Below are 112,600 nucleotides of genomic sequence, written 5' to 3'. Positions count from 1 at the left end.
TAATCACGACGTAATTGAGTTTCAAGGCAGCGATAGTACGGGCTAGATTGGCAGGTTCTTTTTGATCAAGTGGATCAGGTCTACCATGACCCACATCACAAAATGGGCAGCGACGTGTGCACTTATCGCCCATGATCATGAAGGTGGCAGTACCCTTACCAAAACACTCGCCAATATTAGGGCAACTAGCCTCTTCACAAACAGTGACTAGTTCGTTCTCACGCAAAATCTTTTTGATCTCTGAAAAACGAGAGTTGCCGGATGCCGCCTTCACCCGAATCCAATCCGGCTTTTTCAGCACGTCTTGTAGCGGAATAATTTTGATCGGAATGCGCGCAGTCTTCTCGCCAGACTTCTGCTTACGAGTGGCATCGTAATTGACGTCCTGCCGCGTAGCAGCGTTACTCTCGTTACCTGTTTTATTGATTGTCATGATGAACTTAATTGCTTTTGCAAATGCCCTATAAGCTTTTGGCTAATGATGTCCATATTGTCCTTGATCCCAAGGGTTTGCATATCGACAGTCCTTAATCCCGCATATCCACAAGGGTGGATACGGCCAAAGGCCTCAAGATCCGTGGCTACATTTAGGGCTAGGCCATGGTAAGAACAGCCTCTAGAGACCTTTAAACCTAGGGCAGCTACCTTTGCACCCAGAAATTCAGTTGGAATGCCGTCCTGAAGTGACACATAAATACCAGGGGCTCCCGCTAGTCTTTCGGCCTTTAAACCACAGTCGTCAAGAGTATCAATGAGGGACTGCTCGATACGAGAAACCAACTCTTTCACAAAGATACCGAGACGCTTTAGATCCAACAATAGGTAGACCACGATCTGTCCAGGGCCGTGATACGTAATCTCGCCGCCACGATCAACCTGTACCAAAGGAATTTGATTGCTAGGCGAATGTAAATTACCAGCATCTCCCGCCAGCCCTAAAGTAAAAACTGGCGGATGTTCCAAGACCCAGATTTCATCTGAAGTATCGGTCGTGCGCTGCTTGGTAAATTCTTGCATTGCTGCATAGGTGGATTGGTAATCCACTAATCCTAAATGCTTAACTAAGATTGGCATTAACTGCTTATTAAAGAACCATGCTAACTAATGGATGTGTGGATAGCGTTCTATATAGCTCGTCCAACTGCTCTCGACTGGTTGCATTAATTGGCAAAGTGATACCTAGATAGTTTCCATCCTTAGAGGGTCTTTGCTCTACTTTGCTCTCATCAAAGATGGGATCAAACTGTTTCGCAATATGCACAATCGCCGGTAAATATTCTGGCGCAGCTTTCCCCATGACCTTAATTGGAAAAAGGCATGGGTACTCGATAAGGGATTTTTCTTCAGCCATATTCTTCATTAACTCCGATGATCAGGCATACCTAACCAGGCGCCAGTAATGATGTTGCGGATGCAATGTAATCTGCGATGAAAGAAATGGTCGGCACCAGGAACCACTTGCACAGTCAACTCTTGTGGGCGCGCCCAATCCAATACTGCACCCAAGGTGATGGTTTCATCAAGCTCACCATGAATCAAAATGGTGTCCGCCGGCACAGGAGCCAACTCCCACTTACCAGCAGCACTGCCAATCATTACCAGGCGTTCTGCAGGCCTACCTAAATCAGCGAGCCTTTGAACTAGATGGCTACCAACAAAACTTCCGAATGAAAAACCTGAAACTACCAAAGGCAAAGAATTTGCCGAGCTTACCCAAGATTGTTGTTGCGTAAATTCGAAGCTAGTCCAGCTTGAAGGGGTGCGCATCCAATCAGTGATGTGGAGCAAATCATCTAATTCACCAACGCCGTCATCATGCACACCAGCACTGCCACCAACTCCACGAAAATTGGGGCGGACACTCACATAACCCAGCTGATTAAAAGTACGGGCCATGGTTTGGGCAACTTTGTTATCCATTGTCCCGCCCATCAAGGGATGTGGGTGAGCCACCAAGGCCAACCCACGTACCGCAAAGCTTGGATTATTTTTTAACTCATCAGGAAAATCAACAGATACTTCGATTGGGCCTACAACCCCTTCGATATGAATTACTTTTGTACGACCATTCATGTAGCTATCTTTCTGAAATCGGCTAAGCTAACTGCAAGCGCTCAACAGGGCGCCCGAGTATCAAGTGTGACTGGATAATTTCTTCAACATCTTCAGTATCCACCAATGTATACCAAATCCCAGCTGGATAGACCACCAGCACAGGCCCATCCGCACAGCGATCTAAACAGCCCGCCTTGTTCACGCGAACTTTGCCAGGGCCTGCTAGACCTAGCGCTTTCACACGATTTTTTGCATACTCAAAAAGAGCGAAAGCATTGTGTTGATCACAGCACTCCTCACCATTCTTACGCTGGTTTAAACAATAAAATAGATGGTGTTCAAAGCCCATAAATAGATTTCTCAATGTTGAGGTTTAAGTAAAAACTGATTTCGAATCACCCAGAATATAGCCAGCGGCAACCAAACCACTGAAACCCACTGCATCAATTCATTGAAGTGCAACAGTCTACCTTGGTACCAGTGCCGCAAAATGAGGATGAAGTAAGGATTATCAGGTAAAAAATTAATCGCAATAGTAGCGGTGGCTAAGCAAAGTAAGGCCAACCAAAACTTCCTGGCGCTAGATAGTTTTAAGGCCCAACGCAGAATCACGCTGGCAATAAGCATTCCCCAAATAGCGCCTGCGGTCAGCCATATCAAACTAAATTCAACGCCGAACTGTAAAGCCGTAAACAGAGTCTTGATTAACACTGTTGTAAAAAGTAGGCCATTTAATATCTGCCATTGCGGCGCCTTAGTGCGCATACCTAAGGAAAGTAATAGAGCAGCGCCAACCCAACACAGCGCAGTAATGGCTGTTTCTTGAACCACTTGATTAATCACCGTGGTGCCCCAATCAATCGAACCAAAAATAGCATGACCCCAAACTCCAGCACCCAACCATGAACTTTGTGGATAAATTTGAGACCAGGGAAAGAGAAGAAATAAGGCGCACGCTGACCAGTTCAAACCAAACCAATGATCAAAGCGTTTGCGAAGGGCGCTACCAGACAACCACTGGGGTCCCAAAGGAATGGCAAGTAGGCCACCTAACATCCCGCCCAATACATTGGCCCACCAATCCATCTGACTAGGTATACGAGTTGGCAACCAAGTCTGTAGCGTCTCAACACTAAAAGCTAAAACCGCACTCAAGGTCAAGGCAAACCCTAGAGCAATAAAATTACGCCAACGCGGGTAAGCGGCAAAGACCAATAGAAAGCCTAGGGGAATATAGGCCAGAATATTTACAGAAACATCGAAGAGAGTAATAAATCTAGGCAGTGGAGCGCCTAACCAAGCCCAAGCGCTAATGCCGTTACCAAAGTCGAAATCGAAGGGGTTTAGGCTTACATAAATGATCAATAGGGCATAACTGAGGCTCGAAACCCTAGCCAAAGGCATGGCCTGGAGAGGCCAAATAAACTTGCGGGGGCGCTGATCTTCATGATGCATTCCACAATTCTAGGTCAGACCTTTCTACAATGGCGAAATGAGCTGGAATTGCATCCTTGAACGCGTAGCGGAGACGAAATCAACCAATGATGATCTTTTGGGGCGCTGGCGTGCCGGCGAACTCATAGACCCAGTTGCCCGTATTGCCCAAAACCAGACTGCTGGCAAAGGAAGGGCGGGCAGATCATGGCTTGCGAATCCAGCAGACTCCCTTTCCTTCTCATTGGCCTACCCATTCCAAAGGAGTCCTGCTGAGCTTTCGGGCCTCAGCCTACTAGTGGGTTTAATTGTCCTTCAGGGAATCGCCGATGCACTGGGGATAGAAAAATCTGCGCTATACGCACAAGGATTGCGCCTTAAGTGGCCTAACGATCTTTTATTGAACAATGCCAAATTGGGTGGGATTCTGATTGAGGGTGGCCAAGCAAAAGCTGGTGACCCAACTTGGATGATTATTGGGGTTGGCATCAATCTCAGAAATGCAGCAGGCATTCAAAATAGTCTGGGTACAGAAGCATCATTTAATATCGCCTCTTTAGATCAACTACTCCCCAGTTCAAACACGCTGCCAGATACTGAATTTATTTGGCTCAAACTCATCGAGTCTTTCGAGCGCCATTTGCCAACATTCGATCAAAAGGGGTTTGCCTTGTATCAAGATCAGTGGATGGAATGGGATGCCTTTAAAAAAGCTGAGGTTTGTATTTCTGGCTCAGGGCAAGCCCCTGTATTTGGCATTGCAAAAGGCGTAGACTCAAGTGGTGCCTTACTCCTTGAGCAAGAAACCAAAACGATTGCCATTCATGCAGGCGATGTTTCATTAAGAGCGAGATCATGAGTCTGTATTTACTATTTGATGTTGGAAACACTAGACTTAAATGGGCTGCAGTGGAGTCTACTCAAGTACCCTCTGATCGCAATAAAAAATTATGGGCATATTCAGGCTCTATTAGTAGTCAGTCTTTGCAATCGCCAGAGCATCGAGCAGAGCTGGCTGACTACATTGCAAAGACAATGCCTAAACCAGATGCCATTGGATTTGCCTGTGTCGCTGGAGAAGCTGCGATTGAAAATCTCAAATCACTTTTTCCGCAATGGAGTGATATCGAATGGCAACAATTAAACGGCGATAGTCCCTACGACGGCTTGCGCACTCTATATGCAGACTCCGCCAAGTTAGGGGCCGATCGTTGGGCTGCCATCATTGGCACACGAGTTTTATCAAACAGTAATGCCTTAATTATCAATGCTGGGACCGCTACAACCATTGACCTGCTTGGCGGTAATGGCGTCCACTATGGCGGCTGGATTCTTCCCGGCCTCAGTCTGATGCAAGAAAGTTTGCAGAACAATACCGCACAACTTCCTCTAGCAATACGCTCAGCAGACCATACTGGATTTGGGGCATCAACCAATAGTGCCATCATCGGAGGCTGCGATGCAGCACAGATTGGCGCAATCATTTATGCAACACAACTAGCCAAAGACATGAATCATCCCATTGAGAGAATTTGGCTTGATGGTGGCAACGCTAAAACTTTAGCTGCTGAGATTGGCAAGCTCTCTAAGTTACATTTACCGCCAGTTGAACCTATCGAAGGATTGGTACTCAGGGGTATTTGGGCGTGGCTCATCAAAAACCAATAGCTAACACCAACAATCAAATCTATTTTCTAGGAACGAATTTTTCCTAGTAAGGTTGTCGTAGAGCGCTCATAGATAAAGGGAATAGCGACCGCTTTACCACCCCACGTCTTTACAACGCGAGTCTCTGGCAGAGTATCAATCTCATAATCGCCACCCTTAACGTAAATATCCGGACGAATTTTCTCAATCAGTTGCACTGGCGTCTGCTCAGTAAAGAGTGCTACTACGTCCACACTAGCTAAGGCAGCCAATAAAGCCTGACGATCTGCCTCTGTATTAATAGGTCTGTCGTCGCCCTTGCCCAGCATCTTCACAGAAGCATCTGAATTTACCCCGACTACCAAGCTCGCACCCAACTCTCGGGCTTGAGCCAAATAACTTGCATGCCCCCGATGAAGAATATCGAACACGCCATTGGTAAACACCATTGGTCTGGGCAACTTGGCAATGCGCTCCTGCAAATTAGCGGAAGTGCACACTTTGGACTCAAAAGAAGGTGGTGGTAAAGGACTCATAACTCCATATTAATAGCATTAGGACTTAGCCAACAATATTAGTCAGAATGACTTAGACTTGGATGCTAACTATCCTGATTTCAAAGTGCAATATGGCTCAACTACTCGGTAAATGGATTTTTGCTCTCATGGTGTTCATACCCGCCATTGGACTGGTTGAGGCCGCGCCTACAAGTTGCAGTCCACTGCTTTCTCATACCTTTCCCCGCCTCCAAGACGAAGCACCCCAAAACCTTTGCCAATATCAAGGCAAAGTGCTTTTGGTGGTCAATACCGCCAGTTTTTGTGGCTTTACTGGTCAATATGAGGGTCTTGAAAAGATTTACGCAAAATATAAAGACCAAGGCTTGGTCGTTCTGGGTTTTCCGTCTAATGATTTTGGCCAACAAGAGCCCGGCAGCAACAAAGAAATCGCAGACTTTTGTAAAAATACTTATGACGTGAAATTTCCCATGTTCGCCAAAAGTTCTGTCACAGGCAATAACGTCAACCCCCTCTTCAAAATGTTAATTGCCAAAACAAGCACAACACCAAAATGGAATTTCTATAAATATTTAATTGATCGTAATGGCAATGTAGTTGACTCGTTCGGTAGCGTTACTAAACCAACCAGCAGTAGCGTTACCAGTGAAATTGAAAAACTTCTAGCGGAAAAGAATTAGTGAGTAAAAAGAAAATTGCCATCATTGGCGCAGGCATTTCTGGATTAGGCTGCGCTTATGCCTTAAGGCAGCATCCGGATTTAGAGATCACAGTATATGAAGGTGGAGATCATATTGGCGGACATAGCAATACCGTGGACTTCTCACTACAAACTTCTGAAGGCCTCATAAGTCATGGTGTAGATACTGGTTTCTTAGTTTTTAATCGGAAAACTTATCCGCGCTTGCTGCGTCTCTTCGAAGAAATTGAAGCCCCGATCGCGCCGTCAGAGATGTCCTTTTCTGTGTCAATTGATTCAAGCAATCAATCCAAACAGCATCGCAAAATTGAGTGGGCTGGGAATGATATTAATTCTTTATTTGGGCAAAGATCCAACTTATTCTCCCCCTCTTTTTGGAGAATGGTTTATGACATTCTGCGCTTTAATCGCTTGGCGACACAGCTTGCTCAAAAACAAATTGTGTCTGATCATGAGTTTTCTGAACCGGATGAATGCATCGCTGATTTCCTAAATCGCAATCGCTTTAGCCAAAGCTTCAAGGAAAATTATTTCTTGCCAATGATTGGTGCCATCTGGTCCTGCTCTGTTGATCAGATGCTGGAATTTCCAATTCAGACCATGGTTCGCTTTTGTCATAACCACGGCCTGTTGCAAATTCAAAATAGGCCACAGTGGCTAACTGTTGCAGGGGGCTCACGTGAATATGTCAAACGCTTAGTGGCGGCCATAGAGAAGCAACACGTCAAACTAGTACGTGAGGCTGTAGTGCGCGTAAATGCAAGCGTTGATGCATCATCACAAGCAGAAGTCATCAGCAATACAGGTTCAATGTGGTTTGATCAAGTGATCATGGCGTGTCATAGCAATCAAAGTTTGGAATTGGTTCACGGCCTTAATCAAGAAGCCAGAAACATCCTTGCAGCGATTCCCTATCAAAACAATCGCGCCATTTTGCACACCGACGAACGCTTTCTGCCAGAAAATAAACGCTGCTGGGCCGCATGGAACTACACCGCTAAATCTGGGACATTACCCACTTCAAAGCAACACGTTAGTGTCAACTACCTCATCAATCGCCTGCAGCCATTACCCAGTGCATTAGCAAACACTCAGATTATTGTGAGCCTCAATCCATCGACTGAGCCAGATCCTCAATTAGTTCATGCTGAAATTCATTACGCCCACCCTGTCTTTGATATGAAAGCTATTCAGGCCCAAAAAGAATTGCCCCTCATTCAAGGGCAATCATCTATCTGGTATTGCGGCGCCTGGACAGGTTTTGGCTTTCATGAGGATGGGCTCAGGTCAGGGGAGCTTGTCGCTGCCGATTTACTAGAAAGCATTCGGGGCCGAATCAAAACCAATCCCTTGCAAGACGCTCAGTAAATGAATCAGCCGACGATCAACTTTGGAGTAGTAAAACATCGTCGCTTTCGTCCAGCTAAGAATGCTTTTGGCTATGGCGTATTTACCATCTCCATTCCCATGCGAAGCAGAAAACAGCACGCCAACATACTTAGTCAACATGGCTTGGGAGATAACGCATCTCGCTTATTTTCTTTTTTCGATCGAGACCATGGTGCAGGTGGCGAAGATAGCCTTGCCTGGATTGAAAATATTCTGAATGAGAATCAGATCTCTCATGTGGATGGTGAAATTTGGCTACAAACCTTTCCAAGGGTCTTGGGTTATGTATTCAATCCCGTGAGCTTTTGGATTTGTACTCGAGCAAATGGGCAAGTACAGGCAGTATTGGCAGAAGTGAATAACACCTTCGGAGAGCGTCACTGCTACTTGCTTCATAAAGAGACTGGCGAAACATTGAAATCTGGTGAAACCTTAAGCAGTCAAAAAGTCTTTCATGTCTCGCCATTTTGCGAAGTGCGTGGTGAATACCATTTTCGGTTTTTGTTTCCTCAAGATAGCGCCTCTATGCGCCACTCAGTCTGTCGCATAGAATTACATGAAGATGGATCACCCCTCATCAATACCAGTATTAGCGGCCTTAGCCAAGCACTTAGCAAGCCAGCTTTATATCTCGCCTTTCTGCGCTATCCGCTCATGAGCATAGGCGTGATATTTCGCATACACTGGCAAGCTTTGAAGTTATGGTCAAAAGGCGTGCCCTTTCATTCAAAACCAAAACCACCAGAATTTGAAGTGAGCAGATGAACCGTCCAGGCCAAACCCTACTCTCTCGATTGAGTTTCTCACGCCCGTCGGCGCGCAAAGACCAATCTAAGCAAGGCAATATCAGCGCCGATACCCTGCTTAGTCTTTTATCTAAGTTACAGAGTGGTTTTCTAAAACTGACACTTCCAAATGGAGATTCAAAAGAATTCGGCAATCGTCAAGACAACTTACATGCTGAAATCCATATTCTGAATTGGTCTGTATTTAAACAAGTACTCTCTCATGGCGATATTGGATTTGCTGAAAGCTATATTCGCGGTCAATGGAATACTCCTGACCTCAAAGCAATTCTCGAGCTGGCTATTCGCAATAGAACCATTTTGGAAAAAGCGATTTACGGCAAGTGGTATGGCTCCATCATCTACCGCCTCAAGCATTGGTTGAGAGATAACTCCAAATCCGGCAGCCGTAAGAATATCCATGCGCACTATGACCTAGGAAATTCTTTTTATTCACTATGGCTTGATCCAAGCATGAGCTATTCAAGCGCTTGGTTTTCTGAAGGTGACAAACAGGCACTTGCTGATGCCCAAAGAGCCAAAATCAGCCACATCTTGCAAGCTATCAATGCTAAGCCCGGTGATCACCTTCTAGAAATCGGCTGCGGCTGGGGCGGCTTCATGGAAGAGGCCTTGCGTGCTGGTAGCCACGTTACGGGGCTAACACTGTCAACCGAGCAGAAATCTTTTGCTCAGAGTCGCTTAGAAAAAGTACAGCGAGAAAGCTCAACAGAAAATTCTTACGAAGTCAGGCTGCAGGACTATCGAGATTGTAAGGAGCAGTTTGATGGCATTGCCTCGATTGAAATGTTTGAAGCAGTTGGCGAAAAACATTGGGCCGAATACTTTCAAACTATTGCGGCACGTCTTAAACGGGGTGGCAAAGCTTGCATCCAAACAATCGTGATTGCAGAGGAAGTATTTGAACGCTACCGCCATAACACCGACTTTATTCAGCAATATGTCTTCCCGGGTGGCATGCTGCCATCACGCACTAGCTTTAGAGCCTATGCAGCAAATGCTGGATTGAATGTTGAAGTGGAATTTGCTTTTGGCCATGACTATGCAAAAACATTGTGCATGTGGCGAGATAGCTTTAATCAAAAACTCCATGAAATTACCAAACTAGGGTTTGATGAAGCATTCATCCGCCTCTGGAATTTCTATTTAATGTATTGCGCTGCAGGCTTCGCCGAGCGCAATATTGATGTCGTGCAATTTACCCTCAGTCATCAACCCATCACCGCATCTGGAGATGCACTTCGCGTATGAAGCAAAAGGGAATAGATAGCTTTTCTGGAAAACGCGTTTGGGTCATTGGCGCGTCCAGCGGGATTGGGGAAGCTTGTGCTAAAGCCTTGATTTCTTTTGGGGCTAAAGTAGCGATTTCTGGTCGACGTGTTGAGCAATTAAATCAATTGGCAGGTAGCATGCCCGCCGATCAAGTATTAGTACTACCCCTTGATGTCACTAACGAATCTCAGCTTACTCAAGCGCATCAAATTATTTTGGAACGCTGGGGTGGGCTAGATTTGCTCCTGTTTGTATCAGGCATGTATGTGCCAATGCGAGCAGATGAGTTTGATATTGCCATTGCCGAAAAAACGATTGATACCAACCTACTGGGGCCTATGCGAGCCGTTGCGGCAGTATTGCCGACGATGCTCAAACAACATGCTGGTCACATTGCTATTGTGGGTAGTGTGGCGGGCTACAGTGGTTTGCCTAAGGCCTTGGCCTATGGACCAAGTAAAGCCGGCATTATTAACTTCTGTGAAACCCTGTATTACGATCTGCTGCCTCAGGGTGTGAGCGTCCACATGATTTCTCCGGGCTTTGTTGCCACTGAAGCTACTGCGCAGAATGATTTTGAAATGCCAGCACTGATGAGCCCCAAACAAGCAGCCCAAGAAATTTTGCAAGGCATACAAGCTGGTGAATTTGACATTCACTTCCCAAAAAGGTTTTCAGGATTCTTAAAGTTCCTCAGAATCCTACCCTATCCACTTTACTTTTGGATCGTGCGTCGCTTCGTCAATATTTAAGTAGTGATCTTAAATCCGCAATTATTTGTACTTGTCTTTGCGAATTTTTTCTTCTAAGTAATCCATAACGGCAATGGCTTTAGCCTTAGTGCCTGCAATCGAAGGTGAGGTTACATAACGTCCCTGCATCACAATCGTTGGCACACCATCAATACGATAAGCCTCGGTTAATTGCTTTGCTACACGGGCTTTAGAAACCACAGCAAATGAGCGATACGTTGCCAAGAAAGTATTGCGATCAAGCCCTTGAGAGGCAGCCCAGTCTGCAATCTCTGACTCCGTTAACAAGCGCTTATTCTCTTTATGCATGGCATACATCACCTTTTCATTCAGAGCATCACCCTTACCCATCGCCTCAAGCGCATAGAATAATTGGCTGTGAGGCATAAAATCATCACGAAATGCCACGGGCACTCTCCGGAATGTCACATCTTTCGGCTGGCGCTTTACCCAAGCACTCAGTTCGGGCTCAAAGTCATAGCAATGTGGACAGCCATACCAAAAAAACTCAATGACCTCTACCTTGCCTTTGGTTTCGACAGGCTGGGCAATTGGCAGAATTCGGTAATCAAAACCCTCTTCGATCTTGGCACTTTGCGCCCCGACCAATCCACTAAGACATAAGAGTGCAAAAAAGGTAAAGAGTCGTTTATTGAATGAGGTCATGATTTGCTAGATTTAATAACGGTTGGTTTGATGCCCATATTACTTAATTTATCGCGCACTGGATTACTTTCTTCGACGCTATTAAATGGGCCTACACGGACCCGCCAAATAGTATTACCGTCACTAGTTATTTCGCTCAGTTGCGACTGAAGTCCCTGAATAGCCAAACTGGCTTTTTGAGCATCTGCGTCAGGACGCTTTGTAAATGCGCCCACCTGTAAAAAATAAATAGCGTCAGATTTAGCGGCTGGCACTGCTAACTCGGCTGGCTTTTTACCATTAGCTAAATCGGCAATAGGGTCTGGGGCTGAAGCTGCGGGAGACTTTCCCTGAAGTGGCTTATTGAGATCAACCTGCTCAGCTGGTGTACCTGACTCACCCTCTGCTGGTGTGGCCGCAGGCTTAATCGTTAATGGCAGGTTTGGCGCCCGGATACCAGGCTTTTCTTGGGGAGTATTTTTAGAAAGATAAAAAGCAATCGCTAAGGCTACAACCAAGCCAACACCTAAGCCCAGAATAAAGCCCAAGATGGTGCCGCCGTATTCGGCATGTTGCTGAATGAAGCCAGCTTGTTGATTCGGTTTTTTCATCATTTCCTCATCTTACATTTTCACTTCATGATCTGCACATTACATCTTGGCTGGCGCCGATACCCCTAATACTTTTAAACCATTTTGCAGCACTTGGCGAGTGGCGGATAGGAGAGCCAGCCTGGCTAGCTTCAAAGCCTGATCATCTACCAGAACACGATCTGCGTTGTAAAAGGTATGGAAATCTCCTGCTAAATCCCGCAAATAGAAGGCTAATGCATGTGGTGCTAAATCAGCGGCTGCGTCAGTTAACACCTCTGGATACTCTGCTAACCGTCTTAATAAATGATCTGAAGCCTTGCTCTGCAATAGAGATAGATCGGCGGATTTCAAATCAGAAATTTGCCCATCCCATTGCTGCAAGATCGAGCTAATCCGTGCATGTGCATATTGCACATAGAACACTGGATTCTCATCATTCTGCTGTAGCGCCAAATCGATATCAAACACAAACTCAGTATCAGCCTTGCGAGAGATTAAAAAGAAACGGACAGCATCGCGACCTCGTTGCAATGCTAAATCTCTTTCTGCTGGACTCATTTCTGGCGTAATACCACCAGACCATTCCACTAAATCCCGGACTGTGACATAAGAACCAGCGCGCTTGGAGATTTTGACCTCTTCTCCATTTCGCATAACAGTCACCATCTTATGCAGTACATATTCTGGATAGGTTTTGGGAATATCCCAACCCCGCTTTTGTGCAACGCCCTGCAAACCAGAGCGCACGCGAGCAATCGTGCCATGGTGATCGCTGCCTTGCACGTTAATGACCTTCGCAAACCCACGTTGCCACTTGCTAGCGTGATAAGCCACATCCGGAACAAAGTAGGTGTAACTGCCATCGGATTTGCGCATAACGCGATCCTTGTCATCGCCATCATCGGTCGACTTCAACCACAAAGCACCATCGGCTTCATACGTTTTGCCAATGCCTTGTAAGTCTTGAACAATTTGCGCAACACCACCATCGGTATACAAGGAAGATTCCAAGTAATAGCAGTCGAACTTGACCCCAAAGGTTTTTAAATCGATATCTTGCTCGTTGCGCAAATAGGCAACTGCGAACTGACGAATCGCTTCGATCTTTTCTGCAGAAGACAAATCAGCATGATATGCTGGGGAGGCTTTATAAGCGGTGGCAATCTCAGCAATATATTCACCGTTATAAGCCTGCTCGGGCCAGGTTGGATCACCCGGCTTCAAACTATTCAAGCGCGCTTGCACAGATAGTGCCAAGTTAGCAATCTGCACACCAGCATCGTTGTAATAAAACTCACGATGCACTTTAATACCTTGCGTTGCCAACAAATTTGCTAAGGCATCACCAAGAGCTGCTTGACGACCATGACCAACATGCAATGGGCCCGTAGGGTTTGCCGAGACAAACTCAATCATGGCGCTTGCTGTGGGATTGGAGCCAGGGGCAAGCTCGCCAAATTTTGATCCAGCAGTCAACACCTCCTGAACCACGGTAGTTTTAGCTGCATTGCTGAGGCGGAAATTAATAAACCCAGGACCTGCAATGTCACAAGAAGCAATCAGCTGATTAAATCCAGGTTGCTTTTGCAAATGAGCTACCAGCGCTTGGGCCAACTCCCGAGGATTTAACTTCCAGGCCTTCGAAAGTTGCAGTGCGATATTGCATGCCACATCACCATGATCAACAGCCTTAGGGCGTTCCAAACGGGGCTGCGGGGCTTCACCTAACCCGCGCTCTTGAGCCAAAGCCTGCAAGGCTCCGCTCAGCATCTCAATTAATTGGTTTTTATTGGTTAACAACATAGAAGAGTGAGTTTATCAGGTGGTAAGCTATAGAAATGATCTATCAATTTCGTTCAAAAGCGGGCCCAGATGTCATCATGCTGGCTGATTTGACCAAGCGGATATTCGATGTTTTGGGTCGACCCTTGGAGCCGCGGGGAATTCTGACGATTGAGCAACTCCCAGCGCTGATCACAGCCCTCGAAACAGCCATCCTCAAAGATCTGGAAGAACGTTCAAAAACCGGTGATGAGGGAGGTTCTGAAGCCCTCAAACTTGCCGATAGACTTGGCCAACGTGCTTACCCCTTCTTGGAGCTCATGAAACAAGCCAAAGGTAAGGACGAACCTGTCTTGTGGGGCGTTTAATCTAGGGAGCTAGCTATCTGTCGACGAATATCGTCAACAGATGCGCCGCGACGTTTCGCCAAGTCCTCAACCTGGTCTGCCGATACCTTACCCACATTGAAGTAACGTGCATCAGGATGTGCCAAGTAGAAGCCACTAACGCTTGAAGCGGGATTCATAGCCATAGACTCGGTCAAGGTCATCCCAATATCCTCTGAACCCAATACGCGCAGTAAATCTTCTTTTACTTCATGCGCTGGACATGCTGGGTAGCCAGGGGCTGGACGGATGCCACGGTATTGCTCATTAATCATTTGATCATTCGTCAAAATCTCATCGGTCGCATAAGCCCACAGATCAGTTCTGACGCGATGGTGCATCAACTCTGCAAACGCTTCAGCCAAGCGATCTGCTAAAGCCTTCAACATAATCGCGCTGTAGTCATCATGTTTGGCTTGAAACTCAGCAACTTTTTTCTCAACGCCATGACCAGTAGTGACCGCGAAACAACCAAGGTAATCAGCCATACCAGAATCTTTTGGCGCAACATAGTCTGCCAAGCAACGGTTAGGTCTACGCACTCCATCGACTACCGGACGCTCTGCCTGTTGACGCAAGTTATGCCAAACGAATAATGGATGCTCACGCGCTTCATCGCTGTACAAAACAATGTCATCGCCAACCGCATTGGCCGGGTAAAAAGCAACGACTGCATCGGCCTGCAACCATTGGCCTTTAATCAGCTTATCCAGCAAGGCCTTGGCGTCTTCGAATACCTTGCGGGCTTCAACACCCACCACCTCATCGTCCAAAATTGCTGGAAACTTGCCAGCCAAATCCCAGGTTTGGAAGAACGGTGTCCAATCAATGTATTTAGCAATGTCACTTAATGCAAAGTTCTTAAAGACCCGACGTCCAATGAACTTAGGCTTCTCGGGCACATAAGTAGCCCAATCAATCAGCTCGCGATTCTTGCGTGCTGCTGCTAATGAAATTGTTGGCGCTGCTTTTTTATTGGCATGCTGTTCGCGAATACGTACATAGTCATCGCGTAAATCTTGAATGAATTTATTGGCGCCTTCATCTGACAATAGGCTCGATGCTACGGATACGGAACGAGATGCATCAGGCACGTAAACAACCGGTCCATCGTAATGAGGCGCAATCTTCACTGCCGTGTGAACACGTGAGGTTGTAGCGCCACCAATCATCAGAGGAATTTGGCGCTCACGGAAATAATCGTCACGCTGCATCTCTTGCGCCACATACGTCATCTCTTCCAAAGACGGTGTGATCAAGCCTGAGAGCCCAACGATGTCAGCCTTCTCTTCTTTGGCTTTTTTCAAGATCTCCGCACACGGAATCATGACACCCATGTTGACAACTTCAAAGTTATTACATTGCAGTACGACGGTCACAATATTTTTACCAATGTCGTGAACATCTCCCTTTACAGTAGCCATCACGATCTTGCCCTTGGCCTTAGCTTCGCCGCCTGCCGCTACATGTAAACGTTTCTCTTCCTCAATATAAGGAATCAGTAGCGCTACTGCCTGCTTCATCACTCGCGCACTCTTAACTACTTGAGGTAAAAACATTTTGCCGGCACCAAATAAATCACCGACGACGTTCATGCCGTCCATAAGTGGGCCTTCAATCACTTCGATTGGCCTGCCGCCCTCACCCATAATTTGTGCGCGTAACTCTTCAGTATCTTCTTCAATAAAGGTAGTGATGCCATGCACCAGTGCGTGGGTTAAACGCTCACGAACTGGGGCTTCGCGCCATACCAAATTTTCAACTTGCTTAGCGCCACCACCTTTAAATTGCTCGGCAATATCGAGTAAACGCTCAGTAGGTGTTTTGCCTTCTTTTTCTTTAAAGCGATTGAGTACTACATCCTCAACGCGCTCGCGTAACTCTGGGTCTAAGTCAGCATAGACGCCCAACTGTCCGGCATTAACAATCCCCATATCCATGCCAGCCTGAACGGCGTGATATAAGAAGACTGTATGGATCGCTTCACGGACGCGATCGTTACCGCGAAATGAGAAGCTGACGTTTGATACGCCACCGCTGACTTTTGCGCCAGGAAGATTTTCTTTAATCCAGCGAGTGGCATTAATAAAGTCCACTGCGTAGTTATCATGCTCTTCAATGCCCGTGGCTATCGCAAAGATATTAGGATCAAAAACAATATCTTCGGCAGGAAAACCGATTTCATTTACGAGGATTTTGTAGCAACGCTGACAAATTTCTGTTTTGCGCTTGAAGGTATCGGCCTGACCAGCCTCATCAAAAGCCATGACGACACTAGCAGCGCCATAGCGACGAATTAAACGTGCCTGCTTTCTAAATGAATCTTCTCCCTCTTTCAGGGAGATGGAGTTCACGATCGGCTTACCTTGAATACATTTCAATCCCGCCTCGATGACACTCCACTTGGAGGAGTCAATCATGATCGGCACGCGTGCAATATCTGGTTCCGAAGCAATCAAATTCAAGAAGCGTGTCATTGCCGCTTCAGAATCCAACATAGCCTCATCCATATTGATGTCGATGACTTGCGCGCCATTCTCAACTTGCTGTCTTGCTACTACTAACGCCTCATCAAACTGATTATTCAGAATCATGCGCGAGAATGCTTTAGAGCCGGTAACGTTAGTACGTTCACCAATATTAACAAAGCCAAGGTCAGCCGTGACGTTGAATGGCTCTAAGCCTGACAACTTCATCGCTGGCATAGTTTTTTGGTTCTTCAATTGACTCATGCCACCACCTCCGTGCCTTCACGATAGAAGGCTCGTGGCTTACGCTTTGCTACTGCATTGGCAATTGCGCGAATGTGATCTGGCGTGGTGCCACAACAACCACCCACTAAATTGACTAAACCGTCTTTTGCAAAACCATCAACCAAGCTAGAAGTAATTTCCGGAGTCTCATCAAAACCAGTGTCGCTCATTGGATTCGGCAAACCGGCATTGGGGTAACAAGAAACAGCAGCATCACAAATACGCGCGAGCTCAGCAATATATGGACGCATCAATGCGGCACCCAAAGCACAATTCAAACCAAAGGTAAGGGGCTTGATGTGACGCAGGCTATTCCAAAACGCCTCAACAGTTTGCCCAGAAAGAATTCGGCCAGAAGCATCGGTCACTGTTCCTGAAATCATCACCGGCAAACGATTGCCAGTATCTTCAAAGAATTCATCTAAAGCGAACAGAGCTGCTTTGGCATTCAGGGTGTCGAAAATGGTCTCTACCAAAAACAAATCAACACCGCCCTCAAAGAGTCCTTCAATCTGCTCGCGATAAGAAGCCCGTAAAGCATCAAAGGTGACATTGCGTGCACCTGGATCATTTACATCTGGCGAAATGCTTGCTGTCTTTGGTGTTGGTCCAATAGCGCCAGCTGCAAACCGAGGTTTATCAGGAGTGCTGTATTTCGTGCAGGCTGCACGGGCCAACTGTGCTGAGATGACATTCATCTCGCGTGCAAGGCCTGCCATTTTGTAATCCTCTTGCGCTACGGAAGTAGCACCAAAAGTATTCGTTTCGATAATGTCAGCACCAGCATCCAAATATTGCTCATGAATTTTGCTAATAATCTCTGGCTGAGTCAGCACCAACAATTCATTATTGCCTTTGATATCACTTGGGTGATCGGCAAAGCGGGTATTGCTGGGTAGGCCGCGGTAATCCGCCTCAGTCAGCTTATGCTGCTGAATCATGGTGCCCATAGCGCCATCCAAAATGAGAATGCGCTGCTTTAAAAGCTCTGGGAGCGCCTGACCACGTGTATACGGATGGGATAAACCATTAGATTGCATTGCTTAACCGGGAATAATCTCTAGAATCCCTTATTCTATTGGTAAAGCCACCTTTTTATCTAACCCGGGATCTATATGTTCGGAGCAATGCCAGAATTCAACCAAAGCCTTGAGATGTTTAAAACCATGTGGGGGCAGAGTGCTACCGGCCAAGCAGGCCAATTTCCCTTCACTAGCGATAGCTCTAAGGGTGCCAGCGGCTTCGGCGCCTTCCCGGGCTTGGATGTGGATGAGCTTGAAAAACGCATTAAAGACCTTAAGAGCGTTGAGAATTGGCTAAACCTTAATCTCAACATTCTTAAATCAACCATCCAGGGGCTTGAAGTTCAACATGCGACGATGATGGCGCTTAAATCCTTTGGTGATGCGGTCTCTGCAGCAGGGGCAGCAGCAACGAGTTCTGGCGAATCATCTGGAACGAAGGCCAGCAGCACTAAACCACGCAAAACCGGAACACGCCGTCCTCGCAAAGCTGGCGACTCAACTTTCCTCGACGAAGTAGGTAATTCAGATGGGCAATAGCCTCGCCCATGGCAAAAGTCATTTGGTGAATATCTAATTCCCGCTTAAACAAGACCGGCACAATTTCTCTAGCGTGTGCCGGTTTTTTACATGCCCCAAGGGTATCTGCTAACCGGTCATCGTGATGCGCCTTTAATTGCGCAATCCTTGGCTTCATTCCTGTAAATGGCTTGCCATGTGATGGCAACACCAAGGTGTCATCCGGCAATGGCAAATACTGATCCAAAGAATCTAAATACAAACCCAAAGGATCAGCCTCGGGATCAGCGTCATAGACGCTGACATTGGTTGAGATACGCGGTAACAGCATATCTCCCGAAATTAATACACCAAGCGCTTTGCAAAACAAGGATGCATGCTCAGGTGCGTGACCGTAACCCATAATGACTTGCCATTGATGGCCGCCAATAGCAATCTTCTCACCATCAATAATGCGACGATATTGACGTGGAACCCCAGGGACCATATTGCTGTAGTAGCTAGAGCGTCCCCGAATTTTCTCCAGATCCTCAGGCGCACTCAAACCATGCTTCTGAAAATGATCTGCCGAGCCTCCGCCTCCAGCCAGCGCGCCCACTGCCGCGCCACCCTCCTTGTGACTTAACCATTGTGCCGTTAAGTAATCCGTCATGGATATCCACATAGGCGCATTCCAGCGCTTGCATAACCATTGGGAGAGGCCCACATGATCAGGGTGCATATGCGTCACCAGCACACGTAATACGGGGAGGCCTTGGAGATGAGTGGCAAAAATCTGCTCCCACGATGCACGCGTTTCATCATTGGCGATGCCGCAATCAATAATCGTCCAGCCCTCAATACCATCAAACTGATCGCGCAAAAGCCACAAGTTAATATGGTCTAAGGCAAAGGGCAAGCGCATTCTGAGCCAATAGACACCTGGGGCAACCTCAATCGTAGTGCCTGGTTCCGGCAGAGCATCTCCTAAGGGATAATGAACAGCATCGTTTGTGATTGCTTGATTTTTAGTATTCATTTTTAATATTTATTCTTCTATTCCTGGATTTACTTTGACAACAGTTCCATCGCCTTGCGTTAATTGGTGCGACATGAATCCAGAGAACGGATTTTGCCGCGGCTGCTATCGCACCCTTGCTGAAATTGCAGATTGGTCAGAGCTCTCAGATCCGGAGAAGCTTAAGGTTTGCGCACAACTTGCTGCACGCAAACCAGACCAAACCCAATAAACCATTTGCATTCATCGTTGCTGTTTATTTATTCACATCTACGATAAGACGTCCGCGTACGTTGCCAGCCATCAACTCTGCTGCATATTTGATCGACTCTTCTAGACTAATTTCGTGTGAGATCTCATCTAAGGTTTTTAGGTCCACCAATTTGGCCAGCTGTTCATAAGCAGCAATTCGTTTTGCTCGTGGCACAGTCACGCTATTGACGCCATACAAAGTCACGCCACGCAAAATAAAGGGTGCAACACTAGATGGAAAATCCATACCTTGTGCCAGGCCGCATGCTGCTACCGCACCATCGCTCTTTGTTTGCGCACACGCATTCGCTAAAGTATGACTTCCAACGCTATCGACCACCGCAGCCCAACGCTCTTTTGCCAAAGGCTTGCCTGGTGCCGATAAAGTGGCACGATCAATCACTTCGGTAGCGCCTAATTTCTTTAGATAATCTGCCTCAGCCATGCGGCCTGTGCTCGCCACCACGGTAAAGCCTAGTTTGCTTAATAAGGCAATGGCGAAGCTACCTACCCCACCAGCCGCACCAGTTACCAAGACCTCGCCATCGCTCGGCTTAAGGCCGTGCTTCTGCAAAGCCATGACGCATAACATGGCGGTATATCCAGCCGTGCCAATTGCCAAGGCCTGCTTGGCCGAAAAACCTTTTGGTAGAGGGATCAGCCAGTCAGCCTTGACTCGGGCCATCTGGCCCAATCCACCCCAATGTCCCTCTCCTACACCCCAGCCATTCAGGAGTACCATATCTCCAACCTTAAAGTCTGGGTGACTGCTTTCAAGGACTTCACCAGCAAAATCAATCCCCGGCACCATTGGAAAGCTCCGCACTACAGGGCCCTTACCCGTAATCGCTAAGCCATCCTTGTAATTGAGAGTGGAATAAAGGACCTTAACCTTCACATCCCCTTCTGGCAGGCTCGCCTCATCAACCTGGGCCAACTCAGCACGGTAGCCCTGATCGTCTTTCTTTACCAAAATAGCTTTAAACATATTCATTCCTTTTCAAGCGGAGTAATTCCCCACAACAAATCCCCAAAGGGTTTATCCTAACGAGCATTGTTGATTATGGAGGTTTCCATGAAAAAAATTCTACTATTAACCGCACTTTCTGGCTCACTGCTCTCTGGCTGCTATTCCACCCAGATTAATATGTCCATGGGAAACATGCGCCTGATTACCTCTAGCGCCGATCCTCAGGATGTTATGGACTTTGCTACCAAGACTTGTAAAGGCGATTTTTATGAAGGCGCCAGCTTCTTGTCTAAGGCCGGGAAAGAATATCGCTTCAAATGCGTAAAAGCTGAAGAGAACGAGGTATTGACTCCGATTCCCGGCACAACGATTACGCTCGTACAAAAAGCCGACGCTAAATAAGCAAGAGATTGATGGCCCCGTTTACTTCGCAAGAACTCCGCACTGGATTTGCATCGTTTGCAACTGGGGTTACAGTCATCACCTGCCTAGATGCTGATGGGCAAGCCCACGGCATCACGATTAGCTCGTTTAATACGGTCTCTTTAGAGCCGCCACTGATTTTGTGGAGCCTCAATAAACATTCTCGCCTGATGCCCTATTTTGAAGCGGGTCAAAAGCAACTGATTCATGTACTTGAACGCTCTCAAGAAGACTTAGCAATGCACTTTGCCAAAGTAAAAGAGAAGCAATTTGATAAGATCTCTCACCAAACTACCAAGAGTGGGCTTGAGCAGATCAACGGTTGTGTTGCCTACTATGAATGCGAAACGGTTTCTGTTCATATAGGCGGCGACCACAACATCATTGTTGCGAAAGTCTTAAGCTTAAAAAATCATCCTGAACTTGAGCCGCTGATTTTTGCGCGCAGTAAATTCATGGGGCTAGATTTAGCTGAAATCAAAACTGTTTAAGTCGCCATAAAACGAAGGAAATAATATGATGCGTTTGTGGGGTAGAAAAAGTTCTATCAACGTACAAAAAGTTTTATGGTGTCTTTCTGAGTTAGGGCTCGAGGAAGGCAAAAACTTTGAGCGCATTGATGCAGGTCTTCATTTTGGCCTTAATCGCACTCCTGAGTTTTTGAAACTCAACCCCAATGGCCTTGTACCAACACTGGAAGATGGCGATCTCATTCTCTGGGAATCAAACACCATCATGCGTTACCTAGCGCGCCAGTACGATAAACAAAAACGATTCCCTATCGATATTGCCAGTCAGTACGGCTCTGAAAAGTGGCTAGATTGGCAAGTGGGCACGATGTGGCCAGCACTGCGTACCCCGTTCTTGGGGCTCACTCGCGTACCTGCAGCAGAGCGTAATTACGATGCGATTCGCAAGTCATATCAAGATACCAATAGTCTGCTGAGCCTTCTAGACCAGACCTTAGCCAATCAGAAATACTGTTCTGGGAATCAATTTCATATTGGTGATATTGCGCTAGCACTTTGCGTAGGTCGCTGGATTCTTCTACATGAAGCCTTTCCTGAAGAAACAGGGCCACGTGCTGATCTCAAAAATATCAATGCTTGGATAAAGCGTCTAGAAAATGAAACTAAATATAGTGAGATCGCTGAAAAAGAGCTCAACATCGTGAAGTAATGCCAAAAAGATTTAACAATGCTGCTAGTTAAAAAGGTGAACATCTGTTCACCTTTTTAACTTCCTAGTCACATCCATTCTCCTACCTACTGCTGGATAAATTTCTTCGCATGATGATCTGCCCCGATGAAGAGGTACATGGCAGGCACAACAAACAATGTAAAGAGCGTCCCAATCGACAGGCCTGTAAAAATGACGATGCCCATTGATTGACGCCCGGCAGCACCTGCACCGGATGCAATCACCAGAGGCACCACACCTAAGACCATGGCAGCTGTCGTCATCAGAATTGGTCTTAAGCGAACGCTGCTTGCCTCAATAATGGCATCGAGTTTGCTACGTCCAGCAACCTGCAACTCATTGGCAAATTCCACAATCAAAATGCCGTGCTTACTAATAAGCCCCATGAGTGTTACCAAGCCTACCTGCGTATAAACGTTGAGCGTTGTAAAACCAAGATTAATAAATATCAATGCGCCAAATAAAGCTAGCGGCACTGAAACTAGAATCACAATCGGATCACGGAAGCTTTCAAACTGAGCGGCTAGCACTAAGAACACGATCAAAATCGCGAAGAACATTGTCACTAAGAAGCCGCCCGACTCCGCCATAAATTGTCGTGAAGGGCCTGCGTAATCCATGCTATATCCACTAGGCGCAACCTCTTTCAAGGCCTGACGCATGTACTCCAGTAAATCAGCTTGCGAAATAAAAGGTGTACTCACACCAGAGATCGTGGCTGAATTCAGTTGCTGAAAGTGATTAATGGATTGGGGAACAACCTTTTGCTTGATCGATGCAATGGTACGGGCCTGAATCATCGCACCACTTGGCGTGCGAATATAGTAATCCAAGATCTGCTCAGGATTGAGTCGATCTATTTGCTTTACTTGCGGGATGACTTTATAGGAGCGTCCCGATACTGAGAAGTAATTGACATAACCACCACCAAGAGCTGCCGATAAGGCGGCACCCACTTGCTGCTGCGTCATCCCCAAAGCAGCGACTTTTTCTCTATCAATCACCAATACGTCCTGAGGCTTATCGATCTTAAGGTCAGAATCAACAAAGAAGAAATTGCCGCTACGTCGCGCTTTGTCCAGCACCGCTTGAGAAACTTCATTGAGCTGGTCATAGGACTCAGTAGTTGTGATCACCACCTGAACTGGCAGACCCTGCGCTCCAGGCAAAGCCGGGAACTGGAAAGCTGCGACCCGAGCGCCGGCAATCGTATTCCACTTGTTCTGCATATCTTCTTGGAATTTAGTGGCATTACGACTACGCTGATTCCAATCTTTTAAGAGAACACCACCGAAACTACTCGTTGGACTGGTGATCTGGAACATTTGTTCATATTCAGGTTCTGCGCTAGAGATTTGATAAATCTGATCCGCATAAGTCTGCATCTGATTAACCGTACTATTAGGCGGTCCAGAAGCTTGCATCAAGACAATGCCTTGGTCTTCAGTGGGTGCCAATTCAGCGCGGGCCGTTGCGTATAAATAGGCAACACCACCCAAAAGAATAGCGCCCATCACAATGATGACCTGCCATGTACTGAGAAGATTGCGCAAAGTACTCTGATAGCTGTGATGTACCTTATCAAAGATGCGATCTATTTTTTGTACAAATGGAGATGCTTCTTGTGCTTCAGTAAAGATTCGAGAGCACATCATCGGCGATAGTGTTAACGCAATTAAACCTGAGACTGCAACCGCACTTGCCAGAGTAAACGCAAACTCAGTAAAGAGTGCGCCCGTTAAACCGCCCTGGAAGCCAATGGGGATGTACACCGCAATCAATACTACTGTCATCGCTAGAATGGGTCCACCCAATTCACGCGCAGCAATTAAAGAAGCCTCAAGCGGTGACTTGCCTTCTTTCATATGGCGGTCGACGTTCTCCACCACAATGATGGCGTCATCCACTACTAATCCGATTGCCAACACCAATGCCAACAGAGTGAGAAGATTAATGGAGTAACCCAAAACTTGCATTAAGAAGAATGTGCCGATAAGAGAAAGAGGCATTGCAATCACCGGAACCGCAACAGCGCGATAGCTACCCAAGAATAAGTAGATCACCACGGTCACAATTAATAGCGCTTCCAATAAGGTCGACACTACCTCATCAATTGAGCTGGTAATAAACATGGTTGAGTCATAAACAACCTTGCCAGTCATCCCAACTGGCAGTTGCTTCTGAATATCCGGGACCGCATCTCGCACGCGCTGAGCAACGTCCAATAGATTGGCTTGAGGGGCAACCTTAATCGCAATAAAGACCGATTTCTTGCCGCTAAACGCGACGTTGGTGTTGTAATCCTCTGAACCCAAAGTGACTGTAGCTACTTGGTCCAGATACACGATATTCACGCCATCTTTTTTAATAACCAACTTACGGAACTCATCTAAGGTATGCAAGTCAGTACCAGCAACCAGGTCGACCGCGACCATGTCGCCCTTAGTACTACCTACCGCTGATAAATAGTTATTGGCAGACATTGCGCTATAGACATCATCTGCTCCGACACCCAGTCCGGCCATCTTTTCGCGATCTAACCAAGCGCGTAAAGCAAATTTCCTACCACCAGTAATTTCAGCGTTCTGCACACCCTCAACCGAGTCCAGCTTAGGCTTAACCACCCGCAGCAAATAATCAGTGATCGCATTATTAGGAATATCGTCACTATAAAAACCCATATACATAGCTGCCGTGGACTGACCCACTTGCACTGTTAATACGGGCTGCTGAGCTTGTGGTGGCAGTTGATTCTTAACGGCACTGATTTGGGTTTGGATCTGAGTAAGTGCCGCATTAGAGTCATAGTTCAACTTCAAAGTAGCAATGATGGTTGAAACACCACTCACACTAGTAGAGGACAAGTAATCAATACCCTGCGCCTGAGCAACCGAAGCTTCTAATGGCTGAGTAATAAAACCAGCAATGGTTTCTGGATCTGCGCCGTAGTATGCGGTTGTAATCGTGACAATCGCATTCTGGGTTTGTGGGTACTGATTGACTGGTAAGGAACCTAAAGCCTTCAATCCAAATACCAATACGAGCGCACTCACTACCAGTGATAGCACTGGCCTACGGATGAATATGTCAGTCCAATTCATCTACTGCTTATTCCTGCGGCTTAGGATCTGGTGAGTTTGATGGCTGCACCTTGTTATTAATAATGAGCGGCGTTCCATTCTTTATCTTTAGCTGACCGCTAGTCACAACGGTTGCGCCTTCATCAAGACCCTTAAGGATTGAGACCTGATCGCCACGAGCAGCGCCAGTAGTAACAAAGACTTGCTGAGCCTCAAAAGCAGGATTACCTTGTTTATCTTTCTTGCCTGTAGGTTTGGCAATAAATACTGTAGAGCCATAAGGGTTGTAGGTCACAGCAGTTTGAGGCAAGGTTAATAACTTCACTTCATCACCAAGCTTGATATTCACATTGGCGAACATGCCAGGCAGGACTTTCTTATCAGGATTGGCAATTTGTGCTTCAACCTGAATATTGCGCGTATTGGCATCGACCTTAGGACTTACCGCAGTGATCTTTCCAGTAAAGCTCGCATCTTTAAATGCATCGGTGGTGACAACAATTTCTTGCCCTACCTGAATTTGCTCTGCATTACTTTGTGGCAAATTAAAATCCACAAAGATAGGGTCGAGGGTTTGCAAAGTCAGTAACTTATCGCCGGGGTTAACGAACTGCCCTGGGTTAATGGACACAATACCGACGCGCCCACTAAATGGTGCTTTGAGGTTTTTCTTGGCCACTAGTGCGATCTGAGCTTCTACTTGCGCTTGTTTAGATTTAGCATCTGCTTTGCTGGTATCAAATACATTCTTACTAATGGCTTGAATCGCCAATTGCTGTTTATCTCGCTCATTAATGACTTTGGCGAGATCAGCAATCGCTTTTAATGAATTTAACTGGGCTACATCAGAAGCATCATTCAGCTTAATCAGTAGATCGCCCTCTTTAACATCCATGCCAGACTTAATTGGCACGTTTAGCACTAAACCGCCAATCTCAGTGCTGAGATCAACACCCCTAAAGGCGCGGATGTTGCCAACACTCGTTAGTTTTGGTTGCCATGGTTCTGCAGCAATGACCATGGTTGAAACGGTTGCAGGCGGCAATCCCATGCCTGAAATGAAATGCTTAATCATGAAAGTCTTGAACTGATTGAAAGCAAAGATCAGACCAAGCAATAAAAATACTCCACATAGCATGATGATCATGCGACGCTGCAAAGGCTCCATAGCCATCAGCTTTTCATGGGCTTTTGTATTGCGCCACTTTTGACCTAGCCGAGCCCTCAAGGCTTTTGCTTTTTCCCAAAAGGCGATGCACTTCTCGCGCAGCTTCCACGCTTCCGCCTTGGCGAGCATCCAGGTCCATACTGCACATGCAGCAGTCATGACCTTAGTCTTAATTGTTTCCAGAAGTTTCATTTTGATCTTTGTTCGCTATGTCTTTTGGTTGAAAAGCGGGGCCAGTACGATTCCACCAACCGCCACCTAATGCTACAAATAAAGCTGCTGTATCAGAAAATCGAGTCGCTTGAGCCGAAACTGATTTGACCTTAGCAAGTTGATATTGATTTTGGTAATACAAAACTGCGAGATAACTGGCTGTACCTAACTTATATTGCTGCTGAACTAAGTCTAAGGTTTCATAGGCATAACGCTCAGCATCGGAAGCTGCTTTTAAGGCTTGAGCGCCAGTCTCTAAGGCTCGGAGAGCATTAGAGACTTCCTGAAAAGCTTTGAGCACGGTAGCTTGATACTGGAAAGCTGCCTGTTCATAATTGGCAATTGCTCCACGACGTTGAGCTAATAACTGCCCGCCTTGGAACAGGGGTTGCAATATGCCGCCGCCAATAGACCATAAAGAAGAATTCGGGCCGAATAAATTAGCAGATGTTAAGGCCGCAGAGCCAATCGAACCGGTGATGTTAAATTGCGGCAACAAGTTGGCAGTGGCAACACCTACAAACGCATTCTGCGCCTTGAGTTGCGCTTCTGCGGCCCGGACATCCGGGCGCTGTCGAATGAGGTTTGACGGCACGGAGAGTGGCAATTTTTCCGGTAAGTGCAATTTACTTAAATCAAACTTGGTGATGCTCGCGTTACTCGGCACCTCTCCAGTCAGGACGGCCAACTGATTACGCGCAAAAGCCAAGTTTCTCTCGTAATTGAATAGATCCACTTGAGAATTGGAAACCAAAGTTCGCTGCGAGGTAACGTCAACCTTTGAAACGGTACCAATGACCAACTGCTTTTCAGTAACCTCTGCCAAATTGGTTTGGGCTTTCAAGATTTCTTCGGTAGCCTGCATCTGTTCTCTGAGCGCAGCCTCTTGAATGGCACCAGTAACAATATTGGAAGTTAAGGATAAATATGCTCCCTCTAGTTGGAACTGCGCCACTTCAGCTTGTGCCCTAGCGCCCTCAACCGCACGACGCGCTCCACCAAACACATCCAACTTATAAGTGACATTTACTGAGGTGTTGTACAAGTTGTATGTATCCGAGCCATACGGAAGGCCATAGATTGCTGAGGGCTGAAGCTGCCTTGTCAGGCCTCCCCCCGCACTAATCGCTGGGAAATATTGGCCACCAACTTGTGCGCTGACATTCTCCTGCGCAGCCCGCAATGCGGCATCCGCAGCACCTAAATTGGGGTTTTGTTGTAAAGCCTTTTTAATGAGAACATCGAGCTCGGGAGATTTATACAATTCCCACCATCCAGCTTCAATATCAGCACCTTCTATAAACTCCTGCTCTGTTCCGCCAGGGACACCAGGAGCTGTGGTGAGTTTTTTAGATAAGGTGGTTTCGGTATAAGAAGAGGTCTTGGGTGCCTCAGGCTGTTTGAAATCCGGCCCCACTGCGCATGCAGAAAGACAGCCTGCAAAAACCAATGCAAGCCAGCGAGATTTCGATAGAACATTTTGGGGAAACATGAATTGCAACAAATATCCTCTTGTACAAGAGTTATTTGAACACAAAATTAACGAGAGGGTTTCGTAAAGCCCTGATTTATCTACTTAAATTTGTCCACAACTTCTTTGAGAAGTCAACTTCAAAAAAGTAGATTTATTCGACTGTAACGCTCTTAGCCAAGTTTCTTGGCTTGTCTACATCAGTTCCCCTAGCACAGGCTGTGTGATAGGCCAACAATTGCAGTGGCACCACGTGCAAGATTGGAGAAAGATTGCCGTAGTGCTCTGGCAAACGAATCACGTTGATGCCTTCGCTGCTGACGATCTCCGTATCTTGATCGGCAAAGACGTATAACTTTCCGCCGCGCGCCTTCACTTCTTGCATATTGGATTTAAGTTTTTCCAATAAGACGTCATTGGGGGCAACAGTCACTACTGGCATTTTCTCTGTCACCAATGCGAGCGGGCCATGCTTCAACTCTCCAGCAGGATAAGCCTCAGCATGAATATATGAAATCTCTTTGAGTTTGAGGGCGCCTTCTAATGCAATCGGGTAGTGCAGTCCACGCCCAAGGAATAAAGCGTTTTCGCATTTAGAGAAGGTCTCACTCCAAGCAATGATCTGTGGCTCTAGGGCTAAAACCGCATGAAGTGCTTTTGGTAGATGACGCAACTCGCGCAAGAGCTCTTTTTCTTTTTCAGCAGAAATCCTGCCAGCACGCTTGGCAATAGAAACTGCCAGGAGGTAAAGGGCCAGTAATTGAGTAGTGAATGCCTTGGTAGATGCAACACCAATCTCAGCACCCGCCTTAGTCAAAAAGTGCCAATCCGTTTCACGGACCATTGCGCTACTAGCCACATTACAAATAGCTAAAGTAAAGCGATGTCCCAAGCTCTTAGCGTGCCGCAATGCCGCCAGGGTATCTGCAGTTTCACCCGACTGAGAGACTACTACGATGAGTGTGTTTGGATTTGAAACAGTATTGCGATAGCGATACTCGCTAGCAATCTCAACTTGAGTAGGAATGCCGGCTATATCTTCGAGCCAGTACTTAGCAACGCAGGCAGAGTAATAGCTAGTACCACAAGCCAAAATCAAAATCTGATCAAACGATTTCCAATCTTCTGGATTGGCAGCAAAGAGTGCAGGACCAAATTCAGCAATATTCGCAAGGGTGTCACCAATCGCTCTAGGCTGCTCAAAGATTTCTTTTTGCATGTAGTGCTGATATGGGCCCAGATCAACGGCTTCAGATTGAGCTGGCATGGCCTTAGTCTCGCGCTGTACAGTTTTACCAGCTTGATCAATCATTTCTACTGAACCTGCTTTAAGGATGGCAATATCACCCTCCTCCAAATACATCATGGCATGGGCCCTGCCTGCCAATGCAAGAGCATCAGAAGCCAAGAAGTTTTCTTGATCGCCTAGCGCCACTACTAAAGGAGAGCCCGCCCGAGCACCAACCAATAAGTCGGGACTATCTTGTGCAATCACCCCGATGGCATATGCACCATGCAACTTAGGCAGCACAGCCTTTACAGATGCCGCCAAATCTTTTTGACCACTTGCTACATATTGTTGATGCACTAAATGGGCAATGACTTCTGTATCGGTCTCTGAGGTAAATACATACCCAGCTGCTTTTAACGCCGCACGAAGTGACTCGTAGTTCTCAATGATGCCGTTGTGAACCACAGCAATTAAGCCATTAGAAATATGGGGATGGGCATTTTGGGTGTCAGGCTTGCCATGTGTAGCCCAACGAGTATGGGCAATTCCAAGCGTCCCATGAAAATCTTTGCCCTGCTCCGCTAGTTCTGCAACACGCGCTGTAGTGCGGGCTCTTTCAATGGGATGCTGAGCATCATCACTATTGATTACTGCAAAACCACAAGAATCGTAACCGCGGTACTCGAGGCGACGTAAGCCCTCAACTAAAACATCCACAATATTTTTATGGGAGACAGCGCCAACAATTCCGCACATTATTTTTTACCCTTTTCGGCTTTCTTAGCCACGGCTTTCTTAGTTGCCGTCTTTTTTGCTGCCACTTTTTTTTCTTGCTGCACGGGGCGTTGCCACGGTATAGAAATTTGTTTTGCTCTAGAAACTGTTAATTGATTTGGTGGAGCATCTTTGGTAAGCGTTGTACCAGCCCCCAATGTTGCTCCACGCCCAACCCGCACTGGTGCAACCAGCTGAGTATCGGAACCAATAAAGACATCATCTTCAATAATAGTTTGATGCTTATTCACACCATCGTAATTACACGTAATCGTGCCAGCGCCAATATTGACCCTGGTGCCAACTATCGAATCCCCAACATACGCTAAATGATTGGCTTTGCTATTAGCAGCGATCTTGCTGTTCTTCACTTCGACGAAGTTGCCGATATGCACATCATTCGCCAAATCAGCACCTGGACGTAAGCGCGCGTAAGGACCAACCACAGAATGATTGCCGACCTTCGCACCATCCAGATGACTGAATGCATTGATGGAAACATTGCTACCAATCACGCTATTACGGATGACACAGTAAGGACCAATCTTGGTTCCAACCGCTAAAGTCACACAACCTTCGAATACGCAACCCACATCAATAAAGACATCCGCGCCGCACTCCAGCGTGCCGCGTACATCAATACGGGCAGGATCGGCTAAGGATACGCCGGCATCCATTAATTGATTGGCGATGTTGAGCTGATACGTGCGCTCCAAGCTTGCGAGCTGATCACGACTATTAACGCCGATGGTTTCAGACTCATCATCAGCCTGCGTTGTACGAATGGGCACACCATCTTTAACCGCCATCGCAATCACATCAGTTAAGTAATACTCGCCTTGAGAATTACTGGAACGTAATGCCTTGAGCCACTTTTTCAATCCGTTAGTTGGCAACACCATGATGCCGGTATTAATTTCTTTGATAGCCTTCTGTGCGGGAGTTGCGTCTTTCTCCTCCACAATCTCCCGTACTGAGCCATCAGCATCACGCACGATGCGGCCATAGCCAGTAGGATTGGCGAGATCTTGTGTTAGTAGAGCCAATGCAGAATCTTGACCACGTTCACCATCAGCCAGTTTGGCTAGCTTAGCTAAAGTCTTTTTACTAGTGAGGGGGACATCGCCGTATAGAACCAAAGTTGGCTCTTGCACGTCTAATTTGGGCAAAGCCTGCAACAAAGCATGGCCGGTTCCCTTTTGCTCAGCTTGTAACACAGTCGCCACTTTGCCAAAGCTAGGGTCTTCTTGGCTGGCATTTGCTATAAATTCTTTTACATCAGCTGCGCCATGCCCAACAACAACGATAGGCCCTGTTTTAGCCTGCTTGCCCTGCAAGAATAATGCGGTGGTCAGTACATGCTGTAGAAGAGGCTTCCCAGCTAGAGTTTGAAGCACTTTGGGCAAAGCGGATTTCATCCGCTTGCCTTGCCCCGCAGCCAAAATGACGATGTTCATAGGGTGGAATTATAAATCCCTTGAATCATGGTGCCGCAGGCTAATTCATCTAATTGGGCTTCATCAATTGCCTTATCACCAGATGATCTAGCAGCAATACCAGATAACTCGGTCGAGATCTCCAAATTTTGGAAATCAAAGGCCTCGCCATCCATGAGATGGGAAGGCACGATGTGATGCATGGAGCGGAATAGATTTTCGACCCGCCCTGGATATTTCTTTTCCCACTCACGTAGCATTTGCTTCATGGCGCCACGCTGTAAATTGGGCTGACTGCCACACAAATCACACGGAATAATAGGGAAGTTCATATCAGCGGCATAACGCTCAAGCAATTTTTCTGGCACGTAAGCCAGGGGACGGATGACGATATGCTTGCCATCATCAGAACGCAATTTAGGTGGCATGGCTTTTAACTTGCCAGCATAGAACATGTTTAACAGTAGCGTTTCTAAGATGTCGTCGCGATGATGGCCCAATGCAATTTTAGTTGCGCCTAATTCGTCAGCGACGCGATACAAGATGCCACGACGCAAACGTGAACATAATCCACAAGTAGTTTTACCTTCTGGAATAACACGCTTCACAATGCTATAAGTATCCTGGTTTTCAATATGAAACTGCACACCCAAATTCTTTAAATAGTTAGGCAAAATTTCTGCAGGAAAGTTTGGTTGCTTCTGATCTAAATTGACGGCAACGATTTCAAAATGGATTGGCGCACGCTCACGTAACTTCAAGAGGATGTCGAGCATGGCGTAACTATCTTTACCGCCCGATACACAGACCATGACTTTGTCGCCATCCTCGATCATGCCAAAGTCACCAATAGCTTGACCAACTAAGCGACACAATTTCTTCTCGAGCTTGTTTTCTTCGAAGACGGTTTTGCGAGTATCAGTCATAAAAAATTAAATTGGTTTCATTCGAAATACTTCAACGCCGACTGAATGGCAATCAGGATATACATCGGGCTTGGCAGTGCTGACGCGCGCAGCCAACACTTTTGGATGGACCAACATTGCCGTCACGATGTCATCGCAAAAGGTTTCTTGTAAATGAATATGTCCCTGCGAGGCCCGCGCCTTAATGGTTTCACGCATAAAGTCATAATCAACTACTTCATCCAACTGATCCTGACTTGGAGTATTCATTGCCAGCGGAATATATAAATCGACATTCAGAATCACGCGTTGTTCTGCCTTCTTCTCAAAATCATGTACACCGATATTGATGTAGATCTCATAGTCACGCAAGAATAAACGGCGACAATCAACTAAAGCAGGATGAGAAAGAATAGCGTGCATAAATAGTTGCTTTATTAGGGTGTTTTAAACATCACATCGCGTGATGAAGATAAAAGATGCTGACCGCCATCGACATACAAAGTGGTGCCGGTAATTGCGCTTGCCTCCGCTAAAAATACAGCAGCCTTTGCAATATCAACCGGTGTAGATGATTTTCCTAAAGGCGTCATCTGATGCGCCTTAGAAAAGCCTGCTTGTGTTTGGTCTCCCGATGGCAGAGAAATTCCTGGGGCTAAACCGACTACACGTAAGTAAGGAGCAAAGTCCATGGCCAAGACTTCGACCGAGGTCAACAATGCCGCCTTAGATAAGGTGTATGACAAATAATCGGGATTGAGATTAATGAGTTTCTGATCGAGTAATTGGATGACGGAGGGCAGTGATTCATCATCGCTATTTTTTACATTATTTTTTTGCGTTTCGAACATTAATTGGGCCAATAGAATTGGCGTGACTACATTCACCTGCATATGTTCTTGCAAGCTTTTACTGGTCAATTTGGAATCGGAGTTAGCGCGGTCATACTCAAAAATCGAAGCGTTATTCACTACACAATGCAGGCCAGAAAATTGACTCGCCACTGCAGCAAAGAGTACTGTGACTTCTGCTTCATTTGCCAAATTTGCCTGAAATGCTTGCGCCGTCCGCCCTAACTTCTGAATCTGGGCTACTGTCTCCTGGGCTTCAGCCTCAGATCGCCCATAATGAATAGCAACATCCCACCCTTGACGGGCAAACTGCAAAGCAATTTCACGACCCAGGCGCTTAGCTGCACCGGTCACTAAAACCGCTTTATTTTGCTTGGATGGGGAAGTTGAACTAGGGTTCAATTAAATTCTCTTAGACTAGCGAGCTATGGATATTACCTTGACCAGCCTTGAAATGGAGCATAGCAAGCTCCTAGGCAGCAAAATTGCCACTGAAATCGCATCCCAAGGCGGCTGGATCGCCTTTTCTCATTATATGGAAATGGCCTTATATGAGCCGGGAATGGGGTATTACAGTGCCGGGGCCCACAAACTTGGAGCAGGCGGAGATTTCACAACAGCCCCTGAGCTCAGCCCTCTGTTCGGGGCTGCAATTGTTTCCACCATCCTGCCAGTCCTCGAGGGGCTCAAGGCTCAAGGCCTTCCCGCTAAGATTCTAGAGTTTGGCGCAGGCACCGGCAAATTGGCCGAGTCCATTCTGACTCGACTAAATGACCTTGGTTTCCAGTTAGATGGCTACGACATTATTGAGATCTCACCAGATCTAACCCAAAGACAGCAGGAACGACTTCATAAGCTTGCAGCAGAACTTGAGCTCTCCACAAAATGCTCTTGGTTGAGCTCCCTAACAGAGAACTTTAAAGGCGTCATTCTCGCCAATGAAGTGATTGATGCAATTCCCTGTGACGCCATCATTTACCAAAATGGCTTTTGGTATTGGTGTGGAGTGAGCTTTGCCGAAGATAAATTCTTTTGGAAAACCGGTAAGCCCGTTGAGCAGGCCTTGCTGCCAGAGAGTCTTCTGAGTGGAAATTTCTCAGAAGGCTATGTCACCGAATTACACCCACAAGCAAATGCTTGGATTCGCCAGATTGCCAAACAATTAGATGCTGGTTTATTTCTCACCTTCGATTATGGCTTTCCAGAGAGCGAGTACTACCACCCACAAAGAATTGAAGGCACTCTGATGGCCCATCATCGTCATCATGCTATTCAAGATCCTTTTTATTTACCTGGCTTATGCGACTTAACAACCCACGTGGAGTGGGCACAGATTGCCAGAAGCGCACTTGCAGAGAATGTTGATGACGTCTACCTCACCAATCAAGCAGCCTTTCTGCTGGATGCCGGTATCGGAGATATCGCCCTAGAAATTGGCGATCCAAGCAATCCAGAAACTTTCTTGCCAATCTCCAACTCGTTACAAAAGTTGCTTTCGGAAGCAGAGATGGGTGAACTATTTAAAGCGTTTGCGTTTTCAAAAAAGCTAGACGATCTGCTGCCAGGATATGTTCTTGAGGACCTTCCAGGCCTTAGAGGCAGAAATAGACTTTAATGTAGCGCCACAGTAATTGCTGCAAGTCTTGCGGTTTCAACTGCACTGCGGATTCTTTCGCCATTAGAGCGGTCTTCAGCAGCCAGCCCAGCAATAATGTTTGCTGGGTTCAAAGCCTGCGCTTGTTGCATAGCCTTAATCAATCCGGATACATTCAGACCAATTCTATTCATAAGATCTAACAGCGCTTGAGCGCGATCCGGCTTGCGCCACACATCAGCGCGATTGAACCAAGAGAGGACATCTACTACTTGGTAGATGCCATGAGGATTTTTACTGATGAACACATTCAATTCGCTAAAGATTTCGCTAAAGTCACGTACCTCGATGGGCATGCGCACACACTCAGACCAAGAACGAATTTCACTAGCAGGTGTATTCATCAACACAACAGCGCAACGACTCTCTAAATTAGCAGGGGTTTCATGAAGATGTGCCATGAGGTTTTCGCGAGACGGCTCTTTCTGCAGATCCACCACTACTGATGAAGAAAGAATTATTTTAGCGGCACCAGTATCCAATAGCACCTGAAACATTCGCATAGGCCTGCTTGCAACCAACCCCCTTGCAAGCTCTTGCCAAATACGTTCTGGTGATAAAGCATTTAACTCGCCTGACTCCACAATCGCCTTTAATGCCGTCATGGTTTCATCGGCGACAATAAATTCAGGGAAGCGAGCAGCAAAGCGAGCGATCCGCAGTAAACGTAATGGGTCTTCAGCAAAAGCATCTGACATATGACGAAATACTTTTTCAGCAAGATCTCGTTGGCCGTTATAAGGATCAATAACAGAACCAATAAGCTTGCCGTCAGCAGCGACTTCTTGCGCCATGGCATTGATTGTTAAGTCGCGACGCTCTAAGTCCTGCTCGAGGGTAACAGCAGGATCTGCATGAAATAAAAATCCTTTATAGCCCTTGCCAGTTTTTCGCTCTGTCCGAGCCAGGGCATATTCAGCCTGAGTTTCAGGGTGAAGGAATACTGGAAAATCTTTCCCCACTGGACGAAATCCCTTGGCAAGCATTTCATCTACGCTAGAGCCAACGACTACATAGTCGATATCGTGCATGGGTAAACCCATGAGCGTATCGCGAATGGCGCCACCAACAGCGTAGATCTTCATTTGCTTACTTCATACCTTCTAAGCTACGTCGATTAATACCAAATACTTCGACTAATGCATCTTGTCTATTGACTGGCAGAATATTGGGCAACTGCATAGAGGCAATATTGTCACGTGACATCAATGTCGGCACTGGTAAAAACTCAAACGCCAAAGCCTGCAAACGACCTACAAATGCAGGCACAGGAATAATGGCGCAAGCAGTTTGTGCTTTGCGGGCTGCAAAAGAGACAATCTCTTTCATCGTATACGCGGTAGGTCCGACTAAATCATATGACTGATGAATTGTCTGGGGCATTTTGATAGACTTTACAAACGCATCAGCCACATCGTCTACGCTGACTGGTTGGAATTGAGCCTCACAATTGGCTAGAGGCAACACTGGCAGCCATTTTGTTAAGGTTGAAAACAGATTAATGAATTGGTCTTGCGCGCCAAAGATGACTGAAGGCCTAAAGATTGTCCACTCAAGACCGCTTCCTTTAACTTCATGCTCACCATCACCCTTACTGCGTTGGTACATTGAAGGGCCATTGGAATCTGCGCCTAATGCGCTCATATGTAAATAGCGTTTTAGACCATGCATTTGCATGGCGGTCATAATATTTTTAGGCATGTCTACGTGGGCCGCCTTAAAGATCTTGCCATAAGGCTGAGCAGGCTTATCGTGCAATACGCCAACCAAATTAATAACGACTCCATTGGGCTTGATACGCGCGCATAAATTTTGCAACTCATCAAACTCATGCACGTCTGCATCTTCCAAATGTACTTTAGGCAAAATGCGTAAGTCACGGGCAGCGGGTAGATGACTCGTTGGCAGCAGCACAGAATACCCGGCTGCCTGCAGTTTTGCCGCAAGCACTCGCCCTACAAATCCATTGCCACCGATAAGAAGAATGTCATATTTCATAGTGTCCGATTTTTGTGATTAAGGCAATTCTGATTGAGTGGCCGCTTTGGGCGATATCACCCCTAAGCGCTGCTTTAAAGATTGTGCTTGGCCCTGCATGACTGATGAATAGTAATTAGCATTCGATAAAACGTTCTTCACATAAGTACGGGTTTCATTAAATGGAATCGTCTCAGCAAAAATCGCCCCTTCAGTGGGACTGCTTAATTTTTCACGCCAGGCCTTAGAGCGAGATGGTCCTGCGTTATATGCTGCAGAAGCCAACACCCAAGAACCATCTAAATCTATCAAGACCATATTGAGATAGTTGCTTCCCAAAGTCAGGTTGGTATTGGTATCACTCAACTTGTCATTGGTGTAGTTAACCATACCAATTTTCTTGGCAACATACTTGGCTGTATTGGGCATCACCTGCATCAGGCCTGATGCGCCAACTGATGAAGAGGCATTCATAATGAAGCGGGACTCTTGACGAATAAGACCATACGCCCAAGCTAAGTTCAAATCAATCTGGCGTGCAATCGGTGATAACTGATCACGGTAGGGCGTTGGGTAACGCAAACTAAAATCATGCTCTTGCTTTGTTCGATCGGCAGTATTGACTACGCGATCATATAAGCCAATTCGTTTGGCATATTCAGCAGCAGCAAGCAATTGCTTATCCGTCATATTGCGCAATTCCCAGTTCCACTCGCGATTGCCTTCAAAGCGCAGATTCATGGCATAAAAACGATCACCCCTAATGAAGCCTTTGCGACTTTCCATCGCATCAATATCCTGCTCGGATACCTTGGTGCGTGTTGGGGCGTGATTGGATTTGCCAAGCTCTTCACGGGCTAGCTGCCCATAGAAGTTGTACTGATCAGCAATGAGTTCATAACTCTCACGAGCTTTAGCATCCTGACCATCCACCTTCAAAGCGCGGCCATACCAATAGGTCCAAGCGGGATCACGACTACGGACTGCAGGGTTCATGCCCTCAATGGCATTTTTCACTAGCGTCCAATCTTTAGCACGCAAACCGGCGCGCACCTTCCACTCCTGACTTTCAGTAGAAAGTAATTCGTTGTAGCCCAAGTCTTGTTGTAAGCGATAAGCATCGTCCGCATTTGAATCTAATTTCTTGGCCAAGAACTGCCCAATGACACCCCAAACAACAGCTTGATTCTCTTTGCTGTAGCGCGAAGCATTCTGAGAGAAATCCTTAAATGTCCTTACAGGGTCTGCTTTAGCGCCCCTGACAATATCTGCGATGGGATCTTCCCCACCAAGTCGGCGCGACATCGTATCAAACCCCATTTCGCTGGCAGCGCGCCCCACAGCCTTGGCCTCACTGGGTGTCATGCCACCTGCAGCCACCAATGCAGGAACTAATTCTTGGCAAGCGGAACCAAAATAGGATGGGTTAATAAGTACTGCGCGTGCGTCAATTGCTAATTTTGTAGGATTGTCACCCTGCGCTAACTTGGACTGTAGGGCGTAACATTTCACTTGAGTATCGTCATCCAATACGAACTTAGCGTATTCAGAATCAAAACTTGCCCAGTCCTTGCGCTTACCCAACACAAGCAACCAATCATTGCGCATCCGATCTGCTAAAGCCGTCCCCTCGTATTGACTTAAAAACCCATTGACCTGAGCGTCGGCACTGGTATCAGCCCTGGCACCGCCAGCACTGTCAAAGAGCTGAGGCTTAATCCTAAAATAAGCTACATAGTCGTCATAAGGATAATTGGGCAAGCTAGAGGCTAATTGCTGCGCCCGAAATACATCATTCTTCTTAGCCGCTTCACGCAACTCAATAAAAGTTCTATCGCTATCAGTGATTTCAGCAGGAGCTGCCTTACTTGCATAAGACTTCGGAAGATTAGGTTTTTTAACTTTTTCAGCAAAGGCATTGGGCGCAAGGAAAATCAAGCCGGAAAACAACACTCCAGCCAGCTTGTGACGCCCAGTCATCAGAATATCAAACTTCTTTTTCACTATCTAGCCTTATACATAATTACTTTTTACTATATCTATTAATTTTCGCCTGATAATGCCTGGTATGCACGGTAATTCGCTAAAAACTTTACGCCAAGAACTGCTAACGCAAAGAACGCATTTTGCTGCTGGCGCAAGCTATCCAGAAAGTCTGAACAATCTGACTGCAGGGCTAAGTCAATTCCTGGGTCAACAAAACCCATCGTCTGTTGCGCTATACGTACCCATTCAAAATGAGCCGGATCTACGCCCTACACTCCTATCCTGGGCTTCTAGCAATAACGAGCACCAATTAGCACTTCCTTTTGCGCGCCCTGATAAACATCTTGAGTTTTATACCTGGGAACCTGGCGATGTACTCATACCAAGCAAGCATCATGTTCCTGAGCCTGATCCCAAGAACGCTCAACGCCACCCAATCATTCCTGATTGCATTCTCATCCCCTGTGTGGGCTGGTCCCAATCTAAGGTGGGCAGCAAAAACCATTATTGGCGCCTTGGCTATGGGGGCGGCTACTTTGACCGCACACTAGCCCAATTGCGCAAAGCTAAACCCAGCTTATTGTGTCTCGGCGTAGGGTTTGATTGGCAACAGTTAGATGATGCTCAATGGCAGGCTCAAAAACACGATGAGCCCTTAGATTTTATGCTAACTGAGTCTGCCCTAAAAGGCTAAATTACTTCGCTAGATCTAAGTTATCTGCAATTGCTAAAACAGCGTCAGCCTGATTGAGTGAGTAGAAATGTAAACCCGGGGCACCAGCAGATAACAACTGATCACACAGATCGGTCACCACATCTTCGCCAAATGCACGGATTGAAGCAATGTCATCACCATAAGATTGCAAACGCAAACGAATCCAACGCGGAATCTCAGCGCCACATGCATCAGAGAATCGCAACAGTTGACTGCTATTGGTAATCGGCATGATGCCGGCAATGATCGGCTGAGTTACACCTAAATCGTATGCCTCATCCGCAAAACGGAAATAGGCATCACTATTGTAAAAATACTGAGTGACTGCAGAGTTGGCGCCAGCTTTCATCTTCTGCACAAAGAAATCAATATCGCTTGCAGGGGACTTGGCTTGTGGATGCGTTTCTGGATAGGCTGCTACATCAATATGAAACCAATCGCCCGTCTCCGCACGAATAAACTCCACCAACTCATTTGCATGATGAAACTCGCCATACTGACCCATGCCAGATGGCAGGTCTCCACGCAATGCCACGATGCGCTTAATACCTAATGCTTGATACTGCTTGAGCATCTCCCGAACACTCTCGCGAGAACTGCCAACGCAAGATAAATGTGGGGCAACAGCTGCACCGGCAGCATGAATATCGCTCACTACTTTTAAAGTGCCAGACTGAGTAGAGCCACCAGCACCAAAAGTCACGGAATAGAACGCGGGCTTGAGTGATTCACTCAAGCGCTCGCGCACCAGCTGCAACTTATTCTCACCTTCAGGTGTTTTAGGAGGAAAGAATTCGACGCTTAATTCCATGATTTTGGGCCTATGGCTTGTATTGCTTTAATTAATAACGGTAGTGGTCGGCCTTGTAAGGACCTTCCTTGGTAACGCCGATATAGGATGCCTGCTGATCAGACAGCACAGTCAACTGCGCATTAAGAGTCTTCAACTGCAAGCGTGCAACCTTTTCATCTAAATGCTTAGGCAATGTATAAACACCGACTGGGTATTTATTGGTGCCGACTGCATTCCATAATTCAATTTGCGCAATCACTTGGTTAGCAAATGATGAACTCATCACATAAGATGGGTGGCCCGTACCGCAACCGAGATTTACCAAACGACCTTTAGCCAAAATAATGATGCGCTTCTCAGGCTTACCATTAGCTGCCGGGAAAATCACATGGTCAACTTGAGGTTTGATTTCTTCCCACTGATATTTTTCAATACCAGCAATATCAATCTCGTTGTCAAAGTGGCCAATGTTACAAACAATGGCTTGGTTCTTCATCTTAGCCATATGGTCATGTGTAATCACGTGGTAGTTACCGGTTGCTGAAACAAAGATGTCCGCTTTGTCAGCAGCGTAGTCCATTGTGACAACACGGTAGCCTTCCATCGCCGCTTGCAATGCGCAGATTGGATCCACTTCAGTCACCCAAACTTGAGCAGATAACGCACGCAATGCTTGTGCGGAACCCTTGCCTACGTCGCCGTAACCACAAACGACTGCAACTTTACCGGCAACCATCACGTCTGTTGCGCGCTTAATCGCGTCAACTAAAGACTCGCGGCAACCATAGAGATTGTCGAACTTGCTCTTAGTCACTGAGTCATTGACGTTGATTGCTGGGAACTTTAAATCGCCCTTAGCAAACATTTGATACAAGCGATGTACGCCCGTCGTTGTTTCTTCAGTAACCCCTTTTACTTGCGCCAAACGCGTGGAGTACCAAGTTGGGTCCTGCGCCAGTTTGTTTTTGATAGCCGCAAACAAAATGGTTTCTTCTTCGCTAGTTGGGTGATTCAAGCAGGCTTGATCTTTTTCTGCACGAGCGCCGAGATGTAAGAGCAAAGTAGCATCGCCACCGTCATCCAAAATCATATTGGTGAAGCCGCCATCAGCCCACTCAAAGATGCGATGGGTGTAATCCCAATATTGCTCAAGAGTCTCGCCCTTAATCGCATATACAGGTGTGCCATTAGCTGCAATAGCAGCTGCAGCATGGTCTTGCGTAGAGAAAATATTGCATGATGCCCATTGCACTTCTGCACCGAGTGCCTCGAGGGTCTCGATTAAGACGGCAGTTTGAATGGTCATGTGCAATGAACCAGTAATGCGTGCGCCACGTAATGGCTGCCCTGCAGCGAACTCATCACGAATAGCGATGAGGCCTGGCATCTCGGTTTCAGCAATAGCGATTTCTTTACGGCCAAAATCAGCCAAAGAAATATCCGCAATTGCGCAACGAGTTGCTACAAAGTCTTGTAAGTTGAAATCAGAAACGGTACTCATGAATGCTCCAGCTAAATACGATCCAATGCTGGAGTAGAAACTCGCTAGCCATTGAATCATGGGTTAGCGAGCGCGGTTGCAGTTAGCAAACTCCGCTTAGGAGTCCACTCCCTTCAAGCCTGGGGAAACGCTGGTTCTCAGCATTCCTTGCAACGCTCCTTGAAGGTATGGCGAAATTGTAATCAATTTCGCCATATTTCGCTTCAATACAACTACATACTGCTGATTTACCGCTTACAGCCCTGCTGCTGCACGTAATGCAGGCGCTTTATCGCACTGTTCCCAGGTAAATTCTGGCTCTTCGCGACCAAAGTGGCCATAAGCAGCAGTTTTACGATAGATTGGACGCAAAAGGTTCAACATCTTCACGATGCCTTTTGGACGCAAGTCAAAGTGCTCCGACACCAATTGGGCAATCTTCTCGTCTGAAATCTTGCCCGTGCCAAAGGTGCTCACCATGACAGACGTTGGCTTAGCAACACCAATTGCGTATGAGATCTGAATTAAACACTTGCTTGCCAAACCAGCAGCAACTACGTTCTTGGCAACGTAGCGACCAGCATATGCTGCAGAACGGTCAACCTTAGATGGATCCTTGCCTGAAAATGCGCCACCGCCATGAGGAGCTGCGCCACCGTAAGTATCCACAATGATCTTACGACCAGTTAAGCCGCAATCGCCTTGTGGGCCGCCAATAACGAAACGGCCTGTTGGGTTTACCAAAAATTTAATTGCGCCTTTGATCAAGTGTTTAGGTAATACTGGTTTGATAATTTCTTCGATGACTGCTTCACGCAATTTTTCGAGAGAAATTTCTTCATCGTGCTGAGTAGACAACACAACAGTGTCGATAGAGTCAGGTTTGCCATCCACATAGCGCACGGTTACTTGAGACTTCGCGTCTGGACGCAACCAAGTCAAACGGCCATCACGACGCAATTGAGACTGACGCTCCACCAAACGATGCGACAAGTGAATTGGCAAAGGCATGAGCTCAGCAGTTTCATCACAAGCGTAACCAAACATTAAGCCCTGGTCGCCAGCACCTTGATCTAGACCGTCGTCATGTGCCTTATCAACGCCCTGAGCAATATCTGGGCTTTGCTTGTCATAAGCAACTAATACGGCACAACCTTTGTAGTCAATACCGTAGGCAGTATTGTCGTAGCCAATCTCACGCAAAGTATTGCGGGCAACTTGGATGTAGTCCACATTCGCGTTCGTAGTAATCTCACCAGCTAAAACGACCAAGCCGGTATTGCACAAAGTTTCCGCGGCAACACGTGCCGTTGGATCTTGGGCCAGAATGGCATCCAAGATAGCGTCAGAAATTTGATCTGATACTTTATCGGGGTGGCCTTCAGAAACGGATTCTGAGGTAAAGAAGTAATCGTTTGACATTGTGTATTCCTTTAAAAATTAACACGATCTATTGGACAACTCGACGTGCCAGGAACCACAACGGCGACGCTTTAGCAGAATTTTTGAATCGCCCTGCAAGTTGTCTTAACTCGGCGATGGGTTAATTCTATCCGAAAAGCGGCAAAATCATCAAGCCAAATGCTAAATTTGTCCTTATAGCTAGCATTGAATATCATTGAAGAGTGCAAAAACTACTTCTTAAGCTGAGCTTCAACGCGATTGCCCTCCTGCCTCTTGGGGTCATGCAGATCCTTGGGGCATTTTTAGGCCTCTTAGCCTATATTGGATCTAAGCAATACCGCACCCTGTTTCGCACTCAATATGAGGCCGTGGTTCAGAGCCATCAACTCCCCTTTGTCCTTTGGACTGCCGTTGCCAATTCTGGAAAGCTTTTCTCGGACTGCTTGTGGATTTGGAAAAACCCACAAAAAGCAGTCAAACTCGTTGAAATTCAAAACTGGGATGTAGTTGAGAGCGCTATTAATGAAGGCCGCGGTCTAGTGATGCTAACCCCGCACTTAGGTGGCTTTGAAGTTATTCCACGCGTATTGGCGCAACATTTTCCCGCAACCGTTTTGTATCGTCCGCCTCGACAAGCTTGGCTGAACGAAGTGGTAGAGGCAGAACGCGCCTACCCCAATATGGAGTTTGTACCCACCAATTTGAATGGTGTGCGCCAAATGACCAGGGCGCTGATGCGAGGTGAGGCCATTGGTATTCTTCCAGACCAAGTCCCCAATGGGAAGGAAGGCGTTTGGGTGCCGTTCTTTGGTCGTCCCGCCTATACAACGCCACTGCCCGCACGCCTAGCCAATCGCAACCATACGCCAGTGCTGATGTTTACCGCCAAACGAAAATCGCTCGGTCAGGGTTGGTTAATGGAAGTAACAAGGCTTGCACCACTCTCCGAAGATGCGGTACTTGCCGCTACCGAAATTAATCAAGCCTTAGAGCAGGCGATCCTAAAAGCTCCAGAGCAATTTATTTGGGCTTACAACCGCTATAAGCATCCCGCCGGTGCAGAATTGCCGCCGCAGGATTAAAGAGTTAACTATCAATTCATTACTAAAGATGATCTGGTTACAAAACCTTTTCAACTTTCTAGCGCTAAACCTACTGCGCCTTTTTGCCTTTCTTCCTTATTCGCTCACAATTTATATTGGCTATGCCCTAGGCTGGCTTGCAGCCCATATCCCAAATGAGCGCGCAAAAGTAGTAAAGACCAATCTGCGCTTGTGCTTTCCAAATCTCAGCGAGCAGGAAATTGATACCCTTGCGCTCGCGCACTGGAAATTATTGGGACGTAGCGTCATCGAGAGAAGTCGCATCTGGCTGGGTAGCGGTAAACAAATTACAGATATCGTGACCATCAAATCTGCGATTACATTAGGTGACTGCAAGCCACGCTTATTGATCAATCCCCACTTTGTTGGACTTGAGGGTGGTTTCATGGCCCTCTCCGTTTTGGCGAGTCAACACGATTGGCCAAGGGGTGCCGGACTCTACCAAAATATGAAGAATCCTTTTTTCAATCAAAAGATGATTGAGTGGAGAAACCGTTTTGGCGGTAAGTCGATCGAAAGGCAGAGTCGCTTACGCGATCTCATTCGAGAAATTCAAACTGGTAACTTTATTTTTATTGCGCCTGATATTGACCTTGGCCCAAGAGATTCTGTTTTTGTACCTTTTTTTGGTATTCAAACAAACACCATTACATCCGTATCACGCCTTGCAAGACTAAGCGGTGCAGAAGTCTGCCTCATGACTACTACCCTCAACGAAGACCGTAGTGGGTACACCTGCAATATTAGCAATCCTCTCCCCAATTTCCCCAGCGACGATGTCGAGGCAGATACCGCACGCCTTAATCAATGCATCGAAGAACTTGTTCGAGAAAGGCCGGCAGAGTACTATTGGGTACACAAACGCTTTAAACATAGGCCGCCTGGCGAACCCAGCCTCTATAACTAAACGATATCAACTGACTACACGGACATTCTTTTGAGCACGAATTCAAATACACCTGCACGCAAATTACGCTTCACCAAAATGCATGGTGCAGGCAATGATTTCATTGTGCTCAATGGGATTGACCAAGATCTGAGCAATATCACGCAAGAGCAATGGCAAAAACTCTCTCATCGTCAATTCGGTATTGGTGCAGACCAAATATTATTAGTGGAAAAAGCAACTCGACCAGATGCAGATTTTCGCTACCGCATCTTTAATGCTGATGGCGGAGAAGTTGAACAGTGCGGCAATGGTTCACGCTGCTTCGTACGTTTTGTATTGGATCAAGGTCTTTCAAATAAAAACCCCTTGCGAGTTGAAGTTGCGCATACTGTACTCACCTTACTATCTCATCCAGATGGGCAAGTGGAGGTGAATATGGGAGCGCCAATCTTCGAGCATAGCCAGATTCCTTTTAATGCAGATGGTTTAGCTAGCATGCAAGAGTTTCATGAAATGCTCTATGCACTACCGCTCGATCGTCCGGCGAGCCATGATGACTGGGTCGGCGTGGTGTCGATGGGCAACCCGCACGCAGTTCAAGTGGTGGGTGACGTTGACAGCGCTCCGGTGCTTGAAGAGGGTCCCGACATTGAGAAACATCCTGCATTCCCAAAACGCGTCAATGCGGGCTACATGCAAATCCTCAATCGCAAGGAAATCAAACTCCGTGTATTTGAGCGTGGCGCCGGGGAAACGCTTGCTTGCGGAACGGGAGCTTGTGCTGCAGTGGTTTCGGGGATTCGTCGCGGTATGCTCGACTCTCCGGTGCAAGTACATACTCGCGGCGGTGATTTACAAATCGCCTGGGGCGGAATGGTAAACGATGTGGCTCAGCCAGTCATCATGACAGGCCCTGCTGTTACTGTCTTTGAAGGCGAAACAGAAATTTAAGCGATCTGCTTAAATGCCGTACTTCTCGCGATAAGCTTTCACTGCAGGAAGATAATTCGTTAGCTCCGTATCACTGGATGCAGTCAAGAAAGCCATCAAGTCTGTGAGATTGGCAATCGCAATGACTGGCAAGCCAAATTCATTCTCAACTGCTTGCACTGCCGACTTATCGCCAATCTCAGAAGCGGTACCTGACTTCTCCATACGATCTAAGGCAATCAGTACGGCAGCAGGCTGAGCACCCGCAGCGCGGATCAACTCCACCGACTCTCGCACTGAGGTTCCAGCAGAAATGACATCATCGACGATGACCACCCTACCTTTGACAGGTGCGCCAACAAGGGTGCCACCCTCGCCGTGGTCTTTAGCTTCTTTGCGGTTGTAGGCATATGGCACATTACGCCCACTATCAGCTAGAGCAATCGCAGTTGCTGCAGCCAAAGTAATGCCCTTATACGCTGGGCCATACAACATATCAAACTCAATCTTGGACTCTTGCAGCGCTTTTGCGTAATAGCGCCCCAAAGCACTCAGGCGCGCTCCATCATTAAATCCACCTGCATTAAAGAAATAAGGAGATAGCCGTCCCGCTTTGGTTTTAAACTCCCCAAACGACAAAACCTTTGCCTCTAGGGCAAAACGAATAAAGTTAACTTGATTAGAATTTTCTGAGCTCAGAGTATAAGATTCGTTGTAAATATACTTATTAAGTAAGCCATTGATTAATATGGATATTTTGTTAGTAAACGAATTCATTGTCTATATTTCCGAAATTAGTCATCGATTCAAGTCAAAAAAGGCCGCAACACTTCTGCGCTACAACGCCATATGTGCTTAACTATCCATATAGTAAGTTGAAACATACTATGTATAGGCATAGATTTTATATTTTCTAGAAAGCCACCTTAATTATTGAGGGCTTAAGCATGACAGAGCATACAAATGAAGAGTTAGAGGCGATGCTAACTCAAGCGAAAGAAGATCTTCGTATAGAGAAAATGAGGAGTAGATTTAATCGTATTTTCGCCCACCGAAAAGCTCAAACTTATTTAACGCGTCCCAATTCTGTACCATTTGATGAGGAGATCTTTCATCGAAAAGTAACTTACCTCTTCGATAATGCCACCGTTGAAATTGAATATTTATATGATGAGGTTTGGGGCAGCGGTAAGCTGCAATTTTTTAGATACGACTCTAACCTTCAAAAAGTAGATATTGAGGAGGAAATTGAATTAGAGGAGGACGAGTGCCAGTTATTTGAAAAAATGTTTAGGGCAAACAATCTTGTTTTAGATAACAGATTCTTATAAGGCCATACTTTTTCAAACACATCGCTTTTAAGTCCACTCAGCAGTGTCAGCTAACGACCCAAAAGCGACGTTAGTCAACAACAATGAACTGCTTGAAGTAATCAGTTATTTCTGCGCATTCGCCTCATAGAGCTGAAATCGGTTGCCCCCCGCTTTTTTGGCTTGGTACATGGCGGCATCTGCTTGTGAGAGCAATTGGCCCGGGCTTAGCTGGTTATCTGAAAACAGGGTAACTCCAATGCTGGCTGAGCATCTACATTTTCCAGAATCGTCGGACTGACATGTCTTATGTTCGACCCCTTTTAAACAAGCAGTAGCAGATAGACTTTTACATAATTTCTCTGCAGCCTTCTTGGCTTGCAAACTAGCATTCGCCCGATCATTACCCAACTCCCCAAGGATGATGGCAAACTCATCTCCACCAAGCCTTGCTAAGGTATCGGCTTCTCGAATACCATCTTTTAAGCGTTTGGCTACATCAATGAGTCTTACGTCCCCCAACTGGTGTCCATAGGTATCGTTGAGCTCCTTAAAGTGGTCTAAGTCAATAAAGAGGATTGCACCGTGCTGTTGATTACGTTGGGTTTGTAAGAGTTTTTGAGATAGGCGATCTTCAAAGAGTCGACGATTGAGTACTTTAGTTAAGGGATCATAAAAAGCTAATTGCAGCACTTCTTTTTCAGCGCTCTTGCGGGCAGTAATATCACGGATAAAAACCAGAAATTGCCCTTCACCATCCGGATGGTAAGTTGTACTGATCTCGACATCCCATAGCGTTCCATCCTTGCGGCGGTGAACTGATTCAAATTGACCGCGTCCTTCTCTAATGATTTGTTCAATATGTTGCCGATTAATAATTGGGTCTTCTTGCGCCTCTAAGTCTGCAATACGCATACTTAATAGTTCTGCTTGGCTATACCCTGACTGACGACAATAAGTATCATTGACGGCGAGGAGGCGGCCCTCATTATTGGCGTGCCAAAAGCCATCTAAGGTTGTGTCAAGGATATTATGTAATACCGTTTGATCACTGCTCATCTCCTCTTGAAGCTGTCGATGCTCAGTAACATCACGGACAATCCCAATATAGAAACTCGGCTTATCTTCAGTATCTTTTAGGGCTGAAATCAGTAGGTCATTCCAAAAGGCAGTGCCGTCTTTTCGATAATTGAGAATCTCACCAGAAAAAGAAGTGCCAACTATGCAGGCTTCTCGGATCTGATCTATGGTCTTAGGATCTGATTCGGGCCCCTGTAGAAAACGGCAATTACGGCCGACACATTCAGTCTCGCTATAGCCTGTGATCACTGTAAAAGCGGTGTTGACTGAAAGAATGACTTGGTCAGAGCCTGCCACACATACGCCCTGAGTAATAGACCTTAAGGCCTGATCCAATACTCGACGCCCCATGCTCCTTCTGGGTATGAAAGTGGGATGAGCTAAATGCGTATCCATGGCCCTTTATTCTTAAGCAAGATTGATTACAAATGAGCACGTCTCGCGTGTATAAAATAGGATTCTTACACTTGGCTTGTGGATTAGTGTTATTACCAGAAAATCCTTATACAATAAATTCATCTGATTTTTATTAGAAAGCAGCCATGACTGACGAAATCCAAAAAATCTATTCCAAGATAGTGGCGCTTGAAACCGAGGTGAGCGATTTACGTCAGGGCTACTTGCTGATTAATCGACGCTACTCCGTTGCCCTTACATCCCTAAAAGAGTTAACGTCCCATGCCTCAGAAGCGGCTAAACGGTCTGCGAGTGGCGCCCTAAAGGCAGCAGAAGCTGCCAAGTATGCGGCTACTGCGGCTACCGAAGCGGCTGCATTAGCAGTTCTGAAGGCTGCCGATGCGTCAGCCGAGGCAGCAGCGGCAGCAGCGCAATCCGCGATTGAGGCAGCAGCAGCAGCAGCAGCAGCTTCTGCAGCAGCAGCGGCGGCGGTTGCCGAACAAGCAGAAGAATCTTCTTTAATTGCTTCTGCCCAAGCAGCTGAAGCTACCAAAATTGCTGCTGATGCTGCAACGGAAGCAGTAAAAATGTCTAATCTCGCATCTGAGGCTGCTCGCTCTGCCCATCAAAAAAGAGAAAAAGGCGTATGAGTTGGCATAAGGCTTTGCAAGAATCTTTTGCATTAGCCTTAGCTAACGCTCTATTAACGCGTTATCGTGAAGTCCCTTCCGCTTCTTTTTTAGCCAAGGAATTTAATTTACGCGCCTCTCATTGCGAACCGATTACTCATGAAACAGCGCGGCGCTGGTTAAAAGGCTTGGCTATTCCTAAATTTGATAAATTACTATTGCTACGCTCTTGGTTAGATTTAGATTTAAACGCTTTGGGCTTACCGAGCTTAGAAGCGACTGTCAAAAAGAATCAATTACAAAAAGACTTGCTTGCACGCCAAGAAGCTTTTGTTGCTAGAACTCAATCGATTAAAGAAGCCTTAGAAGTGCTCATGCGTGAAGTTGAGCGTCTAGAAGCAGCACTCGAGGGTTTAGCAGCTTAGGGTCTGGGAAACGTGAAGATCACCTTATGGCCGAAAGCGGACGGCCAGACACAAAGTTCATCTCACTTCCGCCCAAATGACCCTCTGGCAACCTTGCCATCAGCTATTCCTTTGAGTATCACCATCTCCATCCTTAGCGCCTCATTCACGGATGCCAGCTTAGTGATCTCTGTCAATTGGCTGCCAACCAACTCCCTAAGCTTGCGGTTCTTCTCCCGCTCCTCTAGAAGTAGATCCGCCTTGTCATTTCGCTGCTGCCGAATGGTCTTTCCCATAATCGCCCGAACCTGTTCGGCAAAATCAGGGTAGCGATTATTGATCAAGGGAGGAGAAACGTTGGCCTCTTCCGCGACAGCCTTGAGCGTTACCTTGCCACGGCGTTGCACGCGACTAAGGGCTAGGTTTAACTGGTGTAGCGTGGCATCTCTATCCCGCCTCCTCGGAGCATCGGCAACCTCTACGGCTGGATCTTTAGAGGGTGTTGGCTTGGGCATTTTTTTCTCCGTTATCTGGCATTGCTCCTGCATCTTTCAAAATTTTGACGGTTTGCGCCAGATCTCGCTCAATCCTTTTAACTGCTCCTGGTCCTAACTCTGCTGCTAGCGGCAGTAACTCTTTTTGGTGTCGATACGCCTCCTGCCAGATGTCGATGAATCGACTATCGATTACTCCATTGCTGCATCCACCGCAATTACCCTTTTCGTAAATCCCCGACCCGCCACAACCTTCATCTTGCGCTAGGCACCAAGAATGGCCCGTTGATCGGATGCTGATGCGACTTGAGGTCTCGGTGATCAGCTCCTTGCGTCCTTCAAAGTCATGAGCACGCATTTCCTTAATTTTAAGACCAGCGCCGCCAGCCAATGGTTCATCTTTCTCCAACCACTGGGCAACAATCTCAACTTTATAACTCATTAGTTCGGTCAAAATATCGTCGTAAAGAGCGGAATCCTGGTATGGATTAGAACAATAGAGTTGCGTCATATCGATGGAGCAATGCTTAAACTGCTCTTTGATAAAAAGCATATCGCCCAATCGATGTCGCGCAAAAGTATAGGCATAAAGCCTACGCATTTGATGGGGACTCAGACTCCAATCTGTCCCAGCATCTAAGGCGAATTTTTTAAAAATACTTGCCCAGTACAACCCTGATATCGGCACACAATTATTAGCACCGCCGTTCCCCAAAAAAAGCTTTTTAGTATTTCTACGGGCCGTGACGAGCCATTGCAACTCTTTGTTGGTGCACTTTCCAGTTTTGCGCTCCATCACAGCAATCTGCTCAGCCAGTTGAGCACGGTGGGGCTGCGACCAACGCTCTAGTATGCGCAAGATATTGAGTCCCATTGAGGGCATTAAGTAATCCACGCGGCGACCCCCCGTGGTCTTATGCTCAACACTGGTAACCCAATTGAAGGTAATTTCATTCCTGATCTCTACTCGCCCCGCATCAATCTCAATGCTTGATAACTCGGAAGATCGCATACCCGTCAACACCCCCATCAGGTAGAAGCACGCATTACGAATCTTTGTAAGCTCCGAATTTTGAAATACTGGGCGATCCCCTCGATCCCGCTCATCTAGCACCATGTCCGCACGACTCAGGATATCCTCTGCATACAAAAAAAGACGCTGCGCTACCTCAACAGGCATTAGTGGCGTCAAACCCACCTTGCGTTCACTCTCCCTATTTTTTCCAGTCCTACCCGCCATATCCTGCGCACTCGAATCTGGCCAGGGATGGACTTGTAATGCTCCATCGTGCTGAGAGCGAAACAGATAGAGCAGTTCTATCGCCGCGAATTGCTGTGCCAGCCTGCTAGACGCAAGTCCTGATTTTTTCTGCTCATGGACAAAGTTAGCAATGTGAAGCGTCCCCATATCTGCCAATGTTTTCAGCTTAATTTTTTCTGCAAAACGGCAAAACGTTTTGAGGCTATAGAGTGTCTCTGTAAGACGAGCTACACTCGGCGGCCTCCATCCTGAACGCCCCACCCTCATGTAGTGATAGAGCACGTTTTGGCAGGCTTCACGGTAGGCGACCGGGATTCCCCCCCAGTTCAAACGCTTTCCGGTTGCTGACAAATTGGGCCTATCTACAAAAGGCCACATCTCCCAAACCATATCCTTAACGCGGGAAAGCACCACCGTATCACCATCATCATCAAATACGGCACTGATTACAACATTACCCCGATCTTCAGAAGATAAACCTGCCAGACTTACAGCCTGGTTTGCCAATAGTTCGTAGGCCTTGCGATTGTCGACGTGCTTCCTTGTTGCTGAAGCTACTGCGGGTACAGCAATCTCTCTTTCTGCACCCGCAGTCCCGGCTAGAACGCTATTACTTTTAGCCATTAACTTCCCCTAAACCCCTTAAAGTGAAGGAAGCCCAAAATTTAAGTGGATTAATTTTCGCGCTTTCTTTGGCTTTAACAATTAAGTCTATGTCGAACTTATCCTCCGTAAAACGATCTATCAGGTTCATTGTGTGGCGGAATTCTGAGCGCCAATCCTGCGTTCTTGCATGATTCATTTCTCGCTCCAAAAACCAATAAAAGCTAAAGAGTCGATGCAGATCTTCTGGGGATCCAACGATGGCATAGCTTTTGCAGCTAAAGCATGAAAAAAAATCATCGCACGGCTCCCCGTTCTTGGGAGCCTTATCACCATCATAGGGATCTTTGCAGCGCCCAGTTGGCGACTTTCCAGGTAGGTTGGGGATGACTGTTTTCATAGCATCGCCGGATCGATACATCAAGGGAAGTGCCTCCCCAACGAAGGTGGCGTTTTCTCGCATCTTCTGAGTACAAGCCAAATAATGGATCTCAGCAGTTTTAGGACCGTGCCCCATAAGCGCGGCCGTGGCAATCAAATCCCCACCCGAGAGAGACCATAAGCGCATTTCAAGCGTCTTGCGTAAGCGAGATAAATTTAAAAGCAAAGGCTGACCGTCGTCCCCCCTCAAACTCTGGCGCTTGATTAAAGCGGCGATGCCATTCGCTAATGTGGCGCCAGTCAGTGAAGCAATCTTGCTGCCAGTCGAGCCTTGCGAAGATTTGTATAACCACACTCGATCTTGATATTCAGACTTAGCTTTGGCAACTAGCGCCTCGGACGTTTGCAACGCCTTATGCAACAGTGCTACCCCGTCCATTGGAACTGAAACATTGCTTACATAAGAGTCTGAGTAGCGCAATTGTGAGACTTTAGTGCCATTACCGCGACGCTTGAATAGCTCTATCACCTTCATGTTTGGCATAAAAGGGTGATCATGTAGGCACTTCCGTGAAGCCTCAAGAAGAGGCGCAGTATTAGCTCCAGTACGAATCGCTATTGACAATAGATACACCACCATAGCCTCACTGTTGGTACCCATAAACGCACCCTTATGAATGGCAATGATATCGGCTACGAGTGCCTTGACTAAGCCTTGTCGCTCCTTTTGAGACAATGGTTTAGCGCCCTTGCTTTCTTTGTTGCTATTAGGAAAGGGGTTGGATGGAAAAAGGTTCTCGTGATTCGGCACAACTGCACGTCGTCCCATCGCGGTAAGGATAGATTTTGTATGGGTATACTTGCTTTTCTGCGTGCGATAGGCCCAATTTTTGTGATCCTTAATCCAGCCGATATAGCTTAGGATGTGTAGTGGCTTCAAATCCCAAGGATCAACGGCGCCACCTGATTCTATGATGTACTCGAAAAAGAATTGCAGACCTCCTCGCCAGTAACTAATGATGGTAACTAAAGTTACAGCCTTACTTGCAAGGAGCGCGCGCAATTGTCCCGCGCCAGCCCATACCCATGCATCGATTCCCCTATCAAGCCAAGGAGTCAGATCAATAGATCGAACGCTCGAAGGATTTTCTGGAAAAGCAATAATTAGGCTATTAGTATCGATTAATTCAGGCGCTTCAACAGTAACCTGAATGGGTACTGGAGCACTAAACACTTTCTTTTGCTTCACAAAGATCTCACCTCTAATGCTTGCGCAAATAATTGATCAATTTCATCTTCGTGTGCCAGAACCAGCTGCCCTTCGAGTGAATTAATTAGGTGCAAATAAATGGTGGTAGTGCTGACATTGGCATGACCCATGCGGTCACGAACATATAGCAGGGGCTCCCCTTCAAACGTGGTACTTTTTCGTAGGCTCCATAACAGAAAGGTGGCATAGCTATGACGCAACATGTGGGCGGTTACACGAAAGCCAACCCGCCTGGAAAGAACCCTAAATAAGCTGGTGATTGCATCCTTTTGGTAAGGGGTACCGCCCTCCGTAAGAAAGAGATTGGGGAGCTCTTTGGCATCAGTATTGTTGTTAGCTCGGCCCTGCCTACGTCGCACGGAATAATCCCAAAGTTTCTCCATCAAGTCATAAGGAATATCAATATCTCGCGGTTTACTGTTTTTTATATCCATATCTTTTGGGTCTAAATACAAGCGCAACTTTTGTCCAGGGGTCAGATCCTTGCGCCGCTCGGGATCAAAAACATATGAATCAGGGAAGGTGCGGCACTCGACTTGACGTAAACCAGTTCTAACCATTAACTCGAACATCAGTTGGTGCGTCCGATTACTCAAAGCCTGATGACACACCACAATCTGCTCTTTGGTCAGGATGCGAATGGTTTGCTGTGTTTGCTTGAGTAGAACTTCTGGGCTGGAAATCGTACTATTAGAGGTATCAACGTGAGCCAAGAATCCAGGCTGGCGACTTGTCTGGATTTGCACAAAATCAAAAGGCAATTTGTCGATGAAACCTTTTTTGAAGGCCCACTCATAAAAACGTACAACTACACGCAAACGCTGATTGATAGTACTAGCTTGTAGTTTTAATGTACCCCGTGACCAGTCACGCCAAGCCATGATCGGGCTCGGCATTCCCGGCAGCGGGGATTGCCTCCAATCGTAGTCATTTGCTAGCAAAAAGCTGAAGAAATCATACATTGCCCTCCCATAACTTTCCCATGTCAGCAAGCTAGAGATGCGTCCTGATTTACCCAGTACATCCCACAACCAATCTTGTGCCGGCTGAAGTTCGCCACCATCATCATTAATTAGAAGCGGGAACCCTTCAAAGCATCGCCCCTGAACTACGAGGTTTTTATCAGCCAGCACTAGTCTCAAAGCTTGTCCCCGCATTTAATCCAGATTGAACGGATGCAAAATTTGCTCCTCGACCCCAAGTAGCATGTATATTTGTCTAGTGTATTGATATTATTTAATATATCAAGTAAATATTTAAACATCTCTGTTCATAGGACTACATGTTACGCATCATTTCCGCCAACCTCAACGGTATCCGTTCCGCAGTCAAAAAAGGCTTTCTGCCATGGGCTGTAAAGCAAAAGGCAGATTTCATCTGTATGCAGGAGCTCAAGGCCCAGCGAGATGATTTGGAAGATGCCATTCTCAATCCTGACGGCTTACAGGGCTACTTTCATCATGCCGAAAAAAAGGGTTATAGCGGTTGCGGCATCTACACGCCCCACAAACCCGATGACGTGCTCTATGGGTACGGTAATGAGGAGTTTGATGCTGAAGGTCGGTATGTGGAAGCACGCTTTAAACAGCTCTCGGTGATATCGGTTTATATGCCATCTGGGTCAAGCTCTCCAGAAAGACAAGAGGCTAAATATCGCTATCTCGACAGTTTCTTGCCTCACCTCATTCAGCTCAAAAAGTCGGGTCGAGAAATCGTCCTCTGCGGTGATGTCAACATTGCCCATCATGAGATCGATCTGAAGAACTGGAAGGGCAATGTGAAGAACTCAGGATTTTTACCGGAAGAGCGTGCATGGCTAACTAATCTGTTCGGCAAAGTTGGCTACGTAGATGTCTATCGCAAGATTGAGCCTGAGGCCGGTGAGGCTTGCTATACATGGTGGAGTAACCGTGGCCAAGCCTATGCCAAGAATGTGGGTTGGCGTATTGACTATCAGATTGCTACGCCAGGAATCGCCAACAGCGCTCAGAATACTTCTGTCTACAAGGCTGAGCGCTTCTCCGATCACGCGCCCTTAGTTGTGGATTATGACTGGTCGATCTAAAGGGGCTTGAGCTTACTGCTGATGGGAGACTTGGGTATCGTGCTTTTTAAATTCGACGATATGCAAGCGAATAGCCAACCAAATCAGGACCAGCACTGGCGCGCCAATAATGGCGGTGCCATAAAAGAACACTTGGTAACCAAAGGCGTCAACAAAAGCCCCCGAGAATCCAGCCAACCATTTAGGCAAGAGCAGCATCATTGAGCTAAATAAAGCGTACTGCGTTGCTGAATAACGAATATTGGTTAAGGACGACAGGAAGGCAATAAATGCGGCACTGGCAATTCCAGAGCTTAAATTATCTGCTGAGATCACCCAAATCAAGCCATGCAAATCATGCCCCTGAGTTGCCAGCCAGGCAAACAATACATTGCTTAGTGCTGACAAAATAGCGCCTAAGAACAAGATGCGCATCACACCAAATCGCATCGTTAAAACACCGCCTACAAAAGCGCCTACCAAAGTCATGATGACGCCGAATACCTTACTCACAGCAGCGACCTCGTCTTTGGTGTAACCCATATCCACATAAAAAGGGTTAGCCATGATTCCCATCACGACATCACTAATGCGATAGATTGCAATCAACGCCAAAATAATGACTGCGTGCCAACCATAACGGCAAATAAATTCAGCAAACGGCTCAACCAATGTTTGATGAAGCCATTCCTTGGCATTGCGCACTTTGGCAAGCTGGACTTTGACAGGCTCTTGACTCAATAAGGTGGTGATGACTCCAATGCCAATAGAGACTGCCATACAAAGATAAGCAAAGTGCCAAGCATCCACATCATAAGAACCGGACCCAGTCTCAACGCGGGCTGCCAACCATAAAACGCCAGCACCAGACCAAATCAAAGCAAGCCGATAACCCGTTTGATAAGTGGCCGATAAAGCTGCTTGGCGATCGCTATCTGCCGACTCAATCCGAAAAGCATCTAGGGCAATATCTTGAGTGGCAGAACCAAAGGCAACTAGCAAGGCGCACCATACGATTTGATTGAGCGCTACCTTAGGATCAACACTTGCCATGCCAAGGAGACCAATAACAATTAAGGCTTGTGCAAAGAGCAGCCAACTACGCCTTCTACCAAGCACTCTGGTCAAAATGGGGATGGGCAATCTATCTACCAAAGGCGCCCAAACCCACTTAAAGGCGTAGATCAGACCAACCCAAGTTAAGTAGCCAATAGTGCTGCGGTCAATGCCAGCTTCCCTCAGCCAGAAGCTGAGTGTTCCGAGAATGAGTAAGAGAGGCAAGCCAGCGGAGAAGCCTAAGAAAAGCATTCTCAGGCAAGGCCATTCCAGGTAAACCCGAAAATCTTTTAGCCAGGACTGAATGCCACTAAGCACGTCGAACGCGGAACAAAGCAAGGCTGCCAAACAAATTGGGCAGCAAGGTCACTTCTCTACCTTCATGCAAGATGCAGCGATCCACTATTTTTAATCCGAGAGTAGAGGCTAGCCTTTCAAAGTCAGCCACTGTCAGTACGCGCACATTAGGCGTGTTGTACCACTGGTATGGAAGACTCTTAGACACCGGCATATGGCCCATACCCACTGCCAAGCGATGGGACCAGTGACCAAAGTTCGGAAAAGATACAACGGATTCTTTGCCAACGCGAACTACTTCACGCAAGATTTTTTCGGTTTGATGAATCGTTTGCAGCGTCTGAGACAAGACAACCGTATCAAAACTATTATTCTCAAAAAGGGCTAAGCCCCCTTCAAGATTTTGCTGGATGACATTTAAGCCTTTTTGCACGCAAGAGAGAACACGCGCATCGTCAATCTCTACGCCGTAAGAATGTACCGGCTTTTGCTTTTGCAAAAACTCTAAAAAGCTACCGTCTCCACAGCCCAAGTCCAAAACTTGACTATTGGGAGCGATCCATTTAGCAATGGCTACAAAATCTGCGCGCTTCATTTAAGGGCCTCACGCATTTTTCCAAAATAAGCGCGAATAAGATTGTGATACCGAGGATCATCTAGTAAGAACGCATCATGCCCATGAGGAGCATCAATCTCTGCATAACTCACTTCACTCTTATTGCTGAGCAAAGACTCAACCATTTCGCGACTGCGGTTTGGCGGGAAACGCCAATCCGTTGAAAAGCTCACCACTAAAAACTTTGCTTGTACTTCTGCAAGGGCACGGTTCAGACTGCCCTCATAACGACGCGAAGGATCAAAGTAATCAAGTGCACGAGTAATTAAGAGGTAAGTATTGGCATCAAAGTAAGTGGAGAACTTATCCCCTTGATGGCGTAAATAACTTTCAACCTCAAACTCGACATCAAAGCTAAAACGATAGTCGTTGGATTCACCATTGGGACGTTGTAATTCACGGCCAAACTTTTCAGCCATGTCGTCATCAGACAAATAAGTGATATGGCCAACCATACGTGCCAATCGTAAGCCACGCTTGGGGACAACGCCATGTTCGTAGTAGTTGCCACCATGAAAATCAGGGTCAGACAAAATAGCGTTACGAGCCACTTCATTAAAAGCAATATTCTGCGCACTCAATTTCGGGGTCGAGGCAATGACAACGCAGTGATCTAAACGTTTTGGAAACTGAATCGACCAGGCCATGGCTTGCATACCGCCAAGGCTTCCGCCCATCACTGCAGCAAATTTACGAATACCCAATTTGTCAGCCAGGCGCGCTTGGGTATTCACCCAATCTTCTACAGTCACCACGGGGAAATTTGCCCCATAAGGTTTGCCAGTTTCCGCATGAATGCTCATTGGCCCCGTAGAGCCAAAGCATGAGCCTAAATTATTGACGCCAATGACGAAGAAATGATCGGTATCGACAGGCTTACCTGGACCAATCATGTTGTCCCACCAACCAATGTCTTCAGGGTCTTCAGGTGCAGGGCCCGCTACATGATGAGAGGCGTTAAGCGCATGGCAAATCAGCACTGCATTACTTTTATCGGCATTTAACTTGCCGTAAGTTTCAATAACTAGGTCGTAGCCGGATAACATGGCGCCACTTTGCAAAGGCAAGGGCTCGGCAAAATGGATAGTATTTCTAGAGAGGTGTAGCTCGCTCATTCGGAGAGAAGAATGCGAAGACTAATATCAGATGCTTCGGTTGGTAGCTTCTTAAAGCCACTACGAGCAAAGCGATGCCAGCGACCCAAAACAAAACTCATCAACATAGCCGCACGAATGCTAATCTCATCTTGACCCGCCTGCCCCCACGTACTACCTTGGGATTGGGCAATTCGCAAGGCCTGCTTTAACGAGGCCTCAACGCGATCTAGCACTTGAGTAATGCGCTCTTGCAGGCGATCATCTTCTTGCAACAAAGCATCACCTAAAAGAACTCTAGTCATACCAGGATTTTTCTCGGCAAAGAAGAGTAGCATCTGCAAAATGCCGCGCACCTGCGCAAGGCCTGACTCTTCTTTTTGATTGATTTGATTGATCAAACCAAAAACCGTCTGCTCAATAAAGGCAATTAAGCCCTCAAACATTTGGGCTTTACTAGCAAAGTGTCGATAAAGCGCCGCCTCAGAAACCTGAATCTTGGCTGCCAACGCTGCAGTGGTTACGCGCTCACCTTTAGGGTTTTGCAACATCTCCGCAAGCACTTGCAGAATTTGTAAGCGACGCTCTCCTGGACGTGGACGCTTGCGTGTCTTGCCAGCCTCAGCGGCACTACTTTCAATTTCTGAAGGCTCTAAAGAATCACGCATAGTTATCACTTATCCATAGCTCATCTAGAACGAATCATCGTTCCAAAAGCTTGCTCAGTCAGAATTTCTAATAATAAAGAGTGTTCAATACGGCCATCAATAATGTGCACTGAGTTCACACCACTCTTCGCAGCGTCTAAGGCCGAGGAAATCTTAGGCAACATACCACCAGAGATAGTTCCATCAGCAAATAAATCATCGATCTCTCGAGCAGTTAAATCGGTCAAGAGCGTGCCATTTTTATCCATGACGCCTGGAATATTGGTCATCATCACCAATTTCTCAGCATGCAGAATTTCAGCCATCTTGCCAGCAACCAAGTCAGCATTGATGTTGTATGCCTGACCTTCAGCACTAAAGCCAATAGGAGAAATCACCGGAATAAACGCATCATCTTGCAGGGCCTTTACAACCGCAGGATTAATGGCCTCGATCTCACCGACAAAACCGATATCTATTTTTTTTCCTGGATTTTTTTCATCGGGGATCATCATTTTTCTGGCATGAATCAAGCCACCATCTTTACCAGTCAAGCCAACTGCCTGTCCGCCAAAGTGATTAATCAACATAACAATATCTTGTTGCACCTCGCCACCAAGAACCCACTCGACTACTTCCATGGTTTCATCATCGGTAACGCGCATACCCTGAATAAACGTTCCGGTCTTGCCGATCTTCTTCAGCGCTTCATCAATTTGTGGGCCACCGCCGTGCACTACGACGGGGTTCATACCAACCAATTTGAGCAAAATGACATCGCGCGCAAAACTTTCTTTGAGGCGCTCCTCCACCATGGCATTTCCGCCGTACTTAATCACAATGGTCTTGCCGTGATATTGGCGGATATAAGGCAAAGCCTCGGCCAAGATTTCCGCCTTTAATAAAGGTGGAATATCAGCAAGGGTTGGTAGGTGCTTAGTCATTGCAGCCGAAGTATTAAAAGGTTATTCGCCAAACAACTTTTGACGGAGTTCACGACGCTCTTGTGCTTCAAGGGAAAGATTAGCCGTCGGTCTTGCTATCAAACGGGATAAGCCAATTGGCTCGCCAGTCTCTTCGCACCAACCGTAATCAGCAGTCTCAATCCGCGCCAAAGCCTGCTCTACTTTTTTCAGCAACTTGCGTTCACGATCGCGGGTGCGTAATTCAAGCGCATGCTCTTCTTCAATCGTTGCACGATCCGCCGGATCCGGAACCAAAATGTTTTCACGAAGATGCTCAGTAGTTTCTGATGCATTCTTCAAGATGTCCTCTTTGAGGGTCAATAATTTTTGACGGAAAAAATCTAACTGGGCTGCATTCATGTAGTCCTTGTCAGCCATTTTGAGCAGTTCAGCTTCAGTTAAAGGTGCACCCTTTGGAGCTTTGCTACTTGCAGTCTTACTAACTTTTGGAGCCGCTGCAGTTTTTGTTGCTGTTTTTACCGTCATCTCATTCTTTCCATGGGTTTGAAGCATTATTGCCTCATTCTGCCAAAGTTTTACGACCTTTTATCAATATTGACCGTGGCGGCAGATTGTATCCGAACCCGCCTAAGCCAAACACCCCTCGAGCCCTGCTAATAGGGTGTCCTTAGGCAAGTCAATGCCAATAAACACCATACGGGTTTGCTTGGGCTCAGCCCCCCACGGACCAGCTAAATCGCTGCCCATCATCTGATGAACCCCCTGAAATACCACTTTTCGGTTACTTCCCTTCACATAAAGCACGCCTTTATAGCGCAACATCTTCTCGCCAAAAACCTCCAAAATGCCGCCCAAAAAGTCTTCAAGCTTTTTGTGATCAAAGGGTTTATCACTACGAAATACAAAGGATTGGATGCGGTCTGTATGCCCTGCATGACCATGATGATCATGGCTGTGGTCGTGGCCGCAGTTGCTGTGATCATGGTGATCGTGGCTGTGGTCGTGACCACAATCACTATGGTCATGGTCCTCTTGCTCCAAGAAATGCGGGTCAATGTCCAATTTGGCGTTCAAATTAAAGCCCTTGAGGTCTAAAACCGCCTCAAGCGGAACTACCCCCTTAGAAATCCCGGAAATAGGCGCACGGGGGTTCATATGCATTAAGCGGGCACGCAAGGCATCAACCTCAGCAGGCGTTACCAGATCGGTCTTAGTAATAAAGATTTGATCAGCAAAGCCTACCTGGCGCTGAGCCTCCTCATGTTCGCTGAGCTGCTGCTGCCCATGCTTAGCATCCACCAGAGTCACTACGGCATCCAACACATAGTGATCCGCTACATCGTCATCCATAAAGAAGGTCTGGGCGACTGGGCCAGGATTGGCGACTCCAGTGGTCTCAATCACGACACGCTCAAAGCTAATTTTCTTATCCTTGCGTTGCTCCCAAAGCTCATTGAGGGCGTCCACCAGATCGCCACGAATCGTGCAGCAAATACAGCCATTACTCATCTGCACAATGTTTTCTTGATTGTCTTGAACCAAGATGTCGTTATCGATGTTCTCTTCGCCGAACTCGTTTTCGATCACAGCAATTTTTTTGCCATGTTGTTCGGTGAGAATGTGCTTGAGGAGGGTAGTTTTGCCGCTACCCAAAAAGCCCGTGAGAATCGTTACTGGAATTAATGCCATCGTCAGTCCATTCAAAATCTAGTGGTGAATCATTCCCCGTTGGAGGAAACCTTGTATCTTACCGAGTTCCTCAGCCTTTACCAGCCTTTGCTCGAGGATGTGCTTTGTCATATGCCTGAGCAAGATGCTGGAAATCTAAGGAAGTATAAATTTGGGTACTAGCAATACTGGCATGCCCCAGCATCTCTTGCACCGCACGTAAGTCCTGTGAGGATTGCAGTACGTGGCTTGCAAAGCTATGACGCATCATGTGAGGGTGCACATGGGTTGGCAAACCAGCGCGCATCGCTAGGGTACGTAAACGCGCTTGAACGGTACGAGGGGATAAGCGAGCGCCAGTGGCAGAAATAAACAAGGCGGAAGATTGTTGAGCGTACTCAGCGCTATCCCGGAGCCCTCGCCAGGCCTGCAATGATTTCATGGCAGGTGAGCCAACAGGAACAGAGCGGCGCTTTCCACCCTTACCTAAAACAGTGACCTCGGCTGCATCCCAATCTAGCCAACCCGCAGACTCATGTTGGCGATCTTTGCTTTGCATCACGTCAATGCCCAAGAGCTCCGAAAGACGTAAGCCAGAGGAATACAGCAGATCCACAATCGCAGCATCCCGAATGGACTCCAGATCTTTCTTTTCCTCCGCCTCTTGCACCACTTGATTAACCAATGCCAAAGCCTGTTCTACCGAAAGTGCTTTAGGCAAGGACTTCAAGCGCTTAGGTGCTTTGACATCGTCCACTGGATTGGCGCTCAATTTGACGCGTGCCCTGCCCGTCTGCGCATCTCTGCGCGCCGCTTTCTCGGTGATCCAGTCATACCAACCGCGCCAGGCAGAAAGACCTCGGGCAATCGTTCTAGATGACTTCCCTTTGGCATGCCATCTACCAGCCCAGCGACGCACATGCGCATTGCTGACCTTTAAGAGCTCAACAGAATCATCTGCGGCAAAAAGTTGTAACTCCATTAAATCTGTCCGATACGCCTTGAGCGTATGCGGCGATAACTGACGCAATACATGAAGCTCATGCAGATATTCCTGCACAAGCGGATGTAGTTCAGTCGGCTGTGACTTCATAAGCTTGGACGCGATCCAAAGCTGCAGCAGTTAGTTCAGCGATTTGACGCAAATAGAAGGCACCCATGTCAGCGGTAAAACGTGATTCATCTTTGCTTGCCAACAACAGCACGGCTGGAGCTTGATTGCTTGATCCGCCTTTACCCAAAGGCAGCCCAATTGCCACCATGCTTTGCCATTCAGGATCGATGGTCGTTTGAGTAGCCAACAAATCCACGCTAGCGGCTGCAAGCTCTTTCGCAGATCCACATAATGGAGTATCAATCCAAGGACCAAACGCATTGTTTGGCGACAGAATTTGTGCTGCATCCACTTCAAATACCTCTGCTAAGCCATGGGTCACAGCAGCCTCTACATCAGCCTTATTGTTAGCGCGCATTAAGCGCAACAACCATGCAACTAAGCCTTGCTGTGTTTTGTCATTGCGACTTCCAAAATGAAGCATCTCACTGAGACGACGATTCAGTTCCTGATTTTGTGTGCGCAAGATGGTCATTTGACGCTCTTGCAATGAGATCGCGCGATCTTCATGGGGATGCTTCAAACGAATGTCGTTTAACAGATTGGCGTAACGCTCAAAGAAGCCTGGGGTCGCTCGTAACCACTCAGCCACCAACTCTTCTTGTTCTGCTTGCTGCGGATCAATTGCGCTCATCTATTTCTTTCTCAATGTGTCATTTGTATTCTGCTTTAGCCAAGCTTTTTACGCAGCAATTCATTTACCTGGCCCGGATTGGCTTTGCCTTGTGATGCTTTCATAATCTGACCAACTAGGGCGTTGAACGCTTTTTCTTTTCCAGAGCGGAACTCTTCAACCGATTTTTCATTGGCCGCCAAGACCGTATCAATCATGGCCTCGAGCGCTCCACTATCGCTAATTTGCTTTAAGCCTTTGGCATCAATAATGTGGTCAACAGCGCTGATTTCCTTGCCTGATAAAGCCTCTTCCCAAAGCATCGCGAAAATATCTTTAGCAATCTTGTTAGAAATCGTGCCATCTGCAGTACGCGTTAATAGTGCTGCCAAGTGCTCAGCCTTTAATGGCACTTGAGCTACTGCGATACCAGCCTTATTTACAGAGGAAGCGAATTCGCCTGCGATCAAGTTAGCCGCTGCTTTTGCTAAAGGTTTACCAACAATAGCCAGCAAGTCCTCAAATACTTTTGCGGTGTCGCGATCTTGTGTGAGTAACTGAGCGTCATATGCACTCAGACCAAACTCGCTTTGCCATTGCTCGCGCAATTGCGCTGGTAAGGCTGGCATCTTGCTACGTACGTCAGCTATCCAGGCATCATCAATGACTACAGGCAGCAAATCGGGATCTGGGAAATAACGATAGTCGTTCGCATCTTCCTTGCTACGCATGCTGCGGGTCTCTTGGCGATCAGGATCATACAAACGGGTTTCCTGAACAACCTTACCGCCATCTTCAATCAACTCAATTTGGCGACGCACTTCATATTGAATTGCCTCTTCCAAAAAACGGAATGAATTTAAATTCTTAATCTCGCAACGGGTGCCGAACTCTACTTGACCCATAGGGCGCACCGAAACGTTGGCATCACAGCGGAAAGAGCCCTCTTGCATATTGCCATCGCAAACACCCAACCAGACGACCAAGCCATGCAAAGCCTTTGCATAGGCCACAGCCTCAGCAGCGCTGCGCATCACAGGCTCTGTAACAATTTCTAATAGCGGAGTGCCGGCACGATTTAAGTCGATGCCACTAGAGGCCTCGCCGTGCGGGCCAGTGAAGTCCTCTTCATGAACAGATTTGCCAGCATCTTCTTCCATATGCGCACGTGTCAGCTCAACCACTTTGACTTCGTCGCCCACCAAGATTTCAAGATGTCCACCAACAACTACAGGGATTTCAAACTGACTAATCTGATAGCCCTTAGGTAAATCAGGGTAGAAGTAATTCTTGCGAGCAAAAATGCTAGCCGGTGAAATCTTCGCGCCCACCGCCAAGCCAAAACGAATCGCATGCTCTACGGCTTGACGATTCAATACCGGCAATACTCCCGGCAAAGCCAGATCTACTGGGCATGCCTGGGTATTTGGTTCGGCACCAAAACGTATGCTGGCGCCACTAAAAATCTTCGATTGCGTTTTTAATTGCGCGTGGGTTTCTAAACCGATAACGACTTCCCATTGCATCATGCCACCTCGCTTGCTTGACGCAAATGCCAATCGCTGGCCTGTTGATATTGATGGGCGACTTGCAGTAAGCGCGCCTCAGAAAAATAATTGCCGATTAATTGCATACCAATTGGAAGATTGTTTGAATTAAATCCACAAGGAACGCTCATTGCTGGCAGTCCTGCCAAATTGGTCGATAAGGTGTAAATATCTTCCAAATACATCTGCACAGGATCTTTTGATTTCTCACCTAAACGCCATGCCACATCAGGCGCCACAGGCCCAAGAATCACATCGCACTGACTAAATGCCGCCTGAAAATCTGCAGCAATAATGCGGCGAATTTTTTGCGCCTGTAAATAGTAAGCGTCGTAATAGCCGTGGCAGAGTACATAGGTACCAATGAGAATGCGACGTTTTACCTCGGCACCAAAACCTTCGGTGCGGGACTTCTGATACATATCACCTAGGTCCCGATACTCGCTGGCGCGATGTCCATAGCGCACGCCATCAAAACGACTTAAGTTGCTAGAGGCTTCTGCGGGTGCCAAGACGTAATACACCGGAATCGATAGCTTCGTTTTAGGCAGGCTCACCTCCACCAATTGAGCGCCTAGGTCTTGCAAAGCTTTAGCTGCGGCATTGACTGCTTTGGCAACATCTTCTGCCAAACCCTCAGCAAAAAACTCTTTGGGTAAACCAACTCGCAAGCCTTCTAAAGGCTTTGCAGGGTTGGCATTAGCTTCTTTCCAAGCCTGATTGAGATAGCGGCCATAGTCTTCACCGGAATCAGCCAAGGATGTGGAGTCACGGGGATCGTGCGATGACATCGCAGAAAGCAATAAAGCACAATCTTCAGCAGTCTTGCCGATGGGGCCCGCCTGATCCAAAGAAGAGGCATAAGCAATCATGCCGTACCGAGAAACGCGCCCATAGCTTGGCTTAATCCCGGTCAGGCCACAAAAAGCTGCTGGCTGACGAATCGATCCGCCTGTATCTGTTCCAGTGGCAATTGGGGCTAAACCTGCCGCAACTGCAGCAGCAGAACCACCAGATGATCCACCTGCAACATACTCAGAATTCCAGGGATTTAAGACTGGTCCATAGGCTGAGTTTTCATTGGAAGAGCCCATGGCAAATTCGTCCATATTGGTCTTGCCTAAGCAAACCATACCAGCACCATTTGGATTGTCTGCACTCGGAATGCCCAAATTAGCGACCACTGTTGCATCGAAAGGACTGAGGTAGCCCTCGAGGATCTTGGAGGCGGCGGTCGACTTCCAGCCACGGGTGACAAAGACATCTTTGTGGGCTACGGGGATACCAGTCAATTTACCTGATTTTCCTGAAGAAATAAGTTCATCCGCTGCAGATGCTTGCTCTAAACTTAAGTGAGTATTCACATCAAGATAGGCATTCCACTGCTTTCCAGACTCAATACGATCTAAAAAATACTTTGTCAGCTCTGTACTGGAGACCTCTTTTGCGGCAAGGGCTTTCGCCATTAAAGCGATGGGGGTGTTGTGCCAACTCATTCAATCACCCGCGGAACTAAGAAATAACCATCCTGTTGTGCCGGCGCTGATTGCATGTTTTCAGCGCGATGGTCTGATTCAGTCACCTGATCAACTCTCAAGGGCTGCGCCAAGTCACGCAGGAATAGGATAGGGTGGGCCAAGGGCTCAAGACCTGTTGTATCAACGGCTTGCATCTCTTCGACCAAAGCAAAAATAGCCTGTAATTGAGGCAAAACTGCCTCGGCTTCTGCCTGGTTTAACTCAAGCCTGGAAAGGTGCGCAATGCGCTGGACATCATCAAGTTTCATGGGGCGCTAGAGTATCATTCCTATATATTTTTATTAACACTTACTATTTTCCCACTACATCATGTTTGGTTTTTTCCGCAGCTACTTTTCTAATGACCTAGCCATCGACCTAGGAACCGCAAATACCTTAATTTATATGCGTGATCGGGGTATTGTGCTTGATGAACCCTCGGTTGTGGCAATTCGCACAGAAGGCGGTCCAAGTGGCAAAAAAACCATTTTGGCCGTTGGTAAAGAGGCAAAGGCGATGCTGGGACGTGTTCCTGGAAACATTGAGGCGATTCGCCCCATGAAAGACGGTGTTATTGCCGACTTCACCATCACCGAGCAAATGCTCAAGCAATTTATCAAAATGGTGCACGAGAGCAAGCTGTTAAAGCCAAGCCCACGCATCATTATTTGCGTTCCTTGTGGATCTACCCAAGTTGAGCGTCGTGCCATTCGTGAGTCAGCCTTAGGTGCGGGTGCATCCCAAGTATTTCTGATTGAAGAGCCTATGGCCGCTGCAATTGGTGCTGGCTTGCCAGTATCTGAAGCGGCTGGTTCGATGGTGGTTGATATCGGTGGCGGGACAACTGAAGTTGGCGTGATGTCTTTGGGTGGCATGGTTTACAAAGGCTCTGTTCGCGTTGGTGGCGATAAGTTTGACGAAGCCATTACAAACTACATTCGTCGTAACTTCGGCATGTTAATTGGTGAACAAACTGCAGAGTTAATTAAAAAGACAATCGGCTCAGCATTCCCAGGCGCCGAAGTGCGCGAGATGGAAGTAAAGGGCCGCAATCTTTCTGAAGGTATTCCACGCAGCTTCACAGTCACCAGCAATGAAGTGCTTGAGGCCTTAACTGATCCTTTGAATCAAATCGTGACTGCAGTAAAAGCAGCGCTTGAACAAATTCCTCCTGAGCTTGCCTCTGACATCGCCGAGCGCGGCATGATGTTGACGGGTGGCGGTGCATTGTTGCGCGACCTCGATCGCTTGCTCCTGGAAGAAACTGGATTGCCCATTCATGTAGCAGAAGATCCTCTCACTTGCGTCGCTCGTGGTTGCGGTACAGCACTCGAGCGCATGGACAAGTTGGGCGGAGTGTTCTCGCAAGAGTAATCGACTTACACGTCGACCAGGGCATTGCAACATAGCGCTCCTCCACTTTTCAGACAAGGCGTTCCTGCTTTAGTCAAACTGATTGTCTGTCTATCGATCAGCATCGCATTGATGTTGATCGATTTTCGCTATAAGACTCTCAACCCCATCCGAGATAACGTCAATTGGATCTTGCGTCCACTTGAATATGTCATGCTGATGCCTCGCAATGTATTTGATGCTAGCTCAGAATATTTCACGACACGCGGAACACTTGATAAAGAAAATCAAGCAATGAAAGTGCGCCAAGCAGAACTTTCATTACTTGCAAACCAATCAGAGTTTCTCTTAATTGAAAATCAAAACCTGCGGCAGTTAATGGATTTGCAGAAGCAAATTCCATTTAAAACGCTTCCCGTTGAAATTCTTTTCAATCCACCCAATCCAATCTCTCAACGCATTGTCATTAACCGTGGCGGCCATGATGGCTTGAAGCTCGGCAACCCGATTGCCAATGACGCCGGCATCCTAGGTCAGGTAGTACGTCTCTACGATCGCTCTGCAGAAGTGTCATTGCTTGAGGATCGTGACTTTGCAGTGCCCGTACAAGTAGCGCGCAACGGACTGCGCGCAGCGGTATTTGGGGCGGGTCGCGGCAACCCCTTAGAACTACGCTACCTGCCTGTTGCTAGTGATCTAGAAGTGGGCGATGTCTTAATTACGTCCGGCATTGACGGCGTCTATCCACCAGGTTTCGCTGTAGCCGTTATCAGCCGTATTGAACGCAACGCAGACAAGAACTCTTCCAATGTTTTGTGTGTTCCAGTTGCTGCGGTTAACCGCTATCGCCAAGCATTGGCACTACTCTACGACCCACAGTTCGACGCCAAGCCAAGTGTTGTCAATAAATCAAGCTCTGGGGGCGCCGGTGTGATGACTCCAGGTCGCCGCCAAACTCGTGCGCGAGGAATGCAATGATTGACTTCCAAAGCGGCTATATTCTGCGGCCTGCCAATCCGCTCTTTATTTATTTCAGCCTGTTGTGCGCCTTGCTACTCAATCTCTTGCCGATTGGTAACTACGGCTGGGTTCCTGACTGGCTGATTATCTGTATCGTCTTTTGGAATATTCATCAACATCGCTATGTTGGCGTCATGATCGCCTTCACTCTTGGCTTATTAATGGATGTTCACAACTCAGATCTTCTGGGATTGCATGCATTTAGCTACTCGCTAGTAGCCTATCTGGCGATCTCTTGGCATAGGCGCATCATAGCCTTGAGCGTGTTTACTCAAGCCCTGCATCTGCTACCCATTTTTTTACTCGTATCTTTATTTCCTGTTTTAACGCATTGGGTACTAAGCGGCGAACTCTATTGGTGGGCGCTGACTGGCTCAATACAAGCCTTGATTGAAGCCATGCTTTGGCCAATCGCTACTCGTATTTTGCTAGCCCCTCAACGTCGTCCTATTGACGTTGACCATAATCGACCAATCTAAGCGGTTGTATGGTTTCTTTTAAAAAAGCGGATCTCAACTCTTTTCAAGAGCGCATTCATATTGCAACCATCTTTGTTACGGTTTGTTTTCTGCTGCTAGTTACTCGATTAGTTTGGCTACAACTGGTGAGTCATGGCAAATATGCCTTACTGGCTGAAAGTAACCGCATAGCACTTGTACCCGCTCCTGCAAATCGCGGCTTAGTCATTGATCGCAACGGCATTGTGATTGGCAGAAACTATTCAGCGCTGACTTTAGATATCAACGCTGAAGAGGTTAAGGGCAATGTTGATGAACTCATCGATGATTTATCCCAAATTGTTCTCATTTCCCCGAGGGATCGCCGTAATTTCAAGCGCTCCCTAGAGGATTCTCGAAAAATGGGCACTTTTCCGCTGCGCTCAATGCTGACAGAGGCCGAAACAGCCCGCTTTATGGCTAATCGCTACCGCTTTCCTGGGGTGGAAATTCGCGCCCGCAGCTTCCGAGAGTACCCCTATAACGAGCTAGCCTCCCATTTAATTGGCTATATCGGGAGGGTTTCGCTAAAAGATAAAGAGCGGATGCAAACGGAGATTGAGGGTGCAAAAGCCGATGATCCTGATGCATTACAAAGCTCATTTCTGCCAGGCATTCAGTACGTAGGAAAAATTGGTTTAGAACAGAAATACGAAACTGTATTGCGCGGCGTTCCTGGATATGATCAAGTAGAAATCACTGCCGGCGGTAAACCTGTTCGCACACTTTCGAGCTCACCCTCCATTCCCGGAAAAAATATTGTTCTATCGGTCGATATTAAATTGCAATACCTGGTGGAAGAGCTCTATGGAAACTTTCGTGGCGCCTTCGTAGCCATTGAGCCTGAGACGGGTGATGTTCTTGCCTTTGTATCAAAACCCAACTTCAACCCAAATGATTTTGTGGAAGGAATAGATGCAGTCACCTGGAAAGAGTTAAATGACTCTCCGCAGAAGCCGCTCTACAACAGACCGCTCAAAGGTATCTACCCCCCAGGATCAACCTACAAGCCTTTCATGGCCCTGGCTGCATTAGAAAATAAAAAGCGCACCCCATCTCAAACTATTTTTGATCCAGGCTTTTTTGATTTTGGTAACCACACATTCCGCGATGATAAAAAAGGTGGGCATGGAACAGTAGATATGCAAAAGTCGATTGTGGAATCTTGCGATACCTACTACTACATGCTAGCCCGCGATATGGGCGTCAACATGATTGCAGAGTTTATGAAGCCACTTGGCTTTGGACAAATTACCGGCATTGATTTACAAGGTGAATCTGCGGGTGTTCTCCCTTCTACCGAATGGAAGAAAAATACCTTCAAAAAACCCGAACAACAAAAATGGTATGAAGGCGAGACGATTTCCCTGGGTATTGGTCAAGGCTACAACGCTTTCACCATTCTGCAATTAGCCCATGCCATGGCGAATCTGGCGAACAATGGCATTGTCATGAAGCCACACCTAGTCAAAGCAATTGAAGATCCATTTACGCGTAACCGCACGCTCACCACACCAAAAGAAAGTTATCGCATCGATCTCAAGCCGGAAAATCTTGAGGTCATCAAAAATGCCATGGTGGAAGTCAATCGCACGGGTACTTCTGCAGCAGCATTTAAAGGCGCTGAATTTGTGGCGGGTGGAAAGACCGGTACAGCTCAAGTCTTCAGCTTAAATTCCAAAGATTACAAACATGGAGCCACTGCTGAATTTTTACGTGACCATGCCTTATATATTGCCTTTGCTCCTGCAGATAAGCCACGCATTGTGATTGCGATGGTGGTTGAGAATGCTGGCTTTGGTGCGCAATATGCAGCGCCAATCGCTCGCAAAGCATTGGATTACTACCTTGAAGGTAAATGGCCAAAGGAGGTTCCCGAATGGAAAAGAGCCCCATAAGAAAAATTCGTAAGGCCCTCTATAGTATTTTTTCTGGATTGGACCGCCAGCTCGGCCTTATTCTGCTTGGCTTAGCCGCTGTTGGTTTTTTTACTTTTCTATCTGCGAGTCAAAATACTCCAGTGCTGATCGAAGATGAATTACGAAACCTCGCACTATCATTTGTAGTGATGTGGTGTGTGTCTCGCATTCCACCAAAGTGGCTTGAGATCGCAGCGGTGTGGATCTATAGTTTTGGAGTTGCACTATTAGTTGCAGTGGCGGTCTTCGGTCTGATTAAAAAAGGTGCGCGACGTTGGCTTAATATCGGCATCGTTATCCAACCATCCGAGATCATGAAAATTGCCATGCCATTAATGCTTGCTTGGTACTTTCAGAAACGTGAGGGTCTGCAAAAATCTTGGGATTATGGAATCGCTGCAATCATCTTAGGCATTCCTGTTGCGCTGATTGCACGACAGCCTGACTTGGGAACGGCTCTTTTGGTTTTTGCAGCTGGAATGTACGTCATCATTTTGGCTGGACTGCCATGGAAGTGGATTTTGCCTTTTGTTGGGCTTGGTGCATTTGGCATTCTGCTCATGATTATTTTTGGCAACACGCTTTGTGCTCATGATGTTGCATGGCCATTCGTACATGATTATCAAAAACATCGCGTTTGTACTTTGTTAGATCCGAGTAGTGATCCACTTGGCAAAGGCTTTCATACCATTCAATCTATGATTGCAATCGGCTCTGGTGGGTTTTTTGGGAAGGGTTGGTTTCAGGGCACACAAGCACACTTGGAATTTATTCCAGAGAAACATACTGATTTTGTATTCGCTGTTTTCTCCGAAGAGTTTGGCTTGCTTGGTAATCTTGTTTTATTGGCCCTCTTCTTTGCGTTGATTAAAAGAGGTTTAGCCATCTCCGCTAGCGCACCTAATTTATTTACTCGCCTACTTGGCGCCTCTGTAACGCTGATTTTCTTTACCTACGCTTTTGTCAATATTGGCATGGTCAGCGGCCTTCTCCCAGTAGTGGGCGTACCACTCCCGTTTATTAGCTATGGAGGGACTGCTTTAGTAACACTTGGATTTGGGGCCGGTATATTGATGAGCATTCATCGCCACCGACGCCTAGTGCAAAGCTAACTCCCAAAATCTCTGCAAAGAAAATGTAGAGCTAGAAACAAAAAAGCCCGGCATGCCGGGCTTTTTCATCAACAAATAAGAATTACTTCTTACGCTTGTTAACTGAATCTTTAAATGCTTTACCAGCAGAAAACTTGACAGTTTTAGCAGCAGCGATTTTGAGTGGCTCACCAGTTTTTGGATTGCGGCCCATACGTGCAGCACGTTTACCAGATGAATAAGTACCAAAGCCGATCAGTTGTACTGAATCACCTTTAGTAACAGCTTTAATGATGTGCGCAATAGCAGAATTTAATGCAAATTCAGCTTTGGCTTTTGAGATCTCAGCGTCGTCAGCAATCGCTGCGATTAGTTCTGCTTTGTTCAAGTGAAGCTCCTTATAGATATTGATGTCAGCGCCCAGTGCGCTTACGTGATTTTAACCACAAAAAATTATAAAAATAAATGCTTTTTAAAAAACAATTTTTTTATTTTTTATTTATTCATCTAAAACAGTTATGTCTGATACAAAATATTCAGTATCTCCAAAACAAGTTGTTGGTAGTCCAATGTGCTGCTCATACTTTAGAGCTACCTTTTTGCCTAAATTTGCGTTAATTTTTTGCGCCACAGCATCTTCGCGCACCGTAAAGAGGAATTTTTCAGACATTGTTCCGGGCATGGAAACCATTGCCAACTCCCCCTCCCAGGTCTTGCAGACATAGCCACGATTTGAGAACTTCTGTACGTAGCCAGCACGCTCACCACTGCCATAACTCCAACTGAGCATGACCCAGGTATAGACTGATAGACCTGTAATCCCTATAAATACAAGGCTTAAGAGCCACTTTATAAACTGATTCATTACCTTTTTCCTAAAAAATAAGCCCTCTTTAGTGACCCTATTGCGCTCTCTTGTACTGATGAGTTTAAGTATAGGGGCATATTTAACTTAGAAATAGATGAGGCGCCCCTAAGATACAAATTAAAATGAGACACTAAAGCTGATCGGTAAATCCATGCAAATACGTCACACCATTTTCATCATCTTTGTTGTATCGGCTGTATTTGTCTATTTTCGCGGCAGAGTACGTTTTGGCCTAGTTAGATCTCTGACTGATTACCAGGTCCTTTTAGCCCCTATAAATAGCCTGCTCTACATCTTCTCTAAAGTGAAGGCGGGCGCATTCATCCCTGTATCGCAATTTCCAGAGCTTGCGCCATTGCAGAATAACTGGGAAATCATTCGCGAGGAGGCGCTTTCCCTCAATGAAGATGGCGCAATTGCGGCTGCTACTGGATATAACGATATCGGCTTTAATTCTTTCTTCCGCACTGGCTGGAAGCGCTTTCACCTCTACTGGTATGGCAAGGAAATGCCTTCAGCACAAGCTAGCTGTCCAAAAACAGTAGCGCTCCTCAAATCCATTCCATCCATTAAAGCGGCGATGTTTGCCTCCCTACCCCCTGGAGCGACGCTGGTACGCCATCGCGACCCCTATGCAGGGTCCTTGCGCTATCACATTGGGCTAGCTACACCCAATGACCCTAAATGCTTTATTGAAGTGGATGGAGAGCGTTATTTCTGGAAAGATGGCGAGCCAGTCATGTTTGATGAAACCTACATTCATCTGGCGGCCAATGAGACTGATCAGCAACGCATCGTCTTGTTTTGCGATATAGAACGCCCGCTTTACACAAAGCCCGCACAACTTCTCAATCGCTGGTTTGGCCGCTACGTGATGAGTGCGACATCCTCACAGAATGTGGCAGGAGAAAAAATAGGGTTTGTAAATGTTCTATTTGGCTACTTTTATCACCTCAGAGCGCAGGCAAAAAAACTCAAAGCCAAGCATCGCTCGGTATATTACGTTGGCAAATGGGTGCTTATTTTGGGTATTTTATGGGGAATTTTCTGGTAAATCCTAGGGCGCCAAGATCTGCGCTATTTGCTCCGGAGTAATGGAGCCCCAAATCTCCAGACGTTTTTGGCGACTATTTTGACCCGATAAAAACCGAATTTGCTTTTGCGGGATCCTTAATTGCTTAGAAAGCCATGCTACTAGCATTTCATTGGCCTTATTTTCCATAGCTGGCGCTTGTAGAGAAATCTTCAGGCTGCCATCATGCAAACCAACAACCTTGCTCACCTTGGCGCCAGGCTGGCAATGGATATTAAGGACAATTCCGGTGGGTGTTTCTTTTAACCAAATGGGCGTCATCAAAGTACTTTAAACTCAAACCATGATTATGAAGAACTCCAGCGCCTTAGACCACCTATTTGCCAATAATCGTGCATGGGCGGAAGAAATGGTTGCCAAGGATGCAGATTTCTTTAAACGGCTTGTTAATCAACAGGCCCCAGAATATCTCTGGATTGGCTGTGCTGATAGTCGCGTCCCAGCAAATGAAATCGTTGATCTTTTACCTGGCGAGCTATTTGTTCATCGCAACGTCGCAAACGTCGTTGTTCACACCGACCTCAACTGTCTATCAGTCATCCAATTCGCCATTGACTTGCTCAAAGTCAAACATATATTAGTTGTCGGTCATTATGGTTGCGCTGGCGTTCATGCTGCGCTAAGCGATCGACGCATTGGACTAGCTGATAATTGGTTACGTCACGTAAAGGATGTCCACCAAAAACATGAGCGTTATTTAGGAGAGGTACTGCCGACGCCCAAGCGCCAAGATCGTCTTTGTGAGCTCAATGTGATCGAGCAAGTGGTCAACGTATGTGAAACCACCATTGTTCAAGATGCCTGGGCTCGTGGCCAAGATCTTACCGTGCATGGCTGGGCTTATCGCTTAGATACTGGGCTTGTTAAGGATCTTGGTATGTCGAGTAGTTCCATAGAGGAAATGGGGACTCGTTACAAAAAAACATTAACACGCTACGACGCTGAATAACATTACGCTTGCTTAAATCTTTTTCCAATAAAGCCATAGTGGCTTTATTAAAACTCCTCTCAATTCTTCCTTATGCATTATTGGTTGCCATTGGCTCTGGCCTGGGCTTTATTGCCGCCAGAATTCCGAGTGAGCGCAATCATGTGGTCACAACAAATTTAAAATTATGCTTTCCTGAGTTATCTGATGCGGCCATTGACCAACTCAGAAAAAAGCACTGGCGCCTGCTCGGTAGAAGCTTGGTAGAAAAAAGTATCATCTGGCACGGTAGCGAAGAGCAATTAAGTAGCATGATCGAAGTGCGATCGGAGGTAGACCTCTCCGATAGAAAGCCTCGCATCTTGGTGAATATGCACTTCGTTGGCATCGAAGGCAGCATTATTTTGAGCGCCCTAGCGAAGCGAAATCACTGGCCCCGTACCTCAGGATTTTTTCAAAGGATGAAGAGTCCTTTTTTCAATCAAAAAATTATTGACTGGCGCAACCGTTTTGGCGGTAACTCCATAGATCGTCAAGGTAATTCCATCGCATTAATTCGAGAGATTCGCAAAGGCAGCTTTATCATCATCGCGCCTGATATTGACCTAGGTCTAAAGGACTCGGTATTTGCACCATTCTTTGACATCCAAACCAATACCATCACAGCAGTTTCTAGACTTGCTAGCATTACTGGTGCTGAAGTTTGTATGATGGTTACCGCACTCAAGTCTGACGAAAGTGGCTACTTGTGCACCATCAGCAAGCCCCTCGGCGATTTTCCTAGCGAAAACCCTGAAGAAGATACTGCGCGCCTGAACCAAATCTTCGAAAAAGAAATTCGCCTAAGGCCAGCTGAATATTATTGGGTTCATAAGCGCTTCAAAAATCGCCCCAATAATGAGGCAAGTCCTTACTAAGCCTTCATTAAAAACATCTTTTGTCCTATCATTAAGAGATGAGCGAACGTATTGGGCTATTTGCCGACCTTCACAGTAATTTAGAGGCTTATGAAGCCTGCATGGAAAGAGCCCAAGAACTCGGCGTTACACGCATGGCTTTCTTGGGCGACCTGGTGGGATATAACGCCGATCCAATTGCTTTGGTTGATCGCATTGCTGAACTGGTTCAGTCTGGTAAAGCCATTGCAGTGGTTGGCAATCATGATGAGGCAGTCTTTAAAGATTACAGCCAAAGAATGAATGCCAGCGCCAATGCAGCCATTGAGTGGACCAAGTCGCAACTGAACCCAGCGCATGTGCAATTTTTAAAAGAGCTACCGCTAATCATTAACGAAGAAGAGATTTGCTTTGTACATGCATCAGCTCATAAGCCTTCGGAGTGGAATTACATTACCGACAGCATGAGCGCCTGGCAATGCGTCCAAAGCTCAGGTAAGTCATACACTTTTGTAGGGCATGCACACGAGCAGGCTCTTTTTTATCAAAGTGCTGTTGGCAAACTCATTCGTTTTGCTCCACATCCTGGAGATGAAGTGCCCGTTATGGGCCATCGCCAGTGGGTTGGTGTCGTTGGATCGCTTGGCCAACCAAGAGATGGCAATCCCGAGGCCTGCTTTGCAGTATTTGAACCTGAAATTTCTGCATTAACTTTTCACCGCGTTCCATATGATCACTTTAAAGCTGCAGATAAAGTGCGGCGCGCCGGCCTGCCAGAAGACCTAGCAAATCGCTTGATTACTGGTAAGTAATTTATCTATGCCCATCAAACCTGATATTGAAGCGGTAGATGACATATTTCAGGAGGGTAAAGTCGTTGATGGTTTTGTTCTTGGAAAAGAACTGCATCGCGGCGGAATGGCCAGTCTATTTTCGGCCACCAAAGAGGGCATTGAACTTCCCATCCTCTTAAAAATTCCACGGGTTGGCAAAGATCAACCTGTCGAGAGTTTAATTGGCTTTGAAACTGAGCTCACGATCCTGCGCTCCCTTAAAAGTCCATATGTACCGAAGTATCTAGGCTCGGGAAATATGGCAACACGTCCCTATATTGCAATGGAACAAGTCGCAGGACGTCCGCTAGAAGAGCTCATTAAAGAAGGCAAACAATTTAGCATCGATGAAGTCATTCGCATTGGCGCCGATCTTGCACAAGCGGTTCAGTCTTTGCACTCACAGGATGCAATACATCTCGACATCAAACCAGACAATGTGCTGATTGATGATGAAGGCAAACTAACGCTCATAGACTTTGGCCTCTCACACCACTCGCGCTTTCCGGATTTACTTGCCGAAGAAATGCGCAAAGGTATTGGCTCTGCTCCATACATTTCACCAGAACAAGTAGCTGGCGTTCGATCAGATTCACGCAGTGACATCTTTTCCATCGGCGTGATCATGTATGAGTTGTTGACGGGCGAACTTCCATTTGGTAACCCACAGTCAATGAATGGCTTACGAAAAAGAATGTGGGCCAAACCATTTCCCCTCAGGGCTATCAGGAAAGAAATTCCGCGCTGGCTTCAAGAGGTGGTGTTGCGCTGCTTAGAAGCAAGGGCAGATGATCGCTATCAAAGCGCCACCCGTTTACGCCAAGTTCTACGTGATCCAGAAAGCGTTAAGCTAACAGAGCGATCTGAGCGCTTGGAGCCCCCTAGTTTTTGGGAAAGCCTTAAGCGTTGGTTAAAAGCTGCAGGCTACGAACCATCCCCAAGCCCACTACCGAGTAGGGGAAATCAAGATGCTCCACTAATGATCGCTGCAATTGATACACGCCAATCAGATGAAGAGCTGCGTGAGCGCATGCAGACAACTGCAAAAAATCTACTGCAGGCTTACCCAGAAAGTCGCTTGATTTGCCTTAGTACCATTGCCAGCACACCCACATTTGAAGGCAATCAAGAAAGCGAAACCGCTAGCGGTATTGTGCGCGGTCATTTAGTTCAGCTGATGGAGTGGGCAAAACCACTCAAGCTGCCGCCAGAACGCATCTCATATCACGTACTAGAAGCGCTTGATCCCGCAACCCGAATTGTTGAGTTTGCAAAAGACAATGATGCGTCGCTCATTTTGATTGGCGCATCTCATAAATTACCAAACAAAGTAACGCCCTGGAGAACTTCAATGACCAAGATCGTTGAAGAAGCTCCTTGCAGCGTTCACATTGTTAGAACCTAAACTTTCAGTCCCAGTAATCTTGCGGCATTGCCCCCCAAGATAGCTATGCGCTGAGAATTCGTCAGCCCAGGCGTACTCATGACATGCTCTACTGGATACTCTTCCCAAGGAATGGGGTGGTCTGTACCAATTACCACCTGACTTGCACCAACCTGTGCAACCAAATGACGTAATGCCTCGGGCGTAAAAACCAAAGAATCGAAATAAAGCTGATTTAAATACTCTGTTGGTTTTTTCTTGAGCACAATATCTGGATTGCAGTTTTGTGGCGAAACAAAACAGCTGTGATCCATTCTTGGAGCGTATGAACCCAAGAAACCACCGCCGTGAGCCGCCAAGACTTTTAATTGCGGATACTTATCTAAGACGCCTTCGTAAATTAAATGCTGAAGCGCAATGGTGGTATCCAAAGGATTGCCAATGACATTCGACATCCACCCATTCCCTTTAAAGCGCTGAGCCAATTGCGGAGTGCTTTGCGGATGAATGAAGAGGGTCACGTTAAGCTCTTGAGCTTTAGCAAGTACTGGATGGAATTTAGGATTCGCAAAATCTTCCCCCAATACACTTCCACCGATTGCCGCCCCGCATAAGCCTTGCTTTTTCACTGCATCCTCAAGCTGCTGAACCGCTAAATCAGGGTATTGCATGCTGAGAGAAGCAAAGGCCGCAAATTTATCAGGGCGTTGGGCGCAAAGCTCAGCTAAATTTAAGTTATTGATACGGCAAATTTCTGCTGAAGTGTCCCTATCTTGGCGATACCAAAAAGGATTAACACTCAACACTTGCATATCAATGCCTTGGGCATCCATTGCTTTAATGCGTTCATTAATTTTGATGAAATGCTCAGGCACACCCTTAGTTGGAGGAGGCACAGACTTCGCTTCATCCCCCATCAAATTAATGGAATCCTGAAACATGCAATGCGCATGAACATCGATCGTCTTTACCCTTTTACCGTTAATAAACACTGGGGTGACACGCTTAGGCCCACCATTCTGAACTTCTGCTGCGTGTAATAAACCACAGCCGCAAAATGTCAGACCTCCCAATGTTTTGGCGGAAGTTTTTAAGAAAGATCTACGGCTATTCATATAAAAGTCCCTTCTTTAGGATTTTCTTAAACCAAGCATTTCACGTGTTTCATTTGATGAAGCCAATTCACCACCCATATCATTAATGATTCGCTTGGCTCTGGACACCAGTTGGGCATTGGATTCACATAACACCCCTTTTTCCAAGTAAATATTGTCTTCCATGCCAACGCGCACATGTCCGCCATACAACCAAGATTGGGCGACGATAGGGAACTCTGCGCGACTAATGCCAAATGCAGCCCACTTGGCGCCTAGCGGCAACTGATCACGCATATACAAGAGCGTTGCTGGATCCGTATTCAGTCCATACTTAACGCCCATCACAAAGGTGTAAAGACCAGGACCCTCTAATGTGCCATCCTTAATTAAGTCTTTTGCTAGATTTAAATCACCCGTATCAAAGATTTCAAGCTCTGGCATGACGCCTGCGTCACGAATCACCTTAGCCATCTTGCGCACGTTAGTTGGTGTGTTCATGACAACATCAGCACCAGAATTCATTGTATTTAAATCTAATGAGCAAATATCAGGCCGAAGTTGTGCAATATGCTCAACGCGCTTCATTGGATTACATAGAGTGGTACCAGGTGCGAATACCTTAGGGTCGCCCTCCGTTGGGACATACCTACCGCCAGGACCGGTGGTAAGGTTAATGATTAATTCTTTATTCTGTGCCTTGATTAGACTGATGACTTCTGCATAATGATCAATCTCCATCGAAGGTTTGCCTGTTTCAGGATGGCGGACGTGGATATGCACTACTGCAGCGCCTGCTTCGGCAGCACCAAGACAGGCATCTGCAATTTGCTTTGGCGTAATAGGAAGATAAGGCGTCATCTCTGGTTTTGTTAAATTACCAGTTACGGCACAGGTTAGGATTGTCTTACTCATGGCTTTTCCTTTGAAGTTATTTTGATTGGTTTTTTAATAATGGTTACTAAAACGCTTACGGCCCCAGACAACAAAACAGCCACTCGCTTGCTGAATGTTGCAGAGATATTGTTTTCTGAACATGGCTACGCCATGACAACAGTGCGCGATATATCGGCTAAGTCCAAAGTGAATCAAGCGCTGATCAACTATCACTTTAAAAATAAGCGCGGCCTGTTTAATGCTGTCTTTGAGCGCCGCGCTTCCGTATTGCTTCAAGAGCGCGTCGATCTTTTGAATGCGGCAAAAATCAAAGCAAAAAAGAAGCCTATTCCGCTCAAAGAATTGATTTATGCATTTGTCTACCCGCCACTGAGAATGGCGAGCGAAGATAAGGGTGGTCAAAGTTTTGTCAAACTCCAAGCTAGACTTCACAATGAACCTAAGGAAATTGAAAGCGCTCTAAGAGCGAAGTTATATGACAAGGTCAGCCTATTATTTGTGGATGAATTAAAACGCACCCTTCCAAAACTCAGTGAATCCTCAATCTGTTGGCGTCTCATTTTTATCATGGGTCTTTACTTGTATGTTGCCTCAAACACTGGCCGACTAGAAGTAATCTCCAAAGGAAAGGCCAAGGGTGGCAACTTGAAGCAAGCCCTTCCAGAAATCCTCAATTTCTGTGAGCAAGGTTTTTTGTCCGCTCCTACTCAACCTTAGCACCCGTATCTTTGACAATTTGAGCCCAGCGCTTCAACTCTTCACCAATATACTCGCTAGTTTGTTTGGTCGAACCTCCTACAACTAGCAAGCCTGTTTGATCGAACTTTTCCTTCATTTCTGGATTAGATAAAACCTGATTAATCGCTAGGTTCATCTGTTGAACAATTGCGGCCGGTGTTTTTGCTGGAGCAAATACTGCTGACCAGGTGTAATCCTTAATTTGTGGGTAGCCCTGCTCTGCTAATGTAGGCACATCAGGCAAACTCGCTAAGCGCTTCTCACTTGAAACACCGAGAATCCGCACCTTGCCTTGTTTAGTAAATTGATAAACGCCAGCAACTGCAGTGCAACCAATGGGCACCTCTCCACTCACTACTGCTAGAGACGCCGGACCAGCACCCTTGTATGGAATATGCGTTACATTGCTCTTCCAAATGGCGCGGAATAAATTTTCACAGGTCAGATGGGGCGTTGTTCCAGTACCCGGGCTTGAATAGGAAAGATTTTCTTTGAAGGCCAATTCTTTTAATTCGGCAATAGATTTTACGGGCACCTTTTCACCTACAGAGATGACGTTTGCCTGTGTGGTTGCTACTACTACTGGGATGAAACTCTTCTCAGGACTGTATCCTGCTGCCGGGCCATATAAAGAGGGGTTCACAGCAAAGGCCGCAGACGTCACTAAAAATGTATAGCCATCAGGTGCAGCATTAGCAACATATTGCGCGCCGATATTTCCACCGGCACCCGCTTTGTTCTCAACAATCACTGACTGCTTGAAAATTTCTCCGAGCTGAACCGATAAGATGCGCGCCGTAATATCAACCGGCCCGCCTGGAGGAAAGGCAACCACCAAACGAATCGGCTTATCTGGATACTGCTGGGCAGCGGCAGGCTGCACCATTACTGCTAATACCGCCAAACCCAATCCAATCTTGATACTTTTTTTAAATACTTTTTTTATATTTTTATTCAACTTCAACATATTGTCTCCCCCACGATTGTTGGGAATAAATCTTTTTATTTAATTGCTAGCGGATTGGTTGGCGAACCAACGGCACCGGTAATTGGAATTGCTGGAGCTACAAACATAAATTCATAAATACCATCTTTAGCGCAGTCATCGGCAAGATCTTTAACGTAAAAAATCTCACCCATGGTCATCCCCATAATTGGGATGGTAATCCAATGCCAGGGTTGGTTAATCCCGGCCTCAGATTCATTTGGGCGAACTTCACACCCCCATGTATCACTGGCTAGGGCTGCTAACTCAGTCCGCTGTATCCACTCAAGAGTTTCAAATGCAAAACCAGGCGCATCTCCTCCCGGGTAACCATCCCAGCTACCGGCTTTAATTTTTTCTTCCATTTGACCGGTGCGAACAATAATGTAATCACCGCGTTTAATTTCAATGCCTTGTTTTTTGGCAGTGTCATCTAAATCTTTGCAAGTAATGCCATAGCCCTCTGGCAAAGTTTCGAGACCTTTGGCTCTTGCTACGTCTAGCAAAATGCCGCGGCCAACCATCTTAGCCTTGGTCTTCTCGATGCCACACTTAGCTGCACCAGCAGAAGATACTTCACGACAGTCATAGCCGTTATACATATAGTTCTCATAGAAGACATGTCCCAAGCCGTCCCATTGTGTGCCGCATTGCAAGGGCATCACCACCATATCGTCTGCAGCCCTAATACCACGCTTATCTAAGACGCCAGCATAGGCATCGGTTCCAGTACGCAGCATTGTATGAACAGGATTAATACGGCCCATCGAGGGATATTTTGTTTTTGCTCCCTGAGGACCACTGCTGTCAAAGTTCAGCGCCAAGGAAATGACTTTGCCTTTTTTAACCAACTGAGCTGCGGCGATGATGTCTTCTGGCTGCGTAAAGTTCAAGGTGCCAATCTCATCTTCCGCACCCCATTTGCCCCAATTTTTATATTTTTCTGCTGCTGCACTCAAATCTGCTCGGGTAATTTTTTTCATCATTGGCTCAATTTTTGATTTTTAAGGAAAAGCTTATTTTTAAACAGTTGTTTAAATTATCAGTTAAAAAAATTCCTGTCAAGGAATCCTTATTGTGCATAGCAAAAGATTTAGTCTGGGAAGCGTGGCAAATGGATGCCACCCTCAACTGGGGCGGGATGCCGAGCAGTATTCATCTCCATCGCCAAAAAGGTGTAGTAACCCGCTATTCCAGCAAGATCAACTGCGCCTTTCTTGCCAAAGCGTTTCTCCACCTTGGCAAATGTGACATCTGAGACGCGCTTATTGCGCTGAAGCTCTATTGTGAAATCATAAATAAGCGTTTCGTCCTCGCTCATGCCTTCGGGACGACGACCATCCTGCAACGCAGTACCTACCTCTGTTTTTAGGCCGGCCTTGATGGCAATCGGATAATGAATACTCCACTCATAGTCTTGGCTCCACTCGCGCGCAGTAATCAGAATCGCAAACTCACTGAGCATGTTCGGAATGGAAGATTTGTATCTCAAATAATCACCCATTGCCCTAGCGTTATTCATGAGTTCGGGGCTATACATGAGCATTGCAAAAGGGCCCCATGGTGCACGCTTACGAGCAAGCTCAAATTCTTGAGCGGCTTTTACCTGGTCTGGCGTGTATTGCTCAATCGGTATTGTCGGTAGTCGCGTTTGAGCAGGGACCGCTTGGCTGCCAGTCAATATCAAAACAAAAATGGTAGTCAGCCAAGCTTTTTTCATCATGCCCAATTCTCTTTCGGAAATTAACGCATCTTTTCAGTTTTTTGATCAAGGATGATTTCTGGCTCTTGAGCCTCAATCCAACTATCACGATTCAGAACTGCTGTCATTTGGGCTTGATTAAGCTCGCCCGTCCACTTGCCCACCACAATCGTAGCAACGCCATTGCCAACTAAGTTGGTTAAAGCCCGCGCTTCAGACATGAAGCGATCAATGCCCAAAATAATTGCAAGGCCAGCTACAGGCACGTTACCTACGGCAGAGAGGGTGGCGGCAAGAACAATAAAGCCGCTACCAGTAACGCCAGCAGCCCCTTTAGAAGTCAAGAGCAAGACCAGCAAGAGAGTGACTTGCTGAAGGAGTGTCATAGGGGTATCTGTCGCCTGAGCAATGAATACCGCTGCCATGGTGAGGTAAATTGAGGTGCCATCTAAATTAAATGAATAGCCCGTTGGAATCACCAAACCTACGCAAGTTTTTTTAACACCAAGAACCTCCATCTTCTCCATCATGCGAGGAAGAACAGATTCGGAAGAAGATGTCCCCAAAACAATTAAGAGCTCTTCTTTGATATAACGAACGAATTTGAAAATATTAAAGCCAGTCACCCACGCAATGATGCCTAAGACAACAAAAACGAATAACAGGCATGTTAGATAAAAGCTGCCCATCAATTTTCCAAGTGAAAAGAGTGAGCCAATGCCATATTTACCGATGGTGAAAGACATTGCTCCAAATGCGCCAATAGGTGCAAATTTCATTACAACGCCGATGATGTCAAAGAGAACGTGTGAGGTCTTCTCAATTAAATCAAACACCATGGTTCCGCGACCACCAAATTTATGCAAAGCAAAGCCGAACAACACGGCAATAAAGAGCACCTGCAATATCTCGCCTTTTGCAAATGCATCAACCATCGTGTTGGGAATAATATTTAGAAGAAAGTCGGTAGTGGTACCCATTTTTCCTGGGCCCGTATAAGCAGCGATACCTTTGGTATCCAAGCTAGAAGGGTCGATATTCATGCCTACCCCAGGCTGCAAAACGTTCACTACCACCAAGCCAACAATGAGCGCAATTGTGCTCACAACCTCAAAATACAAGAGGGCCAAGCCGCCTGTTTTGCCAACCTTTTTCATGTCCTCCATGCCTGCAATGCCCAGAACAACGGTACAAAAAATAATGGGGGCAATCATCATCTTGATGCCCTTAATAAAGGCATCCCCAAAGGGCTTCATATTTACACCTAGGTCAGGGTAAAAATTTCCGAGCAAAACACCTAGCACAACAGCCACAAGTACTTGAAAATAAAGGATTTTATAGATTGGTGGTTTTTTTAGATTCGTTGTCAATTTCAATTCCTTTATGAATATGGCCTTAAAGTGCCTACCGGTGAAGTTCGCCCATTATCTCTCCACTTCCCAATGCCGTCACTGATCGATAATAGACACATGGAAAAAGTGCGCGTTTCAAAATTACTCTCCGAGCTTGGGCTTTGCTCGCGTCGTGAAGCTGACGCCTATATTGAACAGGGTTTGGTCACAGTTGATGGGGAGGTTGTCAATGAACTTGGTGTGCGCGCCCTACGCAGCCAGAAAATCGAGCTGCAAACCGGCGCTAAAGTTCAGCAAGCGTCACGCGTAACCGTCATTCTAAATAAACCAGTAGGATTTATTTCTCATTTTGACGATGAAAAGGAGTATCAACCGGCCGCTTCTTTAATTACCCCAGAAAACTATTTCGCAAGTCCGCTTGATCGGGGGCGCAATCCTCGCTTTAATACTCGCGGTCTTGCACCTGCTGGACGTCTAGACATTGACTCAACTGGCATGCTTGTTTTGACTCAAGATGGACGCATTGCAAAACTGCTCATCGGCGAGAACAGTCCGATTGAAAAAGAGTATTTGGTGCGCGTAGAGGGTGCGCTCTCTTTTGAAGATCTAGATAGACTCAAGCATGGCCTTGAGCTTGATGGCGTCGCTCTCAAGCCGGCACAGGTGAGCTGGCAAAACGAAGATCAATTACGCTTTGTATTGCGAGAGGGGCGCAACCGTCAAATCCGCCGCATGTGTGAAATGGTTGGCCTCAAAGTCTTGGGGCTAAAACGCGTGCGCATGGGCAGAATTTCTTTAGGCCCCCTTTCTCCCGGCCAATGGCGATTTGTCAGGCCTGAAGAGCAATTCTGAGTACTGTCTACACGCTTATAATTCTGTCCATACTTAGATAAGCGCAGAATTACCATCGATACCATTTCATCCAGCACGCCAGGCGCGGAAGTTCTCCGTCGCCGTAGTTTCGCCATCATTTCTCACCCAGATGCTGGCAAGACCACTCTCACTGAAAAATTACTTCTATACGCAGGCGCGATTCAAATCGCAGGTAGCGTTAAGGCTCGCAAGGCTACTCGTCATGCAACATCTGACTGGATGGAAATTGAAAAACAGCGCGGGATTTCAGTAGCAAGCTCGGTGATGCAGATGGAGTATCGCGACTGCATTATTAACCTGCTTGACACTCCTGGCCACCAAGATTTCTCTGAAGACACTTACCGGGTTTTAACGGCCGTTGATTCAGCTCTGATGGTGATTGATGCAGCGAACGGCGTAGAGTCTCAAACACTAAGATTGCTGGAAGTGTGTCGCGCCCGCAATACACCTATTGTTACTTTCATCAACAAAATGGATCGCGAAGTAAAGCCACCCATGGAGCTGATGGATGAAATCGAAACAGCGCTGGGGATCGAAGTTGTGCCATTTACCTGGCCTGTAGGCATGGGCAAATCTTTTGCTGGCGTCATTGATATTGCAAACTCACAGATGCGCATGTTCAAAGCTGGCGAGGATCGCGTTACCGAGGATTCACATGCGATTGTGGATGTGAATGACCCTGCACTGAAGGAGCGCCTTGGATCAGACCTTGAAGTTGCGCTTACTGAGGTCGACCTCATTAAAAACGCCATGCCTGCCTTTGATCGCGAAGCGTTCTTGGCAGGACGTCAGTCGCCCGTCTTCTTCGGTTCAGCTATTAATAACTTTGGTGTGCGAGAAATTCTCAATACTTTGGTGGAATTGGCCCCATCACCAGGCTCACGCAAAGCGCTACAAAGGGAAGTGAGTCCTGGCGAAGATAAATTCTCAGCAGTGGTTTTCAAGATTCAGGCAAACATGGATCCCGCACATCGCGACCGCGTTGCTTTCTTGCGCATTTGTTCAGGACATTTCAAGCGTGGTATGAAACTCAAGATTTGTCGCAATAACAAAGAAGTGCGCACCAATAATGCACTGTCATTCTTGTCACAGCGCCGCGATATTTTGGACGAGGCCTTCCCTGGTGACATCATTGGCTTACCAAATCATGGTCTCCTCCGATTAGGCGACACCCTGACTGAAGGTGAGCAATTGCAATTTACAGGCCTGCCTTTCTTTGCCCCTGAAATCTTTCGCATGGTTGAGTCAGCAGACCCTTTGCGTTCTAAACAACTTCGCACCGGACTCATGCAACTCGGCGAAGAGGGCGCAATTCAGGTCTTTCGCCCAATGACAGGGGGCACAATGCTGCTGGGTGCCTTTGGTCAACTTCAGTTTGAGGTAGTGAGTCATCGCCTGCAAACAGAATATGGCGCAGAAGTGCGCCTCTTACCTTCGCGTTATAACTTAGCGCGCTGGGTGAGCTCTGACGATCCTGTTGCGCTGAAGAAGTTCATACAAGAAAATATTCATCGCATGGCAGAGGATGTTGTGGGGGCATCAGTATTTTTAGCCACCCACAAATCTGAACTAGATGTTGCACAACAACGTTGGGAATCTATTCAGTTCCATGCACTCAGAGAGCATGCAGGACTCATCTACCAATCAGATTTAACGGGCTAGCTTGCAATCAAATACGGCGATCAGTTGACTGTCGCTATTTCTAAACGACGCTACTTTTCCATACTGCTCGCAATAAGCACTCGCTTTTTTAGTCAGCTCAGAAATTGACTCACCGCTACTATTGAGAAAAGTAACGTGGTTTGCATCTGATGCATCGGTATAGACCGCTGCACACGCCATCAAACCAAAGCTAAACAACAATATAGATAAATACTTCTTCATACTCATGCCTTCGGGTGCTGATATCTCTTATTTTCGCGATATGCGCTCTACTAATTTAACGGTAATTTTGCTGGCGATTGGCCTATAAACCAAAATACAAACAATCGCTACAGGATAGGCGACAGTCCAAACCTCAAGCCACACCCAGAAAAAATTTTCAGGAGTGCCTATACGCACAAACGTAGTAGCCAAGGTAATGCTTGCAGACATCAAGCAGCCCATCACTAAAGAGAAAATAAGGTTTGAAATGGTAATCATGATCTAAACATAACATAGCATCTGGGCTCTTTAGCTGTTATTCTGAAATGTGATCACTATTTCGCGCCCTAGATAGGGAGATTTGCGGGGACACCTCAAATCTATCATCCAATACTCTAGGAAATTAATATGGCTGTCGGCCAAAATCAAAGAAACAGAAAAAACGATTCAATGCTCACCAAAACAGGAAAAGCAAGATTGGGTCCTCTGAATACGGCTCAACTAAGCACGCTACTTGAAAAAAGCACTAAGCCAAAAGAAAAAGCCAAAATTCAACGGGCTCTCAATAAGCAAAACGCACCAGCAATTGCAGCAGCATAACTAAAAACCCCGCTCAATCAATGTAGCGGGGTTTTTACATGTCCTTATTTTTGCCAAGGAAGTACAGGCAATACAGGCTTCAAACCTGCTTTCTGAATAGTCGGCACTGCCTTGGGTGACGCCAAGAAAGCGATCAAATCCCTAGAAGCATCCACGTTACTGACATTGCTGGTAATGCCGGCAGAGAATAATACGGTCTGCTGTACCTCTGAAGGAATTTCGCCGATAAAGTCGATGCCAGGGATCGGAATGAGCTCGCTTACTTGCTGAAAGCCCAGCTCAGCATCACCTCTAGCAACTACTGTTCCTACTCGTTCGCTATAGATTTTCTTGGCAGTTTTACTCATTTGCTCAGCTATCCCCATCTTAGGGAAAAGCTCTGTGGATAAATAGGTGCCACTTGCGCTGGCTGAATAGGCTACTGACTTGGCATTGAGCAATGCTTGCCTTAAGGCGGGAATAGTACTGATATCGGGCTTTGGGGCTCCAGCCTTCACCGCCACCCCAATCACTGAGGCGACCAAGTCCACTCTCGTTCCGGGCTGAACTGCCCCACTTTTAATAAAGCTATCCAAAGCTGGAGATGCCAAAATAAGTACATCGAACTTTTCATCTCTAGCCAATCTGGATGGAATGGAGTCGGGTGCAGTTCCCATGGATGAGCCGTAAGAGATGATGACCTTATTGGGGGATTGCTTTTCATACTCGGGCACTAGAGCCTTTAATGCCTCAGCAAAGGCCCCTGAAGTAATAACCTGAATGTTGGCGGCAACGGCGGATGCAGATAAGAAAAGGGTCGCCAATACCCCAATGAATAACCCCGTCATTTTTTTGTTCATCAATGTCTCCCGCCTGTGATTGATCTGATTGTATTAATAGTAGAGAATAATCAAAATGATTATCTACCGAAACAACGCAAAGATTACTGCCGCACAAGCCATAGATCTTTATGTCCGCTCGACTCTGGGTGAGCGACGCCCCATCGACAAGGTGACTACTTTTGCGGACATGCTGGCCAATGCCAATCTCATCATTACTGCATGGGACCAGGAAAAATTGGTTGGCATCGCCCGAACCTTAACGGATTTTTCATATGTAGCCTATCTGGCAGACTTGGCGGTTGATGAGCAATATCAAAAACAGGGGATTGGGAAACAACTCATTGAAGAAACCAAATCTCACCTTGCTTCAGAATGCATGATTGTTCTCTTGGCTGCACCCAAAGCAAATGACTACTACCAAAAGATTGGTTTTGAACATAATCCACGCGCCTGGACGCTGAAGAAATAATCTTTAAAGTATCATTTCCATATGAATACAACGCGCTTCTGCCTGGTGCGTCATGGCGAAACGGATTGGAATGTAGCCCGACGCTTACAAGGGCATACCGATATTGCGCTCAACGCGCGCGGGCATGCACAAGCTATGCAGCTAGCGCTAGCCCTTAAGAAATCAAATCTACAATTTGATGTTCTCTATACCAGTGATTTGCAACGTGCAGCTGATACTGCGAATGCAATTGTGGAGTGCTTTAACCTGCCCGCCATTGCTAATGGTGAATTACGTGAACGTCACCTTGGCACTCTTCAAGGGCTGACCATAGACGAGGCACCTCTTGCTGAACCCGAACTTTGGCGAGCCCACATAGCACGCGAGCTAGATCATGAAATGTCTGGCGGGGAAAGTATTCATCAGTTTTCTCGGCGCATTCGAAATGCGCTTGAAGCGCTACGTCAGAAACATCTGGGCAAAACGATTCTGCTAGTGAGTCATGGTGGAGCGCTAGACATGATGTACCGAATTGCCACCGATCAAGCCTTGGATGCCGAGCGTATTGCAGCAGTACCCAACGCTTCGTTAAATTGGATTTCTCATGACGGGCAGTCCTGGAAGCTCGATCGCTGGGCCGATACCAGTCATCTAGATAGCCTTGCCCTTGATAACTTAGATCTTTGAAGCTAAGTGTCAAATCCAGGCTTTTAGCCTATTATTCGTCCATGAGAACCGTTCTGTTTGCACTCCTTCTTGCGCTATCAGCGCCATCTTTTGCGATGGATAACCTGCCGGATGATGGACTACCAGACCATATTGTTGGGGATATTGGCGCAGCGGTATACACCTCAAATCTTCATATTGGCACTGAGGGAACGCAATCTCTCGCTTTGCCTTATGCCTTTTTTGACTACAAACGTTTTTTCGCCCGCATAGATGAGATTGGAATCAAAACATTCAAGATGGGCTACGGATATTTTGAGCTCACTGGGAAGATCAATCTAGATACGTACAAAGTAAAGTCGCCATTCAATGGCAACTCCATTAATCGAAGTGACCCAATTCCGCTCGGTGTGGGTACTTATCAAGAAACACCTATTGGTGCTGTTTTCGCCAATGCATATCATGACTTTGGCAAATCTAAAGGGGCGCTATATGAGCTGCTCTATTTTGCTGAAGTAGAAACATTGCAGAAAATTGTGGTGTACCCACAAGTGGGGATTGAAAGACAATCTAGCCAGTACGCAAACTACTACTATGGTATTAGTCCTGGAGAATCAAACCTCACCGGTTATGCTGCATACGTAGCGCCTGCTACCACTAATCTCATGGCTGGCCTGATGGTTGAGATTCCGGTTGTGGATAACTGGTACGTAAACGTCTATGGCAAACGTAAATGGATGGGTGGCGGTATTAACAATAGCCCCGTCATGAATCGCTCTTTCCAAGACAATATCTTTATGGCTCTCGCCTACCGCTTTAAGTAAGGTCTACTGAATACCGACACAACCATTCGGGGCTTGCTTGCCAGCGAAACGGTCTTCTACCCAAGGTGCAAATAAGAGTTCTGCAACTGGTGGGGTCGTGTAATGCGTCTGCTCTCCTTGCAGCTGAGTACGCGCAACATTGGCGCCTAACTTACACATCTGCTCTTGATAGAGCTTGCCCATGAATGGCGGCACTGCTGTATCTTTTGTGCCCCAATAGATCGTTACCGGAGCCACTGGTTTTACTTTCTTAACGCCACTCTCGTAAATGGCTTTTGCCCATGCCAGTGAATTCTTCGGCGGTGAGTTCATCAATGACTTATAGGTGCTGCCAAAGTTGTAAGTAATTGTGTCAACTGCAGTGTGAACGCATTTGCCCGTATAAATTTGATTGATAGCCTTGGCGCCCTCTGGAGTAAATACATCTTCTAACTGAAGATTTGAAAATCCATTTGGTAGAGCCCAAAAAGTCATAGATAGGTGAGCAAAACCCATGACATCGCCAGAAAATGCTTGGATTAGTCCTCCGAGGTACTTGTCGGCAGATGCTTGATCTTGTGGAGGGACGGCGATTGTTGCGCTCACATCTGGCGGGGCCAATGCAACAAAGCCAACAAGCTCAATGCCATCAAATGCCGTACCTTTTTGCGCAATGTACTCTGGTGAACTAGCGGCAGCCAATACTGTGCCACCACCCTGTGACCAACCGTAGATCAACGCTTTTTTACCAGCACCCACTTCTTTCATATCACCGGCAGCACGTATCGAATTGATTGCGTCTCTAGCTTGCGTTCCGGAGATCATATATTGATGCTTACCGCCACCGCCAAGCCCCTGATAATCGGCGGCCACAATGACATAACCATCTTTAATAAAGCGCTCCAACGCAGGCATGCCGTAATCAGTGCCTGAGTTTCCGCCGATCAAAAAATATTCATTTAAGGGCTGCGCTGGATTTGGTAATTGTGATGGGCCACAATTTTGTGCGGTACCTGTTGTGCCGTGAGCCCAGGCAACTACAGGCCTACCGCCTTTAGGAGCGGGGCCGATTGGCGCTACCAGAATGCCTGTAGAAATTGTTTTTTTATCTGCAAAATCAGAAGAGATAAAAGCAATGCGCCAAGCCTGCGCACCCTGAACGGATGTACTAATCGACTCCTTCTTAATAATCTGCCCTAACTTTCCGTTGGGCGCCATCTTCATTACTGACTCATAAAAAGCTGGCAAATACACGCGGGTGTTGTCGCCAGCTGAAAATGCCAGGGGGCTCATCAAAGACAGCAGAAATACGCAAATGAGATTGAGGTTTTTATTCATCATGGTTTTGATGGTAGTAAGGATTATTTGCTTTTGCTTGGCAAGCTTTTCATAGTCGCCGCATCATTGAGTTGTTGATCAACTAAATATAAGGTCCCGCCATAATTTGCCTGAAGGTCATAACCTGAAAGGCCTACTGTATAAAAAGTAATGTCCGGATTGAATGATCGAATCTCGCCACCAGAACCGGCAGAGAAATTGGCATCCACATCTATGCCACCTTTTTGGCCATCAATAGAAGTCAGCAGAAATTGATCAATAGATTTAGGGGTTTTGAAGATCGCAACCTGATACTGATCTTGGTAGCCAGCGCCCAAGCCCTCGCCGGTTTTTAGAGAGTCCATAAAAATAGGTTCTTTGCGGCGCTTGTCATATAAAACACCCTCACCTCTAGCAACGACGATCAGGACAACATTTACATTCGTAGTGCTGAACACTGCGTATCCAGCAGCTGCATCAACGTCTTTTTTCACTGCTGGGTTTTGCTTAATGAGCGCATCTAAGCCAGTTTTTGCCATCTTGATGGTGGCTTCTCTTTGCTGACTAATCTCAACTGGTGTTAAGGGCTTACCATTCTTACCGGTTGACTGGCAGCCAGAAAGCATGACCAACAATACTAAAAGCGATGGGATGATTTTTTTCATACCACCACTATATCCAATATTTCCCAGGGAGGAGAAGCGTGCTGTGTTTTTATCCGATTAACTCTAATACTTTACTAAGGGAATTGCCCTCATAGTTTGGCTTCTCCCCAATCTCTTCAAATGGGTGATTGAGGCGGTTGACCCAGAACACATCAAAGCCGTACCACTTTGCGGCAAGGGCATCCCAAGCATTACTTGATACAAACAGAATTTCTTCCTTCTTAACTGGAAAGGCTTTTAAAAGAAGTTCGTAAGCTTGCGGGGCAGTTTTAAATAAACGCACGTCCTCAACGGTGACCACTTTATCTAAGTATGGTTTTAGGCCATTGCTGTCGACTACCGTAGATAGCATCTCCTTGCTTCCGTTTGACAAAATAGCCGTGTAAATACCTTGCTCCTTAATGCGCTTAAGAACTAGCAGGCTATCTTCAAAACCCGTGAGTTTGGCATACTGATCCATCAGTTTCTTTTCATTTTCAGAGCTTAACTCCAAGCCCATGCGCTTACATACATAACGCAAGGAACGAATGGTTAACTCCCAAAAGGGAAGGTAGTATTTGCTGCCACCAGGACTTGGGTCGCTCATTGTGACTAAACGGGTGTATTCAATTTGGCGATCGCGCCACATCAAGGCAAGTGCTTGGCCATGCTTGGGAAATAATGCTTCGGCCAACTCCCCCATTGAATAAACATCAAACAAGGTGCCATAGGCATCAAATGCGATTAGCTTATACATTTCGTCCTTTGCCTTTAGCAAAATAAAAATATTACTTTGGCCTATACACCTTAAAGAGCTGTTCTTTACCAACCGTAAAGTAGTCGGCCGGCCCTCCACCCCTTAAAACATGACCAGCCTCTGCGGTATCGTAGATTCCATCTTTTAACATTGCTTTATCAATATGGATTTCAATCACCTCGCCTAACACTAGCCATGTTTGGACCTTTTCACCAGAAATAGCTTTGAGTTGAATGATGTCAGTGCACCTACATTCAAATGCTACTTTTGCCTGAGCCACTCTGGGTGGCGTCACTAATGTGGATTTGGCCTGCTCAAGTCCCGTTGCATCAAATTCACTCACTTCTGGAGGGTATGGTGCGCAGGATTGATTCATGGCCTCAACCAAATCAAATGTCGCTAAGTTCCAAACAAATTCGCCTGTCTCTTCAATGTTTCTTAAAGTATCTTTATAGCCAACACTAGAAAAACCAATAATCGGTGGGACATAATTGAAAGCATTAAAAAAACTATATGGGGCAAGGTTTACAACCCCAGCCTTGCTCTGAGTTGAGATCCAGCCAATGGGTCTTGGGCCAACAATGGCATTAAATGGATCATGTGGCAAGCCATGACCATTCTTAGGTTCGTAAGAATATAAATTCGTCATCACAGGCTCCTTAAGTTGCCGATGACAAGGTCTGAGTTGGCATGGTTACGAAATATGGTGACAAGCATTGATCTCTTTCGCAGATATGGTAAGTCCGAGTGGTCGTGACACTATCTCACAATCTATAGACATTTGTCGCTCAACAAAAAATCGCCAGGCAAAATAAATTGAGGATGCCGAATCCTCAATGCGCCTATAGAATAAACACAAGCCAAAACAAATCAAGCCTATTGATATCCTAAAAGGTAGAGAGCCTTCATGCAAGACATTCACACCATCATCGACGCCCTTAATCTTGAACCACATCCAGAGGGTGGCTTCTATAAAGAAATGCATAGATCTAAAACAACCGTCCAGGATTTGAAAGGCTCCAGAAATAAAAGTGCCCATACCAGCATTTACTACCTGCTTTCGGGAAAAGATTTTTCATCTTGGCATCGAATTAAATCCGATGAAACCTGGTACTTCCACCTTGGCTGTGATGTGCTCATTTATTTTTTTGATGAAAATAAATTGCTGCACTCCATACAAGTAGGGATGGCATCAAAAAATTTACAGGCCACCATACCTGCCCATACTTGGTTCGCAGCAAAGCCCCTGAACGAAAATGCTTTCTGCTTAGTTAGCTGTGCAGTGGCCCCAGGCTTTGAATTTGTTGACTTTGAAATTGCTAGGCGTGAAGACTTATCAAAGGAATTTGGGGGCTCGACTGAGAATGCTCAGATTATTGAAGCACTCACACGGGCATAGCCTCACCCGTCAACTCAAGAATTATCGACCCTGACAATCAAGAGGCATATCCCCCAAGGCCTTGCCTTTGCTGTAATCACAATTTACGCCAATTGGTGAGGTTGAGCTGGCGGCGCAGCCAGTTAAACCCCAAAAAAACAAAACCATTGCGACCAAACCAAAGCATTTTTTAGCGCTCATCTCTCACTCTCTTTCTGGTCTTGATTGCTCTTAGCAACTGAACGCATAATTCTTAATAGCTCATCATCGTGATTGGGTAAGCCATCAAGTACGCCCGCCAACTGAGGCACGTCCTTAGCGATTTGATCGCCTCCATAGAATCTTAGGGCCCAATTTGGGCAAAGCCTTTGATCAATTTCATCAAACTCAATTTGGTGGAGAACCTTATGCCGATAATCCTTTTGAATTTTTCCCCAGATGAATAAGACGTCTTTTCTTTTGCCTTCAAGAATCTGTGCAAAATGTCCGCTCTCATAAAATAAGACGCCCGTAAGCCCATGGCCCTGATTCCATTTATGAGCAACATCAAATAGACGAATAAGGCTTGATAGACCCATATCCTGAGTTGCTTTGCTGACATAGCTAAGCTCAACTAATTGATTCGGATCTTCTGAATTCACTTCTCCCCCTAGCGTCGTCAAGATTTTTATGAAAACTAAAGTCAGTTTGTTCTTTTAATCACCAAGCTTATACAGGTAATAACCCTAGAGCCAAAATGAAAAACCACCCGAAGGTGGTTTTGGTGATTCTTAGTGGCCCGGGGCGGAATCGAACCACCGACACAAGGATTTTCAAATATCCTCCGATAGACCGCTTTCGCTAGGATTTCAAGGGCTTGAGTCACCAGGTTTAACTTATCTAAAAATTGTGCGTCCTTGTGCTGGTCAAATTTTGCAATGAAATCAGAATCTTGCGAGGGGCTATTTTTCTGTGTGTACAGATTGTGTTGCCATCACTGCGCCAGTCAATCACCATAGTGTCTATGAATGTCGTTTTAAACGACATAGAATCCCAATCTCTCCAATTGAGATTCATTCTCAATTATATGCTAAGATGAGAACAATTCTCATTAAGCATATTTGTCATTTACGATGTTTTTCTCATTTAGCACTAACCGCACAGCCTTTTTCAGCCTAGTTAGCTCCCTTTGCTTGGTTGGGCTATCTTTGCCTGTCTATGCCGAGTCCCCCGTAAGCGATACCCCTATCGTTTTAGCTGTGTCACCTGTCAGTAGCGCTCCCACCATCGACAGTCCAGTCGCTCTCGAAAGTGCATCAGAGCAATGGAGTGTTCATGGGCAAGCAACATATATCAATCAATTTAAAAATAATTTCAACTCGCCTTATTACGGGGCTAAAAGTCTTTTAAATAAATCTGATGGCGATATCTCTAAAAGCTATACCTTCTCGGCCACAGCGTTTTTAGGAACAAGACTATGGGAGGGTGCTGAAGCCTATATCAACCCTGAGATGTTTGAAGGCATTCCCTTTTCTGGTCTCAGCGGATTGGGTGGGTTTAGTAATGGTGAGCTACAAAAGGGAACGGCGATTCCACCAATCTATTACATGGCAAGAATGTTTTTACGCCAGACCTTTGGCTTTGGTGGCGGACAAGAGCATATCGAAGGTGTTGCTAATCAGTTAGCAGGTAATGTAGATAAGCGTCGCCTTGTAGTGTCATACGGAACATTCTCGGCATTAGATTTCTTTGACGCCAACACCTATAGTCATGATCCTCGCACACAGTTTTTAAACTGGTCCCTTATGGCCAGCGGTGCTTATGACTATGCCGCCAACTCTCGTGGCTACACCTATGGCTTTGTAGGCGAGTATTACCATGATGAAAAATGGGTGATGCGCATGGCTCGATTGGCTATGCCCAAATCACCAAATACATTGGCGCTGGACTATGACCTGACACAGCAATACGGCAACACAGCTGAAATAACTCATCTTCATACGATTAACGGACAAGCTGGTAAGGCGAGAGTTTTAGTCTTTCAAAATCGTGGAATCATGTCTACCTATAACAATGCGATGAGTTTTGGCCAACAGACTAATACCACTCCAGATATCTTAAGCACACGATATGGGTATCAAACCAAATGGGGCTACGCATTAAATGGCGAGCAAGCGATCACAGAAAATATTGGTGCCTTTGGAAGGTGGAGTTGGAATAACGGCCAAACTGAAACGCAAGCATTTACGGATATCAGCAATTCATTATCTGGCGGCCTATCCATCAAAGGCGCTGGCTGGGGAAGACCGCGAGATACTATTGGAATTGGTGCGGCACTTAATGGAATCTCATCACAGCAAATTAGCTACCTACAAAAAGGTGGTGTAACGATGTTCATTGGAGATGGGAGACTCAACTATAAGAAAGAACAAATCTTTGAGACTTTTTATAGCTGGAATGTTTATAAGAGTCTCTCACTTTCAGCAGATTATCAGCGTATAGCTAATCCAGGATACAACGCAGATCGTGGTCCAGTAAATTTCTATGGATTAAGAGCCCACATTGAAATGTAATCGTACTGATCCTTTATGATCGCGAAATGTCTTTTTTTCAATATTCACTTAAGCCCCTCAAGTTAGCGCCTTATTTGCTTTGCTTGAGTAGCTTGGTATTTGCGGCACCTTTTGAGATTAAGGTTCACGACGAGCTCATTGCGGAATATCAAGAATCTGCCTATGAAGTAGAAACTAATCTATTTCAGGCACCAGCATCACAGGGTCTCAAAACTAATGTGTTTCAAACAAGACTTGAATATGGGTATGGTATTGCCCGTAATAGTGAGATTGGTGCCAATCTTTACTTGAGCAACTACAACGGTGTGAGCTATGTGAATGGCGGGAAGGTAAGCCATATGTATATTCCCACCCATGATGAAGAGGGCTTGTGGCATTACGGGGTGAAGAATGAGATTAATTACATCAAAGATGTAGGCGGGAATGAGACTACCTATTACGAGCTAACTCCTATCTTGGCGCTTCAACTTCAGAAATGGCGCTTCATTATTAACCCAAGCGTTGATGTGACATTGAATAAAAATAGCTCAGCTACATTCTCACCATCAGCTAAAGCGGTTTATGGGATTACGCACACGGTTGATGTAGGCATGGAGTATTACGGGGATAACCTACCCAACAAGAGCCTATACAACATCACCCAACAACCTCATGCCGCCTACTTGGTCATGGATGCCAAGCATGGCAAATCATCGTTTAACTTTGGGGTTGGCAAAGGTGTTACGGCCAATAGTGATAATTGGATTATTAAGCTGATAGCCTCACTGAGCTTTAATTAGTGTTGTCGTTTTAAACGACATCGACTGACGCAGGGATGCTAAATTGATTTGTCCTTTAAAAGGACGGCTCATACTTGGGATATCCAAAACCGATGGCGTCTACACCTGCCAAAACCAAAAAGAAAATAGCCCAACAAATGGGCTATTGTGATTCTTGGTGGCCCGGGGCGGAATCGACCAGGGCTGAGGATGCCCTACTCTGTGGGAGCCAATTCTGCTCCAGCTGGTCTTTTGTAGCGGTTGTAAGACCACATATATTGATGTGGCTTAGAAAGTATCATCTCCTCAAAATAATGATTCATTTCCGTACAGGCATCAACTAAACAATCAGGAAATGCCTCATTCATCAATTGGCTCTTAATGAGCCAGCCCTTTCCTAATCCCAGTCTTTCTGCGCTAACAAAAAGGATTGCTACATTTATTTGGCGAGCCAATTTAATTGGAAATGAGGTTGTATAAGCATATTGATTAAAAAATTTAGCCCACACCCCATCGCCAACGCTAGGCACCTGATCCGCCAATAGGCCAACTACCTCACCCTTTATTAAAGCTCGTTTAATCTGACGAACCCCGCCAAGATTTGCTTCAACAAACTCAATCTCGGTATGTTTTCTTGATTGAAGCATAAGCTCATTAACCCATCTTTTTCGGGCTGGCCTATACATTACTGTTGCTCTTGTATGTTCAGCAAAAATACGAGGCACTATTTCAAAGCCTCCTAAATGTGAAGCAAGAACAATTAAGCCTTTGCCATTTTTGGATAGCTCAATAACTTGATCCAAGTTTTCAATAGTTACTTTATTAATGGAGGATTTTGGATGCCTCCAAATCCATAATGTGTCAGCAAACATCATTCCAGATTCGGCAGCCGCCCTCCACGGGGTTGATTTGAATCCCGAATAATGGGCTGCGCTCTGATGATTTTTATATAGGCGTCGTCGGTACCTGGGAGAGAATAAGTAAACCAATACACCTGCGCCAGCGCCAATAATTTGAATGGCTGCCAATGGAAGCGAGCTAAAGAGCCGCAATATGAAATACAACATCGGCCATTCTAGACGCTATTGATGAAAAAACCACCCGAAGGTGGTTTTAGTGCTTCTTGGTGGCCCGGGGCGGAATCGACCAAGCCTAAAGATATCTAATCCTAACTCTAGACTTATAATCTTCTAAAAGCTTTTTTCAAACCCAAAGTCAGCGGCAGCACCATTAATACTGAGCCAGCAATTAGGGCAATAGTATTAGGGACCCCTAGCCTATCACCGATAAAACCATAAACAAGGGGTGAAATAGCACCGGCACCAATTGTTACCGTATAAAACACTCCAAATGCTCTTGATCGCATATGCGGCGGAACTAACTCGGGGACAGTTCCATAAAGCCCAGAGGATGTTCCATTTAAGGCAACACCAACTAATGGCAACATCAACATAACAACATCAAGATTTATTGGCAAGGTTAAAGCCATCAGAATAGTCGTGGCAATCTCTGTTATCAAAGTGGTTTTGATTACGCCAAATCGAGCTGCGATAAACCCGCAAACAAATTTACCTGCGGCGCCACCAGCAAAAGTTAAGCTCAGCGCAAAGCCCACTTGAGTGACTGTGGCACCTTTAGACATTAATAAAAAAGGTAGTAGCGTTAGAAAGCCCATACGAGTAGCGCTATCGATCGCAGCAATTGACGATAAAGAAATAAAGCCTAGATTAAGAAAGTTACTACTCGCGCCTTTTCGGCTTGTATCACCTGATGCCTCATCTAGCTGGGTCTTAGAGTGATTAGTAACCGTTGTTTTAGGCAGAATAACTGCTAAGAATATTACAGCTAGCAATCCCAAGAGCCCCATCACGCTGGTTACGGTATGCCAATCCCAGATTGCCAATAAAGCTGCGCAGAGTGATGGCAACAACACCTTCCCTATATCGCCAGAAAGGTTATATGTACTCAAAGCGCCCCTTAATTCCGAACCTTGAAAAGCATGGGAAGTTAATGAGGAGGAAAGGGGATGCTGAACACTGGCGCCAATACCGCTAAGAACTAAACAGGCTGCTAAACCCAAAAAACCGGTAGTCCAACCAGATAATAAAAATCCAATTGCCGCAATCAGAGTGCCGAATAGCAATAGGCGTTTTTCACCGACCTTTTCTGACAACATACTTGCTGGGACTTGTAGCGAAGCCATTGCCCCCGAATATAAAGTCTTTAAGGAGCCAACTTCAGCAAGCGATAAACCAAATGCCATTTGCCAAATAGGAAACATGACATATAGCAGGTCAGAATATCCATCATGAAGAATATGGGCGCCACAACAGGACCCCAAGACTCTTTTCTTGAGCGCTTTCATAACAACAATGTAACTGAGGTCTAATGAAAAAACCACCCGAAGGTGGTTTTGGTGTTTCTTGGTGGCCCGGGGCGGAATCGAACCAGGACCGAGGATGTTTAATTCTATTTCCTGTTTGCCCCATAAGTTTTATTAAGGTAGTCGACTATGACTGGAACCTCCTCATCAGTAATGGGCGCCTTAAATACATTTTTCATCCTTAAAACTTGAGCATTCCAATAGCCAACTCCCGTATTGGGCGGTTGATATTCTGCATAGTGGGCAGAGTGGCAGGTAGAGCATTTCTGTAAAGTCAGCTGATAGCCGGGCAAATCTGATGGTCGCCATAAAACAGTATCGGCTGGCAACTCAATCGTTTTAGCTTGTGCCATTTGTGCCAAAGCAAGAGCAGATAGAAGGAGGATAGTTTTTTTCATATTCTTCTCATTAAACCGCTGTGACTTTTACAGTCTCAACAATATTTCGCATATAGCCAGCCGGCATCCAGCTTGCAGTCATGGGCTGAACTTGGCCAGCATGATTAAATGCTCTGACCCTTAAGTCCAATGTCCCTTTTTGTTTTGGCGTAAATTCAATGCGCCACTCTCTAAATGAGAAACGTCCAAGGTCTTGGCCTAATCTTGCCTCTGTCCAATTTTGTCCATTGTCTTGAGAGAACAAAACTTTTTTGATGCCATAGCCCGCATCAAAGGCAATACCTCTTGCCTGAACTGATTTACCAACATTGACGACACTGCTGTCTGTAAAGTTAGTAATGAAAGATCGAATCGTAAATTGATTAATGGGGATGGTTTTTGAGGGTGCCGTTCCTGGCGCGACACAGTTACAGTCATTATCAGGAATACGATAAGCAGGATTCATCCAATAGCCGTTGTATACATCATCGACCACTTTAATTTCACTAAGGTGCTTAACCCAATACGTTCCGTAGTAGCCAGGAACAATTAACTTGATTGGATAACCATTTAAGAAAGGAATATCTGTTCCATTCATTTGATAGGCAACCATCACATTGCCATCCATGGCGTGATCAATATCTAGACCTTTTACAAAATCTGAATCGCTTGGGAGAATTGGCTGATCCAAGCCATTGAAAGTAACTTGCTTGGCTCCACTACCGGGATTGGCCGCCTTCAAAATATCTTTTAAGGCAACGCCAACCCAAGCGGCATTACCCATCGCACCATTACCGAGTTGCCCACCATTAACTCTAGGCTCAAATAAGCCGCGGCTATTACCAGAGCATTGATTAACAGCAACAATGCGTTGAGATGGAAAGTTTTTCTTTAACGCCTCTAGAGAAATCTCTAAAGGCTTTTCTACATTACCGCCAACTTTTAATCTATAAGTGTTGGGATCTATCGATGTTGGAATGCCGGCCATGTGATAACGCACAAAGAATTCATCGTTTGGCGTAATGACATGATTGTCGTAATACTGAAATGGGGTTTCTAATTGCGGCGGCCTAGAAGTCAGCACAATCATGGGCTTCTTTTCAGGAAAGGCCATGAGTTCGCGCTCACCGTAGGCAATAGGCAAATTAGTTCTCTCTGCCCCCATTGCCCAAGATGGCAATAAAGAACTGGCTCCACCAGCCAAAGCCGCTGTAATGACTTTACGTCTATTGGTAAAGTTTTCTGAATTCATGGATGTCTCCTCCATAGTATTTTTGGTTGAAGTAAGAATAGCTACTTTTGAAGAGACATGCGTTGGTGATTACCCTCATCACACATTAAAAATGTCGTTTTAAACGACATTCCTATAATGGGGCAAGCACTCACTATAAAGGCTTCTATGGCTTGGATCATCACCAAATATCTACTAACAGCAGGAATGGTTGTATTCATTTCTGAGGTTGCCAAACGCAGTGATAGGTTAGGCGGTTTTATTGCGGCATTGCCATTAATGACTCTTCTAACACTTGTATGGCTGTATGTAGAAAACCAACCCGAAGAGAAAATAGCTAATCACGCTTATTACACCTTCTGGTATGTGATTCCAACATTGCCTATGTTTCTATTATTTCCATACCTACTTCCCAGGCTAGGATTCTGGATAACCATGGGAGCTTGCGTGGTGATAACTGTTATCTGCTTTGGCTTATTTGCTTTGCTGATGAAAGGTTTTGGAATTAATCTTCTGTAAATGAGAAAACCACCCGAAGGTGGTTTTAGTGTTTCTTGGTGGCCCAGGGTGGAATCGACCAGGGCCTAGGAGCCAAATCTGCACCTAAATACATTGCATCAAGTGGCACCTCTAATTTAGTCAATGCGCACCAGAAAAAGTGAAGGCTATTTACAAGCCACTGCTTCAATAGACTTGTGTTGGGTGGCTCTTTGTGCCATGGATTCAAATCGTCCCCGCATACTATTTTTTATAAAGTATTCAATGATGGCTGAGGGGATAATTGAGTTAGGCTCAATTTGAGCGTCATACTTAAAAACTGTTTTATCTTTTTCCTCTAGCAATTTCCAGGTCCCCTTGTAAGACCTATTATCGCCGCTGATCTGCTCAAAAGTTAGAGACCTATTTGGTAGCTCTGTATATTCCACTGTTGATTTCATCTCAATAGGGAAAAATAGAATTTGCTCTTCAATCACCCTGTATACGCGAGCCTTATTACCCACTCTTGAAATAACCCTTGCTTCAATTATTCCCGGGATATTTTTAGAGCCCTCGTAATCTGTTAAGAATGTATAGGCGCTACAAATATTGATTGGTACAGAATAACTTGCTTGAGCATGAAAACGGCCATCCACCAAGGTCACGTTCACATGAACATCAAAGGGATTGGAATTCTCTTGAGCAAAGCTCTGAGAAATAAAGAAGGCTAAGGCAAGTGTCAAAAACCATTTCATTAGCTAATTTTAGGGGCTTATGGATTTTGCCGTTTTAAACAACACCTCGAGTAGATTAATGTGTCCTAGAGAACACTTCTTTTTAAATAAGTCTTATAAAGTAATTGGAGGGATGGTCAAGCAGACATTAGAGGATACGATAAGTAAGAAGTTTTTCTGCTTTCCAACTTACAGCTAGCAATCGCCAAATCTCCATTTCCTATAGTTTTGTATTTGCTTTTGCTGGACAACAAAATGAAAAAACCACCCGAAGGTGGTTTTGGTGATTCTTGGTGGCCCGGGGCGGAATCGACCAGAGCCGAGGATGTCTAATCCTTAGTCGATATTAAAAATATTCTTTAACGCACCGCAATAATAGAAATCCTCATAGCGTTTTTTAGTACTAAAAATCATCATTAGAACTAAAGTATTACCCGCTCTCGCTAAGAAAATTGACTTAGGACAAGTTTTTCTTATGCGCACAAGTAGAGTATTGGCTCACCGCTAACAACATAATTGTGGGAGAAGAAAATGGGGATGAAACATTTAGTTGTCGGGTTTGTTATTGGATTGTTTGTAGGTGTCGTAAGCGCATCAACATTGGAAGTGGGCAAAATTGGTTTTACTAAAGATGGGATGATTACCTACCTAAATCAAGCTTGCTCGAATTAAGAACAGTTTTCTCGCAGTAAACATCTTTGCCCGCAGATATATGCGGGCATTTTTTTGACCTCATACATCGGGATCTCATCCGTCAGCACCAATGAAAAAAAACCACCCGAAGGTGGTTTTGGTGTTTCTTGGTGGCTGAGGGCGGAATCGACCAGGGCCGAGGATGGTTAATTCTTCTGCTTTATTACCGAAACTATCCTGCTGTGGATAGCTCCTTCAGGAAACTCAAATTGCTCGAGCATTGTGTAGTGATCTTTTCCTGGAATATCTACAAATACAACCGGATACTTACTTGCCTTCAATTTATCAGCAAAATCATAAGACTGTCGACGCATTTCACTTAATTCAATACCACCAACAAATAAGTAAATTGGGGTTTTACCCGTTGGCAAATTCAACATAGGTGAATTTCTTTTGGCAATCGCCACATCCATTTGAAGATTTTTATTAAGGAATGATCCAGTTAGAGGCTCTAATTCAAAAATACCACTGATGGGCACAACGGCCTTTACTTTCATCCCGTTGATAGAAGTAACGGATAAATGGCCGCCCGAAGACCAGCCAGATAAAACTACATTCTTTGGATTGCCGCCCCATTCTGAAAGATGTTGACTGATAAATTTAACCGCCTTTTCAGAAGAAGCAACAATTTGATCCATATTTGCCTGGGGCGCCAATGGGTAGCCGACCATAGCTACGCTGATACCCTCTTTAAGATAATTTTCTGCCAGAAAAGCAAAATCATTTTTAGACCGTGCTTGCCAAAATCCACCGTGAATAAATATCACTACTGGTGTATTTGGTCCGGCGGAGTAGTAATCTATTTTTTCACGCTCAAGGGTGCCATAAGATATATCTAAATATTGAGAGTGAGCGGCCCTAAAGGCTTTGCTTCTTTCAATCCACGCATTGAACATTGCCGGACTTTCAGGAACGGCTTTAGTATTGTTATAGGAGTCGTCCAGCGTCTGCTGATCCATTTGATGCCAATCTGGAAAGCTTTGGGCCCAAAGATTATTCACACTAACAGCAATGGTGCCAGCCAGAATAAATTTTATTAATTTCATTTTATCTCCATTATTTGTTTTTTAAAGCGTAAGGAATCTAAAACTGCTCTTTGAAATAATCAGAAATGGCCTGCTGGAAGATGGAGTAACCCTTTTGGTACATCATCATATGCCCAGCGTTAGGAACAACTACATAGCGCTTATTAGAATTGGGCAATTGCTCAAAGAAAGGCATCAATTGCTTGGTATCGGCTACGTCGTCATATTGACCGTGAATGATCATCGTCGGAACAATGATCTGGGTCGGGTTGAGCATTGGCAATTTAGTAACTAAATCTAGTTGGGGACTTGTAGCAGTGTTTACCTCAACGGCGGCGGCACTTTTAGCATAAGCATCCACAACCTCTGGGAAATTATCTTCTTTAGGTGTAAGTGAATAGAATCGCCCGTGCCATCCTGCTTCAGGAATTTGTATATAGACCTTTTCTTGATAGGTTTTTAAATTCGCCCTACGCTTACCAATATCAATACTATCGATTCCCATCTGAGCATAAGAAACATAGCGATCCACTTTTTCTGGGTGCGCCATCACAAATAGGCCGCCATATTGCGTAGCATATGACCAAGCCAACAACTTTACCTTGGGAACATTTCTGGCTTTCATTACAAAATCAACGGTTGCGTTTAGATCGCTTGCGGCATCCTCTGTAGTGAAATGTTGCTCTGGATGCGTGGACCTTCCAAAGCCTCTAATATCTAAAGCAAATACATCGAAGCCTTGTTTGGCCAATACATCCATTAGGCTAATGTCTGGCTTACTTGGAACTCGTAAATCAAAAGATTCCTTGCCTGCTGTAGCGGAACCGTGAGCCAAGACAATCACTGGTTTATTTTTTGGGCTACCAGTAAATTTTTCCCAAACATATATCTTGATGTCGCCATTTTGAACCCAGTGTTCGACGCTTTGTACGCTACTAAAGTTATTTTTTTCTGCCATTACATTTGAAAAGTTGATAGCAAGCAATGCCGCAACCAGAATGTGGACTAACCTCATTTTTGTCTCCAATTTATTTTTATAAGCTACAAAATCAGAATATCACGGCCAAAGAATTGAAGTGCGACAGCAAATGAAAAAACCACCCGTAGGTGGTTTTGATGTTTCTTGGTGGCCCGGGGCGGAATCGACCAGGGCCGAGGATGTCTGATCCTAGAATCTCCAGCCTAAAGAAATGCCATAAGAATTGATATTGACCTTATCGCTAGAGCCATCACTCCAGTAAACAGTCTTGTAGTTTTGTTGAGACACCTCAACCCTTGTAAATAGGTTTTTGGTCAACAAATACTCGGCGCCGATGCCGTAACTAGGCCCATTAATCCATTGATAGTAGCCAGGAGATGAATACTTAGACCAGGAGTAGCCAAGCTTGACATAGGCCATTAATTTTTCTGTAAATGCGTAACCCACTTTTCCGCCAGCTTCAATCGGATGATGGGCATCTGGATCTGTGCCAGAAGTATCTGTGGTGCCTAAATCGTATGAACCATACACTCCAATCAACCATTGATCATTGATTGCCCTATAAGCATCAGCGGTAATGCTAGGAACGCCGCTTCTACTGGTAGCTGAATCGCCCGGAGTAGATTTGTCTGTAATGGAATTTAATGAGTAATCAATTGACAAACCAAAACCTTCAAAGTTTTGTGATTGAGCAAAGGCCGCTGGACTTAATAGCATCCATAGCAAGATTGCCATCTTTTTCATTGCTTCCCTTTATTTTAGTATTTGCTAGATTCTATCAACGGGGAAATTAAAAAACCACCCGAAGGTGGTTTTGGTGTTTCTTGGTGGCCCGGGGCGGAATCGACCAAGGCCTAGGATGCTTCATCCTACTTCTTGAGTCTTTCGTTGCTGGGAAAGAGATTCTTTCTCGAATCTTCATCTACTTCTGTCTTGAAGGTGTACTTAGTCTTAATAGCTTCAACAGCTTGAGCACTTGGCTTGGCATTGATCTCATCTAAAAGGCGTTTCACACTAGGTAGTTTTTCCCAGGCGCCTTCGCCTAATACAAATGGAATGACTCTTGCCCAGCCCCAAACAGACATATCCACAATGCTGTATTCACTGAGCATATAGGGCTGTTTAGCTAGGCGCTCTTCAATTAACAACCAATGACGCCATGCTTCAAAGTCATAGCGATTGACCGCATATTCTTTTGGCTCTGGGGCAAAGTGCTTGAAATGAACAGCTTGACCACAATAGGGCCCGATACCAGTAGCAACAAACATCAGCCATGAATACAGCTCAGCATGGGCTTGTGGCGTATTTGCCGGCATAAACTTACCAATCTTTTCACCTAAGTAAAGCATGATGGCATTGCTATCAAACACCTTAATATCACCATCAACTAAAGCAGGCGTCTTTCCATTTGGGTTGATTGCTCTAAATTCTGGCTTGTGTTGATCGCCCTTGCGGGTATCAGTCACAATAATTTCATAAGGTGTATTGGTCTCTTCTAAATAAAGAGCTACTTTTGCTGGATTAGGTGATGGGTGATAGTAGAGCTTAAGCATATTTTCTTTCTCAAATGAATTAAAGTGCCAACCAAAGGACTAAAGGTAAAGCCAATAAAGATAGTAAATGTCCCACAATGACAATCGAAGCGACCTTATCCGGTTCTTGTTTATATCGATCAGCAATCATATAGTTAAAAACTGCTGGGGGTAGTCCGGCAAACAATATCAATGCGCCTTTTTGAATTGGCTCCAAAGGAATCAATATCAAAACTAGGTAAGTTATTAATAGACGCGAGACTATAGATAAAGCAGATCCAATTGCCCCCAACTTGAGATACTCAATCTTGCTATCAGCTAATCGAGTGCCCAGCGATAAAAGCATCAACGGCACCAAGATGTTACCCACCATGGATAAGGGGATGTTCATCCATTCTGGTAAAGATAAGTGAAAGCATGAAAATAGAACGCCCAGTATGGTTGCCCAAACTAAAGGGCTGGCATAAATCAGCTTGGCATCTACCCTGCCACTCATGATCCCAACGCCTACTGAGAAATGAAGAATATTAGAAAAGACCAGAAGCAAAACGGCAGGGGCTAAGCCATCTGGTCCAAAGGCCAGAACGGTTAATGGAATACCAATGGGGCCCACATTACCAAACATCACAGAGGGCAATAAGGCCTTAGCACCAGTACCGGAATATTTTGCTAATGGCCAAATCAAAAGTCCTGAAAATATCACCACAATCGTTGCGGCCAATACAAAGAAGCTTGCGCTTGCTAACTCAAATTGTTTCGCTGATAAGGACGTAAAGATTAAGCACGGCAAAGCTAAATCAATAATGATTTGATTAGCGCCTGCCATATTCGGCTTTTTTACTCGGCCATAAATAAATCCCGCCAACACTATGGCAAAGATGGGTAAGGTAATGCTGAGTATTCGTTCAATCATTTAATGACTTCTAAAACCTCAGTTAATGAGGTGCCTTCATAGTTTGGTTTTTCACCAATCCCTTCACATGGATTTCTATTGTCGTTTAAAACGACATCCCAAGCACCGACCCTAGATGAGCGTCGATTTAAGCGACACTGACCAACACAAGGATGACAAATCCCCCATTAATAACTGTCCTTTTAAAGGACGATTCCAGTCGGGGAGAATTTGGAAAACAAAGGGGAAATGGTGCCAGACCGCGGCCTACACTAGAGATTCTATGGACCAACTCTAATGTTTTGAGAATTCTTGGTGGCCCGGGGCGGAATCTACCAGGGGCGAGGATGAGTGATTCCGTTACTTTCCTTCAACAATATAAAGTCGTGATGATGCATATTTATCACGACTTTCAGCTAAAGCTTTACGCTCTGGAGAATTTACCATAGCCTGCGCCTTTTCAAAGCTATCAAATCTAGCAATGGTCACTCGGTTTATGCTTTTATCAAAGTTAGACACCCCTTCAATTTTGTCTCCCCCCACAATAAAAGTCCCGCCAAACTTGGTGTACATAGCAACTGCTTTAGGCGCATATTCTTTCATGTAACCTGCCCTGTCTTTAATGGTTAATTCCGAGACGAGATAAGCTGGTTTGGTTTGAGCAAATACGGAGGCTGATACACATAACAATAAAACGGCCAATAGTTTCTTCATTTGATTTATTCCTTATAAATATTGAATCTTCGAAAATCTCAAGTGTCTAGCTTCGGGACGCTGAGTTGTTTTGTTCCAAATTGAACAAATGAAAAACTACGAGAAAGTAGTTTGATGTCTCCCCCGGCCAATAACAATCTAGGGCAGGTTTATAGTTAGAAAAATCAATGTATAGAACAAAGATTGCCCGGTATACCTAGTACATACCCGCTCCTATTGGCAATGCTTGAATTGATGGTTTAAGAGTTAATCCCACCAGACCAAATGAAAAAACCACCCGAAGGTGGTTTTGGTGTTTCTTGGTGGCCCGGGGCGGAATCGAACCACCGACACAAGGATTTTCAATCCTCTGCTCTACCGACTGAGCTACCAGGCCAAGACTGCTTATTATACGCAAACTGTTCTTAAAGCTGTTAAAAAATCCTCTACTGTGCGTTTCCACCTTGTAGTTATCAGCTTTTCTACTGTGTGTACGCTATACAAAATAGTTTTCACTGTGTCCATTTAGTCCCACTGTAAAAACCCTGCGTTTACTTAAACCACACCCAACACGCATACAAAACCCACCAAAATATTGCTGTTAGCAGTTGTAGCACACCAAAATCAGGTTGTCCTTACGCTGTGCTGACACTACGCTGTAAAAATGCGTCGTCCATTTACACAGTTAGTTAAAACACAAAGTACAAGTAGCAATAGCCTCACCACCTTACAAAATGACAGCATTGTTTACTTGCGTGATGGGGATGTTGTTTTATATAAGCGTGAAAACAGTAGCGTATGGCAGATGCGCTACAGGCTATATGACAAGGAGTGGCGCAGGGTTAGCACAAAGCATCACAACATAGACTACGCAATACGCACAGCAGGTGACATATACGACGAGGCACGATTTAGAGAGCGTTTAGGACTGTCATTTACTCGTCGCAAGTTTGGTGCTATCGCAAAAGTATGTTTACAAGATATACAAATAGAAATAGACGCAGGCATAAAGCCAATGACTAACAGCGACTACATAAGAGCAATAAACAAATATCTCGTTCCGTTTTTTGAAAACTACTACATTGAAAACATAGACGCAGAAGTTATGCGCAAGTATGAAGTGTGGCGCAATGAACTTATGAAACGCATTCCGTTAGCAAGCACATTAGCAACTCACGCAAGCGCATACAGACGAGTGATAGATACAGCAATACAGCGTGGATGGTTGAGTGAAAACTTGCCGACAGCGCAAATGAGTAGGCGTGGAGAGAAAGGCAAAGCACGACCAGGCTTCACGCGAGCAGAGATTGATTACTTGTTAGATTTTTTAGAAAGCTACAGCGAAGGTGGGCACAGTGCTCGTGCTAAAGAAATGCGCTTGTTGAGTAGAGACTACATAGAGTTATTGATTGGTACTGGTATGCGCTGTGGCAAAGAGAGCTTACACATTAAATGGAAACACATAGAGTGGTACACAGACACTAATACAGACAAGCGTTATCTGCGCATATGGGTAAGTGGCAAAACAGGCTCACGCTTATTGATTGCTAAACATAATGTAAGAGAAACATTAGAGAGACTGATTAGCAGAGAGGATTTATTTGAGGGAAAAGATTTAGATACAGTATTAGCAGAGAAGCACGATGTGTATTTGTTTAAGTACAGCAACGGAGAACAGCCGAAAAGTTTTCACACAACATTTATATGGCTTATGAAGGCAAGTGGGCTTATAAAAGACAGTGCTACAGGACAAAACAGAACCTTGTATTCATTGCGTCACACATATGCTACATTGGAACTTACAGAAAATAGAACGGATTTACATACGCTTGCGAAGCAGATGGGTACAAGCGTTGGAATGATTGAAAAACATTACAGTAAGCTAACAGCAACGATGGCGGCTGATAGACTGGCATAACTTATGTTTACATACTTAAATGAAAAATATGAAAGATAGACTAATACTTTTAGCATTATGGATAGTGGTCGCATTTATAACTTTTTTTGCTATGGGTAAAGATAGTGCACCAGACTGGGCGAAAGAGTTAGAGGTGTTATTGGGTTTAGGTGTTTCATTGATATTGTTAAATCAAGCTTTTGACAAGTGAGAGATTTATAAGTGTCAATGTTTAATCAAACGCTGAGTTTTTATGGCTTGCTATTAAACGCTTTTGGTTCAGTTGCTTTGATTTTTTCACCCAGCTATTACTCAAGCTATACAAGCAATGGCGAGCAAGAGGTTGCGTTTGTTAGCAATCAAACAGTTGAAGGTAAAAAAAGATATAGGTTTAAGCAAATAACTAACAAGGCTT

Annotated in this window: 121 protein-coding genes, 1 tRNA gene and 1 riboswitch (1 of these 123 cut by a window edge); of the genes, 46 read left to right on the top strand and 76 right to left on the bottom strand. The window is 45.9% G+C overall.

Going from position 1 to position 112,600, the window contains the following annotated elements; genetic code table 11:
* The 6 genes in view from lipA to ICN49_RS01160 are tightly spaced (at most 22 nt apart) and all read right to left on the bottom strand, a layout consistent with a single transcriptional unit that may run on beyond the window.
* Window positions 1-433, bottom strand: partial view of a lipoyl synthase gene (lipA, locus tag ICN49_RS01185; protein ID WP_216164713.1) — the 5' portion only. 578 nt of this gene lie to the left of the window's left edge; only the first 433 of its 1,011 coding nucleotides appear in the window; the start codon lies at window positions 431-433; its stop codon lies off the left edge, out of view.
* A complete protein-coding gene (gene lipB, locus ICN49_RS01180) occupies window positions 430-1,074 on the bottom strand; it encodes a lipoyl(octanoyl) transferase LipB (protein ID WP_216164711.1) in 645 nt (214 codons plus the stop codon). Before lipB ends, lipA begins: the two co-directional genes overlap by 4 nt.
* A 10-nt stretch (window positions 1,075-1,084) precedes the next feature.
* Window positions 1,085-1,360: a YbeD family protein gene (locus tag ICN49_RS01175; protein WP_216164708.1), complete on the bottom strand. Its 276-nt coding sequence runs from the start codon at window positions 1,358-1,360 to the stop codon at window positions 1,085-1,087.
* Entirely contained in the window at window positions 1,360-2,073 is a 714-nt protein-coding gene (locus tag ICN49_RS01170) for an alpha/beta hydrolase (RefSeq protein WP_216164705.1), read from the bottom strand. Before ICN49_RS01170 ends, ICN49_RS01175 begins: the two co-directional genes overlap by 1 nt.
* Window positions 2,074-2,095: 22 nt before the next feature.
* On the bottom strand, window positions 2,096-2,404 hold the full coding sequence (locus ICN49_RS01165) for a (2Fe-2S) ferredoxin domain-containing protein (protein WP_216164702.1): 309 nt from the start codon (window positions 2,402-2,404) through the stop codon (window positions 2,096-2,098).
* A gap of 11 nt (window positions 2,405-2,415) precedes the next feature.
* A complete protein-coding gene (locus ICN49_RS01160) occupies window positions 2,416-3,510 on the bottom strand; it encodes a VanZ family protein (RefSeq protein ID WP_216164699.1) in 1,095 nt (364 codons plus the stop codon).
* 37 nt (window positions 3,511-3,547) lie between these two features.
* On the opposite strand from ICN49_RS01160, the gene ICN49_RS01155 reads away from it, so the two are divergent.
* Together ICN49_RS01155 and ICN49_RS01150 are read left to right on the top strand one after the other, a co-directional pair.
* The gene (locus ICN49_RS01155; RefSeq protein WP_216164697.1) at window positions 3,548-4,348 is read left to right on the top strand and encodes a biotin--[acetyl-CoA-carboxylase] ligase; all 801 of its coding nucleotides are present in this window, start codon (window positions 3,548-3,550) and stop codon (window positions 4,346-4,348) included.
* Window positions 4,345-5,157: a type III pantothenate kinase gene (locus tag ICN49_RS01150; RefSeq protein WP_216164694.1), complete on the top strand. Its 813-nt coding sequence runs from the start codon at window positions 4,345-4,347 to the stop codon at window positions 5,155-5,157. The genes ICN49_RS01155 and ICN49_RS01150 overlap by 4 nt, the downstream gene beginning before the upstream one ends.
* Before the next feature lie 26 nt (window positions 5,158-5,183).
* On the opposite strand, the gene rfaE2 is transcribed toward ICN49_RS01150, so the two are convergent.
* Window positions 5,184-5,672, bottom strand: a complete 489-nt coding sequence (gene rfaE2, locus ICN49_RS01145) for a D-glycero-beta-D-manno-heptose 1-phosphate adenylyltransferase (protein WP_216164691.1) — start codon at window positions 5,670-5,672, stop codon at window positions 5,184-5,186.
* Between the two features lie 128 nt (window positions 5,673-5,800).
* Here rfaE2 and ICN49_RS01140 point away from each other — a divergent pair, with 128 nt between their 5' ends.
* From ICN49_RS01140 to ICN49_RS01120, 5 genes are read left to right on the top strand one after another with little or no spacing between them, the layout of a single operon-like run.
* Window positions 5,801-6,334, top strand: a complete 534-nt coding sequence (locus ICN49_RS01140; RefSeq protein WP_255535364.1) for a glutathione peroxidase — start codon at window positions 5,801-5,803, stop codon at window positions 6,332-6,334.
* Window positions 6,334-7,722, top strand: a complete 1,389-nt coding sequence (locus ICN49_RS01135; protein ID WP_216164686.1) for an NAD(P)/FAD-dependent oxidoreductase — start codon at window positions 6,334-6,336, stop codon at window positions 7,720-7,722. Before ICN49_RS01140 ends, ICN49_RS01135 begins: the two co-directional genes overlap by 1 nt.
* Window positions 7,723-8,508 (top strand): DUF1365 domain-containing protein, encoded by a 786-nt coding sequence (locus ICN49_RS01130; RefSeq protein WP_216164683.1) that lies wholly within the window; start codon window positions 7,723-7,725, stop codon window positions 8,506-8,508.
* The gene (locus tag ICN49_RS01125) at window positions 8,505-9,800 is read left to right on the top strand and encodes an SAM-dependent methyltransferase (protein WP_216164681.1); all 1,296 of its coding nucleotides are present in this window, start codon (window positions 8,505-8,507) and stop codon (window positions 9,798-9,800) included. The genes ICN49_RS01130 and ICN49_RS01125 overlap by 4 nt, the downstream gene beginning before the upstream one ends.
* Entirely contained in the window at window positions 9,797-10,573 is a 777-nt protein-coding gene (locus tag ICN49_RS01120) for an SDR family NAD(P)-dependent oxidoreductase (RefSeq protein ID WP_216164679.1), read from the top strand. The genes ICN49_RS01125 and ICN49_RS01120 overlap by 4 nt, the downstream gene beginning before the upstream one ends.
* A gap of 21 nt (window positions 10,574-10,594) precedes the next feature.
* Here ICN49_RS01120 and ICN49_RS01115 read toward each other — a convergent pair whose 3' ends face one another.
* The 3 genes from ICN49_RS01115 to argS are packed head-to-tail and all read right to left on the bottom strand — an operon-like array spanning window position 10,595 to window position 13,614.
* On the bottom strand, window positions 10,595-11,239 hold the full coding sequence (locus tag ICN49_RS01115) for a thiol:disulfide interchange protein DsbA/DsbL (protein ID WP_216164677.1): 645 nt from the start codon (window positions 11,237-11,239) through the stop codon (window positions 10,595-10,597).
* Window positions 11,236-11,832: an SPOR domain-containing protein gene (locus tag ICN49_RS01110; RefSeq protein WP_216164675.1), complete on the bottom strand. Its 597-nt coding sequence runs from the start codon at window positions 11,830-11,832 to the stop codon at window positions 11,236-11,238. Before ICN49_RS01110 ends, ICN49_RS01115 begins: the two co-directional genes overlap by 4 nt.
* A gap of 36 nt (window positions 11,833-11,868) precedes the next feature.
* Window positions 11,869-13,614, bottom strand: a complete 1,746-nt coding sequence (gene argS, locus ICN49_RS01105) for an arginine--tRNA ligase (RefSeq protein ID WP_216164673.1) — start codon at window positions 13,612-13,614, stop codon at window positions 11,869-11,871.
* A 35-nt stretch (window positions 13,615-13,649) separates the two neighbouring features.
* Between argS and ICN49_RS01100 the strand changes: the two genes are divergently transcribed.
* Window positions 13,650-13,961, top strand: coding sequence for a DUF1840 domain-containing protein (locus ICN49_RS01100; RefSeq protein ID WP_216164671.1), 312 nt, complete (start codon window positions 13,650-13,652; stop codon window positions 13,959-13,961).
* On the opposite strand, the gene metH is transcribed toward ICN49_RS01100, so the two are convergent.
* Window positions 13,958-16,711 (bottom strand): methionine synthase, encoded by a 2,754-nt coding sequence (gene metH / locus ICN49_RS01095; protein ID WP_216164669.1) that lies wholly within the window; start codon window positions 16,709-16,711, stop codon window positions 13,958-13,960. The genes ICN49_RS01100 and metH overlap by 4 nt on opposite strands.
* Entirely contained in the window at window positions 16,708-17,772 is a 1,065-nt protein-coding gene (locus tag ICN49_RS01090) for a homocysteine S-methyltransferase family protein (RefSeq protein ID WP_216164667.1), read from the bottom strand. The genes metH and ICN49_RS01090 overlap by 4 nt, the downstream gene beginning before the upstream one ends.
* Window positions 17,773-17,859: 87 nt before the next feature.
* Between ICN49_RS01090 and ICN49_RS01085 the strand changes: the two genes are divergently transcribed.
* On the top strand, window positions 17,860-18,294 hold the full coding sequence (locus tag ICN49_RS01085) for a PhaM family polyhydroxyalkanoate granule multifunctional regulatory protein (protein ID WP_255535353.1): 435 nt from the start codon (window positions 17,860-17,862) through the stop codon (window positions 18,292-18,294).
* Here the strand turns inward: ICN49_RS01085 and ICN49_RS01080 are convergent.
* Window positions 18,206-19,291, bottom strand: coding sequence for an MBL fold metallo-hydrolase (locus ICN49_RS01080; RefSeq protein ID WP_216164661.1), 1,086 nt, complete (start codon window positions 19,289-19,291; stop codon window positions 18,206-18,208). The two genes, ICN49_RS01085 and ICN49_RS01080, sit on opposite strands and share 89 nt — an antisense overlap.
* Before the next feature lie 34 nt (window positions 19,292-19,325).
* Between ICN49_RS01080 and ICN49_RS01075 the strand changes: the two genes are divergently transcribed.
* Entirely contained in the window at window positions 19,326-19,502 is a 177-nt protein-coding gene (locus ICN49_RS01075; RefSeq protein ID WP_216164658.1) for a DUF1289 domain-containing protein, read from the top strand.
* 24 nt (window positions 19,503-19,526) lie between these two features.
* On the opposite strand, the gene acuI is transcribed toward ICN49_RS01075, so the two are convergent.
* Window positions 19,527-20,510, bottom strand: coding sequence for an acrylyl-CoA reductase (NADPH) (gene acuI / locus ICN49_RS01070; RefSeq protein WP_216164655.1), 984 nt, complete (start codon window positions 20,508-20,510; stop codon window positions 19,527-19,529).
* A gap of 87 nt (window positions 20,511-20,597) precedes the next feature.
* Between acuI and ICN49_RS01065 the strand changes: the two genes are divergently transcribed.
* Genes ICN49_RS01065 through ICN49_RS01055 form a run of 3 tightly spaced genes read left to right on the top strand, consistent with a single transcriptional unit; the run spans window position 20,598 to window position 22,094 of the window.
* Window positions 20,598-20,894, top strand: coding sequence for a hypothetical protein (locus tag ICN49_RS01065; RefSeq protein ID WP_216164652.1), 297 nt, complete (start codon window positions 20,598-20,600; stop codon window positions 20,892-20,894).
* Between the two features lie 11 nt (window positions 20,895-20,905).
* Window positions 20,906-21,406, top strand: coding sequence for a flavin reductase family protein (locus ICN49_RS01060; protein ID WP_216164649.1), 501 nt, complete (start codon window positions 20,906-20,908; stop codon window positions 21,404-21,406).
* 25 nt (window positions 21,407-21,431) lie between these two features.
* Window positions 21,432-22,094, top strand: coding sequence for a glutathione S-transferase family protein (locus ICN49_RS01055; RefSeq protein WP_216164646.1), 663 nt, complete (start codon window positions 21,432-21,434; stop codon window positions 22,092-22,094).
* An 86-nt stretch (window positions 22,095-22,180) separates the two neighbouring features.
* Here the strand turns inward: ICN49_RS01055 and ICN49_RS01050 are convergent, their stop codons facing one another.
* The 8 genes from ICN49_RS01050 to ICN49_RS01015 form a co-directional block, all read right to left on the bottom strand.
* Window positions 22,181-25,216 carry an efflux RND transporter permease subunit gene (locus tag ICN49_RS01050; protein WP_216164643.1) on the bottom strand — a complete coding sequence of 1,012 codons (3,036 nt, stop codon included), beginning with the start codon at window positions 25,214-25,216 and terminating at the stop codon, window positions 22,181-22,183.
* A 7-nt stretch (window positions 25,217-25,223) separates the two neighbouring features.
* Entirely contained in the window at window positions 25,224-26,363 is a 1,140-nt protein-coding gene (locus ICN49_RS01045) for an efflux RND transporter periplasmic adaptor subunit (protein ID WP_216165270.1), read from the bottom strand.
* 169 nt (window positions 26,364-26,532) lie between these two features.
* The gene (locus tag ICN49_RS01040) at window positions 26,533-28,068 is read right to left on the bottom strand and encodes an efflux transporter outer membrane subunit (protein ID WP_216164640.1); all 1,536 of its coding nucleotides are present in this window, start codon (window positions 28,066-28,068) and stop codon (window positions 26,533-26,535) included.
* Between the two features lie 133 nt (window positions 28,069-28,201).
* Window positions 28,202-30,034, bottom strand: coding sequence for a glutamine--fructose-6-phosphate transaminase (isomerizing) (glmS, locus tag ICN49_RS01035; RefSeq protein WP_216164637.1), 1,833 nt, complete (start codon window positions 30,032-30,034; stop codon window positions 28,202-28,204).
* Entirely contained in the window at window positions 30,034-31,509 is a 1,476-nt protein-coding gene (gene glmU / locus ICN49_RS01030) for a bifunctional UDP-N-acetylglucosamine diphosphorylase/glucosamine-1-phosphate N-acetyltransferase GlmU (RefSeq protein ID WP_216164635.1), read from the bottom strand. The genes glmS and glmU overlap by 1 nt, the downstream gene beginning before the upstream one ends.
* Window positions 31,506-32,414: a tRNA 2-thiocytidine(32) synthetase TtcA gene (gene ttcA / locus ICN49_RS01025; RefSeq protein WP_216164632.1), complete on the bottom strand. Its 909-nt coding sequence runs from the start codon at window positions 32,412-32,414 to the stop codon at window positions 31,506-31,508. The genes glmU and ttcA overlap by 4 nt, the downstream gene beginning before the upstream one ends.
* A 6-nt stretch (window positions 32,415-32,420) precedes the next feature.
* Window positions 32,421-32,816, bottom strand: a complete 396-nt coding sequence (locus tag ICN49_RS01020) for a dihydroneopterin aldolase (RefSeq protein WP_216164629.1) — start codon at window positions 32,814-32,816, stop codon at window positions 32,421-32,423.
* 14 nt (window positions 32,817-32,830) lie between these two features.
* Window positions 32,831-33,646: an SDR family oxidoreductase gene (locus ICN49_RS01015; protein ID WP_216164626.1), complete on the bottom strand. Its 816-nt coding sequence runs from the start codon at window positions 33,644-33,646 to the stop codon at window positions 32,831-32,833.
* Between the two features lie 25 nt (window positions 33,647-33,671).
* Between ICN49_RS01015 and ICN49_RS01010 the strand changes: the two genes are divergently transcribed.
* The gene (locus tag ICN49_RS01010) at window positions 33,672-34,859 is read left to right on the top strand and encodes a class I SAM-dependent methyltransferase (protein ID WP_216164623.1); all 1,188 of its coding nucleotides are present in this window, start codon (window positions 33,672-33,674) and stop codon (window positions 34,857-34,859) included.
* Here the strand turns inward: ICN49_RS01010 and ICN49_RS01005 are convergent.
* From ICN49_RS01005 to ICN49_RS00995, 3 genes are read right to left on the bottom strand one after another with little or no spacing between them, the layout of a single operon-like run.
* The gene (locus tag ICN49_RS01005; protein ID WP_216164620.1) at window positions 34,856-35,983 is read right to left on the bottom strand and encodes a tRNA nucleotidyltransferase/poly(A) polymerase-related protein; all 1,128 of its coding nucleotides are present in this window, start codon (window positions 35,981-35,983) and stop codon (window positions 34,856-34,858) included. The two genes, ICN49_RS01010 and ICN49_RS01005, sit on opposite strands and share 4 nt — an antisense overlap.
* 4 nt (window positions 35,984-35,987) lie before the next feature.
* The gene (locus ICN49_RS01000) at window positions 35,988-36,896 is read right to left on the bottom strand and encodes a complex I NDUFA9 subunit family protein (RefSeq protein ID WP_216164617.1); all 909 of its coding nucleotides are present in this window, start codon (window positions 36,894-36,896) and stop codon (window positions 35,988-35,990) included.
* An 18-nt stretch (window positions 36,897-36,914) separates the two neighbouring features.
* Complete coding sequence (locus ICN49_RS00995) at window positions 36,915-38,855, bottom strand: lytic transglycosylase domain-containing protein (RefSeq protein ID WP_216165267.1); 1,941 nt, start codon at window positions 38,853-38,855, stop codon at window positions 36,915-36,917.
* Window positions 38,856-38,934: 79 nt separating this feature from the next.
* Here ICN49_RS00995 and ICN49_RS00990 point away from each other — a divergent pair, with 79 nt between their 5' ends.
* A complete protein-coding gene (locus tag ICN49_RS00990) occupies window positions 38,935-39,555 on the top strand; it encodes a 5-formyltetrahydrofolate cyclo-ligase (RefSeq protein ID WP_216164614.1) in 621 nt (206 codons plus the stop codon).
* A 1-nt stretch (window position 39,556) separates the two neighbouring features.
* Here the strand turns inward: ICN49_RS00990 and metF are convergent, their stop codons facing one another.
* From metF to metK, 3 genes are all read right to left on the bottom strand, one after another.
* Window positions 39,557-40,387 carry a methylenetetrahydrofolate reductase [NAD(P)H] gene (gene metF, locus ICN49_RS00985; RefSeq protein WP_216164611.1) on the bottom strand — a complete coding sequence of 277 codons (831 nt, stop codon included), beginning with the start codon at window positions 40,385-40,387 and terminating at the stop codon, window positions 39,557-39,559.
* 31 nt (window positions 40,388-40,418) lie between these two features.
* Window positions 40,419-41,870 carry an adenosylhomocysteinase gene (gene ahcY / locus ICN49_RS00980; protein WP_216165264.1) on the bottom strand — a complete coding sequence of 484 codons (1,452 nt, stop codon included), beginning with the start codon at window positions 41,868-41,870 and terminating at the stop codon, window positions 40,419-40,421.
* Window positions 41,871-41,931: 61 nt separating this feature from the next.
* A riboswitch (S-adenosyl-L-homocysteine riboswitch) is annotated at window positions 41,932-42,037 on the bottom strand.
* A gap of 67 nt (window positions 42,038-42,104) precedes the next feature.
* Window positions 42,105-43,271: a methionine adenosyltransferase gene (metK, locus tag ICN49_RS00975; protein ID WP_216164608.1), complete on the bottom strand. Its 1,167-nt coding sequence runs from the start codon at window positions 43,269-43,271 to the stop codon at window positions 42,105-42,107.
* Between the two features lie 203 nt (window positions 43,272-43,474).
* Between metK and ICN49_RS00970 the strand changes: the two genes are divergently transcribed.
* The 3 genes from ICN49_RS00970 (at window position 43,475) to dapF (ending at window position 46,196) form a co-directional block, all read left to right on the top strand.
* Window positions 43,475-44,335, top strand: coding sequence for a lysophospholipid acyltransferase family protein (locus ICN49_RS00970; RefSeq protein WP_216164605.1), 861 nt, complete (start codon window positions 43,475-43,477; stop codon window positions 44,333-44,335).
* A gap of 28 nt (window positions 44,336-44,363) precedes the next feature.
* A complete protein-coding gene (locus tag ICN49_RS00965) occupies window positions 44,364-45,263 on the top strand; it encodes an LpxL/LpxP family acyltransferase (protein ID WP_216164602.1) in 900 nt (299 codons plus the stop codon).
* Window positions 45,264-45,341: 78 nt separating this feature from the next.
* A complete protein-coding gene (gene dapF / locus ICN49_RS00960) occupies window positions 45,342-46,196 on the top strand; it encodes a diaminopimelate epimerase (protein ID WP_216165262.1) in 855 nt (284 codons plus the stop codon).
* Window positions 46,197-46,205: 9 nt separating this feature from the next.
* On the opposite strand, the gene pyrE is transcribed toward dapF, so the two are convergent.
* Window positions 46,206-46,874 carry an orotate phosphoribosyltransferase gene (gene pyrE, locus ICN49_RS00955; RefSeq protein ID WP_216165259.1) on the bottom strand — a complete coding sequence of 223 codons (669 nt, stop codon included), beginning with the start codon at window positions 46,872-46,874 and terminating at the stop codon, window positions 46,206-46,208.
* A 248-nt stretch (window positions 46,875-47,122) separates the two neighbouring features.
* Here pyrE and ICN49_RS00950 point away from each other — a divergent pair, with 248 nt between their 5' ends.
* Window positions 47,123-47,506 carry a hypothetical protein gene (locus ICN49_RS00950; RefSeq protein WP_216164599.1) on the top strand — a complete coding sequence of 128 codons (384 nt, stop codon included), beginning with the start codon at window positions 47,123-47,125 and terminating at the stop codon, window positions 47,504-47,506.
* 105 nt (window positions 47,507-47,611) lie between these two features.
* On the opposite strand, the gene ICN49_RS00945 is transcribed toward ICN49_RS00950, so the two are convergent.
* Window positions 47,612-48,961, bottom strand: coding sequence for a GGDEF domain-containing protein (locus ICN49_RS00945; protein WP_216164596.1), 1,350 nt, complete (start codon window positions 48,959-48,961; stop codon window positions 47,612-47,614).
* A gap of 146 nt (window positions 48,962-49,107) precedes the next feature.
* Between ICN49_RS00945 and ICN49_RS00940 the strand changes: the two genes are divergently transcribed.
* Together ICN49_RS00940 and ICN49_RS00935 are read left to right on the top strand one after the other, a co-directional pair.
* On the top strand, window positions 49,108-49,611 hold the full coding sequence (locus ICN49_RS00940; protein ID WP_216164594.1) for a hypothetical protein: 504 nt from the start codon (window positions 49,108-49,110) through the stop codon (window positions 49,609-49,611).
* The gene (locus ICN49_RS00935) at window positions 49,608-50,015 is read left to right on the top strand and encodes a hypothetical protein (protein ID WP_216164591.1); all 408 of its coding nucleotides are present in this window, start codon (window positions 49,608-49,610) and stop codon (window positions 50,013-50,015) included. Before ICN49_RS00940 ends, ICN49_RS00935 begins: the two co-directional genes overlap by 4 nt.
* A gap of 62 nt (window positions 50,016-50,077) precedes the next feature.
* On the opposite strand, the gene ICN49_RS00930 is transcribed toward ICN49_RS00935, so the two are convergent.
* From ICN49_RS00930 to ICN49_RS00915, 4 genes are read right to left on the bottom strand one after another with little or no spacing between them, the layout of a single operon-like run.
* Window positions 50,078-50,509: a TetR family transcriptional regulator gene (locus ICN49_RS00930; protein ID WP_216164589.1), complete on the bottom strand. Its 432-nt coding sequence runs from the start codon at window positions 50,507-50,509 to the stop codon at window positions 50,078-50,080.
* Window positions 50,487-52,373: a tyrosine-type recombinase/integrase gene (locus ICN49_RS00925; RefSeq protein WP_216164587.1), complete on the bottom strand. Its 1,887-nt coding sequence runs from the start codon at window positions 52,371-52,373 to the stop codon at window positions 50,487-50,489. Before ICN49_RS00925 ends, ICN49_RS00930 begins: the two co-directional genes overlap by 23 nt.
* The gene (locus ICN49_RS00920) at window positions 52,366-53,982 is read right to left on the bottom strand and encodes a hypothetical protein (RefSeq protein WP_216164584.1); all 1,617 of its coding nucleotides are present in this window, start codon (window positions 53,980-53,982) and stop codon (window positions 52,366-52,368) included. The genes ICN49_RS00925 and ICN49_RS00920 overlap by 8 nt, the downstream gene beginning before the upstream one ends.
* Window positions 53,979-55,136, bottom strand: coding sequence for a tyrosine-type recombinase/integrase (locus tag ICN49_RS00915; RefSeq protein WP_369411493.1), 1,158 nt, complete (start codon window positions 55,134-55,136; stop codon window positions 53,979-53,981). The genes ICN49_RS00920 and ICN49_RS00915 overlap by 4 nt, the downstream gene beginning before the upstream one ends.
* A 149-nt stretch (window positions 55,137-55,285) precedes the next feature.
* Between ICN49_RS00915 and ICN49_RS00910 the strand changes: the two genes are divergently transcribed.
* Window positions 55,286-56,068 (top strand): exodeoxyribonuclease III, encoded by a 783-nt coding sequence (locus ICN49_RS00910; protein ID WP_216164578.1) that lies wholly within the window; start codon window positions 55,286-55,288, stop codon window positions 56,066-56,068.
* 12 nt (window positions 56,069-56,080) lie between these two features.
* Here ICN49_RS00910 and ICN49_RS00905 read toward each other — a convergent pair whose 3' ends face one another.
* The 12 genes from ICN49_RS00905 to gatC all read right to left on the bottom strand — a co-directional run bounded on the left by ICN49_RS00905 (window position 56,081) and on the right by gatC (window position 67,411).
* Window positions 56,081-57,442, bottom strand: coding sequence for an AmpG family muropeptide MFS transporter (locus tag ICN49_RS00905; RefSeq protein WP_439650838.1), 1,362 nt, complete (start codon window positions 57,440-57,442; stop codon window positions 56,081-56,083).
* On the bottom strand, window positions 57,414-57,995 hold the full coding sequence (gene metW, locus ICN49_RS00900) for a methionine biosynthesis protein MetW (RefSeq protein WP_216164573.1): 582 nt from the start codon (window positions 57,993-57,995) through the stop codon (window positions 57,414-57,416). Before metW ends, ICN49_RS00905 begins: the two co-directional genes overlap by 29 nt.
* Entirely contained in the window at window positions 57,992-59,131 is a 1,140-nt protein-coding gene (gene metX / locus ICN49_RS00895) for a homoserine O-succinyltransferase MetX (protein WP_216164570.1), read from the bottom strand. Before metX ends, metW begins: the two co-directional genes overlap by 4 nt.
* Window positions 59,128-59,778 (bottom strand): nucleoid occlusion factor SlmA, encoded by a 651-nt coding sequence (gene slmA, locus ICN49_RS00890; RefSeq protein ID WP_216164566.1) that lies wholly within the window; start codon window positions 59,776-59,778, stop codon window positions 59,128-59,130. The genes metX and slmA overlap by 4 nt, the downstream gene beginning before the upstream one ends.
* 20 nt (window positions 59,779-59,798) lie before the next feature.
* Entirely contained in the window at window positions 59,799-60,701 is a 903-nt protein-coding gene (argB, locus tag ICN49_RS00885; protein ID WP_216164563.1) for an acetylglutamate kinase, read from the bottom strand.
* Window positions 60,702-60,722: 21 nt separating this feature from the next.
* Window positions 60,723-61,100 carry an RNA polymerase-binding protein DksA gene (dksA, locus tag ICN49_RS00880; RefSeq protein WP_216165256.1) on the bottom strand — a complete coding sequence of 126 codons (378 nt, stop codon included), beginning with the start codon at window positions 61,098-61,100 and terminating at the stop codon, window positions 60,723-60,725.
* 210 nt (window positions 61,101-61,310) lie between these two features.
* Entirely contained in the window at window positions 61,311-62,372 is a 1,062-nt protein-coding gene (locus ICN49_RS00875) for a CobW family GTP-binding protein (RefSeq protein WP_216164560.1), read from the bottom strand.
* A gap of 70 nt (window positions 62,373-62,442) precedes the next feature.
* On the bottom strand, window positions 62,443-63,444 hold the full coding sequence (locus ICN49_RS00870) for a tyrosine recombinase XerC (RefSeq protein WP_216164557.1): 1,002 nt from the start codon (window positions 63,442-63,444) through the stop codon (window positions 62,443-62,445).
* Window positions 63,425-64,099 carry a DUF484 family protein gene (locus ICN49_RS00865; RefSeq protein ID WP_216164554.1) on the bottom strand — a complete coding sequence of 225 codons (675 nt, stop codon included), beginning with the start codon at window positions 64,097-64,099 and terminating at the stop codon, window positions 63,425-63,427. The genes ICN49_RS00870 and ICN49_RS00865 overlap by 20 nt, the downstream gene beginning before the upstream one ends.
* Before the next feature lie 35 nt (window positions 64,100-64,134).
* A complete protein-coding gene (gene gatB / locus ICN49_RS00860) occupies window positions 64,135-65,607 on the bottom strand; it encodes an Asp-tRNA(Asn)/Glu-tRNA(Gln) amidotransferase subunit GatB (RefSeq protein ID WP_216164551.1) in 1,473 nt (490 codons plus the stop codon).
* Window positions 65,604-67,121: an Asp-tRNA(Asn)/Glu-tRNA(Gln) amidotransferase subunit GatA gene (gene gatA / locus ICN49_RS00855; protein WP_216164548.1), complete on the bottom strand. Its 1,518-nt coding sequence runs from the start codon at window positions 67,119-67,121 to the stop codon at window positions 65,604-65,606. The genes gatB and gatA overlap by 4 nt, the downstream gene beginning before the upstream one ends.
* Window positions 67,118-67,411 (bottom strand): Asp-tRNA(Asn)/Glu-tRNA(Gln) amidotransferase subunit GatC, encoded by a 294-nt coding sequence (gatC, locus tag ICN49_RS00850; protein ID WP_216164543.1) that lies wholly within the window; start codon window positions 67,409-67,411, stop codon window positions 67,118-67,120. The genes gatA and gatC overlap by 4 nt, the downstream gene beginning before the upstream one ends.
* Window positions 67,412-67,472: 61 nt before the next feature.
* On the opposite strand from gatC, the gene ICN49_RS00845 reads away from it, so the two are divergent.
* The 5 genes from ICN49_RS00845 to rodA are packed head-to-tail and all read left to right on the top strand — an operon-like array spanning window position 67,473 to window position 73,043.
* Window positions 67,473-68,516, top strand: a complete 1,044-nt coding sequence (locus ICN49_RS00845; RefSeq protein WP_216164540.1) for a rod shape-determining protein — start codon at window positions 67,473-67,475, stop codon at window positions 68,514-68,516.
* A 24-nt stretch (window positions 68,517-68,540) separates the two neighbouring features.
* Window positions 68,541-69,473, top strand: a complete 933-nt coding sequence (mreC, locus tag ICN49_RS00840; protein ID WP_216164537.1) for a rod shape-determining protein MreC — start codon at window positions 68,541-68,543, stop codon at window positions 69,471-69,473.
* Window positions 69,470-69,994 (top strand): rod shape-determining protein MreD, encoded by a 525-nt coding sequence (gene mreD, locus ICN49_RS00835; RefSeq protein ID WP_216164534.1) that lies wholly within the window; start codon window positions 69,470-69,472, stop codon window positions 69,992-69,994. The genes mreC and mreD overlap by 4 nt, the downstream gene beginning before the upstream one ends.
* Window positions 69,995-70,002: 8 nt before the next feature.
* Complete coding sequence (mrdA, locus tag ICN49_RS00830; protein ID WP_216164532.1) at window positions 70,003-71,910, top strand: penicillin-binding protein 2; 1,908 nt, start codon at window positions 70,003-70,005, stop codon at window positions 71,908-71,910.
* Entirely contained in the window at window positions 71,892-73,043 is a 1,152-nt protein-coding gene (gene rodA, locus ICN49_RS00825; RefSeq protein ID WP_216164529.1) for a rod shape-determining protein RodA, read from the top strand. Before mrdA ends, rodA begins: the two co-directional genes overlap by 19 nt.
* Before the next feature lie 82 nt (window positions 73,044-73,125).
* On the opposite strand, the gene ICN49_RS00820 is transcribed toward rodA, so the two are convergent.
* Window positions 73,126-73,410: an HU family DNA-binding protein gene (locus ICN49_RS00820; RefSeq protein WP_216164526.1), complete on the bottom strand. Its 285-nt coding sequence runs from the start codon at window positions 73,408-73,410 to the stop codon at window positions 73,126-73,128.
* A 111-nt stretch (window positions 73,411-73,521) separates the two neighbouring features.
* Window positions 73,522-73,887, bottom strand: coding sequence for a DUF8785 domain-containing protein (locus ICN49_RS00815; protein WP_216164522.1), 366 nt, complete (start codon window positions 73,885-73,887; stop codon window positions 73,522-73,524).
* A 160-nt stretch (window positions 73,888-74,047) separates the two neighbouring features.
* Here ICN49_RS00815 and ICN49_RS00810 point away from each other — a divergent pair, with 160 nt between their 5' ends.
* The gene (locus ICN49_RS00810; RefSeq protein WP_439650837.1) at window positions 74,048-74,944 is read left to right on the top strand and encodes an aspartyl/asparaginyl beta-hydroxylase domain-containing protein; all 897 of its coding nucleotides are present in this window, start codon (window positions 74,048-74,050) and stop codon (window positions 74,942-74,944) included.
* Window positions 74,945-74,947: 3 nt separating this feature from the next.
* Here ICN49_RS00810 and ICN49_RS00805 read toward each other — a convergent pair whose 3' ends face one another.
* Window positions 74,948-75,244: a DUF167 domain-containing protein gene (locus ICN49_RS00805; protein WP_216164516.1), complete on the bottom strand. Its 297-nt coding sequence runs from the start codon at window positions 75,242-75,244 to the stop codon at window positions 74,948-74,950.
* Between the two features lie 22 nt (window positions 75,245-75,266).
* Here ICN49_RS00805 and can point away from each other — a divergent pair, with 22 nt between their 5' ends.
* From can to ICN49_RS00785, 4 genes are read left to right on the top strand one after another with little or no spacing between them, the layout of a single operon-like run.
* The gene (gene can / locus ICN49_RS00800; RefSeq protein WP_216164513.1) at window positions 75,267-75,932 is read left to right on the top strand and encodes a carbonate dehydratase; all 666 of its coding nucleotides are present in this window, start codon (window positions 75,267-75,269) and stop codon (window positions 75,930-75,932) included.
* Window positions 75,933-75,940: 8 nt separating this feature from the next.
* Window positions 75,941-76,828 (top strand): LpxL/LpxP family acyltransferase, encoded by an 888-nt coding sequence (locus ICN49_RS00795; RefSeq protein ID WP_216164510.1) that lies wholly within the window; start codon window positions 75,941-75,943, stop codon window positions 76,826-76,828.
* Window positions 76,829-76,866: 38 nt separating this feature from the next.
* A complete protein-coding gene (locus ICN49_RS00790) occupies window positions 76,867-77,619 on the top strand; it encodes a metallophosphoesterase family protein (protein WP_216164508.1) in 753 nt (250 codons plus the stop codon).
* A gap of 7 nt (window positions 77,620-77,626) precedes the next feature.
* On the top strand, window positions 77,627-79,045 hold the full coding sequence (locus tag ICN49_RS00785) for a serine/threonine protein kinase (RefSeq protein ID WP_216164505.1): 1,419 nt from the start codon (window positions 77,627-77,629) through the stop codon (window positions 79,043-79,045).
* Here ICN49_RS00785 and ICN49_RS00780 read toward each other — a convergent pair.
* Together ICN49_RS00780 and ICN49_RS00775 are read right to left on the bottom strand one after the other, a co-directional pair.
* Window positions 79,042-80,139 (bottom strand): amidohydrolase family protein, encoded by a 1,098-nt coding sequence (locus ICN49_RS00780; RefSeq protein WP_216164502.1) that lies wholly within the window; start codon window positions 80,137-80,139, stop codon window positions 79,042-79,044. The two genes, ICN49_RS00785 and ICN49_RS00780, sit on opposite strands and share 4 nt — an antisense overlap.
* 15 nt (window positions 80,140-80,154) lie before the next feature.
* Window positions 80,155-81,033 (bottom strand): beta-keto acid cleavage family enzyme, encoded by an 879-nt coding sequence (locus ICN49_RS00775; RefSeq protein WP_216164499.1) that lies wholly within the window; start codon window positions 81,031-81,033, stop codon window positions 80,155-80,157.
* A gap of 39 nt (window positions 81,034-81,072) precedes the next feature.
* On the opposite strand from ICN49_RS00775, the gene ICN49_RS00770 reads away from it, so the two are divergent.
* Window positions 81,073-81,732, top strand: coding sequence for a TetR/AcrR family transcriptional regulator (locus ICN49_RS00770; protein ID WP_216164496.1), 660 nt, complete (start codon window positions 81,073-81,075; stop codon window positions 81,730-81,732).
* Here the strand turns inward: ICN49_RS00770 and ICN49_RS00765 are convergent.
* The 4 genes from ICN49_RS00765 to ICN49_RS00750 form a co-directional block, all read right to left on the bottom strand.
* Window positions 81,719-82,720: a Bug family tripartite tricarboxylate transporter substrate binding protein gene (locus ICN49_RS00765; protein ID WP_216164494.1), complete on the bottom strand. Its 1,002-nt coding sequence runs from the start codon at window positions 82,718-82,720 to the stop codon at window positions 81,719-81,721. The two genes, ICN49_RS00770 and ICN49_RS00765, sit on opposite strands and share 14 nt — an antisense overlap.
* Before the next feature lie 35 nt (window positions 82,721-82,755).
* Window positions 82,756-83,721 (bottom strand): cyclase family protein, encoded by a 966-nt coding sequence (locus ICN49_RS00760; protein WP_255535351.1) that lies wholly within the window; start codon window positions 83,719-83,721, stop codon window positions 82,756-82,758.
* Between the two features lie 110 nt (window positions 83,722-83,831).
* Window positions 83,832-84,461 (bottom strand): carboxymuconolactone decarboxylase family protein, encoded by a 630-nt coding sequence (locus ICN49_RS00755; protein WP_255535350.1) that lies wholly within the window; start codon window positions 84,459-84,461, stop codon window positions 83,832-83,834.
* A gap of 20 nt (window positions 84,462-84,481) precedes the next feature.
* The gene (locus ICN49_RS00750) at window positions 84,482-85,810 is read right to left on the bottom strand and encodes a dicarboxylate/amino acid:cation symporter (protein WP_216164488.1); all 1,329 of its coding nucleotides are present in this window, start codon (window positions 85,808-85,810) and stop codon (window positions 84,482-84,484) included.
* Between the two features lie 99 nt (window positions 85,811-85,909).
* Here ICN49_RS00750 and ICN49_RS00745 point away from each other — a divergent pair, with 99 nt between their 5' ends.
* Window positions 85,910-86,644 carry a pseudouridine synthase gene (locus tag ICN49_RS00745; protein WP_216164486.1) on the top strand — a complete coding sequence of 245 codons (735 nt, stop codon included), beginning with the start codon at window positions 85,910-85,912 and terminating at the stop codon, window positions 86,642-86,644.
* Between the two features lie 63 nt (window positions 86,645-86,707).
* Window positions 86,708-88,327, top strand: coding sequence for a peptide chain release factor 3 (locus ICN49_RS00740; protein ID WP_216165250.1), 1,620 nt, complete (start codon window positions 86,708-86,710; stop codon window positions 88,325-88,327).
* Here the strand turns inward: ICN49_RS00740 and ICN49_RS00735 are convergent.
* Together ICN49_RS00735 and ICN49_RS00730 are read right to left on the bottom strand one after the other, a co-directional pair.
* On the bottom strand, window positions 88,316-88,549 hold the full coding sequence (locus ICN49_RS00735; protein WP_216164483.1) for a hypothetical protein: 234 nt from the start codon (window positions 88,547-88,549) through the stop codon (window positions 88,316-88,318). The genes ICN49_RS00740 and ICN49_RS00735 overlap by 12 nt on opposite strands.
* 27 nt (window positions 88,550-88,576) lie before the next feature.
* Window positions 88,577-88,807 (bottom strand): DUF2798 domain-containing protein, encoded by a 231-nt coding sequence (locus ICN49_RS00730; RefSeq protein ID WP_216164480.1) that lies wholly within the window; start codon window positions 88,805-88,807, stop codon window positions 88,577-88,579.
* 129 nt (window positions 88,808-88,936) lie between these two features.
* Here ICN49_RS00730 and ICN49_RS00725 point away from each other — a divergent pair, with 129 nt between their 5' ends.
* Complete coding sequence (locus tag ICN49_RS00725; protein ID WP_216164477.1) at window positions 88,937-89,128, top strand: hypothetical protein; 192 nt, start codon at window positions 88,937-88,939, stop codon at window positions 89,126-89,128.
* Window positions 89,129-89,172: 44 nt separating this feature from the next.
* Here the strand turns inward: ICN49_RS00725 and ICN49_RS00720 are convergent, their stop codons facing one another.
* Window positions 89,173-89,967, bottom strand: a complete 795-nt coding sequence (locus tag ICN49_RS00720; RefSeq protein WP_216164474.1) for a substrate-binding domain-containing protein — start codon at window positions 89,965-89,967, stop codon at window positions 89,173-89,175.
* A 55-nt stretch (window positions 89,968-90,022) separates the two neighbouring features.
* On the opposite strand from ICN49_RS00720, the gene ICN49_RS00715 reads away from it, so the two are divergent.
* The 3 genes from ICN49_RS00715 to ICN49_RS00705 are packed head-to-tail and all read left to right on the top strand — an operon-like array spanning window position 90,023 to window position 91,887.
* The gene (locus ICN49_RS00715; RefSeq protein WP_216164471.1) at window positions 90,023-90,418 is read left to right on the top strand and encodes a GNAT family N-acetyltransferase; all 396 of its coding nucleotides are present in this window, start codon (window positions 90,023-90,025) and stop codon (window positions 90,416-90,418) included.
* A 21-nt stretch (window positions 90,419-90,439) separates the two neighbouring features.
* Window positions 90,440-91,084 carry a histidine phosphatase family protein gene (locus tag ICN49_RS00710; RefSeq protein ID WP_216164468.1) on the top strand — a complete coding sequence of 215 codons (645 nt, stop codon included), beginning with the start codon at window positions 90,440-90,442 and terminating at the stop codon, window positions 91,082-91,084.
* 41 nt (window positions 91,085-91,125) lie between these two features.
* A complete protein-coding gene (locus ICN49_RS00705; protein ID WP_216164465.1) occupies window positions 91,126-91,887 on the top strand; it encodes a MipA/OmpV family protein in 762 nt (253 codons plus the stop codon).
* Between the two features lie 3 nt (window positions 91,888-91,890).
* On the opposite strand, the gene ICN49_RS00700 is transcribed toward ICN49_RS00705, so the two are convergent.
* The 4 genes from ICN49_RS00700 to ICN49_RS00685 are packed head-to-tail and all read right to left on the bottom strand — an operon-like array spanning window position 91,891 to window position 95,233.
* Window positions 91,891-93,204, bottom strand: a complete 1,314-nt coding sequence (locus tag ICN49_RS00700) for a lipase family protein (RefSeq protein ID WP_255535349.1) — start codon at window positions 93,202-93,204, stop codon at window positions 91,891-91,893.
* Window positions 93,205-93,227: 23 nt separating this feature from the next.
* On the bottom strand, window positions 93,228-93,848 hold the full coding sequence (locus ICN49_RS00695; protein WP_216164462.1) for a lipid-binding SYLF domain-containing protein: 621 nt from the start codon (window positions 93,846-93,848) through the stop codon (window positions 93,228-93,230).
* Between the two features lie 49 nt (window positions 93,849-93,897).
* On the bottom strand, window positions 93,898-94,584 hold the full coding sequence (locus tag ICN49_RS00690; RefSeq protein WP_216164459.1) for a haloacid dehalogenase type II: 687 nt from the start codon (window positions 94,582-94,584) through the stop codon (window positions 93,898-93,900).
* 31 nt (window positions 94,585-94,615) lie between these two features.
* On the bottom strand, window positions 94,616-95,233 hold the full coding sequence (locus ICN49_RS00685) for a flavin reductase family protein (RefSeq protein WP_216164456.1): 618 nt from the start codon (window positions 95,231-95,233) through the stop codon (window positions 94,616-94,618).
* A 258-nt stretch (window positions 95,234-95,491) separates the two neighbouring features.
* Between ICN49_RS00685 and ICN49_RS00680 the strand changes: the two genes are divergently transcribed.
* Window positions 95,492-95,983, top strand: coding sequence for a cupin domain-containing protein (locus ICN49_RS00680; protein WP_216164453.1), 492 nt, complete (start codon window positions 95,492-95,494; stop codon window positions 95,981-95,983).
* 21 nt (window positions 95,984-96,004) lie between these two features.
* Here the strand turns inward: ICN49_RS00680 and ICN49_RS00675 are convergent, their stop codons facing one another.
* Entirely contained in the window at window positions 96,005-96,163 is a 159-nt protein-coding gene (locus ICN49_RS00675; RefSeq protein ID WP_216165312.1) for a putative periplasmic lipoprotein, read from the bottom strand.
* Window positions 96,160-96,603 carry a BLUF domain-containing protein gene (locus tag ICN49_RS00670; protein WP_216164449.1) on the bottom strand — a complete coding sequence of 148 codons (444 nt, stop codon included), beginning with the start codon at window positions 96,601-96,603 and terminating at the stop codon, window positions 96,160-96,162. Before ICN49_RS00670 ends, ICN49_RS00675 begins: the two co-directional genes overlap by 4 nt.
* Window positions 96,604-97,074: 471 nt before the next feature.
* Between ICN49_RS00670 and ICN49_RS00665 the strand changes: the two genes are divergently transcribed.
* A complete protein-coding gene (locus tag ICN49_RS00665; protein ID WP_216164447.1) occupies window positions 97,075-98,514 on the top strand; it encodes a carbohydrate porin in 1,440 nt (479 codons plus the stop codon).
* Window positions 98,515-98,540: 26 nt separating this feature from the next.
* Complete coding sequence (locus tag ICN49_RS00660; protein ID WP_216164444.1) at window positions 98,541-99,293, top strand: hypothetical protein; 753 nt, start codon at window positions 98,541-98,543, stop codon at window positions 99,291-99,293.
* Window positions 99,294-99,487: 194 nt separating this feature from the next.
* Here ICN49_RS00660 and ICN49_RS00655 read toward each other — a convergent pair whose 3' ends face one another.
* The 4 genes from ICN49_RS00655 to sorA all read right to left on the bottom strand — a co-directional run bounded on the left by ICN49_RS00655 (window position 99,488) and on the right by sorA (window position 103,284).
* Window positions 99,488-100,147, bottom strand: coding sequence for an LpxL/LpxP family acyltransferase (locus ICN49_RS00655; RefSeq protein WP_255535347.1), 660 nt, complete (start codon window positions 100,145-100,147; stop codon window positions 99,488-99,490).
* A gap of 305 nt (window positions 100,148-100,452) precedes the next feature.
* Entirely contained in the window at window positions 100,453-101,637 is a 1,185-nt protein-coding gene (locus tag ICN49_RS00650) for an MFS transporter (RefSeq protein ID WP_216164439.1), read from the bottom strand.
* Between the two features lie 104 nt (window positions 101,638-101,741).
* A complete protein-coding gene (gene sorB, locus ICN49_RS00645) occupies window positions 101,742-102,053 on the bottom strand; it encodes a SorB family sulfite dehydrogenase c-type cytochrome subunit (protein WP_215290234.1) in 312 nt (103 codons plus the stop codon).
* Window positions 102,054-102,063: 10 nt separating this feature from the next.
* Window positions 102,064-103,284 (bottom strand): SorA family sulfite dehydrogenase catalytic subunit, encoded by a 1,221-nt coding sequence (gene sorA, locus ICN49_RS00640; protein WP_216164436.1) that lies wholly within the window; start codon window positions 103,282-103,284, stop codon window positions 102,064-102,066.
* A 147-nt stretch (window positions 103,285-103,431) separates the two neighbouring features.
* Here sorA and ICN49_RS00635 point away from each other — a divergent pair, with 147 nt between their 5' ends.
* A complete protein-coding gene (locus ICN49_RS00635; RefSeq protein ID WP_216164433.1) occupies window positions 103,432-103,782 on the top strand; it encodes a DUF3147 family protein in 351 nt (116 codons plus the stop codon).
* Window positions 103,783-103,928: 146 nt separating this feature from the next.
* Here ICN49_RS00635 and ICN49_RS00630 read toward each other — a convergent pair whose 3' ends face one another.
* From ICN49_RS00630 to ICN49_RS00595, 8 genes are all read right to left on the bottom strand, one after another.
* A complete protein-coding gene (locus ICN49_RS00630; RefSeq protein ID WP_216164430.1) occupies window positions 103,929-104,495 on the bottom strand; it encodes an SRPBCC family protein in 567 nt (188 codons plus the stop codon).
* Window positions 104,496-105,313: 818 nt separating this feature from the next.
* Window positions 105,314-106,213 carry an alpha/beta hydrolase gene (locus ICN49_RS00625; RefSeq protein WP_216164427.1) on the bottom strand — a complete coding sequence of 300 codons (900 nt, stop codon included), beginning with the start codon at window positions 106,211-106,213 and terminating at the stop codon, window positions 105,314-105,316.
* Between the two features lie 37 nt (window positions 106,214-106,250).
* Window positions 106,251-107,207: an alpha/beta fold hydrolase gene (locus ICN49_RS00620; protein ID WP_215304605.1), complete on the bottom strand. Its 957-nt coding sequence runs from the start codon at window positions 107,205-107,207 to the stop codon at window positions 106,251-106,253.
* Window positions 107,208-107,360: 153 nt separating this feature from the next.
* Window positions 107,361-107,915: an outer membrane protein gene (locus ICN49_RS00615; RefSeq protein WP_216164424.1), complete on the bottom strand. Its 555-nt coding sequence runs from the start codon at window positions 107,913-107,915 to the stop codon at window positions 107,361-107,363.
* A gap of 125 nt (window positions 107,916-108,040) precedes the next feature.
* Complete coding sequence (locus ICN49_RS00610) at window positions 108,041-108,724, bottom strand: glutathione S-transferase family protein (protein WP_216164421.1); 684 nt, start codon at window positions 108,722-108,724, stop codon at window positions 108,041-108,043.
* Window positions 108,725-108,743: 19 nt separating this feature from the next.
* Window positions 108,744-109,616 carry an AEC family transporter gene (locus ICN49_RS00605; RefSeq protein WP_216164418.1) on the bottom strand — a complete coding sequence of 291 codons (873 nt, stop codon included), beginning with the start codon at window positions 109,614-109,616 and terminating at the stop codon, window positions 108,744-108,746.
* Window positions 109,617-109,955: 339 nt separating this feature from the next.
* On the bottom strand, window positions 109,956-110,309 hold the full coding sequence (locus tag ICN49_RS00600; protein ID WP_216164415.1) for a DUF1330 domain-containing protein: 354 nt from the start codon (window positions 110,307-110,309) through the stop codon (window positions 109,956-109,958).
* A gap of 300 nt (window positions 110,310-110,609) precedes the next feature.
* Window positions 110,610-110,685, bottom strand: a tRNA-Phe gene (locus ICN49_RS00595).
* Window positions 110,686-110,952: 267 nt separating this feature from the next.
* On the opposite strand from ICN49_RS00595, the gene ICN49_RS00590 reads away from it, so the two are divergent.
* The 3 genes from ICN49_RS00590 to ICN49_RS00580 form a co-directional block, all read left to right on the top strand.
* Window positions 110,953-112,206 carry a tyrosine-type recombinase/integrase gene (locus ICN49_RS00590; RefSeq protein WP_216164412.1) on the top strand — a complete coding sequence of 418 codons (1,254 nt, stop codon included), beginning with the start codon at window positions 110,953-110,955 and terminating at the stop codon, window positions 112,204-112,206.
* A gap of 28 nt (window positions 112,207-112,234) precedes the next feature.
* Window positions 112,235-112,396: a hypothetical protein gene (locus ICN49_RS00585; protein WP_216164409.1), complete on the top strand. Its 162-nt coding sequence runs from the start codon at window positions 112,235-112,237 to the stop codon at window positions 112,394-112,396.
* Window positions 112,397-112,413: 17 nt separating this feature from the next.
* A partial coding sequence (locus ICN49_RS00580; RefSeq protein WP_216164406.1) for a hypothetical protein occupies window positions 112,414-112,600 on the top strand: 187 nt, incomplete at its 3' end.

It is taken from the genome of Polynucleobacter finlandensis (assembly GCF_018881755.1).
GTDB lineage: Bacteria > Pseudomonadota > Gammaproteobacteria > Burkholderiales > Burkholderiaceae > Polynucleobacter > Polynucleobacter finlandensis.
Note: the sequence above shows the minus strand (reverse complement) of the source record. Positions and strands in the feature narration are given on the sequence as shown.

What these genes read in the sequence shown, in the direction of transcription:
- ICN49_RS01090 (WP_216164667.1), bottom strand. Translation starts at nt 17,772, where the DNA reads ATGCAATCTAATGGTTTATCCCATCCGTATACACGTGGTCAGGCGCTC.
- metK (WP_216164608.1), bottom strand. Translation starts at nt 43,271, where the DNA reads ATGTCAAACGATTACTTCTTTACCTCAGAATCCGTTTCTGAAGGCCAC.
- ICN49_RS01040 (WP_216164640.1), bottom strand. Translation starts at nt 28,068, where the DNA reads ATGTTTCCCCAAAATGTTCTATCGAAATCTCGCTGGCTTGCATTGGTT.
- ICN49_RS00700 (WP_255535349.1), bottom strand. Translation starts at nt 93,204, where the DNA reads ATGAATAAAAACCTCAATCTCATTTGCGTATTTCTGCTGTCTTTGATG.
- ICN49_RS00680 (WP_216164453.1), top strand. Translation starts at nt 95,492, where the DNA reads ATGCAAGACATTCACACCATCATCGACGCCCTTAATCTTGAACCACAT.
- glmU (WP_216164635.1), bottom strand. Translation starts at nt 31,509, where the DNA reads ATGAACATCGTCATTTTGGCTGCGGGGCAAGGCAAGCGGATGAAATCC.
- ICN49_RS00995 (WP_216165267.1), bottom strand. Translation starts at nt 38,855, where the DNA reads ATGACTGGGCGTCACAAGCTGGCTGGAGTGTTGTTTTCCGGCTTGATT.
- ICN49_RS00785 (WP_216164505.1), top strand. Translation starts at nt 77,627, where the DNA reads ATGCCCATCAAACCTGATATTGAAGCGGTAGATGACATATTTCAGGAG.
- ICN49_RS01055 (WP_216164646.1), top strand. Translation starts at nt 21,432, where the DNA reads ATGATGCGTTTGTGGGGTAGAAAAAGTTCTATCAACGTACAAAAAGTT.
- ICN49_RS00615 (WP_216164424.1), bottom strand. Translation starts at nt 107,915, where the DNA reads ATGAAAAAGATGGCAATCTTGCTATGGATGCTATTAAGTCCAGCGGCC.
- ICN49_RS00655 (WP_255535347.1), bottom strand. Translation starts at nt 100,147, where the DNA reads ATGATGTTTGCTGACACATTATGGATTTGGAGGCATCCAAAATCCTCC.
- ICN49_RS00715 (WP_216164471.1), top strand. Translation starts at nt 90,023, where the DNA reads ATGATTATCTACCGAAACAACGCAAAGATTACTGCCGCACAAGCCATA.
- ICN49_RS00605 (WP_216164418.1), bottom strand. Translation starts at nt 109,616, where the DNA reads ATGATTGAACGAATACTCAGCATTACCTTACCCATCTTTGCCATAGTG.
- ICN49_RS00930 (WP_216164589.1), bottom strand. Translation starts at nt 50,509, where the DNA reads ATGCCCAAGCCAACACCCTCTAAAGATCCAGCCGTAGAGGTTGCCGAT.
- ICN49_RS00625 (WP_216164427.1), bottom strand. Translation starts at nt 106,213, where the DNA reads ATGAAATTAATAAAATTTATTCTGGCTGGCACCATTGCTGTTAGTGTG.
- ICN49_RS00755 (WP_255535350.1), bottom strand. Translation starts at nt 84,461, where the DNA reads ATGATGAAAAAAGCTTGGCTGACTACCATTTTTGTTTTGATATTGACT.
- ICN49_RS00600 (WP_216164415.1), bottom strand. Translation starts at nt 110,309, where the DNA reads ATGAAGAAACTATTGGCCGTTTTATTGTTATGTGTATCAGCCTCCGTA.
- ICN49_RS00775 (WP_216164499.1), bottom strand. Translation starts at nt 81,033, where the DNA reads ATGAGTAAGACAATCCTAACCTGTGCCGTAACTGGTAATTTAACAAAA.
- dapF (WP_216165262.1), top strand. Translation starts at nt 45,342, where the DNA reads ATGCATGGTGCAGGCAATGATTTCATTGTGCTCAATGGGATTGACCAA.
- ICN49_RS00705 (WP_216164465.1), top strand. Translation starts at nt 91,126, where the DNA reads ATGAGAACCGTTCTGTTTGCACTCCTTCTTGCGCTATCAGCGCCATCT.
- ICN49_RS01065 (WP_216164652.1), top strand. Translation starts at nt 20,598, where the DNA reads ATGAAAAAAATTCTACTATTAACCGCACTTTCTGGCTCACTGCTCTCT.
- ICN49_RS01140 (WP_255535364.1), top strand. Translation starts at nt 5,801, where the DNA reads ATGGTGTTCATACCCGCCATTGGACTGGTTGAGGCCGCGCCTACAAGT.
- ICN49_RS00865 (WP_216164554.1), bottom strand. Translation starts at nt 64,099, where the DNA reads ATGAGCGCAATTGATCCGCAGCAAGCAGAACAAGAAGAGTTGGTGGCT.
- dksA (WP_216165256.1), bottom strand. Translation starts at nt 61,100, where the DNA reads ATGGCTGACAAGGACTACATGAATGCAGCCCAGTTAGATTTTTTCCGT.
- ttcA (WP_216164632.1), bottom strand. Translation starts at nt 32,414, where the DNA reads ATGACTGATACTCGCAAAACCGTCTTCGAAGAAAACAAGCTCGAGAAG.
- ICN49_RS00760 (WP_255535351.1), bottom strand. Translation starts at nt 83,721, where the DNA reads ATGAAAAAAATTACCCGAGCAGATTTGAGTGCAGCAGCAGAAAAATAT.
- ICN49_RS00815 (WP_216164522.1), bottom strand. Translation starts at nt 73,887, where the DNA reads ATGAATCAGTTTATAAAGTGGCTCTTAAGCCTTGTATTTATAGGGATT.
- ICN49_RS00990 (WP_216164614.1), top strand. Translation starts at nt 38,935, where the DNA reads ATGCCTGGTATGCACGGTAATTCGCTAAAAACTTTACGCCAAGAACTG.
- ICN49_RS01045 (WP_216165270.1), bottom strand. Translation starts at nt 26,363, where the DNA reads ATGGAGCCTTTGCAGCGTCGCATGATCATCATGCTATGTGGAGTATTT.
- lipB (WP_216164711.1), bottom strand. Translation starts at nt 1,074, where the DNA reads ATGCCAATCTTAGTTAAGCATTTAGGATTAGTGGATTACCAATCCACC.
- metW (WP_216164573.1), bottom strand. Translation starts at nt 57,995, where the DNA reads ATGAAGCGCGCAGATTTTGTAGCCATTGCTAAATGGATCGCTCCCAAT.
- ICN49_RS01130 (WP_216164683.1), top strand. Translation starts at nt 7,723, where the DNA reads ATGAATCAGCCGACGATCAACTTTGGAGTAGTAAAACATCGTCGCTTT.
- ICN49_RS01120 (WP_216164679.1), top strand. Translation starts at nt 9,797, where the DNA reads ATGAAGCAAAAGGGAATAGATAGCTTTTCTGGAAAACGCGTTTGGGTC.
- gatA (WP_216164548.1), bottom strand. Translation starts at nt 67,121, where the DNA reads ATGAGTTGGCACAACACCCCCATCGCTTTAATGGCGAAAGCCCTTGCC.
- ICN49_RS00965 (WP_216164602.1), top strand. Translation starts at nt 44,364, where the DNA reads ATGATCTGGTTACAAAACCTTTTCAACTTTCTAGCGCTAAACCTACTG.
- glmS (WP_216164637.1), bottom strand. Translation starts at nt 30,034, where the DNA reads ATGTGCGGAATTGTTGGCGCTGTCTCCCATAAAAATATTGTGGATGTT.
- ICN49_RS01085 (WP_255535353.1), top strand. Translation starts at nt 17,860, where the DNA reads ATGCCAGAATTCAACCAAAGCCTTGAGATGTTTAAAACCATGTGGGGG.
- ICN49_RS01110 (WP_216164675.1), bottom strand. Translation starts at nt 11,832, where the DNA reads ATGATGAAAAAACCGAATCAACAAGCTGGCTTCATTCAGCAACATGCC.
- ICN49_RS01150 (WP_216164694.1), top strand. Translation starts at nt 4,345, where the DNA reads ATGAGTCTGTATTTACTATTTGATGTTGGAAACACTAGACTTAAATGG.
- ICN49_RS00720 (WP_216164474.1), bottom strand. Translation starts at nt 89,967, where the DNA reads ATGAACAAAAAAATGACGGGGTTATTCATTGGGGTATTGGCGACCCTT.
- ICN49_RS00620 (WP_215304605.1), bottom strand. Translation starts at nt 107,207, where the DNA reads ATGAGGTTAGTCCACATTCTGGTTGCGGCATTGCTTGCTATCAACTTT.
- ICN49_RS00935 (WP_216164591.1), top strand. Translation starts at nt 49,608, where the DNA reads ATGAGTTGGCATAAGGCTTTGCAAGAATCTTTTGCATTAGCCTTAGCT.
- ICN49_RS00805 (WP_216164516.1), bottom strand. Translation starts at nt 75,244, where the DNA reads ATGACGCCCATTTGGTTAAAAGAAACACCCACCGGAATTGTCCTTAAT.
- ICN49_RS01080 (WP_216164661.1), bottom strand. Translation starts at nt 19,291, where the DNA reads ATGAATACTAAAAATCAAGCAATCACAAACGATGCTGTTCATTATCCC.
- mrdA (WP_216164532.1), top strand. Translation starts at nt 70,003, where the DNA reads ATGGTTTCTTTTAAAAAAGCGGATCTCAACTCTTTTCAAGAGCGCATT.
- ICN49_RS01115 (WP_216164677.1), bottom strand. Translation starts at nt 11,239, where the DNA reads ATGACCTCATTCAATAAACGACTCTTTACCTTTTTTGCACTCTTATGT.
- sorA (WP_216164436.1), bottom strand. Translation starts at nt 103,284, where the DNA reads ATGAATTCAGAAAACTTTACCAATAGACGTAAAGTCATTACAGCGGCT.
- ICN49_RS01020 (WP_216164629.1), bottom strand. Translation starts at nt 32,816, where the DNA reads ATGCACGCTATTCTTTCTCATCCTGCTTTAGTTGATTGTCGCCGTTTA.
- ICN49_RS00650 (WP_216164439.1), bottom strand. Translation starts at nt 101,637, where the DNA reads ATGAAAGCGCTCAAGAAAAGAGTCTTGGGGTCCTGTTGTGGCGCCCAT.
- ICN49_RS00745 (WP_216164486.1), top strand. Translation starts at nt 85,910, where the DNA reads ATGGAAAAAGTGCGCGTTTCAAAATTACTCTCCGAGCTTGGGCTTTGC.
- ICN49_RS01175 (WP_216164708.1), bottom strand. Translation starts at nt 1,360, where the DNA reads ATGAAGAATATGGCTGAAGAAAAATCCCTTATCGAGTACCCATGCCTT.
- ICN49_RS00735 (WP_216164483.1), bottom strand. Translation starts at nt 88,549, where the DNA reads ATGAAGAAGTATTTATCTATATTGTTGTTTAGCTTTGGTTTGATGGCG.
- ICN49_RS00685 (WP_216164456.1), bottom strand. Translation starts at nt 95,233, where the DNA reads ATGACGAATTTATATTCTTACGAACCTAAGAATGGTCATGGCTTGCCA.
- can (WP_216164513.1), top strand. Translation starts at nt 75,267, where the DNA reads ATGATTATGAAGAACTCCAGCGCCTTAGACCACCTATTTGCCAATAAT.
- metF (WP_216164611.1), bottom strand. Translation starts at nt 40,387, where the DNA reads ATGGAATTAAGCGTCGAATTCTTTCCTCCTAAAACACCTGAAGGTGAG.
- ICN49_RS00675 (WP_216165312.1), bottom strand. Translation starts at nt 96,163, where the DNA reads ATGAGCGCTAAAAAATGCTTTGGTTTGGTCGCAATGGTTTTGTTTTTT.
- ICN49_RS00635 (WP_216164433.1), top strand. Translation starts at nt 103,432, where the DNA reads ATGGCTTGGATCATCACCAAATATCTACTAACAGCAGGAATGGTTGTA.
- ICN49_RS00780 (WP_216164502.1), bottom strand. Translation starts at nt 80,139, where the DNA reads ATGAATAGCCGTAGATCTTTCTTAAAAACTTCCGCCAAAACATTGGGA.
- mreD (WP_216164534.1), top strand. Translation starts at nt 69,470, where the DNA reads ATGATTGACTTCCAAAGCGGCTATATTCTGCGGCCTGCCAATCCGCTC.
- ahcY (WP_216165264.1), bottom strand. Translation starts at nt 41,870, where the DNA reads ATGAGTACCGTTTCTGATTTCAACTTACAAGACTTTGTAGCAACTCGT.
- ICN49_RS01000 (WP_216164617.1), bottom strand. Translation starts at nt 36,896, where the DNA reads ATGAAATATGACATTCTTCTTATCGGTGGCAATGGATTTGTAGGGCGA.
- ICN49_RS00945 (WP_216164596.1), bottom strand. Translation starts at nt 48,961, where the DNA reads ATGGATACGCATTTAGCTCATCCCACTTTCATACCCAGAAGGAGCATG.
- rfaE2 (WP_216164691.1), bottom strand. Translation starts at nt 5,672, where the DNA reads ATGAGTCCTTTACCACCACCTTCTTTTGAGTCCAAAGTGTGCACTTCC.
- argB (WP_216164563.1), bottom strand. Translation starts at nt 60,701, where the DNA reads ATGACTAAGCACCTACCAACCCTTGCTGATATTCCACCTTTATTAAAG.
- ICN49_RS00950 (WP_216164599.1), top strand. Translation starts at nt 47,123, where the DNA reads ATGACAGAGCATACAAATGAAGAGTTAGAGGCGATGCTAACTCAAGCG.
- ICN49_RS00910 (WP_216164578.1), top strand. Translation starts at nt 55,286, where the DNA reads ATGTTACGCATCATTTCCGCCAACCTCAACGGTATCCGTTCCGCAGTC.
- ICN49_RS00690 (WP_216164459.1), bottom strand. Translation starts at nt 94,584, where the DNA reads ATGTATAAGCTAATCGCATTTGATGCCTATGGCACCTTGTTTGATGTT.
- ICN49_RS00940 (WP_216164594.1), top strand. Translation starts at nt 49,108, where the DNA reads ATGACTGACGAAATCCAAAAAATCTATTCCAAGATAGTGGCGCTTGAA.
- ICN49_RS00730 (WP_216164480.1), bottom strand. Translation starts at nt 88,807, where the DNA reads ATGATTACCATTTCAAACCTTATTTTCTCTTTAGTGATGGGCTGCTTG.
- gatB (WP_216164551.1), bottom strand. Translation starts at nt 65,607, where the DNA reads ATGATGCAATGGGAAGTCGTTATCGGTTTAGAAACCCACGCGCAATTA.
- ICN49_RS01010 (WP_216164623.1), top strand. Translation starts at nt 33,672, where the DNA reads ATGGATATTACCTTGACCAGCCTTGAAATGGAGCATAGCAAGCTCCTA.
- rodA (WP_216164529.1), top strand. Translation starts at nt 71,892, where the DNA reads ATGGAAAAGAGCCCCATAAGAAAAATTCGTAAGGCCCTCTATAGTATT.
- ICN49_RS00660 (WP_216164444.1), top strand. Translation starts at nt 98,541, where the DNA reads ATGTCTTTTTTTCAATATTCACTTAAGCCCCTCAAGTTAGCGCCTTAT.
- ICN49_RS01100 (WP_216164671.1), top strand. Translation starts at nt 13,650, where the DNA reads ATGATCTATCAATTTCGTTCAAAAGCGGGCCCAGATGTCATCATGCTG.
- ICN49_RS01060 (WP_216164649.1), top strand. Translation starts at nt 20,906, where the DNA reads ATGGCCCCGTTTACTTCGCAAGAACTCCGCACTGGATTTGCATCGTTT.
- acuI (WP_216164655.1), bottom strand. Translation starts at nt 20,510, where the DNA reads ATGTTTAAAGCTATTTTGGTAAAGAAAGACGATCAGGGCTACCGTGCT.
- ICN49_RS00630 (WP_216164430.1), bottom strand. Translation starts at nt 104,495, where the DNA reads ATGAAATGGTTTTTGACACTTGCCTTAGCCTTCTTTATTTCTCAGAGC.
- sorB (WP_215290234.1), bottom strand. Translation starts at nt 102,053, where the DNA reads ATGAAAAAAACTATCCTCCTTCTATCTGCTCTTGCTTTGGCACAAATG.
- ICN49_RS00870 (WP_216164557.1), bottom strand. Translation starts at nt 63,444, where the DNA reads ATGAAGTCACAGCCGACTGAACTACATCCGCTTGTGCAGGAATATCTG.
- metX (WP_216164570.1), bottom strand. Translation starts at nt 59,131, where the DNA reads ATGAGCGAGCTACACCTCTCTAGAAATACTATCCATTTTGCCGAGCCC.
- ICN49_RS01125 (WP_216164681.1), top strand. Translation starts at nt 8,505, where the DNA reads ATGAACCGTCCAGGCCAAACCCTACTCTCTCGATTGAGTTTCTCACGC.
- metH (WP_216164669.1), bottom strand. Translation starts at nt 16,711, where the DNA reads ATGAGTCAATTGAAGAACCAAAAAACTATGCCAGCGATGAAGTTGTCA.
- gatC (WP_216164543.1), bottom strand. Translation starts at nt 67,411, where the DNA reads ATGAAACTTGATGATGTCCAGCGCATTGCGCACCTTTCCAGGCTTGAG.
- ICN49_RS00710 (WP_216164468.1), top strand. Translation starts at nt 90,440, where the DNA reads ATGAATACAACGCGCTTCTGCCTGGTGCGTCATGGCGAAACGGATTGG.
- ICN49_RS00725 (WP_216164477.1), top strand. Translation starts at nt 88,937, where the DNA reads ATGGCTGTCGGCCAAAATCAAAGAAACAGAAAAAACGATTCAATGCTC.
- ICN49_RS01050 (WP_216164643.1), bottom strand. Translation starts at nt 25,216, where the DNA reads ATGAATTGGACTGACATATTCATCCGTAGGCCAGTGCTATCACTGGTA.
- ICN49_RS01155 (WP_216164697.1), top strand. Translation starts at nt 3,548, where the DNA reads ATGAGCTGGAATTGCATCCTTGAACGCGTAGCGGAGACGAAATCAACC.
- ICN49_RS00875 (WP_216164560.1), bottom strand. Translation starts at nt 62,372, where the DNA reads ATGGCATTAATTCCAGTAACGATTCTCACGGGCTTTTTGGGTAGCGGC.
- ICN49_RS01160 (WP_216164699.1), bottom strand. Translation starts at nt 3,510, where the DNA reads ATGCATCATGAAGATCAGCGCCCCCGCAAGTTTATTTGGCCTCTCCAG.
- ICN49_RS01170 (WP_216164705.1), bottom strand. Translation starts at nt 2,073, where the DNA reads ATGAATGGTCGTACAAAAGTAATTCATATCGAAGGGGTTGTAGGCCCA.
- ICN49_RS00665 (WP_216164447.1), top strand. Translation starts at nt 97,075, where the DNA reads ATGTTTTTCTCATTTAGCACTAACCGCACAGCCTTTTTCAGCCTAGTT.
- ICN49_RS00695 (WP_216164462.1), bottom strand. Translation starts at nt 93,848, where the DNA reads ATGAAAAAAATCATCCCATCGCTTTTAGTATTGTTGGTCATGCTTTCT.
- ICN49_RS00790 (WP_216164508.1), top strand. Translation starts at nt 76,867, where the DNA reads ATGAGCGAACGTATTGGGCTATTTGCCGACCTTCACAGTAATTTAGAG.
- ICN49_RS01165 (WP_216164702.1), bottom strand. Translation starts at nt 2,404, where the DNA reads ATGGGCTTTGAACACCATCTATTTTATTGTTTAAACCAGCGTAAGAAT.
- ICN49_RS00590 (WP_216164412.1), top strand. Translation starts at nt 110,953, where the DNA reads ATGCGTCGTCCATTTACACAGTTAGTTAAAACACAAAGTACAAGTAGC.
- ICN49_RS00845 (WP_216164540.1), top strand. Translation starts at nt 67,473, where the DNA reads ATGTTTGGTTTTTTCCGCAGCTACTTTTCTAATGACCTAGCCATCGAC.
- argS (WP_216164673.1), bottom strand. Translation starts at nt 13,614, where the DNA reads ATGTTGTTAACCAATAAAAACCAATTAATTGAGATGCTGAGCGGAGCC.
- ICN49_RS00610 (WP_216164421.1), bottom strand. Translation starts at nt 108,724, where the DNA reads ATGCTTAAGCTCTACTATCACCCATCACCTAATCCAGCAAAAGTAGCT.
- slmA (WP_216164566.1), bottom strand. Translation starts at nt 59,778, where the DNA reads ATGCGTGATTCTTTAGAGCCTTCAGAAATTGAAAGTAGTGCCGCTGAG.
- ICN49_RS01005 (WP_216164620.1), bottom strand. Translation starts at nt 35,983, where the DNA reads ATGAAGATCTACGCTGTTGGTGGCGCCATTCGCGATACGCTCATGGGT.
- ICN49_RS00585 (WP_216164409.1), top strand. Translation starts at nt 112,235, where the DNA reads ATGAAAGATAGACTAATACTTTTAGCATTATGGATAGTGGTCGCATTT.
- ICN49_RS00770 (WP_216164496.1), top strand. Translation starts at nt 81,073, where the DNA reads ATGGTTACTAAAACGCTTACGGCCCCAGACAACAAAACAGCCACTCGC.
- ICN49_RS00925 (WP_216164587.1), bottom strand. Translation starts at nt 52,373, where the DNA reads ATGGCTAAAAGTAATAGCGTTCTAGCCGGGACTGCGGGTGCAGAAAGA.
- ICN49_RS00765 (WP_216164494.1), bottom strand. Translation starts at nt 82,720, where the DNA reads ATGTTGAAGTTGAATAAAAATATAAAAAAAGTATTTAAAAAAAGTATC.